The 115,343-nt window shown below is 51.6% G+C and carries 90 protein-coding genes, 3 tRNA genes and 1 pseudogene (2 of these 94 running past the window's edge); 45 read left to right on the forward strand and 49 right to left on the reverse strand.

Going from position 1 to position 115,343, the window contains the following annotated elements:
• The 5 genes from CEK71_RS16195 to CEK71_RS16215 all read left to right on the forward strand — a co-directional run.
• Positions 1–1,258, forward strand: partial view of a TolC family protein gene (locus CEK71_RS16195; protein WP_088620349.1) — the 3' portion only. It extends 77 nt beyond the left edge of the window; only the last 1,258 of its 1,335 coding nucleotides appear in the window; its start codon lies beyond the left edge, outside the window; it ends in the stop codon at positions 1,256–1,258.
• An 18-nt stretch (positions 1,259–1,276) separates the two neighbouring features.
• On the forward strand, positions 1,277–2,374 hold the full coding sequence (locus CEK71_RS16200; RefSeq protein WP_088620350.1) for an efflux RND transporter periplasmic adaptor subunit: 1,098 nt from the start codon (positions 1,277–1,279) through the stop codon (positions 2,372–2,374).
• Positions 2,371–5,628, forward strand: coding sequence for an efflux RND transporter permease subunit (locus tag CEK71_RS16205; RefSeq protein ID WP_088620351.1), 3,258 nt, complete (start codon positions 2,371–2,373; stop codon positions 5,626–5,628). The genes CEK71_RS16200 and CEK71_RS16205 overlap by 4 nt, the downstream gene beginning before the upstream one ends.
• A gap of 125 nt (positions 5,629–5,753) precedes the next feature.
• On the forward strand, positions 5,754–6,062 hold the full coding sequence (locus CEK71_RS16210; protein WP_198328269.1) for a CZB domain-containing protein: 309 nt from the start codon (positions 5,754–5,756) through the stop codon (positions 6,060–6,062).
• 90 nt (positions 6,063–6,152) lie between these two features.
• Positions 6,153–6,851 carry a class I SAM-dependent methyltransferase gene (locus CEK71_RS16215; protein WP_157679322.1) on the forward strand — a complete coding sequence of 233 codons (699 nt, stop codon included), beginning with the start codon at positions 6,153–6,155 and terminating at the stop codon, positions 6,849–6,851.
• Between the two features lie 51 nt (positions 6,852–6,902).
• Here CEK71_RS16215 and hemE read toward each other — a convergent pair whose 3' ends face one another.
• The 12 genes from hemE to glnK form a co-directional block, all read right to left on the reverse strand.
• A complete protein-coding gene (gene hemE, locus CEK71_RS16220; protein WP_088620354.1) occupies positions 6,903–7,967 on the reverse strand; it encodes a uroporphyrinogen decarboxylase in 1,065 nt (354 codons plus the stop codon).
• A gap of 344 nt (positions 7,968–8,311) precedes the next feature.
• Positions 8,312–9,100, reverse strand: coding sequence for an ATP-binding protein (locus CEK71_RS16230; RefSeq protein WP_088620355.1), 789 nt, complete (start codon positions 9,098–9,100; stop codon positions 8,312–8,314).
• Complete coding sequence (aroB, locus tag CEK71_RS16235) at positions 9,090–10,169, reverse strand: 3-dehydroquinate synthase (protein ID WP_088620356.1); 1,080 nt, start codon at positions 10,167–10,169, stop codon at positions 9,090–9,092. Before aroB ends, CEK71_RS16230 begins: the two co-directional genes overlap by 11 nt.
• A 5-nt stretch (positions 10,170–10,174) precedes the next feature.
• Positions 10,175–10,699: a shikimate kinase AroK gene (gene aroK, locus CEK71_RS16240; protein ID WP_088620357.1), complete on the reverse strand. Its 525-nt coding sequence runs from the start codon at positions 10,697–10,699 to the stop codon at positions 10,175–10,177.
• Positions 10,700–10,846: 147 nt separating this feature from the next.
• On the reverse strand, positions 10,847–13,210 hold the full coding sequence (pilQ, locus tag CEK71_RS16245) for a type IV pilus secretin PilQ (RefSeq protein WP_088620358.1): 2,364 nt from the start codon (positions 13,208–13,210) through the stop codon (positions 10,847–10,849).
• A gap of 15 nt (positions 13,211–13,225) precedes the next feature.
• Positions 13,226–13,786, reverse strand: coding sequence for a pilus assembly protein PilP (locus CEK71_RS16250; protein ID WP_198328271.1), 561 nt, complete (start codon positions 13,784–13,786; stop codon positions 13,226–13,228).
• Positions 13,783–14,457: a type IV pilus inner membrane component PilO gene (locus CEK71_RS16255; RefSeq protein ID WP_088620360.1), complete on the reverse strand. Its 675-nt coding sequence runs from the start codon at positions 14,455–14,457 to the stop codon at positions 13,783–13,785. Before CEK71_RS16255 ends, CEK71_RS16250 begins: the two co-directional genes overlap by 4 nt.
• Positions 14,454–15,059, reverse strand: coding sequence for a PilN domain-containing protein (locus CEK71_RS16260; protein WP_088620361.1), 606 nt, complete (start codon positions 15,057–15,059; stop codon positions 14,454–14,456). The genes CEK71_RS16255 and CEK71_RS16260 overlap by 4 nt, the downstream gene beginning before the upstream one ends.
• A complete protein-coding gene (locus CEK71_RS16265; RefSeq protein WP_088620362.1) occupies positions 15,059–16,120 on the reverse strand; it encodes a pilus assembly protein PilM in 1,062 nt (353 codons plus the stop codon). The genes CEK71_RS16260 and CEK71_RS16265 overlap by 1 nt, the downstream gene beginning before the upstream one ends.
• 349 nt (positions 16,121–16,469) lie before the next feature.
• Positions 16,470–19,610: a DUF748 domain-containing protein gene (locus CEK71_RS16270; protein ID WP_088620363.1), complete on the reverse strand. Its 3,141-nt coding sequence runs from the start codon at positions 19,608–19,610 to the stop codon at positions 16,470–16,472.
• Between the two features lie 104 nt (positions 19,611–19,714).
• Complete coding sequence (locus CEK71_RS16275; RefSeq protein WP_088620364.1) at positions 19,715–21,010, reverse strand: ammonium transporter; 1,296 nt, start codon at positions 21,008–21,010, stop codon at positions 19,715–19,717.
• A gap of 20 nt (positions 21,011–21,030) precedes the next feature.
• Positions 21,031–21,369 carry a P-II family nitrogen regulator gene (glnK, locus tag CEK71_RS16280; RefSeq protein WP_088620365.1) on the reverse strand — a complete coding sequence of 113 codons (339 nt, stop codon included), beginning with the start codon at positions 21,367–21,369 and terminating at the stop codon, positions 21,031–21,033.
• A 309-nt stretch (positions 21,370–21,678) separates the two neighbouring features.
• On the opposite strand from glnK, the gene CEK71_RS16285 reads away from it, so the two are divergent.
• Together CEK71_RS16285 and CEK71_RS16290 are read left to right on the forward strand one after the other, a co-directional pair.
• The gene (locus tag CEK71_RS16285; protein ID WP_088620366.1) at positions 21,679–22,005 is read left to right on the forward strand and encodes an HvfA family oxazolone/thioamide-modified RiPP metallophore; all 327 of its coding nucleotides are present in this window, start codon (positions 21,679–21,681) and stop codon (positions 22,003–22,005) included.
• Between the two features lie 84 nt (positions 22,006–22,089).
• Positions 22,090–22,632, forward strand: a complete 543-nt coding sequence (locus CEK71_RS16290; RefSeq protein ID WP_232463674.1) for an HvfX family Cu-binding RiPP maturation protein — start codon at positions 22,090–22,092, stop codon at positions 22,630–22,632.
• A gap of 128 nt (positions 22,633–22,760) precedes the next feature.
• Here CEK71_RS16290 and CEK71_RS16295 read toward each other — a convergent pair whose 3' ends face one another.
• The 7 genes from CEK71_RS16295 to CEK71_RS16320 all read right to left on the reverse strand — a co-directional run bounded on the left by CEK71_RS16295 (position 22,761) and on the right by CEK71_RS16320 (position 28,641).
• The gene (locus CEK71_RS16295) at positions 22,761–24,557 is read right to left on the reverse strand and encodes a tetratricopeptide repeat protein (protein WP_088620367.1); all 1,797 of its coding nucleotides are present in this window, start codon (positions 24,555–24,557) and stop codon (positions 22,761–22,763) included.
• Positions 24,554–25,327: an AAA family ATPase gene (locus CEK71_RS16300; RefSeq protein WP_088620368.1), complete on the reverse strand. Its 774-nt coding sequence runs from the start codon at positions 25,325–25,327 to the stop codon at positions 24,554–24,556. Before CEK71_RS16300 ends, CEK71_RS16295 begins: the two co-directional genes overlap by 4 nt.
• 39 nt (positions 25,328–25,366) lie before the next feature.
• A complete protein-coding gene (locus CEK71_RS16305) occupies positions 25,367–25,657 on the reverse strand; it encodes a hypothetical protein (RefSeq protein ID WP_088620369.1) in 291 nt (96 codons plus the stop codon).
• Between the two features lie 500 nt (positions 25,658–26,157).
• Positions 26,158–27,216: a LamG-like jellyroll fold domain-containing protein gene (locus CEK71_RS16310; protein WP_088620370.1), complete on the reverse strand. Its 1,059-nt coding sequence runs from the start codon at positions 27,214–27,216 to the stop codon at positions 26,158–26,160.
• A 275-nt stretch (positions 27,217–27,491) separates the two neighbouring features.
• Positions 27,492–27,923: a hypothetical protein gene (locus CEK71_RS16315; RefSeq protein WP_088620371.1), complete on the reverse strand. Its 432-nt coding sequence runs from the start codon at positions 27,921–27,923 to the stop codon at positions 27,492–27,494.
• Between the two features lie 13 nt (positions 27,924–27,936).
• Positions 27,937–28,275: a hypothetical protein gene (locus tag CEK71_RS22740; RefSeq protein ID WP_157679324.1), complete on the reverse strand. Its 339-nt coding sequence runs from the start codon at positions 28,273–28,275 to the stop codon at positions 27,937–27,939.
• Positions 28,276–28,326: 51 nt separating this feature from the next.
• Positions 28,327–28,641, reverse strand: a complete 315-nt coding sequence (locus tag CEK71_RS16320; protein ID WP_088620372.1) for a hypothetical protein — start codon at positions 28,639–28,641, stop codon at positions 28,327–28,329.
• A 180-nt stretch (positions 28,642–28,821) separates the two neighbouring features.
• On the opposite strand from CEK71_RS16320, the gene CEK71_RS16325 reads away from it, so the two are divergent.
• Positions 28,822–29,082, forward strand: a complete 261-nt coding sequence (locus tag CEK71_RS16325; RefSeq protein WP_157679326.1) for a phage/plasmid replication protein — start codon at positions 28,822–28,824, stop codon at positions 29,080–29,082.
• On the opposite strand, the gene CEK71_RS16330 is transcribed toward CEK71_RS16325, so the two are convergent.
• Positions 29,079–29,546, reverse strand: coding sequence for an IS3 family transposase (locus CEK71_RS16330; RefSeq protein ID WP_088620374.1), 468 nt, complete (start codon positions 29,544–29,546; stop codon positions 29,079–29,081). The two genes, CEK71_RS16325 and CEK71_RS16330, sit on opposite strands and share 4 nt — an antisense overlap.
• Positions 29,547–30,003: 457 nt before the next feature.
• On the opposite strand from CEK71_RS16330, the gene CEK71_RS16335 reads away from it, so the two are divergent.
• Positions 30,004–32,424, forward strand: a complete 2,421-nt coding sequence (locus tag CEK71_RS16335) for a COR domain-containing protein (protein ID WP_088620375.1) — start codon at positions 30,004–30,006, stop codon at positions 32,422–32,424.
• Between the two features lie 502 nt (positions 32,425–32,926).
• On the opposite strand, the gene CEK71_RS16340 is transcribed toward CEK71_RS16335, so the two are convergent.
• From CEK71_RS16340 to CEK71_RS16360, 4 genes are all read right to left on the reverse strand, one after another.
• Positions 32,927–35,998, reverse strand: coding sequence for an efflux RND transporter permease subunit (locus CEK71_RS16340; protein ID WP_088620376.1), 3,072 nt, complete (start codon positions 35,996–35,998; stop codon positions 32,927–32,929).
• Complete coding sequence (locus CEK71_RS16345) at positions 35,995–37,044, reverse strand: efflux RND transporter periplasmic adaptor subunit (protein WP_088620377.1); 1,050 nt, start codon at positions 37,042–37,044, stop codon at positions 35,995–35,997. The genes CEK71_RS16340 and CEK71_RS16345 overlap by 4 nt, the downstream gene beginning before the upstream one ends.
• 640 nt (positions 37,045–37,684) lie before the next feature.
• Positions 37,685–39,046 (reverse strand): TolC family protein, encoded by a 1,362-nt coding sequence (locus CEK71_RS16355; RefSeq protein WP_088620379.1) that lies wholly within the window; start codon positions 39,044–39,046, stop codon positions 37,685–37,687.
• A 93-nt stretch (positions 39,047–39,139) separates the two neighbouring features.
• Positions 39,140–40,468, reverse strand: coding sequence for a sensor histidine kinase (locus tag CEK71_RS16360; RefSeq protein ID WP_088620380.1), 1,329 nt, complete (start codon positions 40,466–40,468; stop codon positions 39,140–39,142).
• 267 nt (positions 40,469–40,735) lie between these two features.
• Here CEK71_RS16360 and CEK71_RS16365 point away from each other — a divergent pair, with 267 nt between their 5' ends.
• Positions 40,736–41,245, forward strand: coding sequence for a DUF1993 domain-containing protein (locus CEK71_RS16365; RefSeq protein WP_088620381.1), 510 nt, complete (start codon positions 40,736–40,738; stop codon positions 41,243–41,245).
• A gap of 75 nt (positions 41,246–41,320) precedes the next feature.
• Here CEK71_RS16365 and CEK71_RS16370 read toward each other — a convergent pair whose 3' ends face one another.
• Positions 41,321–41,998 carry a response regulator transcription factor gene (locus CEK71_RS16370; protein ID WP_088620382.1) on the reverse strand — a complete coding sequence of 226 codons (678 nt, stop codon included), beginning with the start codon at positions 41,996–41,998 and terminating at the stop codon, positions 41,321–41,323.
• A 17-nt stretch (positions 41,999–42,015) separates the two neighbouring features.
• The gene (locus tag CEK71_RS16375) at positions 42,016–42,381 is read right to left on the reverse strand and encodes a PepSY domain-containing protein (protein WP_157679330.1); all 366 of its coding nucleotides are present in this window, start codon (positions 42,379–42,381) and stop codon (positions 42,016–42,018) included.
• A gap of 207 nt (positions 42,382–42,588) precedes the next feature.
• On the opposite strand from CEK71_RS16375, the gene CEK71_RS16380 reads away from it, so the two are divergent.
• Positions 42,589–43,278 carry a hypothetical protein gene (locus CEK71_RS16380; RefSeq protein WP_088620384.1) on the forward strand — a complete coding sequence of 230 codons (690 nt, stop codon included), beginning with the start codon at positions 42,589–42,591 and terminating at the stop codon, positions 43,276–43,278.
• A gap of 104 nt (positions 43,279–43,382) precedes the next feature.
• Positions 43,383–43,961 carry a Uma2 family endonuclease gene (locus CEK71_RS16385; RefSeq protein WP_088620385.1) on the forward strand — a complete coding sequence of 193 codons (579 nt, stop codon included), beginning with the start codon at positions 43,383–43,385 and terminating at the stop codon, positions 43,959–43,961.
• A 99-nt stretch (positions 43,962–44,060) separates the two neighbouring features.
• On the opposite strand, the gene CEK71_RS16390 is transcribed toward CEK71_RS16385, so the two are convergent.
• The 5 genes from CEK71_RS16390 to CEK71_RS16410 form a co-directional block, all read right to left on the reverse strand.
• Positions 44,061–44,618 (reverse strand): plasmid pRiA4b ORF-3 family protein, encoded by a 558-nt coding sequence (locus CEK71_RS16390; protein WP_088620386.1) that lies wholly within the window; start codon positions 44,616–44,618, stop codon positions 44,061–44,063.
• Between the two features lie 69 nt (positions 44,619–44,687).
• Positions 44,688–45,269, reverse strand: a complete 582-nt coding sequence (locus tag CEK71_RS16395; protein ID WP_088620387.1) for a hypothetical protein — start codon at positions 45,267–45,269, stop codon at positions 44,688–44,690.
• Positions 45,270–45,450: 181 nt separating this feature from the next.
• Positions 45,451–48,681 carry an LAGLIDADG family homing endonuclease gene (locus CEK71_RS16400; RefSeq protein WP_088620388.1) on the reverse strand — a complete coding sequence of 1,077 codons (3,231 nt, stop codon included), beginning with the start codon at positions 48,679–48,681 and terminating at the stop codon, positions 45,451–45,453.
• Between the two features lie 114 nt (positions 48,682–48,795).
• Positions 48,796–49,371 carry a GNAT family N-acetyltransferase gene (locus tag CEK71_RS24170; RefSeq protein ID WP_198328273.1) on the reverse strand — a complete coding sequence of 192 codons (576 nt, stop codon included), beginning with the start codon at positions 49,369–49,371 and terminating at the stop codon, positions 48,796–48,798.
• An 83-nt stretch (positions 49,372–49,454) separates the two neighbouring features.
• Entirely contained in the window at positions 49,455–49,739 is a 285-nt protein-coding gene (locus CEK71_RS16410; protein ID WP_088620389.1) for a type II toxin-antitoxin system TacA family antitoxin, read from the reverse strand.
• A gap of 300 nt (positions 49,740–50,039) precedes the next feature.
• On the opposite strand from CEK71_RS16410, the pseudogene CEK71_RS16415 reads away from it, so the two are divergent.
• Both CEK71_RS16415 and CEK71_RS16420 read left to right on the forward strand, forming a co-directional pair.
• Positions 50,040–50,699 (forward strand): annotated as a pseudogene (locus CEK71_RS16415) (ABC transporter ATP-binding protein).
• Positions 50,686–51,477: an ABC transporter permease gene (locus CEK71_RS16420; RefSeq protein WP_088620390.1), complete on the forward strand. Its 792-nt coding sequence runs from the start codon at positions 50,686–50,688 to the stop codon at positions 51,475–51,477. The pseudogene CEK71_RS16415 and the gene CEK71_RS16420 overlap by 14 nt, the downstream one beginning before the upstream one ends.
• Positions 51,478–51,510: 33 nt before the next feature.
• Here CEK71_RS16420 and CEK71_RS16425 read toward each other — a convergent pair whose 3' ends face one another.
• A complete protein-coding gene (locus CEK71_RS16425) occupies positions 51,511–51,825 on the reverse strand; it encodes a helix-turn-helix domain-containing protein (RefSeq protein ID WP_088620391.1) in 315 nt (104 codons plus the stop codon).
• The gene (locus tag CEK71_RS16430) at positions 51,785–52,192 is read right to left on the reverse strand and encodes a type II toxin-antitoxin system RelE/ParE family toxin (protein WP_088620392.1); all 408 of its coding nucleotides are present in this window, start codon (positions 52,190–52,192) and stop codon (positions 51,785–51,787) included. The genes CEK71_RS16425 and CEK71_RS16430 overlap by 41 nt, the downstream gene beginning before the upstream one ends.
• Positions 52,193–52,450: 258 nt before the next feature.
• Between CEK71_RS16430 and CEK71_RS23965 the strand changes: the two genes are divergently transcribed.
• From CEK71_RS23965 to CEK71_RS16455, 5 genes are all read left to right on the forward strand, one after another.
• The gene (locus CEK71_RS23965) at positions 52,451–52,585 is read left to right on the forward strand and encodes a hypothetical protein (RefSeq protein ID WP_269766560.1); all 135 of its coding nucleotides are present in this window, start codon (positions 52,451–52,453) and stop codon (positions 52,583–52,585) included.
• Between the two features lie 550 nt (positions 52,586–53,135).
• Positions 53,136–53,606: a hypothetical protein gene (locus tag CEK71_RS16435; RefSeq protein WP_088620393.1), complete on the forward strand. Its 471-nt coding sequence runs from the start codon at positions 53,136–53,138 to the stop codon at positions 53,604–53,606.
• A gap of 1,026 nt (positions 53,607–54,632) precedes the next feature.
• A complete protein-coding gene (locus tag CEK71_RS16445) occupies positions 54,633–57,308 on the forward strand; it encodes a Sel1-like repeat-containing protein kinase family protein (RefSeq protein WP_088620395.1) in 2,676 nt (891 codons plus the stop codon).
• A 444-nt stretch (positions 57,309–57,752) separates the two neighbouring features.
• Positions 57,753–58,715, forward strand: coding sequence for a hypothetical protein (locus CEK71_RS16450; protein ID WP_088620396.1), 963 nt, complete (start codon positions 57,753–57,755; stop codon positions 58,713–58,715).
• Between the two features lie 670 nt (positions 58,716–59,385).
• Positions 59,386–59,781, forward strand: coding sequence for a hypothetical protein (locus CEK71_RS16455; RefSeq protein WP_088620397.1), 396 nt, complete (start codon positions 59,386–59,388; stop codon positions 59,779–59,781).
• A 217-nt stretch (positions 59,782–59,998) separates the two neighbouring features.
• On the opposite strand, the gene CEK71_RS16460 is transcribed toward CEK71_RS16455, so the two are convergent.
• Positions 59,999–61,210 carry a hypothetical protein gene (locus tag CEK71_RS16460; protein WP_088620398.1) on the reverse strand — a complete coding sequence of 404 codons (1,212 nt, stop codon included), beginning with the start codon at positions 61,208–61,210 and terminating at the stop codon, positions 59,999–60,001.
• Between the two features lie 206 nt (positions 61,211–61,416).
• Here CEK71_RS16460 and CEK71_RS16465 point away from each other — a divergent pair, with 206 nt between their 5' ends.
• The 10 genes from CEK71_RS16465 (at position 61,417) to CEK71_RS16510 (ending at position 71,919) form a co-directional block, all read left to right on the forward strand.
• Positions 61,417–62,130 carry a tetratricopeptide repeat protein gene (locus tag CEK71_RS16465; RefSeq protein ID WP_157679336.1) on the forward strand — a complete coding sequence of 238 codons (714 nt, stop codon included), beginning with the start codon at positions 61,417–61,419 and terminating at the stop codon, positions 62,128–62,130.
• A gap of 379 nt (positions 62,131–62,509) precedes the next feature.
• On the forward strand, positions 62,510–63,055 hold the full coding sequence (locus tag CEK71_RS16470; RefSeq protein WP_088620400.1) for a GNAT family N-acetyltransferase: 546 nt from the start codon (positions 62,510–62,512) through the stop codon (positions 63,053–63,055).
• Between the two features lie 309 nt (positions 63,056–63,364).
• On the forward strand, positions 63,365–64,348 hold the full coding sequence (locus CEK71_RS16475; RefSeq protein WP_088620401.1) for a glycosyltransferase: 984 nt from the start codon (positions 63,365–63,367) through the stop codon (positions 64,346–64,348).
• Positions 64,348–66,291, forward strand: a complete 1,944-nt coding sequence (locus CEK71_RS16480; RefSeq protein WP_088620402.1) for a capsular polysaccharide biosynthesis protein — start codon at positions 64,348–64,350, stop codon at positions 66,289–66,291. Before CEK71_RS16475 ends, CEK71_RS16480 begins: the two co-directional genes overlap by 1 nt.
• Positions 66,292–66,404: 113 nt before the next feature.
• Positions 66,405–68,837 carry an endopeptidase La gene (gene lon / locus CEK71_RS16485; RefSeq protein WP_088620403.1) on the forward strand — a complete coding sequence of 811 codons (2,433 nt, stop codon included), beginning with the start codon at positions 66,405–66,407 and terminating at the stop codon, positions 68,835–68,837.
• 194 nt (positions 68,838–69,031) lie between these two features.
• Complete coding sequence (locus tag CEK71_RS16490) at positions 69,032–69,304, forward strand: HU family DNA-binding protein (RefSeq protein WP_088620404.1); 273 nt, start codon at positions 69,032–69,034, stop codon at positions 69,302–69,304.
• A gap of 12 nt (positions 69,305–69,316) precedes the next feature.
• Positions 69,317–69,392, forward strand: a tRNA-Val gene (locus tag CEK71_RS16495).
• A 6-nt stretch (positions 69,393–69,398) separates the two neighbouring features.
• Positions 69,399–69,475: transfer RNA gene (locus CEK71_RS16500), tRNA-Asp, on the forward strand.
• Between the two features lie 80 nt (positions 69,476–69,555).
• A complete protein-coding gene (locus CEK71_RS16505; RefSeq protein ID WP_088621667.1) occupies positions 69,556–71,436 on the forward strand; it encodes a SurA N-terminal domain-containing protein in 1,881 nt (626 codons plus the stop codon).
• 126 nt (positions 71,437–71,562) lie between these two features.
• Entirely contained in the window at positions 71,563–71,919 is a 357-nt protein-coding gene (locus CEK71_RS16510; protein ID WP_157679338.1) for a DUF2489 domain-containing protein, read from the forward strand.
• A 9-nt stretch (positions 71,920–71,928) separates the two neighbouring features.
• On the opposite strand, the gene CEK71_RS16515 is transcribed toward CEK71_RS16510, so the two are convergent.
• The 3 genes from CEK71_RS16515 to CEK71_RS16525 form a co-directional block, all read right to left on the reverse strand.
• Positions 71,929–73,278, reverse strand: a complete 1,350-nt coding sequence (locus tag CEK71_RS16515) for an HD-GYP domain-containing protein (protein ID WP_088620406.1) — start codon at positions 73,276–73,278, stop codon at positions 71,929–71,931.
• Between the two features lie 153 nt (positions 73,279–73,431).
• Positions 73,432–75,168 (reverse strand): sulfite reductase subunit alpha, encoded by a 1,737-nt coding sequence (locus CEK71_RS16520; protein ID WP_088620407.1) that lies wholly within the window; start codon positions 75,166–75,168, stop codon positions 73,432–73,434.
• An 83-nt stretch (positions 75,169–75,251) separates the two neighbouring features.
• A complete protein-coding gene (locus CEK71_RS16525) occupies positions 75,252–80,741 on the reverse strand; it encodes a glutamate synthase-related protein (RefSeq protein ID WP_088620408.1) in 5,490 nt (1,829 codons plus the stop codon).
• Positions 80,742–80,994: 253 nt separating this feature from the next.
• Between CEK71_RS16525 and CEK71_RS16530 the strand changes: the two genes are divergently transcribed.
• The 10 genes from CEK71_RS16530 to ihfA all read left to right on the forward strand — a co-directional run bounded on the left by CEK71_RS16530 (position 80,995) and on the right by ihfA (position 90,400).
• The gene (locus CEK71_RS16530) at positions 80,995–82,212 is read left to right on the forward strand and encodes an FAD-dependent monooxygenase (protein WP_088620409.1); all 1,218 of its coding nucleotides are present in this window, start codon (positions 80,995–80,997) and stop codon (positions 82,210–82,212) included.
• Between the two features lie 23 nt (positions 82,213–82,235).
• Positions 82,236–83,189 (forward strand): Rpn family recombination-promoting nuclease/putative transposase, encoded by a 954-nt coding sequence (locus CEK71_RS16535; RefSeq protein ID WP_088620410.1) that lies wholly within the window; start codon positions 82,236–82,238, stop codon positions 83,187–83,189.
• A 76-nt stretch (positions 83,190–83,265) separates the two neighbouring features.
• Positions 83,266–83,342, forward strand: a tRNA-Val gene (locus CEK71_RS16540).
• A gap of 66 nt (positions 83,343–83,408) precedes the next feature.
• Positions 83,409–85,316: a threonine--tRNA ligase gene (gene thrS, locus CEK71_RS16545; protein ID WP_088620411.1), complete on the forward strand. Its 1,908-nt coding sequence runs from the start codon at positions 83,409–83,411 to the stop codon at positions 85,314–85,316.
• 23 nt (positions 85,317–85,339) lie between these two features.
• Positions 85,340–85,864, forward strand: a complete 525-nt coding sequence (infC, locus tag CEK71_RS16550; RefSeq protein ID WP_088620412.1) for a translation initiation factor IF-3 — start codon at positions 85,340–85,342, stop codon at positions 85,862–85,864.
• A gap of 139 nt (positions 85,865–86,003) precedes the next feature.
• Positions 86,004–86,201 (forward strand): 50S ribosomal protein L35, encoded by a 198-nt coding sequence (gene rpmI / locus CEK71_RS16555; RefSeq protein WP_088620413.1) that lies wholly within the window; start codon positions 86,004–86,006, stop codon positions 86,199–86,201.
• An 11-nt stretch (positions 86,202–86,212) separates the two neighbouring features.
• Positions 86,213–86,575: a 50S ribosomal protein L20 gene (rplT, locus tag CEK71_RS16560; protein WP_088620414.1), complete on the forward strand. Its 363-nt coding sequence runs from the start codon at positions 86,213–86,215 to the stop codon at positions 86,573–86,575.
• 132 nt (positions 86,576–86,707) lie between these two features.
• Positions 86,708–87,706, forward strand: a complete 999-nt coding sequence (pheS, locus tag CEK71_RS16565) for a phenylalanine--tRNA ligase subunit alpha (RefSeq protein WP_232463835.1) — start codon at positions 86,708–86,710, stop codon at positions 87,704–87,706.
• Positions 87,707–87,723: 17 nt separating this feature from the next.
• Positions 87,724–90,099, forward strand: a complete 2,376-nt coding sequence (gene pheT / locus CEK71_RS16570; RefSeq protein WP_088620416.1) for a phenylalanine--tRNA ligase subunit beta — start codon at positions 87,724–87,726, stop codon at positions 90,097–90,099.
• A gap of 4 nt (positions 90,100–90,103) precedes the next feature.
• Positions 90,104–90,400, forward strand: a complete 297-nt coding sequence (gene ihfA, locus CEK71_RS16575; RefSeq protein WP_088620417.1) for an integration host factor subunit alpha — start codon at positions 90,104–90,106, stop codon at positions 90,398–90,400.
• 180 nt (positions 90,401–90,580) lie between these two features.
• Here the strand turns inward: ihfA and CEK71_RS16580 are convergent, their stop codons facing one another.
• The gene (locus CEK71_RS16580) at positions 90,581–90,928 is read right to left on the reverse strand and encodes a hypothetical protein (RefSeq protein WP_088620418.1); all 348 of its coding nucleotides are present in this window, start codon (positions 90,926–90,928) and stop codon (positions 90,581–90,583) included.
• Between the two features lie 221 nt (positions 90,929–91,149).
• On the opposite strand from CEK71_RS16580, the gene CEK71_RS16585 reads away from it, so the two are divergent.
• A complete protein-coding gene (locus CEK71_RS16585; protein ID WP_088620419.1) occupies positions 91,150–91,407 on the forward strand; it encodes a hypothetical protein in 258 nt (85 codons plus the stop codon).
• Positions 91,408–91,542: 135 nt separating this feature from the next.
• On the opposite strand, the gene CEK71_RS16590 is transcribed toward CEK71_RS16585, so the two are convergent.
• Entirely contained in the window at positions 91,543–91,788 is a 246-nt protein-coding gene (locus tag CEK71_RS16590; protein WP_088620420.1) for a hypothetical protein, read from the reverse strand.
• A gap of 388 nt (positions 91,789–92,176) precedes the next feature.
• Here CEK71_RS16590 and CEK71_RS16595 point away from each other — a divergent pair, with 388 nt between their 5' ends.
• The gene (locus CEK71_RS16595; RefSeq protein ID WP_088620421.1) at positions 92,177–96,082 is read left to right on the forward strand and encodes a beta strand repeat-containing protein; all 3,906 of its coding nucleotides are present in this window, start codon (positions 92,177–92,179) and stop codon (positions 96,080–96,082) included.
• A gap of 128 nt (positions 96,083–96,210) precedes the next feature.
• Here CEK71_RS16595 and CEK71_RS16600 read toward each other — a convergent pair whose 3' ends face one another.
• From CEK71_RS16600 to CEK71_RS16610, 3 genes are read right to left on the reverse strand one after another with little or no spacing between them, the layout of a single operon-like run.
• Entirely contained in the window at positions 96,211–97,848 is a 1,638-nt protein-coding gene (locus CEK71_RS16600) for a diguanylate cyclase domain-containing protein (protein WP_088620422.1), read from the reverse strand.
• Positions 97,848–98,258 (reverse strand): type 2 periplasmic-binding domain-containing protein, encoded by a 411-nt coding sequence (locus CEK71_RS16605; protein WP_170065141.1) that lies wholly within the window; start codon positions 98,256–98,258, stop codon positions 97,848–97,850. The genes CEK71_RS16600 and CEK71_RS16605 overlap by 1 nt, the downstream gene beginning before the upstream one ends.
• A 2-nt stretch (positions 98,259–98,260) precedes the next feature.
• Positions 98,261–99,508 carry a hypothetical protein gene (locus CEK71_RS16610; protein ID WP_088620423.1) on the reverse strand — a complete coding sequence of 416 codons (1,248 nt, stop codon included), beginning with the start codon at positions 99,506–99,508 and terminating at the stop codon, positions 98,261–98,263.
• Positions 99,509–101,075: 1,567 nt separating this feature from the next.
• Here CEK71_RS16610 and CEK71_RS16615 point away from each other — a divergent pair.
• Complete coding sequence (locus CEK71_RS16615) at positions 101,076–102,698, forward strand: sulfatase family protein (protein WP_157679340.1); 1,623 nt, start codon at positions 101,076–101,078, stop codon at positions 102,696–102,698.
• A gap of 65 nt (positions 102,699–102,763) precedes the next feature.
• On the opposite strand, the gene CEK71_RS16620 is transcribed toward CEK71_RS16615, so the two are convergent.
• On the reverse strand, positions 102,764–106,516 hold the full coding sequence (locus CEK71_RS16620; protein ID WP_088620425.1) for a calcium-translocating P-type ATPase, PMCA-type: 3,753 nt from the start codon (positions 106,514–106,516) through the stop codon (positions 102,764–102,766).
• A 277-nt stretch (positions 106,517–106,793) separates the two neighbouring features.
• Here CEK71_RS16620 and CEK71_RS16625 point away from each other — a divergent pair, with 277 nt between their 5' ends.
• On the forward strand, positions 106,794–107,099 hold the full coding sequence (locus tag CEK71_RS16625) for a hypothetical protein (RefSeq protein ID WP_088620426.1): 306 nt from the start codon (positions 106,794–106,796) through the stop codon (positions 107,097–107,099).
• A 95-nt stretch (positions 107,100–107,194) separates the two neighbouring features.
• On the opposite strand, the gene CEK71_RS16630 is transcribed toward CEK71_RS16625, so the two are convergent.
• From CEK71_RS16630 to CEK71_RS16645, 4 genes are all read right to left on the reverse strand, one after another.
• Positions 107,195–107,701: a hypothetical protein gene (locus tag CEK71_RS16630; RefSeq protein WP_088620427.1), complete on the reverse strand. Its 507-nt coding sequence runs from the start codon at positions 107,699–107,701 to the stop codon at positions 107,195–107,197.
• Complete coding sequence (locus CEK71_RS16635) at positions 107,701–108,240, reverse strand: FMN-binding protein (protein WP_088620428.1); 540 nt, start codon at positions 108,238–108,240, stop codon at positions 107,701–107,703. The genes CEK71_RS16630 and CEK71_RS16635 overlap by 1 nt, the downstream gene beginning before the upstream one ends.
• 10 nt (positions 108,241–108,250) lie before the next feature.
• Positions 108,251–108,865 (reverse strand): DUF3782 domain-containing protein, encoded by a 615-nt coding sequence (locus tag CEK71_RS16640; protein WP_088620429.1) that lies wholly within the window; start codon positions 108,863–108,865, stop codon positions 108,251–108,253.
• 115 nt (positions 108,866–108,980) lie between these two features.
• Complete coding sequence (locus tag CEK71_RS16645; protein WP_088620430.1) at positions 108,981–110,387, reverse strand: hypothetical protein; 1,407 nt, start codon at positions 110,385–110,387, stop codon at positions 108,981–108,983.
• A 395-nt stretch (positions 110,388–110,782) separates the two neighbouring features.
• Here CEK71_RS16645 and CEK71_RS16650 point away from each other — a divergent pair, with 395 nt between their 5' ends.
• A complete protein-coding gene (locus CEK71_RS16650) occupies positions 110,783–111,325 on the forward strand; it encodes a hypothetical protein (protein ID WP_088620431.1) in 543 nt (180 codons plus the stop codon).
• A 572-nt stretch (positions 111,326–111,897) separates the two neighbouring features.
• Positions 111,898–113,178, forward strand: a complete 1,281-nt coding sequence (locus CEK71_RS16655; RefSeq protein ID WP_088620432.1) for a hypothetical protein — start codon at positions 111,898–111,900, stop codon at positions 113,176–113,178.
• 112 nt (positions 113,179–113,290) lie between these two features.
• Here CEK71_RS16655 and CEK71_RS16660 read toward each other — a convergent pair whose 3' ends face one another.
• Positions 113,291–114,625: a sigma-54-dependent transcriptional regulator gene (locus tag CEK71_RS16660; protein WP_088620433.1), complete on the reverse strand. Its 1,335-nt coding sequence runs from the start codon at positions 114,623–114,625 to the stop codon at positions 113,291–113,293.
• A protein-coding gene (locus CEK71_RS16665; protein WP_088620434.1) for a sensor histidine kinase crosses the window boundary here: on the reverse strand, positions 114,622–115,343 show its end. 907 nt of this gene lie beyond the right edge of the window; only the last 722 of its 1,629 coding nucleotides appear in the window; its start codon lies off the right edge, out of view; the stop codon is at positions 114,622–114,624. The genes CEK71_RS16660 and CEK71_RS16665 overlap by 4 nt, the downstream gene beginning before the upstream one ends.

Here is a 115,343-nt window from a genome sequence, read left to right on the forward strand (position 1 = left end):
GGCGTTGACTTTGCCGCAGGCGATTGCTTACGCGCTGGAAAATAATCCTGAGCTGACCATTATTGAAGCGAGGCTTGGGCAGGCACAAGACCAATTGCAGTTGGCGATGGCGGCCAATTATCCGCAAGTGAAGCTGGGGGTGTCTTATCAATACAGCAATAATCCGGCAGAAGCGTTTGCTATGCTGATTTCCCAGCGGCGGCTAAATTTTGCGGGCACGGATTTTAACCATCCGGGCGGGGTCGAGAACTTCCGTCCGCAAGTCACGGCGACTTATTCATTGTATCGGGGCGGCCAAGACAGCCATTTACGCGAAGCGGCACAGTTGGGCACGCAAGCGGCGGAGCTGGAACAGGCGGCGGTGCGTAACCGCTTGGTCAATCATATCAGCGCCGCGTATTACGCGCATTTGGCGGCGGCCGAGGCCCATCAAGTTAGCCAGCGTTCGGTGACGGCGGTGCAAAGTGAGCTTGAACAATCGCAATTGCGCTATCAGGCGGGTACGGTGCTGAAATCGGATGTACTGTCCTTACAAGTGCAGGTGGCGGAAGCGAAAGAGGCGGAAATTCATGCCGCTAATGCCATCGAAATGGCGTTGACCATGCTGAAAACATTGTTGGGAATATCCGCGGACGAGCCGTTGGCTCTTAAGGAAACCCTGGCGCAAGCCTTACCTAAACCGCCAGAAAAATTTACGGAGTTGCTGGCACAGGCTATGGCGCAGCATCCCGAATTACAGGCGGCGCAAAAACGCGTCGCCATTGCCGAGCAACAGCTTGCCGCCGCTAAAGGCGCGTATCTGCCGCGTGCCGATGCCTATGTGAGTTATGGCGCGAACAGTAAGGATGTGGACTTTAGCACCAACCGCGATAATGTCAGTATCGGGGTACAAGTCGAAGTGGATGTGTTTAACGGTTTTGCTACCCAGGCCAAAGTCAAAAAAGCCGAGCATGAAGTGACAGCGGCACAAGAAGCTGCCCGGCAAAGCCGTTTGCAGATTGAAAACGGGCTGAAATCGGCGCAATTAAATTTACAGGAAGCCTTAAACCGCGCTGACGTGGCGACAGTGTCGGTACAAGCCGCCGAAGAGGCGTTGCGTTTGGTCAACGAGCAACGGCAAGCCGGGGTAGTGACGGTGACACGCTATATTGAAGCGGAAGTGGCGCGTGATAAAGCCCATGCGCGGCAAATCAGCGCCCGTTTTGACGCGTTACGCGCGGACGCGGAACTTAAACAGGCCATCGGTTTTTGGCAATAAGACACAGGACAGGTTCAGATGACCGCCCAGAAGACATTTTTAACAAGCTACCCCTGGTTGATACCGGTTGCCGCGATTAGCGGCTTAGTATTGGTGATTTTATTCGCATTAGGTTTTTTAGGCGGTGGGCAGAAGATTAGCCAAGGCACTACCGAGGCGATAGGGCAACTGGTGCCAACTGGGGCGGCAACGCTGACGGTTGCCCGCCAAGCGACGACGAATGTCTCGGCTTGGCAGGGTACGGTACGCTCACGGCTGGCCGTTAAAATTGCCCCGAAACTCAATGCGCGTATTGTCGATATCCCTGTACATCCAGGTGAGCGTGTCCATAAAGGGGCAGTGCTTGCCCGGCTGGATGATCGGGAGCTACGCGCTGCCAGCCAAGCATCCCAAGCCGCCCAAGCCGCCGCCGAGGCGCAAGCCGCGCAAGCGGCGGCGGAAGAGAGGCGCATCATTGATTTATATGCTAAACAAGCTGCTACTAAGCAAAATTATGATGCGGTATTGGCAGGGGCGCGGGCGGCGCGGGCACTGGCGAACCAAGCCGCCAGTTCTGCCCAGCAAAGCCAAGTGCTGTTAGGCGAAGATGTTTTAACCGCGCCGTTTGACGGCATTATTGGTGAGCGATTGCAAGAACCCGGCGATATGGGAATGCCGAACCAGCCGATTGTCACCTTATTGAAGCCTGATGATTTGCGTCTGGAGGCGGCGGTGCCCAGCACTTGTGCCGGGCAAATCGGTTTGGGTATGGCGGTGACGGTGCGTATCGACGCCCTGCACCAGACGGTGCAGGGCAAGGTGGATGAAATCGCCCCGGAAACTGACCCGCAAACGCGTAGCCAAGCCATAAAAATCAGCTTACCCGCCACGCACGGTTTACAACATGGGCAGTTTGCTTGGTTGGAGTTGGCTTGCCAAGCCCAGCAGCAAGTGTTGTTGATACCGCAATCGGCGGTGGTGCAATACGGGCAGTTGCAGGCGGTTAGGGTAGTGGAGGGCAAGCAGGCGCATGTCCGCCATATCCGCACCGGCAAGGCCTACGGTGGGCAAGTTGAGGTGTTATCGGGTTTACATGAGGGTGAAACTATTCTGCTGGACAGTGGGTTGCAGCCATGAGCGCCGATATTAAAAAAGACAGCCTGACGGTCGCTATTGTCCGGCTGTTCACCACTTCGCATTTGTCGTTGCTGTTCTTGCTGATTTCCTTGCTGGCGGGGGCGGCGGCGTTGCTGCTGACCCCGCGCGAAGAAGACCCGCAAATTATCGTCCCGGTCATGGATGTGTTCGTTCAAGTACCCGGCGCGTCAGCAGGTGAGGTTGAGCAACAAGTCACCACGCCGTTGGAAGTTTTGCTAAGGCAAATTCAGGGTGTGGAATATGTCTATTCGGTGTCGCGCCCCGGCGAGGCGGTGGTGACGGTGCGTTATTTGGTGGGGGAAAATCTGGAAAGCAGCCTGATTAAAACCCGCGATAAGTTACAGGCTAACCAAGACATGATCCCGCCTAGCGTCAGCAATTGGTTGGTGAAACCGGTTGAAATTGACGATGTGCCGATTGTGCTGTTAAGCCTGTCGTCGTCACAGCCTAATGGCGAGGCAACGGCGTTGCGGCGTATCGCCGATGAATTGATCGCCCGGTTGCGGGAAGTTGATAATGTCGGCAAGAGTTGGGTAGTCGGCAGTGCGCCCCGGCGGGTCAGCATTTATCCTGATCCCGCTAAATTGGAGGCGGCAGCGTTGACCTTGCCGGATATTCAGCAGGCACTGGCGCAAAATAATAGTAATCTGCACGTCGGCACTATCACGGCGGACAATAAGCAGCTGGTGTTGGAAGCGGGGCCGTCGTTTGATGATGCCGGGCAAGTCGGTGCTACGGTGTTGAAAAGTGTCGGTGGGCGGTTGCTGCATTTGCGGGATGTCGCACAAATTATCGACGGAGCAGCGGATGTTGACGAGTACACGCGCATCGGTTTCGGCCCTGCGGTGGCGGCGATGCAAACGGTCGGTAACACAGCCCCGTTGCCGATGGCAGGTGAGGAGCGGTACATGACCACTATCGCTATCGCCAAGCGGCGCGGCAGTAATGCCGTTAGTGTCGCGGAGCAGGTTTTGGCGTTGACGGAACAGCTTAAAGGCACGTTAATTCCTGATGATGTCCTGCTGACGGTCACGCGCAATTACGGCGCGACTGCCGACCATAAGGTGAATGAGTTGGTGATGCACTTGTCGCTGGCGATTTTGACCATTATTGTGCTGTTGGCTTTGTCGCTGGGCTTTAAGGAATCGCTGATTGTGTCGTTGGCGGTGCCGATGACGTTTGCCGTGACCTTGTTATGTGATTATCTGTTCGGCTATACCATTAACCGCGTCACTTTGTTCGCGCTGATCCTGTCCTTAGGGCTATTGGTGGATGACCCGATAGTGGATGTCGAAAACATCCACCGCCATTACCAAATGCGCAAAGAGCCGCCTTTACAGGCGCTGTTAACAGCAGTCAACGAAATTAGGCCACCGACCATTTTGGCGACGTTTGCGGTCATTATGTCGTTTGTGCCGATGTTTTTTATTACCGGCATGATGGGGCCGTATATGGCGCCAATGGCGTTTAACGTGCCAATTGCCATGCTCTTGTCTTTGGTGATCGCTTTTACGGTTACGCCGTGGGCGAGTTATCGGCTTTTGAAAGGCGATTATGGCAAAGGCCATGATACGGTATTTGACCTGAAAGCCAGCCGGGGCTTTAAAATCTATCAGGCGATCTTAGCGCCTTTATTAGCCAGCAAAGCCAAGGCGGGCTGGTTTTTATTGGCGGTGCTGTTGGCTTTTGTCGCTTCGGCAATGCTGGCGGTGACGCGGGTCGTACCGTTAAAATTATTGCCTTTTGATAATAAAAATGACTTGCAGCTTATCATTGATATGCCGAAAGGCAGTTCTTTGGAAGCGACAGATGAAGTTGCCGCCGCTTTAGGGCAATACCTTGCCAGTGTCAACGAAGTCAGCAGTTATCAACGCTATGTCGGGCTGGCGTCGCCTATGGATTTTAACGGTATGGTGCGGCATTACTATCTGCGCCAAGGGGCGAATGTCGGCGATATCCGTATCGTGTTAGCGGATAAGACCCGGCGTGAACAGTCTTCGCACGCGATTGCCCTACGCATCAGGCCGGACATTGACCGCATCGAAAAACGCTATGGCGCGAATGTCAAAATTGTCGAAATGCCGCCCGGGCCGCCAGTCCTGTCAACGTTAGTTGCGGAAATTTACGGCCCGCCCGAAGCCCGTTATCAGGATATTCTCAGGGTCGCTCAACGGGTGCGGGCGGATGTGGCAAAGACCGCCGGGGTGGTCGATATCGATGATGTCATCGAAGCCGAACAAGGTAAGCTGCATTTTCTTATCGACCACGATAAAGCCGCGTTGCTGGGTATCAGCAGCGCACAAGTGGCGCGTACCTTACAATTGGCGATAGAAGGCGTTCAGGTAGGCCAACTGCATCTTGCCCAAGAGCGTCAACCCTTAACGATACAACTGCAATTGCCTAGGGCGGTGCGCTCTTCCGAGGCGGATTTGCTGGCTTTGTCGGTAGCCAGTGCGGGCGGCACCTTAGTGCGGCTGAGTGAGCTTGGGCAATTCGCCCATGAAAACGGCGAACAGGCCATTTATCATAAAAATATGCAGCGGGTGGCTTATGTAACCGGGGAAATGGCCGGGCGCAGTCCGGTTGAGGCCATTTTGGATTTGTTCGGCGTATTTGACCGCGAGCCTTTGCCGGACGGCTATCATGCAGAAATGGCGGGGGAGGGCGAGTGGAAAATCACGGTCGATGTGTTCCGCGATTTGGGGCTGGCATTTGCGGCGGCGATGGTGATGATTTATGTGTTGCTGGTCGGGCAAACCGGCTCGCTGTCCGTGCCGTTAATTATGATGATAGCGATTCCGCTGACGGTCATTGGCATTATGCCGGGTTTTTGGTTCATTAACCTGTTTACTGCCCCGGTCGGCGGGTATGCGACCCCCATTTACTTTACAGCCACGGCAATGATAGGCATGATCGCCTTGGCGGGTATCGTCGTGCGCAACTCGATTATTCTGATTGATTTTATTGAGAACATTTACCGGAATAACCCGGCCATCAGTTTGGCGGAGGCGATTGTCGAAGCGGGGGCAACCCGTTTGAAGCCGATCTTTTTAACCGCCGCCTCCGCTGTGCTGGGTTCGATGATGATCGTCTTAGACCCGATTTTCTCCGGTTTGGCGTGGAGCTTCATTTTCGGCATTATCGCCTCGACCCTGTTCTCGTTGGTGGTGATTCCGGTGGTGTATTTTTTGTTAAAGCGCAATAGCCTTAAGAAGGTGCTGCCGGAGGTGTAGCGGCATATCTCCTTGTCAGGGCAGCTAGACTCTACATCTTGTCATAAAGTATTTTAAAATGGAAAAACGCCCTAAAAAGGCGTTTGTTAACTGAGGTTGATAACATGATTTCTTTTAGTAACTATATGGTCCAACACGTTTTGTATATTAACGGCATACAAAAATGCCTTAAGCAGCATACCGAGTTTAACCATAAAAAGCCTACGGAATGTGCATTCGGCAAGATGTTTTATGCTGACATAAAACCTAAGCTGGATGCGTTTCCTAAAAATAAGCAAGACGTAATTCATGAGCTTGAGCAGACCCATACCGCTTTCCATAATGCGGCCCTGCGGATTAGCCATGACAATCCTGATATTGAAGCGGCTAAACAAGACGCTTGGCTTTATTCGTCAAAATTGATTAACTTGTTAAATGGCCTTGAAAAAATGTAAGGCTTAGAGGGCAAGCGCAAAAAGCGATTGTCTTCTAAAAGATCGGGCGGTATGTTATGGCGGATTTTCTACAGACCTTACGGAGACGCTATGCACGACCAGATACAGACTGAAGCCGAAAACATTTTCGACACTTGGGAAATTTATAAAAAAATTGTCAGTGCTAATAATATGTTCCATAGAGAGCTATACGCTGACGTTGCGGCGGTCTTACAAACGGTCAAGATGAATTTTTCTTTCTTGGATTTGGGCTGCGGCGATGCGGCGCATTTTGCTACGGTGTTGGCCGGGTTGCCGATAGGCGGTTATTGCGGGGTGGATTTGTCCAAAACCGCGCTGGCTTTGGCAGCAGATAACCTTCAGGCTTTGGCTTGCCCAGTAGAGTGGCGGTGTGGCGATTTGTTGGAAGTCTTGGCGGCCAGTACGCAGCGTTATGATGTGATTTTTACGGGCTTCGCGTTGCATCATTTAAGCGTCACCCAAAAAGAGGCGTTTTTTCAGGCTGCCTTGGCGCATTTGAATGCAAGTGGCTGTCTGGTGCTGGTGGACACCGTCCGTGCCGAGCAGGAAGATAGGGCGGCGTATTTGGCGGCTTATTGCGGTTGGTTGCGTGACTGTTGGCAAGGGGTTTGCCCGCAGGAGAAGGAAGTGGCTTGCCAACATATCATGGACTATGATTTTCCCGAAACCTTGTCGGCTTTACAGGCTATGGCAGAACAGGCGGGCTTTCGTGCCGGCTTGCCGATTAGCCGTTACCGCTGGCATCAGCTGTTGCGTTTTGAGATGTAACGGCGGCGAAGCCTTGCGGGTACGGCAACCTGCAAGGCTTCGCCAAAGTCTTTAAGCGTGGAACGCCGGGCTGTATTCGTGGACAGCATCGACCATCGCTTTGACGTGGTCGGGGTTAATATCCGGCAAAATGCCATGCCCTAAGTTAAACACATGCCCAGAACCTGAACCGTATTTGCTTAATATGGTTTTGACTTTTTCCTTAATGATGTCCGGTTGGGCATATAAGGCGATAGGATCCATATTGCCTTGCAAGGCAACCTTAGCGCCCACCCGCGCCCGCGCTTGACCTATATCAGTTTGCCAATCCAAGCCTAAAGCATCATAGCCTGCATCGGTCATGGTTTCCAGCCATAAGCCACCGCCTTTGGTGAATAAAATGGTCGGGATAATTTGCCCGTCGTGTTCGGTTTTTAATAAAGCCCGGACTTGTTTCGCATAGCGTAGGGAAAACTCGGCATAGTCTTCGCTGCTTAACATGCCGCCCCAAGTGTCGAACAGCATCACCGCTTGCGCTCCGGCTTCAATTTGGGCGTTGAGGTAAGCGGCGACAGCTTGCGCCAGTTTGTCCAACAGCAAGTGCATGACAGCGGGTTGCCCGTACATCAAACTTTTGACTTTCTGAAAGCTTTTGCTGCTGCCGCCTTCGACCATATAGGTCGCCAGTGTCCAAGGGCTGCCGGAAAAACCGATCAGCGGGACGCTGCCTTGGAGGTTTTTTCTGATCAGGCTGACGGCATCGGTGACATAACGTAATTCCGCACCTGGGTCGGGGATGGGTAGGCGTTCGATGTCGGTAAGGCTGCGTACCGGGTTATGAAATTTAGGGCCTTCGCCTTCGGTAAAATACAGCCCTAAGCCCATCGCGTCAGGGATGGTCAAAATATCGGAAAATAGGATCGCGGCATCGAAGGCGAAACGGCGCAACGGTTGCAGGGTCACTTCACAGGCCAATTCGGGGTTGGTGCAAAGGTTCATAAAGCTGCCCGCCTGTTCGCGTATTTTGCGGTATTCGGGCAAGTATCGGCCCGCTTGGCGCATCATCCATACGGGGGTGCGGTCTATAGGTTGTCTGAGCAGGGCTTTAAGAAAAAGGTCGTTTTTTAAAGTTGTCATGGTTTAAGATCTGATGTTACGCAGATATATTCTGCGATTTAAAAAACAAATAATGAGTCGCTGTCGCGACGATTTTTTTAATCGGGTTCTCGCACCCGAAGGCGAGATACTTTCTTTTGCTCCGCCAAAAGAAAGTATCCAAAGAAAAGGCGGCCCGGTTGCCGCTTGATCCTGCGCTTCTCGGTTTTGTCGGGGGTCGGCAAAGTGGGCTCCTGCCCACTTGCCGACGCGCGGCATCCCTGCCGCGCCCCTTTATGCCCTATGGGTATTCGGGCTGATCCCGACAAAACCTGCGATGCTCGGCGCGGCAAACGGGAGTAAAGTGCGTTACTGCGTAACGTCAGTTAAGGTGTTGTCTGGTTAGGTTCCGTAGGATGGCTGAAGGTAAGGCGGTTGGTTTGGCTCAGCCATTGCACCCCCAGGGTGATAGCGACCAGCAACAGCACCGCTGCAATGAGCAAGATTAAGGTCTTATCCTGTTGGGGACGGCGGTTAACGCTGGGCAGGGCAGCGATGATATTGCCCGGAATGCCGTGGGTATTGCGGTACATGCTGGCAGTAACCGTATCATTGAGATGCTGCGGGGCTACACGACGGTCCGGGCGGGCTGCCAAATACTGGAGAAATTCGCCGCATTGTTTTTCTGACAAGGGCGGGATTTCGATCACCGAGCATTCGCTGATTAAACTATCCGAGCTGTTTTTTAGATACAGTTCGTCCGGTGTCAGGGCAAAAATCACCCGTATTTGGCGATGGTCGGCAAACTCCCGCAAAATGGCGGCGATAAAGCCGGGTGTCAGGCTGCCCGCATTGTCAATAACTAAGAGGGTAGGTGCGGTGCTGGCGGAGGCTGCTAATGCCGCGTTCAGGCTTGCCATATCCTGCTCAGGGCTTGCCGTCAGGGAGCAGTAATTCCAAGCGGCAAGCCGCTGCTGCAAGGCCTTGAGCAAGGTGGTCTTGCCAATGCCTTTAGGCCCGCAAATGACGATAGATGAGCTAAGATGGGTCAGCAAGTGAATTAACAAATCCAATTTTGCCGACCGTTCTGAGGTCAGTAAGAAATAATCATCTGGATAAGCCGCTTCGTTTTTTGCTAACAGTGCCAGACCGCCCAGGTTATCACTATCTGCCATAGTGGTTTAAGGTCTCTTCGAGCAAGGCTTGGTCAACATAGTCGGGTAAGGTGGCGGCACCAATCCGCTGTAACAAGATCAGGCGGATTTTGCCGTCGACATTTTTTTTGTCAACCGTCATCAATTCCACAAAACGTTCGCTGGCCAATTGTGCGGGCGGGGTCACAGGCAGGTTTGCGGCGGTAAACAGGGCGATAATCCGCGCCACATCGGCTTCGGACAACCAGCCTTTGCGTCTGGACAGGTCAGCTGCTTGGCAAGTGCCGATTGCCACGGCTTCGCCGTGCAGATAAGTGCCATACCCCATACCCGTTTCTATAGCATGGCCGAAGGTGTGGCCTAAGTTTAAGGTGGCACGCACCCCGGTCTCGGTTTCATCTTCGGCAACAATGGCGGCTTTGTTAAGGCAAGATTGTTCAATGGCGTAAGCCAAGGCCGTCTTATCCCTTGCCGCTAAGCGGCCAATATTGGCTTCCAACCACTCAAAGAAGGCCAGATCACGGATTAGACCGTATTTGATCACTTCGGCAAGGCCAGCGGACAATTCTCGGTCATTTAGGGTATCCAACACGTCGGCATCGGCAATCACGCATTGTGGCTGATAAAACGCCCCGATCATGTTTTTACCCAGCGGATGGTTAACCCCGGTTTTGCCACCGACCGAAGAGTCGACTTGCGCCAATAAGGTGGTCGGTATTTGCAAAAAAGCGATGCCGCGCTGGTAACAGGCGGCGGCAAATCCGCCCATGTCGCCAATCACTCCGCCACCTAAAGCGATTAAGGTGGCATTGCGGCTAAATTTTTCCGCCAATAGAACATCGAAAATCGTGTTGACTTGCTCTAAGGTTTTGTATTGCTCGCCATCGGGTAAAATGACTTGAGCCACCGTGTGCCCGGCTAAATTGTTGACCACCGTTGCCAAGTAGAGGGGAGCGACCGTGCTATTGGTGACCACCAGCACTTGTTTGGAGCTAATGTGTTTTTGCAGCAGTTCCGGTTGCTGTAACAGGCCGGAGCCTATATAAATCGGGTAACTGCGGTCACCTAATTCAACAAGTAAATTTTTCATTGCGGTTAATGGTTGATGGCGCGGTAAGCGGTGAGGATATGCTCGACCACTTCTTTGCTCTGCATGATGCCCGTGTCGATTTTATAGTCGGCACAGGCCAAGTATAACGGTTCGCGTTGGACAAATAAGGTCTCTATGCGTTCCCTCGGATTTTCGGTTTTGAGTAAAGGCCGTTGGGTGTCACGCCGGGTACGCTCTAAAATACGTTCTATAGAGCATTGTAAATAGACAATAAAGCCATTTTTTATTAACAGGTTGCGGTTTTCTTCGCGGAGAATGACCCCGCCGCCCGTGGCCAGCACGATGCCTTGCATTTTGGTCAGTTCTTGAAGCATTTTTTGCTCCCTATCCCGAAAACCTTCTTCGCCCTCAAATTCAAAGATAGTGGGGATGTCCACACCTGTCCTTTCTTCAATGGCTTTGTCGCTGTCATAAAAAGGCACTGCCAAGGCTTTGGCGAGTTGGCGGCCTATTGTCGTTTTTCCGGCACCCATGAGGCCAACTAAATATATATTTTCTGATTTCGTCATCAAAATACCTTGCTGGTCTGATTTCCCAGAGTTTGGGAATGGTTAAAAAGAGCTTGTTGCAGCGGATTTCGGACAGATTGTCTGTCCTAGCCGCTATTATAATAAAAAGGGGGCATTATGCCCCCTTTTTACGGTAACTAGAAGGCCTCAGTTGCTGACAATGTCATCTTTCATTACCTTAGGGGTGACAAAAATTAACAATTCTTGCTTCGAATCCGTATTGTTAGTCCGCTTAAACAAAAAGCCGATACCGGGCAAATCGGCAAAGAACGGCACCTTATTCAGGCTGTTCGTGGTGCTGCCTTCAAAAATCCCCCCCAAGACTACCGTTTCGCCGTCATTCACCCGAACTAATGTTCTGATGTTGCGGGTATCAATACTGGGGACATTATTAACCACATCGCCTACGGCATCTTTAGAAATGAACAAGTCCATAATGATGCTGCCGTTGGGCGTGATTTGCGGGGTCACATCAAGCTTGAGTACGGCTTCCTTAAATTGTATGTTAACCCCCGTGTTGGCGCTTGACGTTTGGTAAGGGATTTCCACACCTTGTTGGATATTGGCTTGGCAACGGTCAGTGGTCATAACACGGGGATTGGACAGGATTTCGCCACGTTTTTCATCTTGTAATGCCGATAATTCAAGGTTCAACACATAATCGGCACCCTTTACTAAGGTCATGCCTAAGGCACCATAAGGTGTGGCACTTGTGCCTAGGTCGACCAGTTGGTTAGGGATGGTTGATGTCGAGCTTTGTGTACCGAAATAAACCCCTCCAGGTGTCGTGGTAGCCGAAGTGCCCGTTCCGGTGGTGAGAGGCAGAGCACCGGCAGTATTTTTGCCGCCAAAACCAAAAACCGTGTCGCCATTGTTTGAGTTGCCTGGTGTCGCTCCAGCTGTACCAAACTTGACTCCCAGTTCTTTAGCGAAAGAATTGCTGGCCACAACAATTCTTGATTCGATCATCACTTGGCGTACGGTGATGTCGAGCTTGCGGATCATTTTTTTAATTTCTTCCAAGCGTTTGGCGGTCTCGCGGACAATTAAGGTATTAGTGCGGGAATCAACGACTGCCGAGCCACGCTCGGAGAGCAGGCGGTATTTGTCATCGGCTTGGGTATTGTTATTGTTATTGATCTGAGAACCCGCCCGCTGAAGTTGTGGCATTTGCTGGGTTTGCTGGGTTTGCTGAGTTGAATTGAAACCGGTTGAGGTTAAACTGGAAGCGGTGCGTATTCTGACTCCGCAGCTATTGAATGCGGCACTATCAAGACCATACAATAAATTTCTGAAATTCTCCGCTTTGGCATAATTGATGGCGATATATTCAGTAATCAAGGGGTCAAGTTGCTCAACCACCGCCTCAGTTTCTTGTTGCTTTTTCTTGTAGTCTTTAATTTTATCGAGGGGTGAAACCAAGATGACATTGCCGGTTTCATATTTACCCAATTCTTTAGTCATCATGACGAAATCTAAAGCCTCGTCCCAAGGCACATCATCAAGCTTTAAGGTAATGGTACCGGTAACATCATCGCCTGCGACAACGTTTTGGCCGGTAAACTCGGCTAGGATAGCAATGACGCTACGCACTTCAATGTCTTGAAAGTTTAAAGATAAACGCTCACCTGTATATTTGACCCGGGATTTTTCTAAGACATCTTTTTCTTCGTTAGTTAATGGCCTAAATTCAATCGTCAACAGGCCATCAGACTGCACTAAAGAGTAATCGTACAGATTATTCTGCATGGTTACTGTCATGGTTGTTTGGGTGCCTTTTGCTACCGTATCAATAAACTTTACCGGCGTTGCAAATTCTGACACATCCAGACGTTTTGCCAAATTACTGTTCACTTCAGTATTAACAAAACTGACGATAACGTTGCCTGATTCTTCTTTGGAATTAACAATAGTGTTAGGGTTAGCCAAAGAAATCAGGATACGGCCTTCGCCTTTTTCGCCGCGTTTAAAATCAAAACCACTGATGGTTTGCTTAGGCATCAGGCTGTTGGTGGCGGCAGTGGATTTTTGCAGGCTGGCCGGGTATAAGCCCGCTTTAGCAGGACTGCGGTTTGCCGAGGTATTTGAAAGGCTTTTGGTCAGGGTAAGAAATACCTTATTGCCAAGCACCTTGGTTTCAAAAGGTGTGGCTTCGAGCAGGTTAAGGACAACCCGCACCCGATCACCCGCTTCGGCGATGTAAATGTTGGTTGCCGTACCTTGATTGACCTGGAAGATTTTTTTCCCCAAGCCATTTTTAGTGTTAGGAAAATCTAAGGCAATCCGCGCCGGATTCTCGGTATGAAAAATGGTCGGCTCAACCGCGGCCTCGCTCATGTTCAGTTGTATCTGTAATTTATCTCCCGCCAAGGTGGCGACATCGATCCCAGATAAGGTCAAGTCACTGGCTTTAACAGGGGCAATGTGAAAGATACATAGCAATAAGACCAAGCTCATCTGAGCCAACAACCACTCTATTTTCAACATAATGCTACCTTGTATATTATTCATTCTTTGTCCCCAAAATCACTGTATCAATGTTAAGGAAGTTTGTTGTTCGCGCCAAGTACCCGGCTTGTCAGGCACTATTTCCATCAGTTCAATTTTATCGGCATTGATCCGTATGATTTTGCCGAAATTCTTGCCCATATAGTTACCTACCCGGACACGGTGGATAGTTTTATCGCTGGCTTTTACTAAGCCCCACAATTGGTTTTTCATGACCACCGTACCGGCCATTTTTAAACCGTCCAACGGAAAAGCTTCCAATTCTTCTTTACGGCGGTTGAAATCGGGTTTTAAACCATTACCTGTTGAAGGGCCTTCATTTTGGCTGGGTTCGGGTTCTTCCAGCGGCTTAAAAGGGTCGCGCAAGGTATCTACCGGAAATAGAAAAGGTTCGACCATTTTGATTTCCGGCAATTTTTCTATCGCACCTTTGGGTCTGGCTTTAACGCTACTGATATACTTTTCCAAATCGCCAGTGCCAGTGTCGCTACAGCCCGAAATGAATAACAGGCAAAAAAGATAACAAAGCGGTGTTGTCGGTTTTCGGACAGTCAATGCTGAGAGCTTCTGTTTCATCATTTTTTACCTTTTTTAGCATCGGCTGCTTTGGGGGCAGGCGCGGCGGCAGTGCTTTCGTTGTAGGTTTTCACGGTAGCCTTCATAACCATTTCACCTGTTGGCCTTATTGGTTTATCGTCTTTTTTTAATAAAGGCTTGCCGTCCTTTCCGCTACTGACTTGAGGAATAATGCTAATATCGTGCAGGGTGACAATTCTTGGCAAAGAGGCCAAACCACTGACAAACAGCCCCAATTCTTGATATTGGCCAATAACTTCGATGCTGATCGGCAGTTCCGCGTAAAAATCCCTGTGGATAGGAGCCCCAGGCTTAAACAGCCTGATTTCTAAGCCGCTGGCTAACGCTGTCTGTGAAATGTCAGTCAACAGGCTGGCCAACTCATCTTTGGTCGGCATTTGCCGGATCATTTCAAACAATTCGGCTTCAATCTGGGTGAGCTGGCTTTGGTAATCTTGCAAATTGACGGCTTTTTTTTGTTTGATTTCAAACGTGCCTTTTAAATCCTGTTCTTTATGTTCGGCCGCCTCCAAGGCTTTGATTTGGTCGAAAGTGTGCAGGTAAACCCCTAATCCCAAAACGGCAACACTGGTTAAGGTGACGGCGGCGGCTTTGAGCGGCCAAGGCCATTGCCCAACGGCATTAAAATCCCAATTTATGTCCGATAGGTTCATCGTTGACCTCGTTTCTTGGCAGTGGGGGCATTTTTATCACCATTAGGGTTTTCCGGCGGTTTTTTACCTTGTTTGGCGCGTAAGGCAAAGTCGCTCAATTGGTCTTGGCTATCTTTATCGGGTATTTTGATAATCGTCAAGGTCGGCGTGTTCATCCATTGCGACGCTTCAATATTGCGCATCATCGCCGAAACCCGGGCATTAGACTGAGATTTGCCTTCAAAGGCCAAATCTGCGGCCGTTTGGGTAAATTTGGTCAGGAACACGCCGTCAGGTGTCACTTTCGGGATGTCGTCAAATAGATGTACAATTTCAGGACGGCTTTCCTGAAGCTTTTGGAGCAGGTCTATTTTTGCCAACAATTTGCTTTTTTTCTCTTCAATATCCTTAATATCGGCAATTTTTTTGTCCAGCAAGCTGATCTCACTCTCCAGTAATTTATTCCTGGATTCTTGATGGGATTTCAAACTCTCAAAATACCCATGAATAACCGCCAGAACCATAATAGCAACCAGCACACCTAAGGCTAGGGCATTTAAAAACTCCTGTTTCTTCTGTTTGCGCAGTTCTTCGCGCCAAGGGAGTAGGTTGATTTTTGCCATTAGTCAAAACTCCTTAATGCCAAGCCACAGGCAATCATCATTGCTGGTGCATCATTGCTTAAAATCTGGGGTTTTACTTTGTTGGATAGCTTCATGTTCAGGAATGGGTTGGCGATGTAAACAGGTATCCCCAAGTTTTTTTCAATAAGCTGGTCGACACCTTGTATTGAAGCGCAGCCGCCTGCCAAGATAATCCGGTCAATACTACGGTTGGCGCTTGACGAGACAAAAAACTGTAAAGACCGTTGGATTTGCTGGAGCATAGCGCGTTTAAAGGGGTCTAAGACATCAGTGGTGTAATTGTCCGGTAAGCCGCCATGACGTTTTGCCAGCCCCGCCTCTTCGTAAGACAGCCCGTAACGGCGTTGGATTTCTTCGGTCAGTTGCTTGCCGCCAAAGCCTTGCTCGCGGGTGTAGACACTGCGGCTGCTATGCAGGACGTTGAGGGTGGTAATGGTAGCGCCAATATCGGCAATAGCGACAGTTTGGCCTTCTATGGAATCGGCAAACTGTTCGACCAATAAAGTAAAGGCATTTTCCATAGCAAAAGCTTCAACATCGACGATTTGGGCTTTTAAGCCTGCCTTTGCCAATGCCTCGACACGGTTGTCGACATTTTCCCGTCTGGAAGCCGCCAGCAGGACATCAACCATACCGGGGTTGCTGTCATTGAACCCCTGTACTTCAAAATCAAAATTGACCTCATCAAGGGAATAGGGCACATATTGGTCAGCTTCAATCATGATTTGCTCTTCCATTTCGTCTTCACTGAGGGAAGCGTCCATGGGGATAATTTTGGTCATGACTGAAGAGCCTGCTACGGCTACGGTAGCTTGCTTTAATTTTGTGCCAGATTGTTTTAAGGCAATTTTGATGGTGTCGGCAATCATGTTGACATTGGCGACGTTTTTATCAATGACAGCATCTTTAGGCAAAGGGGCAACTGCATAGCTTTCGACCCGGTAACGTGGGCCTTGACGGCTTAATTCCAGCATTTTTACCGCTGCCGTACTGATGTCAATACTCAAAACAGTATTCTGTTTATGACTAAACCATTTCATAACATATCCTTAAAAGTGACCATTAATGTGATCCATAGATAACAATACCCAACTGTTTTATTTATAGGGCTTAACCATAAAATGAATGGACTCAAAAAGTATAGTAGCCTTTTCGGAGGATGCACAAAAATTATGCGCCTGATTTGAAATTTTAATAATTAATGGGTGGGTAAACGTTAATTTGGATCTCAGATAGGCTATTTTACATGGCGTTGCCTTTAAAAAAACAGCAATTGTGATAAAAATCACTAACTGCCTAATAATTGCCGCTATCGCCTGTCGGCCAATCTGTAAAACCCCGTTTTTTTGACGGTTAATTTTAGCCGAAAACCAAGCGCTTAGCGTTGTTTTAATAGGTCTTTAAGGATAATAGGCTAGCAATGTCCTTGTTGTCCTTATCCGTATTGACGACCGAATCTACAATATAAATGTGGTCTTGGGTAATGCCGCCGTGCTGCACCAGATATTTGGCGATAGCCTGGGCGCGTTCATTAGCGAGCTCTTTTAAGCGTTCCTGTTCAGGATTGATAATCGCTTGGAGCTTTTGTTTGGCGGCCTCATAAAAATCCCCCCCATTTGCGGCCTTAAGGCGGGGCGTACCCAGTAAAGACCGTTCCGCTAAGAGCGGGAATTTTTCGATAAACATATCGGCTAATAAACGCCGATAATCCTCTGCGGACAACTCGACATATTCGGCGCGGATTTTCCGGGCGGTCTTCTGGTTAATTTCCGTGGCCCGACGGATTTTTAACTGGTCATAAAGCGCGTCGTCGCTGATGGCCGGCCAATCTTGCTCTTGCCGGGTCAGGCCTTTTATTTCCAGCATTAACTCAGGCCGACTGTTTAAAGCATTGGCGATATCGTCTAATTTGCTTTGCTGAGGTTTGTCCAGTGTGGCGCTGCCCGCTTTAAAGCTAATGGTGCTTAAATCGTTGCTAGGGTTGCTGGTCAGCAAAGCGAAGGCGCTAAACGGCGAACTGAGGACTTTACCGATGGCATTAACCAGCGCTTCGGCGACAATCGAACCGATATTAAACTGCGGGTTATCCAGATCACCGGAAATGGGTACATCCATTTTTATTTTACCATTACGGTCTTTCAGTAAGGTCACTGCTAATTTTAGCGGTAAAGAAATGGCATCAGGGTTTTCAACCCGCTCACCCAGTTCGCATTGGTCAATCAGAAAATGATTGAATGCGGTCAATTTTTTATCGGCGATGCGGTAATGGAGGTCTAGGGTCATTTTGCCTTTTTCCACTTTGTACCCGGCAAACTGCACCATATAAGAAGAAACCAACGGCATGGGCAGGCCGTTGAAATTGATTTTGACATCGTATTCACCCAAAAACGGGCTGATATTGCCGGTAATGTCGACAGGTGCCAAATCGTAGGCATTCCCTTTCAGGACAACTTGGACTTGACTGGTTTTGTCGGAAGACACGCCGCTGGCACCCCCATCCAAGCTTTTGATATGGGCAGAAAACGGCAGCAGCAACGATAAGTCGGTAAAATCCGAGGAGCCGTCAATAATTTGGATTTTACCGAGTTTAAAATAAAACGGTTTAGTTTGAGGGGGTAGCGGTTGGGCGGACGGCAGTCGTTTCGGCGTAGCCTGATCTATCAGCAGATTAGCAAAATTGACCGTTTTGTCTTTTCTGATAGTGACCCGTGCGTAGGGTTTATTAAGCGTCAACTCTCCAGCCGTGTAATGTTGGTTCAAGACATCGGCCACGATGGTTTTGAGTGTCAGGCGTTCCCATTTAAGAAAATCTTTATGGACACGTTGGTCGCGGATAAGCAGATCTTCTATGGTGCTATCACCCCTGAATTGGAGGTCTAGCGGTACTAGACGATTAATTGACAGTTTGCCGTTGATATCCAACATGCCATCAATCACATCCAAGCGAATGAATTGGTCATAATAGGGTTGAAATTTTTCCAAGTCGAGGTTATCGGCAACCACCATCATATCGGCCATGAACGGCACCAACAGCAGCGTACCTTTTAGGGCAAGCGAGCCCTGATTAAGCCCCATGCTTAGCTGAAAGGGCAAACTGGTGCTGGAGGTACTGTCATATCCCTGCACTTGTAAGTTAATGGGGCTTAGTGCCATAGCCAGCGGCTTGGGCAGGGTGCGGTCTTCAAAATTGACGGTGCCGTTGTCAACGGCAATAGTATCAATGCCAATACGCCAAGGGCTCTCCAACTGTGTGACGGGCGTATCAGGTGCGGCGGGCCGGGCGAAAGCCTGATAGTTGCTGCTGCCGTCGGCATTTAACCAAGCAGTGAGTTCGCCCTGCGTAATGTTAAGTGAATCAGCCCTGATTTGCCGCTTATCCAGATTGGCCTGCAATCCCTGTAACTTTATGGTCGGAAAAAAGCCAAGACGGGTTGCCTGGTCTGCGATTTGCCAGTCTGTGAGGGTTAAGGCACCTTGGTCAACAGTAACGTTAACATGGTTTTTCTGTTGGCTTACTTGGTAGCTGGCTTCGGCGGTAAAGCGTTTAAGATTGCCCAATAACTGGTCTTGGATACGGATATTATCGGCTTGGACTTTAGCCGCTTTAGCGGCCAGTTGCCACTGCCCAGTCGCATAATCCAAGGTTAAGGCCGTTTCGTGCCGAAGTGTGGCTATTTTCAGTGCCTGTCCGGCTTGGCTATAGCCTATATTGTCTAAAGTTAAAATAGCCTTAGGAAAGCTTAGAGCCAGTTTATCCTGTTTATAAGTCGCCTGATAATCGGCAGTGAAGCTGTTGCCGTTAATGGTAATGCCACTATTAGGAGCAAACAAAGCCAAGAACTTAGCGGCATTTAGCGTGTTTATTTTAAGTTGGCCTTGTGAACTGGCCGGATTCAGGTTGAAATTGCCCTCCCAAGCCATTTGTCCGCCTGACTGTAAGGCAAGGCTTAGCTTAAAGGCTGTTGGTTTAATAGCATAGGTGCTGACGTTGCTGATGTTAAGCTGAAAGGATTGGAGAGTTTCTGACCAAGGCTTGGCCGTTTGGGCATCATGCCAGACGACTGTGCCGTCGGTGATTGACAATTGGCCGATCTGCACAGGCAATACCGGGCTATCGGCAGCTTTAGACTGCGGGTCGCCCGCTATCCAATCTGGGATATTGACTTTGCCGTCTTGGCCCCGGCTCAGGCTCAGCGTGGGTTTTGACAGCACGATACTTTTGAGGTGTAAGGCCTTTGTCGGTAAGGTTTGCCAAGGTTCCAGCTGTATCGATAAGGTATCAAAGGCGAGGAAAGGCTGACCGTTTTTTTCCTGCATGACAAACCCCTGTAGCCGTAGCGTCAGCGGCGATAATTGCAGGCTTGCCGATGCCAATGACACCGTTTTGCCCGTGTGCTGACCAATAAACGTGGGCAGTTGGTCAATCAGTAACCTAGGCAAGCTGTACCAACCCAACAAAACGGTTAGGACTAAGACACCGAGGCTAAGCAGTAAGGCTTTTAGGCTTAAGATAAGAAGGCGGCTAGTCATAGGCGATTGCTTGTATCAACAGGGATTGATACCGATTATAACCAAAAAAGCGGCACCTAGTGGTTTAAGTGCCGCTTTTTACCCAAATGCCTAAAGTTATCCCGTTATAAATCAAGATATCCTGTTTCTTCGTGCAGGGACGTATCCAGACCTTGCACTTCTTCATCGGCACTGACCCGCAAGCCTAGCCAGTTATCCAATAATTTTAAGATCAGGTAACTGAACAAGCCGCTCCAAATAATCGTCACGATAATGGCGAGTGCCTGGACGCTGACTTGCTGCATAATGCTAACGCCATCCTTAAGCCCCAAACCGCCAAAATTGCTGGCGGCAAATACGCCGGTCAACAAAGAACCTGTGATACCACCGACCCCGTGGACAGGAAACACGTCTAAGGAGTCGTCAATTTTTAGCGTCCGTTTGACGTATTGGGTAGCATAAAAACAGACCACGCCTGCGGTAACGCCAATGACCAAGGCTCCGAACGGGCCGATAAAACCGGAAGCTGGGGTAATCGTACCCAAACCCGCCACCATACCCGTAACAATACCTAGCACACTAGGCTTGCCAAAGCGTTGCCATTCTATAGTCATCCAAGTCAACGCGCCAGAAGCGGCGCCGATATGAGTAACCAACATCGCCATGCCTGCCCGACCGTCAGCCGTTAAGGCGCTGCCCGCGTTAAAGCCGTACCAACCGACCCATAACATGCCTGCACCTGTGACTACCATCGTCATGTTGTGAGGCGGCATGGCGGTGTTAGGGAAGCCTTTACGGTTGCCCAGCACCAGTGCCGACACCAGCGCGGCGATACCTGCATTGACATGGATAACAATGCCGCCGGCAAAATCCATCGCCCCCAGATCGGCCAACCAACCGCCACCCCACATCCAATGGCAAATCGGCATATAAACGATCACCAACCAGAGGGCACTAAACCATAACATGGCGGAAAATTTCATACGTTCGGCAAACGCCCCGACAATCAGCGCCGGGGTGATAATGGCGAAAGTCATTTGAAACATGAAAAAAACAGTTTCTGGAATGTCACCCGTTTGGGAATTCGGTGCCATATCAGCAATGAAGAGTTTGGATGCCCCGCCGATGAATTTTTGCAGTTCGCCGCCGTCACTGAAAATAAAGCTATAGACCCCAGCCAACCATAAAATGGACACTAAGCAAGTGATGGCAAAACATTGCATTAACACCGACAAGACATTTTTACTGCGCACCAAGCCTGCGTAAAACAGCGACAGGCCTGGGATCGTCATAAATAAGACTAACGCGGTTGACGTTAGCACCCACACAGTATTGGCTTGGTTAATACCATCCCCCCACGCCAACCCGGGCAGCAAACATAAGCCTATTAAAAGGCTTTTATAATTATTTTTAAAAAACATTGCCTATCCCTTACCAGCCCTTAAATGGCATCTTCGCCAGTTTCACCCGTTCTGATACGGATGACTTGTTCAAGGCTGGTTACAAAGATTTTGCCGTCCCCAATTTTGCCGGTATTGGCCGCTTTGACAATGGCATCAATGGCTTTTTCCAGGACATCGTCCGCCACGGCAATTTCCAGCTTTACTTTCGGCAAAAAATCAACCACATACTCAGCCCCCCGATACAATTCGGTATGGCCTTTTTGACGGCCAAAGCCCTTAACTTCGGTAGCGGTGACCCCAGCCACGCCAATTTCCGATAATGCTTCACGCACATCGTCCATCTTGAATGGTTTAATGATTGCGGTTATGAGTTTCATCTTATCTCCTGATACTGCGTTGCTATGAAGGCCGCTATTAGAGGCCGGTGTGATCTGGTATGGGCGTTACCCCTTACAGAGCGGCAATCATAGAGAATTATCCGGCAACATACAATGAATGTCATAAGCACATAGGCCCAGTCTTGGTGTTGCCACCCGCCTTATCTGCCTAAACCCTGTGTTCGCCGAAAGTTTTTTTCAAAAAAGTGTAAGGTTCTGGCTGCCCCTACGACTGATAAACCAGGAAGGCCATTGTGTAGTCAAGCGGCGTTTCCTATAACCTTTTAACGTAACTTATGAGAATTAACCATGAACAGACAAACCTTGCGCTTCACTTTTGGCAGCATCATTGCTACAGCCTTAACCGCCGCCCCTATGGCTTATGCCGACGGCAATCCTTTTGGCATGAGCGAATTGGGCCATGCCACCGTACTGGCCGAAACCGCTCCGGCAGCGACCGACAAAGCCAAAGAAGGCAAATGTGGCGAAGGTAAATGCGGTGCTGAAAAAGCCCAAAAGCAAGCTGAGGCTGCTGCGGCGGCGGCGACCGATAAAGCCGCCGAAGGCAAATGCGGGGCAGGTAAAATGGGCACGGACAAAATGCCCGAAGGCAGTTGTGGCGGCGCGAAAAAATAAACCGCTGTAAGGAGGCTGGCCTGTAAAACCCTTTTAGGCTTGCAGGCCAAACCTTTAGACACCTGTTACTCTTTAGGAGCTATCATGACCCCTGACATAAACACTGATGATACCTATTGCCGCTGCTTATTAACGCAAACCCGATCTATGTTAGCCGTGCCGTCCCGTTGGTTTACCCAGCATACTGGCGGTTATGCGCCGATTTTTTTACGCCTGCTCTTAGCCTACGAATTTGCCGAAGCGGGGTTAGAAAAATACCATGGCGAGAATTGGTTCGCTAACCTGAGCTTTCCGTTTCCCTTTAACCTATTGTCCGCCGAGGCCAGTTGGAATATGGCGATGGGCTTGGAGCTGTTAGGCCCCTTGGCGCTGGTTTTGGGTTTGGCGACACGCTTTTTTAGTGTGGCATTAATGGTGTTGACCGTGGTCGCCATTGCCGCCGTCCACTGGCCCGCCCATTGGCAAACCTTAGCGGAACTGTGGCAAGGCTACGCGATTACCGATAAAGGTTATGGCAATTACAAATTGCCGTTGCTCTATCTACTGATGCTCGCGTCGTTGTTTTGTAGCGGTGCGGGCTGGTTAAGTGTCGACTATTGGTTAGGCCGGAAATTTTTTAAAGGCTGAACGTTTATGGTGATATTAACCGCCTGACTATCCTAATTATCGGGCTACAAAGGCACGGGCAGGGCAGGGGGGTGAGGTCGCCGTTATCCGCCAAATTGTCCCTACCGCGTCGCCGATAAAATGCTCACTCATCCACTGCTAGCTTCGACGGTAACTTTTTCGGCCAATATTTCCCGCATCAAAGTAAAGTCGGTGCGCTCTCCATAGATGCGGATGAGCTTGTCTACAACATCCAGCAAGTCCTCAAAATCTTGAGGATGATAAATAGCCGTTAAAGCCTGTTTCATTAGCGTGTTAGCCGCTTCTGTTTGACCATCCGCCAATAACGTTAACGCTAAAAAAGCCCGGAAATCCCCATCGGCTGGACGATATGCTAGCGCCTGTTGACAAAGCTCTACTGCTTGAGGTGTTTGCTGCTGCCAAAGCGCAAGTTCAGCTTTGCGGTATAAGGTATACGCCGTATTTTTACCTAAAGCCTCAGCGTGGATTATATCGGCCAGTGCCGCTGAATAATCTTCCATTTTCATGTATAGTTTCGCTCGGTCTTGATACCATTCCACTTGATTTGGAAAAAGGTCTATTGCTTGATTGCAAGCCTCTAAGGCTTGCGTAAATTGTTTTTGGTGTCGGTATAGCTCTGCTAAATAGAAAAAGAAGCCAGCCTTACTACGACAGTCCCCTATTGATTCGAATAACTGTGCCGCTTGCTGTAATATGGTAATTGCTGATATTGTACGTTTCTGCAATCCATATAACCTACCTAAAGCTCTAAGACAATTTGCCGCCCCTAAATGACTTTTCGCCTGTTGATATATTTCTAAAGCTTGGTTGAAATCAGTTTCTGCTTGGTCGTATTTAGCTAAAGCACAATACAAATCACCAAGACCCAGGATGCAACCCGCTTCACCCAAGCGTTCTTTTATTTCTTGATAAATGAGCAATGCTTGCCGATAACGACCCATCGCCTGCTCATATTCGGCTAAGGCATAATGCACTTTAGAGATGGCTTGAATACAATTCGCTTCACCTAATCGACGGCCTGTTTTTTGATAAACGGGTAACGTTTGCTGATAATGGCTCATCGCCTGAGCATGTTCATTCAATATAAAATACACATCACCGATAGCTTTAATACAATTTGTTTCGCTTAACCCATTTTTAGTTTGACGAAAAATAGATAATGCTTTTTGGTAGCAGTCTAATGCTTGATCATATTCAGATAAATAATAATGTACTTCACCAAGAACAAACATACAGTGTGCCATTACAATGTTATTGGTTCTTTGCTTTAACGCTTGTTGTAAAAGAACTTGAGCGGAAGAAAAACGATTATAGAGAATATCTAACTTTGCTTGCCAATATGCTGTCAAAGCAGCAACTTCACCTGTTAATTTCCCGCTATCTACCGCTTCCAGCACTACTTGTGTTAAATGTTCTAAGCTATCAAATTGAAAACTGTCGTGCCAATCCGTCGCCTGCTCAACAAAGTTCTTTTTAGCGGTCAAATTATTAGCCAATAAGCCATGATAAAGCATTTCGACACGCCAAACCGGATCATTTTGGTTTTGTGTTTTACAGTAAGCCGCTGCCTGCTTGCTGAGTTTTTGATAACGGGCTTTTTTGCTTGACCATAACTTGTCCAGCAGTAACTTTCGGCTACGTTCATGGACATTAAAGCCACGTTCTGGATACACTTCTATAAAAGATAATGCCGTTAAGGCGTTAAAATCGCTGTCTTTAAGCGGATGTGCTAATACGGCGGTGAGAAACTGTTGGTCAAACCAGTGTGGAATTGCCGCCGCCCAAACCGCTTGCCGCACAATTTCGCTGAGATTTTGCAAGCTAAATTCCATTACCACCCAATCACGTTCCGATTCGCTGGCATTTTGTAGCTTGTTTAAGAAATCTTGATATTTATCGTTCATTGCAAGCGTGGAAAATTTTCTATAATTTTGCGTATTTCGGCAGGGTTGCCCTTTAACGCGTGACAAATACCCGCCAAATAAGTGAGTTGAGGCTCAACTGGAATTGTACGCCCCATTGCTTCAATTACGGGTAGCCATTCTTCCGCTTCAGGCACACCGTATAAAGTCTTTAATTTTGAGCGGTGATTCCAGACAAAACTTTCTGGAACGTTTTGTCCGGCAATGACTACGCGTATTTGCTGAGAATCTGCCACGCAATTTAAGAAATCACTGTCTATCCAGCGTTTGATCTCAGTGTTGGCTTGCTCATAGACATCAATTAACATCACACATGGTTTATCAAAATTATTTATGTCGTCTATCCAGGCATGAGTTAAAGCTGAATTGCGTTCTGCCCGTTGTTCTGGTGTTGTGTTTGCAAATAGGGCTTTCAATTCGACATTAATCATATTGCCTACCCCAGCTTGGGCATTGCCATTGACATTAATATTAAAATCCTGATTTAAATTGCTTAAATGCTGTTTAAAATGATCAAAATGATCCCGCTTTAAATGGTTGCAGGTTTGTAAAAAAATTTGCATAACATCAGCCGTATTGCGTAAATCAATTGACACTTGATGATGGTTGTTGATTTGTTCTCGGCAATATTTAAGCAAGGTGCTTTTACCCGTACCAGATTCACCTTTAAACAATAAAATCGGTTTGCAACAATCTTCTTCTAAGAGTGTTCGGAAGGCTTCGCGGTGTTCTTTATAATTGGCAATACTCATGTTTTGTTTTTAGCAGCCTGATGGTTTTGAGTATATGTCTTAGGGTTTTTTATTTGGTGTCGCAGCACGGATACGATTTTCGTTGCCTTGTTGGCTATTATTGTCGATAGTGGCATTGGCTGTTTCAGCAGAAATCTCATTGTCGTTACCATTTTGAGTGTTGCCAGAAATAGTAATGCCCGTATTTTGAGCGCGTTCCATTTTGGCGGATACGCTTTTTTTATTGGCAGTGAAACTAAACATTCCCAGCTTATCCCTAAACATCCACAATGCGAACGTTATTACGACAACCGAACCAATTATTAAAGCAATTAGTACATTTTCAGTCATGTTATGTCCTATAAGTCTGCGATTTTAAGTAGAGATGTGGCGATTATATCAGGGGTAATTGATTATAGCTTCATTCAAATGATTAGCCGAGGGTAGGGGAATATTAATCTAGGAGCGTCTCATCAATTAGGTAGGGATGTGTAATACCCGCCGCTAGCCGTTTTTGAAGCGAAACGGTGAATGCCTCCCTATCAGGTCAACCAAGCCGTCGGCGATTTTTCGGCAAAAAGGGGCTGCTGATCGCTTGGACACGATGTTAACAAACGTTATTCATAGCGCATGTGAAAGGACTTGGGGCGGGAGTTAGTGGTGATTTGCCTGAACGGCGGTGATGGCTAAGCAGGCAAGCCTGTTAGGCCTTAACCATCAGAAAACTTGATCATCAAGTTATAAGCCAGACTCCGCTAAGCGGCCTAAAAATATGGGGCGGGGAGGGGGGTAACGCCCCAAAATTCTCCCGCCCATGTCATCAATAAACCTGTCAAAAAAGCCTTAGCCAACTAATGGGCGTTACCTTGAACCGTCACTTTTACGGTATCGCCGACAGTAACGCTTAACCCGGCGTTCTCGCAATCCCAACTGCTTTTGACATCGGGAACAGTGATGGCCGCACCTGTGGTGAGGTTGTCACATTGCAGGTTGAATTTGCTAAAACCCAGTATTATGCCTTTTACCGTTTTAGTGGCATCCGTTTTACTGCCTTGGGCAATAAGCGTCACATTATCGGCTGGTTTGACGGCTAGCCCCTGTTGTTCACAATCGAATTTGCTACGCGTTTTTATGCTAACGGTTTTGCCTGACGTAAGATTGTTACAGGATACGTTATAAGCCCCCAAATCTATGGCGCTGCCGCTGACTGACACGCCAGAGGTGTAAAGCTGTTTGACTTGGGCGGCTTTCAAATCTCCCTTATAGATCCGCAGCCAAGCAATCCGGCCATCTGAAAACTCACCTTGACCGCCACCCAGCGTGTTATCCAGAAAGAAATTCATGATCCTGTGGGGGGTATTGAGGTTCATTTGGGTGGTGGCTAAGTTAAGCTGTTGTTTGCCATCGAGATAGGCTTGCACTGTGCCTGCCGTATTGACCGTTAAGACGATATGATGGAAGGTATTGAACGGCACTAAAGCCGCGCCGCCTTGTTCAGGGAAAATATTGAGGTGATCAGAGCTGTCGACATAAAAGCCATCATCCGAAGTGCGGTCTTGCACATCAATAATCCGCCGCCAGCCATTAGTCGATATGCCACTGAACTCAAACGCCATTTCTACGGAATAACTGTTGGCCGGAATAAGGCCACGGGTATCCAAAGATAAACCTGCTTGTAGGTTTGGTGTAGTGTCACCATCCCAATGAAAAACCCGCAGGGGGCGATTGAAAACAACGGCATCTTCAAAGCCGTTTAAGCCGAGCGGATTGGTTTCTGTCAGGGCAGGGGCGGTGGACTCTTGAGCCAGTAAGGTATTGTTGAATTGATAGGTCGCTTTTAGTGTCGCCGCGCAAACGTTTAAACTCGGTAAGATGAGGCCTGCAAAAAGTACGATTTTTGTAAATTTCATAGCTTGTTACCCCTTATTGATTTTATAGGCTTGGGAAGGTGTTTTGTGGATTGCCGACAAACAATAGCACTTTTTACAAAAAAGGTAATCCTGATTGACCCGATTTAAGCAATGCAGCTTGTTGCTGCGTCCAACTGTAAAACTCGTTCCCTTAAGTTGCCATAACAGCCAATCAGTTCTAAGGGTTAGGGATTTTTAATATAGCAGAAAACCCAAAAAAACCATATTGGCGGCTTAGCGTGGATTATCTTGGATACTATAAGCCCAAGGCATAATTATGCCTTGGGCTTATAGGGTACATGCGCTAGGATTTTTTCATAGGCTGCTTGTAAACATCCTGCGGTATATTCATCATAACAATCTAAATCAGCCATGTTTTCAACCATACCTTTAAATTTGAAGTGCCAACGATGATCCACCGATACAAAGATGGCTAAGTCATTATCATCGAACTGGTCGGCAGTGATGTCCACAATGAGCGCACCTTGCTGGAGCCACGCATGGGTGTAGCCTTCTCGCTCGCCAAGAACATAGTCAAATTTGCCGCATTCGTGATCACGCAAATACTTTGCAAGCAACAAAGCCGTGTCACCACAAGCTCCGTGGGGAAAGTCCTGTAATCCGTCTGGGAGCGTTTCCGGGTCACACTGCATAATAGCCGATCGGAACTCAAGAGCCAGACTTTTTAGTTTTTCTATGTATTTCATAGCTAACATTCGGTTAACGCACACCAATGACAATAATTTTTCTCGATTCAATTGGTGTTTCTTGTGTACATATGGGACAGCGAACTAACTGACCATAGATTTGATCCAACGGTTTGCGCGTAGAGTTGCCCTCATTTTCCATTACATACAGCTTTTGTGTGCAATTTCGATTTTTGCATTCTACTGCATAGTAAAATTTTCCTCGTTCTCCGTGGAGTGGATTCATAATTTTTTCTTCCGGCATATTCTGCTTAACATATTTTCTCAGCGCAGGCGCAGAGTCCACAACGCTATAACCAAACCAGTGGACTCTTGTTCCAATCCGTTTTTGTTTTCTATTTGAATCAATCACATGGTTTTTTGCTGACGTTCGTTTCTTTTGCAATCAACTGAGTTTAATCCGTTAGATTTTTTGTGGCTTCTCTTCGGTTTTTTGTTTTTTTTTCCTTTCTTCCTCTTTTTCCTTTGCAAGCTTTAGCCACATATCCCTTATTTCGTTGTTTTTTGCTTTAAGCGCAAGGCTTACTGCCATGATCTCTACTGGTGATATGTCTAACACTTCACCTATTCTTATTGCGTTCTTTTCTTGTACGCCCGTCCCTTTTTGTATAGCTGTCCATGCCTGTCTAGCCATACCAAGATACTCCATTGTTTCTTGATACGTCTCAAGCCCTAGCTTTTCTTTAACTTCGATTATGTACGGTTCTATTGTCTTCATGCTTTTATTGTAAATCGTCTATTGACCGACCATCTGTAATTTGATAATTTACCTGTCAATTAACGATTTACTTATGGCTTGTTTTGGCAAGCTTAACTTACATTTTTGTCATGTTTTAAGCTTTTTGCTTTTTGTCGTGACATTACCATTATCGCCGTTTTTCGCCGCGCATTTTTAGCCATGATAGACATGCTGGTTTTACGTTGCCCGATTTTGCAATATTTCAAGCACACTAACACGGTGCTGGGCGTACCCATGACCGAACGTGTGCTGTATGACGGCCTCAAGCTGTCCGATCTCGGCATCCCGCACGAGATGGCGATCGACGCGGACGGCGACCAGCGCGACTTGGTGCATAAGTGGGAACGCATCCCGTCCAGCCTGTCGTATATGGCTTTTAAGGTGTTTGTAATGGTCAACAAAAACCGGACACTTTCTTAGGCAACCTTGCTGTAAAATTCCCGCTCAAATTCCAAAGGGGTTTTATAGCCCAATGTCGAATGCGAACGTCTGCCGTTATAAAAAGCGAAATAATCAATAATGCTTAGTTTTGCGGCTTCTTTTGTCTTGAACCTTTCGTAGTTCAATTGCTCGTGCTTTAGGCTACGGAAGACCCGTTCGGTTGGGCTGTTATCCCAACAATTGCCTTTGCGGCTCATGCTCTGTTTCATCTTCATGACGCTTAAATGCTGGCGGTATTCGGAACTGGCGTATTGGCTGCCCCTATCCGAATGGTGAAGCAATCCCGGAGGGGGTTTCCGCCGCCAAAACGCCGTTTGCAGGGCTTGGACGCACAAGGATGTGCGCATGTGGCCGTCAATTGCCCAACCCACGACTTGCCGTGAAAACAAATCCACGACGACGGCCACATAAAGCCAGCCTTCCAATGTCCAGACGTAGGTTATATTTAATTAAAACAACAAATTGCAATGAAAAACGGCCCCCTCCCCTGATGGGGAGGGTTGGGGTGGGGAGAATCTAAACAAGGCTTTTTTCATTAATCGGACTAAAGACAGTCTAATTAAAATCTCTGAGACATCGGAGTAAGTTATTGATTTTATTCTCCCCACCCCAGCCCTCCCCATCAGGGGAGGGAGCCGGATTCCATTGCAACTTATTGTTTTAAATTAAGTCGTGTTCCTTTCAACTATCCGATGGCTGAATTATTTGTCCGACCATTAAAACTTGATGACCGAGTTTAAAACGGACATTTTACGGCAGATGAAACGGGTAAATATCGGGCAGAACCGCTTGCAGAGCTTATACGTTATCATAAAATGTTGGCAAGTTATTTTATAACCACACGTTGTTAAATTTGTTACCATAACCACAACTCACTATCCATTAAGCCAGACCTTAATAATGACAAAAGCAGAATTGTTGGAAATAATCCACAGAGCCGAGGAAGAGCAATGGCTGGAGCTTAATTTATCAGGCCAAGAAATAACCGAACTGCCGCCTGAGATTGGGCAACTGCAAGCTTTGCAGTCGCTTTACTTAACGGAAAACCAACTCAGCCACTTGCCACCCGAAATCGGGCAACTGCAAGCTTTGCAAATGCTTGACTTAGGAAAAAATCAACTAAGCCACTTACCCCCCGAAATCGGGCAATTGCAAGCTTTGAAAAAGCTATACTTATGGAACAACCAACTGAGCCAATTACCATCCGAAATCGGGCTGCTACAAACATTGCAACAGCTTATCTTATGGGGAAACCGACTGAACCAATTATTCCCTGAAATGTGGAAACTACAATTTTTACAAGCACTCAACTTAGGTAAAAACCAGCTAAGCCACTTGCGCTCCGAAATCGGGCAACTACAAGCTTTGCAATCGCTTTTCTTAGAGGGAAACCAACTGAACCACTTGCCTCCCGAAATCGGGCAACTACAGTCACTGCAAATACTTAACTTAAGAGGAAACCAACTGCGCAACTTGCCCCTAGAAATCGGGCAATTGCAAGCGTTACAAAGGCTTGATTTAAGCAACAACCCACTCGACGATAGCGAAAAACCCTTCAAGCCCTTAAAAAATTTACGGGTACTAGACCTACGCGACACCTCCGCCTCTTTACCCACCATCCTTGCTAGACTAAAAAAGCAAGGCGACGGTATTTATATCCCACAACACAGCCGCGACCTGCCCGAAGATTTTTTAGAACATAATAGCTGGGAAATTTATGACTACTTAACCGCAGGCGAAGGCCAACTCCTCCCCCTAAACGAAGCCAAACTCCTGCTCCTAGGCGACGGCACAGTCGGCAAATCCAGCCTAGTCCATTACCTGCTCCACAACAAATTCGCCAGAAAAACCAAAACCGAAGGCATAGACAGGCTGCAATGGAAAGGCCTAACCGTCAACGACCACCAAATTCGCCTCAACATCTGGGACTTCGGCGGCCAAGAAATCCTCCACGCCACCCACCAGTTTTTCCTCACCAAGCGCAGCATTTATATTTTGGTACTGGACGCACGGCACGGCGAGCAAGAAAGCCGTCTGGAATACTGGCTGAAACTCATCCAAAGTTTCGGCGGCGACTCTCCCGTCCTCGTCGTCACCAACAAAACCGATGAAGAACACCGCCTGACCCTCAACCACCGCTTCCTGCAAGACAAATACCCCAACATCATCGGTTTTTACCCCACCTCCTGCCGCACAGGCGCGGGCATTCCAGAATTAAAAACCCGCATTATCGGCACCGTCGCCAAACTGCCGCACATCCACGACCAAATGCCCGCGTCTTGGTTTAAGCTCAAGAACAGCTTAGAAAGACGCAAAGAAAATTATCTCAGCTACGAAGCCTACCAAGCCCTATGCGCCAAGCAAAAAATCACCGAGGCCGATAGCCAAAATACCTTATGCGGCTTTTTGCACGATTTAGGCATTGTCTTAAATTTCCGCGATGATAACCGCTTCGACCGCCTACGCGAGACCAACGTCCTCAACCCCGAATGGGTCACTAACGCGGCTTATAAGTTGCTCAATAACGTCGAACTCTGTAAAAACCACGGGGTCTTCAGCAAAAGCGATTTAGCCAACCTGCTCGATGCCAAGAACTACCCCAGCCCGAAAGAACACCAGTTCATCATCGACATGCTGCAAAAGTTCGAGATGTGCTTCCCCTTGGCCGACACAGACAACAACTACCTCATCCCGCAACTGCTCCCCAATAACGAGCCGGATTTAGGTTGGGACAAAGCCAACAGCCTGCGCTTTGAATTCCATTACGACATCCTGCCGCACAGCGTCTTCTCACGCTGCATCGTCCGCCTGCATGAAATCATCTCGCAAAAAACCTACTGGCGCACGGGCGTGGTATTACAGCACGACGGCAACAAAGCCTTAGTGACGGCAGATATTGAAGACAAAAAAATCTTCATCTGGGTTAGCGGCAACCCGACAACCCGGCGGGAATTGCTCGCCATTATCCGCAAAGAACTGCAACACATCCACCGCACCATCAAGGGCTTAAGCGCGAAAGCCAGAATCCCTTATAAGCACATTACCGTCGATTACCAGCATTTGCTGGATTTGGAAGCCATGGGGCAAACAACCTACATCCCCGAAGGCTTAAAAGAAGTCATTCAAGTACAAGCACTCTTGTCAGGCGTAGACTTACCCAAAACCCAACCCGCCGTTACCATCAACCAAAACATCACCAACAGCACCATACACGGCTCAATATTAGCGGCAGAAGCCATCAGCGACAGCTTAAACACCGTGCAACAAGCCGACACCCAGCCCGATTTGAAAGACATATTAAACGAATTATTACAAAACTAAATAATCAAGCCCCCAACCCAGAAAACGCTACGCCTTATTAAGCCTAGAGGGTATCAAAGAAGCGGCCATCAGCCTAGAAGCCGCCGCCACCCCCATCCTGACGGTAGCAGAAAAAATCGGCGGATTTTTGCAGGCATGGGGTTAATATTGACGCTGGTTCCCAAGCTCCGGCTTGGGAACCAGACTATGCGAAGCTCTCGCTTCGAGAATTCCAAAAAACTCAGCGGCTGCGCCAAAACCGCTTGCAGATTCTATCCGAACGGCACTAGGAAACGTTAGCGTCCAGAATTCTCGAAGCTAGAGCTTCAAGGAGCAGGGTTACCAAGCCGGAGCTTGGGAACCAGCGTCATTTCGTACCTTGTAAAATACCCGCCCAACAGCACCGGATGAAACGGTAAGGCGCAGGTTGGCATAGGCGGCCCGTCGGGCAGAACCGCTTGCCCGACACGAGACAGCACGTTATCTTTATCAAGCAATTGATTATACATTACTATTTACTTCCTTACCCCCGCCGCAACAAATAATACAAACACGGCGTAGCCAACAACGACAGCAGCACCGACAAAGTCAACGCCCCCATCACCGCGACCGCCAAGGGCTTGAGCATATCCGACCCCGCCCCAATCCCATAAGCCAACGGCAACAGCCCTAACGTAGCAGCTAAGGAGGTCATCAGCACCGGACGCAAACGGCGGCGGCCTGAGGCGACCAGCGCTTCTGCCAAACTTAAGCCCTGGTCAAGAAACGCCTGTACCGAGTCCAGCATTAAAATGCCGTTTTTCGCCACCACGCCGATGCCGATAATTGCCCCCAATAAGGAGACGATATTCACCGACGTACCCGTGATAAACCACGCCAGCACCGTGCCGGACAAGGCCAGTACCGAGCCGATGACAATAGCAATCGCCTGGCTGAACGAGCCGAATTCAATCAGCAACACCACAAACACCAACAGCACCGAAACCAGCAACACCACCAACAAATTTTGGAAAGACTCCTGCTGTTGCTTAAACAAACCGCCAAATTCCACCACCCCCGGCGGCAAGCTGGGGTCGTTACTGAGCTTGGCCTTGATTTCGGCAATGGCGCTGCCCAAATCGCGGTTCTCCAAACGCGCCGACACCGCCACCAATTGCCGCAAATCTTCGCGGTTTAATTGCAATTGCCCCGGTTCGTTGACCAAATCGGCGACTTGCGACAATTTCACGGTGCGGCCATCGGCGGCGCGGATCGGCAACTCGCGCAACTGCGCGGCCTGCCCGGTCGCCGCCCCGTCCATCCTGACGCGGATATTCACCACCCGGTCGCCTTCCAACACATAAGAGGCTTTTTGCCCCAGCATCGCAGTGCTGACCGCCACAGCAATATCATTGCTGGTAAGGCCAAAGCGCAACGCGTCGGGGCTGCGCACCCGCAAGCTTAAGGTCGGGCCGGTGGTCTCCAAGCCATCAAAGGTATCGACCACGCCGCTGATTTTGGCGAGTTGGTCTTTAATTTGCGGGGCTTTTTGTTTCAGCCACGCGACATCGGTGGAAAATAGTTTGATTTCAATCGGACGCGGCGACCAGGTCAAATCGCCGATTAAATCATTAAGAATGCCAGCAAACTCCCAATCTATACCAGGAATTTGCGCATGAAGTTTGGGGCGCAACTCATTAATGACGGCATCGGTGCTACGCTGGCGGTCTGTTTTCAGTTTGACCAAAAAATCGCCGCCGTGGGCTTGCGAAATGCCCAAGCCCAATTGCGCCCCGGTGCGCCGCGAGTAACTCTCCAATTCCGGCAAGGCGCGGAGCATTGCTTCGGCCTGTTGCAATTGGCGGTCAGTCTCGGTTAAATTCGTCCCCCACGGCGTGTGGTAATCCAAAACAAACGCTCCTTCATCCATAAACGGCAAAAACTCGCTCTCCAGCCGCCCATACAAGCCCACCCCCACCGCCAAAACCGCCACACAGGCCAATAAGACCAGCCAGACATGCCGCAATGCCCCGCGCAACGCCTGAGCATAAAAATCCAACAGCCGCGCCAACGTCCCCTTACCCTCGTCCGCCTGATGCGCGGATGCAGACGCAGGCAACCACGCCGCCGCCAAAGCCGGGATTAGCGTCACCGCCAACACCAACGAGGTCAGCAACGACACCACCATGGTCAACGCCAAGGCGCGGAAAAACGTCCCGGCGACACCATCAAGAAACGCCAACGGGATAAACACCACCACCGGGGTCAGCGTCGAAGCCAGCAAAGGCCGGAAAATCTCCGCCAACGCCTGCGGCACAGCGGCCAAGCGCGGCGTGCCGGCGACAATTTTGGCATGGATGGCCTCCACCACGACAATGGCATCGTCGATAATCAGGCCAATAGCAGCGGCGATACCGCCCAAGGTCATCAAGTTAAAACTTAAACCGAACACCCGCACCATTAACAAGGTCATCAACACGGTGGCGGGTATCACCGTCGCTGCCACCAAAGTCGCGCCCCAATTGCGCAAAAACAGGTACAAAATCAGCACCGACAACAGCAACCCCAAGATAATCGCTTCCCAAACGCTTTGGATGGAGTCGCCGACCAGCACCGACTGGTCGTAAAATAGCGTCACCTGCATATCCGGCGGCAACTGTTGGCGCAACACCGCCAATTCTTCTTTCAGTTGCTTGGCGATGTCCAGCGTACTGCCGTCCGGTTGGCTGTACACGTTCAACAACACCGCATCGGTGCCGTTAGCGGTGACGACGTTAAACACGGGTTCCGGGGCGCGTTCGACGCGGGCAAAATCCCTGATCCGCACCGGATGGCCGAGCGCGGCGGGGGCAAGCGCACCCGGCGGATTGCCGACCACCGCAACCGTCAGGTTTTCAATATCGGCGGCGGAATGGACGCGGCCATCGACCACAGTCAGATACAATTGATAATTTTCTTCGAGCATCCCCGATGGGGCGACCAGATTATTGCGCAGCAGCGCGTCGGTGACTTGCGCCAAACTTAAGTTGACTGCCTGCAAGCGCAAAGGATCGACCACGACATGGTATTCCGGGGCGCGGCCACCGACCAGACCGACCCGCGCCACGCCGGGTACGCGCAGCAAGCGCGGTTGCAGGTTATAACGGGCGGTCTCCCAGAGTTCGGTCAGGGAATGGCCGGGGCCAGTCAAACCTAAACCCAGCACCGGAAAGGCCGCAAAAGTCAGCCGCCACACTGCCGACGTGGCGGTGGGCGGCAGGCTTTTTTGCACCACCCCCAAACGGCCTTGGACAAACAGCTCGGCCTGCACCATATCGGTTTGCCAAGTAAAAAACACATTGACCTCCGCCGTGCCGCGCCCGGTTTTCGAGCGCACCGTGCGCACCCCCGGAATATCCTTCACCGCCTCTTCCACCGGGCGGGTGATGGTCGCCATCATTTCATTGGCGGGCATCACCCCGTTATCGACCAAAATCACCACACGCGGGAAATCGGTATGCGGAAAAATCGCCGAGGGCATCCCCAAAGCGGCATAAATCCCCGCCAAACACAGGGCGGCGCAGAGAAAGAAAATCGCCTTATTATGGCGTAAGGCAAACGCGGCGTTCGGCATCATGGCAGCACCTTGATACGGGTTTGCGGCGGCAAGCCATAAGCTCCCTCGCTGACCACAATCATCCCTGCCCCCAGCCCCGCACCGGACACCTCTAACCAAGCGCCGTCGCGCAAGCCCGTCACCACTGGCCGCTGCACCGCTTGGTCGCCGTCAACCACCGCCAGCACACTGTGCCCGTCATGATTAACGACACTGGCGAACGGCACGGCCAAACGGTGCGGGCGGGTCTCGACAGTGATCTGGGCATGGACAAACTGGCCGGAACGTAAGCATTGGCCGGGGCTACAAGCACTATCGGGCAACTCGACCCGCACCAGCACGGTATCGGTAAGCGGGTCGATTTGCGGGTTAATAAAACTGAGCTTACCCGCGCCCAGCACCGCCTTACCCACATCAATAGCGACACTCTGCCCAACTTGCAGGGCGACGGCTTCTTGGCTAGGAACATGCAGCACCAGTTCTAAGCGGTGCGCGTCGATTAAATCCGCCAGCACGCTACTGGCGCTGACCGCCTCGCCGACCTTAAAATGGATGGCCGACACCGTACCCGCCAGCGGGGCGGTAATGGTCTGCAACGCGCCTTGAGTTTGCGCGGTCTGTAAATCGGTCTGCGCCGCCGCCACCAACTGCTCGGCATCGTCAAGCAGCTTGCGCGAGATAGTTTCATCGGGCTTTAGCAAGCGTTTACGCGCCAGATTTTTCTTGGCAAAATCCAAAGCCACTTCGGCCTTGGCAATTTGCGCGGCGGTGGCGCGTTTATCCAAGGCGAACAACGGCGTGTCTTTCTGCACCTGCCCGCCCTCCTCGCAATACACCTGCGCAATAATCCCCGCCACCGGACTGGCGACTCTCGCACTCGCCGCCGCCTTACCGTGGCTGGCTAAGGCCGGTTCGACCAAGCCGTAGGCCTGAACATAGGCGTGTAAGGTGATGTCGTTAATGGTCGCCGTTTTCACCGCCACCTCAGTGACCACCTCCACCTCATCCGCGTAGGCCGCACCGAAGCAGAACAGGGTTATCGCTAGGGCTATCAGTTTTGGGGCCATGGGGTTCCTATAAGTGGATAGGGGAATAAGCAGAATAGGTAGGTCAGGCAAGCTGTTTCTGCCCGACGCGCCAGTTTTAAATAAAGGCAAGCGTAAGAATTAACGCTGGTTCCCAAGCTCCTTGCTTGGGAACCCCCATCCGAGAAGCTCCTGCTTCGAGAATTTCGAAATTCACCAGATTGTCATTTGTCTTACCCCCCTTATACACAGCCAAAAGGGGCAAACCGAACCGCTTAGGAACGTGCACGAAATAAAATCCGTTGTAGAGACGTTGCACTGCAACGTCTTGAAGCCTATAAGCGTAGTGTCGGCATAAAGTCTATGCCAGCCCAAAGGTGGCTAGAGACGTTGCAGTGCAACGTCTCTACAGTTTTAGCCTAACCAGGGTTTTTTTTTGCTGTTGGCCTTAAACAACGAAATTATTTTATGCACGTTCCTTAGGTTAGACCAGAAAGGCACTAGGTATCGTTAGCTACTGAAATTCCCGAAGCGGGAGCTTCGGAAGGAGCGGTTCCCAAACCGGAGTTTGGGAACCAGCGTAATGGACGCGCTATAGGCATTTTTTGTTGTCCGATATTTTGGATACCAACGTATGGGTTGTCGGGCAACAAAAAGCGGTTGCCCGACCTACGCAGTATCCCTACAAGCCCGCCAAAAACGCCCCAGTCCCCAGCGGATACCGCAAAGCCGCTTCCAGTTGCGCGGCGGCTTGCTGGCTTTCGACCAGCACATCCAAGCGGCTGCGTTCGGCAAGGCTTTGCTCCAGTTCGGCGGTCGCCAAGGCATGGGCATCCACTTCGCCAGCCGCTAACAGGTCTTTAATCGCCGCGACATTCGCCTTACGGTTACCCAGCGACTGTTCAGCGGCGGCCATGCGGTTTTGCACAGCTTGTGCGGCGGCGTAAGCGCGGTCTATCTCGCCGATAATCCGCAGTTGCAAGGCCTCAAAGCGTTGTGCGGTTTCTTGCCGCTTCGCCACCATTTCGGCAATCGGGCCTTGGTTTTGGTTAAATACGGGCAGTTGCAACGCCGCCAAGCCCATTAACCAACGGTTTTCCCCAGTATTCCAGGTATAGCCTGGGTTGGCTTGGATATTCGGGTATTGGTTGGCGACCTCCAATTGCAACGCCGCTTGGGCGGCTGCGTATTCCGCCAATAACGCCAACACATCCGGGCGTTCGCGCAGGGCTTTGGCGGTCAATTGCTTAACGGCCAGTTGCCGGACATCCGGCACTTGGGCAAAAGCGGTAAAATCCAGTTTAACCCCCGCCAAGCCGCTCACGGGTATGCCCAAAGCCGCCGCCAACACCGCTTGGCTGTCGGCATGTTTTTTCTCGGCGGCACTCAGCCCCAAACGCACTTGATCTAAGGCCAATTGTGCCGCCAACACATCACTGGTGGCGAGCTCCCCCGCCTGTTGCTGGGCGTGTAAGTCACCGTTAACACGCGCTTGCAACGCCTGTTGCTGACCCAGCATCTGCACTGCCGTTTCACTGGCATACACATCCAGCAACGCCAAACGTAAACGGGAGCGCACCAGCCACGCGGTATCGGCAATCCGCAACCGTGCGGCGGCACTCAAGTGGCGACTTTTATCCATGCGATATTCGCGTTTGCCTGCCGTTTCTATCGGGATGCTCAGGGCACCGACAAAAATCCACGGCACGGCATCGGCGATATTACTGATCCACGTCGGCGTGATGGCGACACTGGGATTAGGCCGTTGCGCCGCCGTCTGCCCCGCCGCCCCGGCCATATCGGCTTGGGCGCGGATTAACGCCATATCAGGATGGTAAAACAAGGCCGCCAAGGTCAGCTTAGCCAAATCCCAAGGCGCGTCTTTTGGCAACTTAAGGCTGGCAAAATACGCCTGCAAGCCGCCGCTGTTCAGACTCCGCGCCTCAAGACCGCTAGCGGAAACCTGCGGGTCTAGCGGCTGGTCTTGAAAATGGGCGCACCCCGTCAGCAGGGTCAAGAACAACAAGGTTTGGCGTGGGTGCATAAAGAAAGGCCAGCGTTTAAAAAGAAAGTGATTAAGAAACAAGAGGGAGCGCGGGCATCTTGCCCGCAAAGGGCGGGCAAGATGCCCGCGCTCCTAAGAGACCAAAGTCGGCAGCACTTGCAGCCCCGACACCACCACCCGCAAACCCGGTTGATTATCCAATAACTGCAACCGCCCCTCATGCAGTTCCACCACAGCGGCGGCGATGCTTAAGCCTAAGCCATTACCCGGCGTGGTGCGGCTTTGCTCCAAACGGTAAAAACGCTGCATGACTTTGGCGCGGAAAGCTTGCGGGATGCCGGGGCCATTATCAGCCACCACCCACTCCAGATTTGAACCTTGCGCCTGTAAACTCAGACTAATCCGCGTTTGTGCGGGCGTATGCAGCAAGGCGTTTTCCACCAGATTAAACGCCAATTGCGTCAACAATTCCTGATCGCCGATCACCATAAGGTCAGAGGCCACATCAGCCACCAAACACTTGCCCTGCTCTTCGGCGACCGGCTCCAACGCTTCCGCCACCGACTTGAGCACAGCACTTAAGTTAACGGGCTTAAAACCGCTACGCCTAGAGCCGGACTCAATCTGAGCGATTCTCAGCAAGGCCGAAAACGTCGCCAACACCTGCTCCACCTCCTCCAGTGCCCGGCCTATACAATCTTGATAGGCACTGACCGTCTGCGGCTTGGCCAGCGCGTCCGCCAAACCGAATTGCAAACGGCTGATGGGGGTGCGCAAATCATGGGCGATGTCATTGGACACCTGCTGAACGTTATCTAACAACAGACCGATTTTATCCAGCATCAGATTAAGTAACAGCGCCAGTTTATCCAGCTCGTCATGATGGCGGGCGACGGGTAAGCGGCGCTTTAAATCGCCCGCGATAATCGCCTCGGTCGCCAAGGTAATCGCGGCGATTTTTTGCAAAAACGTCCGGCTTAAATACACCCCACCGCCGACCCCCAACACCAGCACCAAGACCATGCCCGATAAAAATGCCTGGATAATCGCCCGGCCTGTGGCTTGAATAGCCGCGCCATCCTGGCCGACCACCAACCAGCCGCCCTGCGGCAAAGCGATAACCTGCGCATAAATTAACGGCGTATCGGCATCGCTCAGCATCTGCCAACCCGCCTCAGGCGCAAAATGCCGTAACCGACCCGCCAGCCACTGCCCTTGCGCCCCCTGCAAACCATAAAGATGCGCCACGTTCTCATCCTCACGGATTTCATCGGCCAAACCGTCTAAGCCGTCATCCTCATACTCTTCCAGCAAGCGTTGCGCCTCGACCCCAATACCGACCTTAAGCTGCTGCTCTAACGAATGCAAAGTCAGCAGATACACGCTGGTGCCTATCGCCACAAATGAACTTAAAAACAGGCCGATATAAATAATCGCCAACTTAAAACGGGTAAGGCCCATAAGATTGTCGGGGTTAAAATTGGGGAGGGGGAATGGATATAGCTAAAGCACAATAAAATGATGTCGTTCGTGGCGAGCCTGTCGAACCATCATAGCCCTTCGACAAGCTCAGGGCGAACGGTTTTACAATCAACTTATACTGTATTAGCTATATTCTGAATTCCTGGCACAAACCGTGGTCTCAAGTCCTCACACTGGCTAAGAGCAAAGACTCACTGTATCTGCCGGAACCGTTACCACTCATTTTGACCATCGGAAAAACCGCCTATGTCCATTACCATGTACCAAGCTTCAGTCTCTGTCTTTATCCGTATGCTGGACAACCTGTCCGTTATCCTCGATAAAGCCGCCAGCCATGCCGAAGCCAAAAAAATCGACCCGAGCATTTTCATCACCGCCCGCTTGGCTCCCGACATGTACCCCTTAAGCCGACAAATCCAAATCGCCACCGATATGGCGAAAGGCTGCGCGGCACGGTTGGCCGGCTTAGACGTACCGTCTTATGAAGACAACGAAACGACTTTTTTAGAATTACAAACCCGGATCGCCAAAACTGTCGCTTTCTTGCACAGCATCAATGCCGAGCAGATTAACGGCAGCGAAGAAAAGCCGATTACCTTACGGACACCAAGCCGGGAATTAAGCTTTTTAGGCCAACCGTATTTACTCCACTTCGTCTTCCCTAATTTTTATTTCCATATCACCACCGCTTACGCCATCCTACGCCATAACGGCGTGGCCATAGGCAAATTGGATTTTGTCGGTAATCCTGATTAAGGATTCGGATATTGGAGCGCGGGCATCTTGCCCGCCCCTTGCGGGCAAGATGCCCGCGCTCCAAAGGTGATGGGCTTAGCCGCCGCCATCCAAAATATACCCCGCGCCCCGTACCGTTAAAATCAACTCCGGCTTGCCGCCCGCATTCAGCTTACCGCGCAAACGGCTGATATGGGTCTCGACCATATTGGTCTTCGGGTCAAAATGAAAATCCCAAACATTTTCCAGCAACAGGGTGCGCGTCACCACTTGCCCGGCATGACGCGCCAGATACTCTAACAGGCGGAATTCGGTCGGTTGCAGCTCAATGGCCTGACCGCCGCGTTTAACTACGCGCTTTAACAGGTCAATCTCCAAGTCCTGCACCTGTAAATAGGTCGGCTCCACCGTCATTTGCGGGCGGCGCAACAGGGCGTTGACCCGTGCCGCCAGCTCACTAAACGCAAACGGCTTGACCAGATAATCATCCGCCCCTGCATTCAGCCCCTCGACCCGGTCATCAATCCCGCACATCGTCGTCAACAACAACACCGGCACGGTACAGCCGCTACTGCGCAAGGTTTTGACCAAGGTCAGGCCATCTAACTGCGGCAACATCCGGTCGATCACCAAGACATCATAAGCCCCCGTTTTCGCCAACAACAAACCTTCCAAGCCATCACTTGCCGAATCCACGGTAAAGCCGCTTTCTTTAAGGCCCTTGGCAATATAATTGCGGGTTTCCTTATCATCTTCAATAATGGCTATTTTCATGGTCTCAAACCGTTAGGCTACTCTTTATCGTGGCCGCTTTTTTCGTCTTTGTCATCATCATCGTCTTCCAAGGCCACTTTCAGCACTTGTCCGGTCTTAGCGTCGATCATGGCTTCATGGAGGATGCCGTCTTTCACGACTTCAACTTCAAACTGCACCGTGCTGGCCTTGTCTTCCAACTCCGCCTCCAGCGCCTTACCGCCGATTTTTTGTTCGGCGATTTTAATCGCCTCGGTCAGGGAAATCTTGGCTTGGCTGAACAGCTGCAATTTTTTCGCCGCCTCGCCCTTGTCGTCATCCGCTTGGCTTACCGTCACACCAGCGGCGGCGATTAAACCTGTCATCACTAAAGCCAGCACTGTTTTGGGGGTTAATTTCTTCATCGTCATACCTTTATTGTCAGCCCTCAGGCACCATTGCCAAAGGTTGGTAACAGCATACCCCCCCGCACCTTACCACAAACCTTCTAAAACTATACTGTTTGGTAATGTTAGCGGACGGCCTATTGGCTTGCACGTTAATCCCTGCACTCGTTTTTTACCCTAGTTACGCTATACTAAGGTTTTTAACACCGCCCCCTAAGTGACCTGATGCCACCCCTACCCGTCCTTTTGCTCAGCCTATTATCCGCCACCACCGCCCTAGGTGTCCAAGCCGAGACCTACCGGGTACAGACATCGGCAGACGGTAACATCAGTTGCCTAGACACAACGGGCAAAACCATCCCCTTGACTGGCAAAGGCGATAACAGCAGCCAAGCCACCTTGTCACCCGACGGGCATACCGTCGCCTTTATCAAGGTTGACAGCCAGCCCTCTGATGAATTTTCCCATTCCCTCAACAGCGTCTGGTTAGGCGATTGCACCACGGGAGCCAGCCGCCGCCTACTCGCCCCCCACGCCTCCGGCAACCCCAAGCAAACGCTCACCGAACTCAACACGCCGACCTTTTCCTTAAACGGCAACTTTGTCTACGTCATCACCCCCGCCTGGACAACCGCCGATGCCATCCACCAAATCAACATCAACACGGGAAAAGTACGCTTTATCATTGAAGGCGACAGCTTCGAACTGATCCGCCACGGTGGCTATGCCGGCTATTTAGTCGTCAAACGCCATCTGGAAATGGGAACCGACGATTCGCCCGCTTATTTTGTCGTCAACCCGAACGGCGAAGATATCATCGAAATACCCGACTCCGAAGACAACTACCCGGCGGTCGGGCAATGGCTGAAACAACACCACTCGGCAATGGGCGGCACAGAACCCGCACCAAACTGACCCGCGCCAGAGCGGTGCGGCAATAGGATGATTTTTTAACCAATGGCGGTGGGGTACAATACGCTTTCTGTGTTAGCCCTTTAGCCAACCCCAGTAGGCCGTTTATGAATTCCGTACTAGCCTTAAACCATTACACCGCCGAGGACTATCTGGCAACCGAAGCCTTGGCCGATTTTAAAAGCGAATATTATGCAGGCGAGGTTTTTCCCATGGCAGGTGGCAGTATTAACCATAACCAAATCGTCATCAACCTGTGCATTATTTTTGGGTTGGCGTTTAAAAAACAGCCTTACCGCGTGTTGGCGGGCGATGTAAAACTCCACACCCCCGGCTTCGAGTCCTTCACTTATCCCGATGTGATGGTCATTAAAGACCCGCCCGCGTATTGGCAAGACCGCCGCGATACGGTGTGTAGTGCGGTGTTGGTGGTTGAGGTGCTGTCTGACAGCACCAAAGATTATGACCGGGGCGATAAGTTTGCCGTCTACCGCCAGCTTGCCGAGTTGCAGGATTATATCCTGATTAGCCAAGATAAAATCCACGTCGAGCATTATAGCCGCCAAGCGCCGCAACAATGGCTGATGACCGAATACACTAGCCTGGATGCTGTGCTGACTGTTGCCGCGCTGGCGACTGACTTGGCCTTAAGCGATCTGTATGACAAAGTGGCTTTGGGGGTATGAAATCATTCCGTACACGGCTTGGAGCGCGGGCATCTTGCCCGCCTTTGCGGGCAAGATGCCCGCGCTCCAAATAGGTACGCTCCTAGGCCTTTTTACAACTCATAACTCGCCTAATTCCTCGTTGATCTGCGCCAAGGCGAACGCTTCCGGGTCAAACTCGCCGCCGACCCAGTCCAGATAGCTGTCATGCTCAAGATGGGCGGGGTCTTGGATGGCGGCGACAAACTCTTCGTAACCCCAAACGCCGCCGACATTTTCGGGCGGGCAGGCGCGTTTGCCTTTGATGCAGACGGGATATTTTTGCTTGGGTTCGGGCGCGAGGATTTTTTCCACCAGCACATCGTGCCGCCAACCGTCGCCAAAATCATATTCATACTGGAATTTTTGCTTAAGCGTGGGGGCGATTTGCGCCAGCGTGTATTTACGCTCGTCCAGCACCTCATCCCAATCGTCGGCGCTGGGTTTGCCGTAGAACGTCCGGTCTGTGATGAATTGGTGCAAATGGTAATTTTCCCAGCCCATCGCTATTTGAATGATCTCATGCAGCTTGGCTAAGGTGGTGGTGTCGGCCACTAACAACCGCCGCCAAATTGGTGGCCGCGCGTCGCGTAGGGAGATTTTTAATTGGTAAATGGCGGTGGGGGCTTTTTTTGCCATAATAGCCTTTTTTGGGTGTAATCAAATAGTTTATGGTTGCCGATAGCCAGCGTTGCCCTTGCCGTGCCGCTATTCCCTAACGCCGTTCCAGACGGTGCTGTTATCTGGCTCATTGCCTGCACCCCAATGGCCCGTAAAACTGTCGAGGTCTTCCGAAAACGCCACTTGCAGTATACCGCTGCCGTTATCGTCATGCCATTTGAATTGTATGGCCTTAGGGCCGGTGATTTCGGCATGGGTCAGGGTGCCGCCGATGCGCTTGGTGTTTTCTTGGATGATATAAGTGCCGATGATTTTATTTTTGCTGTCAATGCTAAAAGTGGTGCGGACAGGGTAAGCTTGGCCTGTACTGGTGGCTTGGGTGGCTTGGCCTTGGTAGCTACCGGCGATGTTGAAAAACCACGCGCTAGGAATGGCGGCGGCTTCGGTGATTATTTCGGGTTCTTCGTCGGCTTGGGTTGGCGATAATAATTTATCCGGGCCAATAATACCGATACCCAGCATGAACAGGCCAACGCTAGCCAGGACAATACGCGCGGTCAGCTGACTTAATTTGACCGACAGGTGTTTGCTGAAAATTTCTCCGGTACAGCCAAGTAACAGGAACAAGCTACCTAGCAACACCAGTAGCGCGGGCATATCGAAATTCATGGCGGAATCCTTGGTAAATAACGGGGTTCGGGCGGGGGTATAGTGTAGCTAGGCCGTGGCGTTATGGCAATGTGGAGGAGAGGCTTTTGTGTACTTAAGGCAGGCTTTACCAAAAGGTGTGGGAATTGGAGAGGCGGACAGGGTGCAAAGGCCGAAGCCCTTGCACCCGCAGGTGCTGTGCTTAAAACTTGCCGTAATAGCCTTCTTTCAGCGCGTCGAACAAGTTGGCCGCAGTATGGGTTTCGCCGTCGTATTCAACTTCTTCATTGCCTTTAAATTCCATCACCGTACCGTCTTCTAAGGTGAACTGGTAAGTGGTGTTTTCCAAATCGGATTCTTTCACCAACACGCCTTGGAACACTTCGGGGTTGAAGCGGAAGGTGGTGCAGCCCTTTAGGCCTTGCTCGTAGGCGTATTGGTAAATGGACTTAAAGTCTTCGTAAGGGTAATCGGTCGGCACGTTAGCGGTTTTGGAGATCGACGAGTCTATCCATTTTTGCGCAGCGGCCTGAATATCGACATGCTGCTTGGGCGATACATCATCGGCGGCGATGAAGTAGGCTGGCAGTTGGTGCTTGGGGTTGTCGCTGTAGGGCATGGCATCGGGGTTGACCATGTGCCGGTAGGCTAACAGCTCGAACGAGAACACATCGACTTTTTCCTTAGACTTTTTGCCCGCGCGGATGATGTTGCGCGAATAATGGTGGGCAAAGCTCGGCTCTATGCCGTTACTGGCGTTATTGGCCAACGACAGGGAGATAGTTCCGGTGGGGGCAATCGAGCTGTGGTGGGTAAAACGTGCGCCAGTTTCCGCCAATTGTTGCACCAGTTCCGGCTCGATTTGGGCGATTTTCTGCATATAACGGCTGTATTTGGCGTGGAGGATTTTTCCTGCCACGGTGTCGCCGATTTTATAGCCGTCAGCAAGCATTTCCGGGCGTTGGTGGAGCATTTCGCCCGTGACGGTGAATGCTTGCTCCATAATCGGCGCGGCACCTTTTTCTTTGGCTAAGGACAACGCGGCTTTCCAGCCTTCGACCGCCAGCACTTTGGTGACTTCTTCGGTAAAGGCTAAAGACTCCGTGTTGCCGTAGCGCATCCCCAGCATGGTGACGGTGGAGCCTAGGCCTAAATAGCCCATGCCATGGCGGCGTTTGCTGGTGATTTCCTCGCGTTGTTTTTCTAACGGCAAGCCGTTCAGTTCGACGACGTTATCGAGCATCCGGGTGAAGATTTTGATGGTTTTGCGGTAGCTGTCCCAGTCGAAATAGGCATCGGCGGTGAATGGCTTTTTGACGAAGCGGGTCAAATTGATGGAACCGAGCAGACAACTACCGTAAGGTGGTAACGGTTGCTCGCCACAATTACCTGTAGAAATTCCATTGAAGACTAAGGTATTTTTATCATCTTGCGTGGTATCAAAAACCGCTTCTTTGCCGATATGTTCGATGCTGGTGATGGCACTGGTAAAACTATTGGCTTGGGTTTGGCTTAAAGTTTGTTTCCATTCGCTGTATTTGGCGTTCTTCTCCGCGCCTAAAAAGCCGATTTCCTGCATAAAGGTATCGCATGATTGTGAGCCGATGATTAATTCATGCTCGGCTTGCTGTTCGCCGTTATTGCGCAGTGACACGCGGCAGAAAATGCCGAAATTGCTTAACAGCATTTGCACGTCTTGGAGCAATTGCGGGTGGCTGGAGGCGAGGCGGATGGTGCAGTAGCGGTGTTTGTCGTCGCGTTGCACCGTACCGTCGGCTTGGAACAGGCCGCGTAAATAGCCCTTCACACAGTCTTCGGTGCCTTGCCAAATCACTTCCGGCACACTCAGTTTACTGGCTTTGTTAAAGCCGTAAAATTCCAGCAACCGCGCCAGCAATACCGAGCGGATCATAATCAAGTTACGTTGCGGAATGGCGACCGAAGAGACTTGGTAAGTGCGCTGTTGCTCTTGGGCATTGGCGGCCAGCAGTTGGTTGATATAAGCCACCAGTTGCGGGGCGAGGCCACGGTCGTCGTTCCACAGCTTAATCACTGCCGCCTGTTGGTTTTTGCCCCGGTTGGTGAAGTGGCCGTCACCCGTCATCAAGCCCAGTAACTGGCCGAAATTGTGGTCACCCATGCTGCCGAATTGGCCTTTGCCGGATTGGATCAGCAACTCGTCGCCGACGCGCAGGTCTTTCAATTTGATTTTGCCGCGTGGGGTATAAAAATCGTGCCAGGCGGTGGCTTTAATCTCGTAGCCGTCGCGGGTGCGGACGCGGTATACGTCGGCGGAGGCGGCGGTCATAAACGCGGGTTTGGCGGGGCGCACTTCGGTGCCGAAGCACTCTTGCCCCAAGGCGCGTTTATCGACGGTCACTTGCAAGGCCGCGCCGCTACGGTATAAATCGCCGATTTTCACCAAGCCGTATTGGGTGTGCAAACGGGTGTCGGCGGTCACGCAAGGGTTGGTGGCGCGGATTTTTTCGCAGAACCAGTTGTTGTTCATCTCGTTGACTTTGTCGATCAGGATGAAGCCCGGTTCGGCGTAATCGTAGGTGGAACTCATTATCATGTCCCACAAACGGCGGGCGGGCAGGGTTTTGGTGATGCGGCAGGCGACCAGGCCGTCATCGTTGGCCAGGTAGTTGCTTTTGTTCGGGAACTCACGCCAGATGATTTGCTCGCGGTTGTTCAGGTCGAGCTTGTCGGCTTGAGCTTCTTTGGCGGTGACCGGGAAGGACAGCGGCCAGAGTTGGTCGTTTTGCACCGCCTGCATAAAGTCGGCGGTAATCAGCAAGGACAGGTTGAACTGGCGCAAGCGCCCGTCTTCGCGCTTGGCGCGGATAAACTCGATCACATCGGGGTGGCCGATGTCAAACGTCGCCATTTGCGCCCCGCGCCGCCCGCCCGCCGAAGACACGGTAAAACACATTTTGTCGTAAATATCCATGAACGACAAAGGGCCGGAGGTGTACGCGCCCGCACCGGACACATACGCGCCTTTTGGGCGTAGCGTAGAAAATTCGTAACCGATGCCGCAGCCCGCTTTCAAGGTCAAGCCCGCTTCGTGGACTTTGTGCAGGATGTCGTCCATCGAATCGGCGATGATGCCGGACACGGTGCAGTTGATGGTCGAAGTGGCAGGTTTGTGCTCTAAGGCGCCCGCGTTGGAGACGATGCGTCCGGCAGGGATTGCGCCTTGGCGCAAGGCCCAGAGGAAGTCTTTATAGCACTGGTCTTGTTTGGCTTTGCCCTGCTCGACTTCGGACAGGGCTTTGGCGACCCGTTGGTAAGTGCCGTCGATGGTAGTGTCTAAAGTCACGCCCGCCTTGGTTTTTAGGCAGTATTTGGTGTCCCAGATGTCCATAGACGCGTCTTGGAACGGGATTTCGGTGACGGATTGGGGGATGACATGGAGTTGTGCTGACATTGACGGCTGTCCTGGGGGTAAAAGGATACGGGTAAAAAAACAAGCCATAAATCAGCGCCTTAAGTGGCAGCTAAAGCATGGCTTTGGGGCTATATGTAGTTATTTTTAATTATCTTAGCACAATATGTAGTGGTTGGAAGTAAAAAAGCCGGAAATAAAAATATACTGAAAACTGCTTGCAAGCGGGGGGTTTTTTGGGTAGGGATGGGGGGTTTTGGGCGTTTCGGGTAAGCGGTTGTCTTGCAAGGGGTTTGGGTTTGGGGAAGAAAAATTAGCGTAAGGTCGGGGGATATAGCCAGCAATAGGCAATATTAACCGATGGGGCAGACTGCCAAAATTCAAAAAATGGTGGTGACGGTAGAAGGCTTCGGCCTGTTCGTCTTTGGCGGTAACTACGAGGGCGGCAACGGCAATTTCAGAGTGCAAGGCACGAAGGGTGGCATCTGCCAAAAGGGTTGCGCCGAGACCACACCCCTGAAAACTAGCGTCAACGGCTAAACGGCCCAGTAAAGCAACAGGCACAGATGGATAGCGGGGGAGCCCTTTGGCAAGCTGAACGGGTAGCTCATTAAGCGGTGTGCAAGCAGCGGACAGTGTGTAGTAACCGGCTAATGCACCGTTAATATTGTCAACAGCGACATAACAGGAAGCCGCCCGGCGGCGTACATCTTGGCTTGCCTGTTCCCGCAAGTAACGGTCAAGTGCAGGGGTTCAGCAGGTAAACGCGGAGCGGTTATGGTTACTGGCAAGCGGCTCTATGCGAAACCGGGGTATCACTCAATGCCCAACAGTTCACGGCGACGCTCAAACGCTTTGAGCATAGCCGCAGAGGGGGCAGGCGGATTTAGCAGCAACTCATAAAAGCGCAGCTGGTCTTCCGCCGACAAGCGGACAATATTGGTTTCTTCTATGATCCTGTTAGCGGCCTCTTGTGCCGCCGTCACCATAAAATCGCTGACGCTACGCCCTTGAAGTTCAGCGGCACGGCGAACAAGGGCAAGGGCATCGGGGGAAATGCGCGCTTCAACACGGGCGGTACGATGGGTTTCTGGTGTCATTATGGCTAACCTCGTTTTTTTCGAGTGTACGGCGATAACGCGTACATGTCAACGGCTTTTTATTGGCGGCATTTAATGTCGGGCAGGCTGTTTTTGCCTGACAAACCACCCCGAATAAAACGTATCTTTTGCCACCCCCTCATATCCTTAAAACGGCTATTTTGAGGTACACAAGATTGGTGTCGGGCAGAACCGCTTGTAGAGCCTACCCGCTTTGTATGGTAAACCCCCTCAAAGCCATGGGTTTCAGGCCAGATAAGGGTTATCATGGCAACACCCCTTGCTGCCCTAACCCCACTCATGCCCGCGATTATCCGTTTCTCCCATGTCACCGTCAGTGTCCCTGACAAAACCCTGCTCCACGATGTCAGTTTTACCGTTAACAGCGGCGATAAGGCGGTGTTATGCGGCAAATCGGGGTCGGGGAAAAGCACGATACTGAAAACCTTGCTCGGCCTATTGCCTGTACAAGAGGGGGTGATTGAATTTTAGGGACAGCCTTTGAATGTTGCGACCTTGGCGCTTATCCGCCACCATACCGCCTATATCGGCCAAGAGCCAGTGCTGGGGGCAGAGACGGTGCATGAGGCCTTGTTATTGCCGTTCCGGTTTAAGGCCCACCGCGACGCGCTACCCAGCCCCGCGCGGTTGGAGGAGGTGCTGGCGCGGTTAGGTCTAAGTCCGGCGTTGCTGGCACAGGACTGTGCACGGGTATCCGGCGGCGAGAAGCAACGGTTGGCTCTGGCGCGGGGGCTGTTATTGGGCAAAAGCGTTTACCTGCTTGATGAAGTCACCAGCGCCTTGGATGAGGACAGTAAACAAGCAGTGTTCGCAGTGTTTGCCGACCCCGCCCTGACGGTGTTATCGGTCGCCCATGACCCCGATTGGCTGGCCTGTTGCGCTAAGGTGTGGAGTATGGCGGACGGGCGTTTGTCGGAGGTCAACCATGAATACGCTTGATATTGCCGCGCCGCAATTGGCGATATTGTATGGCTTGTGCCTGTTACCCGTAGGGGTGTTGTGGCTGGTCGGCCTGCGTTTGGGACGGGATATTTTCATCGGTGTGGTGCGGATGAGTGTGCAGTTGGCGTTGGTCGGGTTTTACCTGAAAACCTTATTCACCCTCAATAACCCATGGTTAAACGCGTTGTGGATTTTGGTGATGCTGGTAGTCGCGGATTTGAGCATTATCCAGCGGGCGGGGCTGCGGGCGCGGTTTTTTGCCTTGTCCACACTGGTGGCGGTTACGGTCAGCACTTTGTTATCGACGTTTTATCTGGTGGTGTTGGTCATCCGCCCGGAGCTGTTTTACGATGCCCGTTATCTGGTGCCGTTGGCGGGGATGGTGTTGGGCAATTGCCAGCAAGGCAATGTCATTGCCCTGGAGCGGTTTTATGCGGCATTGCGCCGGAATGAGTTGGAGTACCAGACCTTTTTGCTGTTGGGGGCGAGCCGTTGGGAGGCAGTGCTACCGTATTACCGCACCGCCGTTAAAGCCGCCATCAGCCCTACCCTCGCCAATATGACGACCATGGGGCTGGTGTCATTACCCGGCATGATGACCGGGCAAATCCTCGGCGGCAGCGAGCCGTGGCTGGCGGTCAAGTATCAGATCGCCATTATGGTGGGCATTTTCGCCAGTACCACCTTGGCCTGCGCCATTAATCTGCGCCTGAGCATGAGGATGGCGTTTAATGGCTATGATGTGTTGAAAGGGGAGGTGTTTGCGGGGAAGTGACCAAGAGGCGCGTCGGCGAATACTGCCAAGCCTTCAACACACACTATCCAACCCCTTTTTTTGCACCAGATGCAACAGTTTTAGGGCAATCCCGGTCGGGCGTTTCTGCCCTATCTCCCATTTTTGCACCGTTGAGACGCTGATATTTAACAAACTGGCAAAAACCGCTTGGCTGACATTCGCCGCTTCGCGGATTTGCTTGATTTCCTCTGGCTGCAAGCGGGCTATCGGCGGCAAGCAGAGCTGGTCAAACTCCCGCATTGTGATTTGCCCCATAACCCCGGCATCATGCAAACCCTTAGCCGTTTCATGTACCGCTGCCAGCAGCGCTGACGGTGCTTTTCTCATGGCACACTACCTCTATTAATTCGTGGTGATCTCTTGCTGTTATTAAAGCAGATGGCGAAAGCGCCAGTAAATGTCCGGCTAACTTTTTTAAAGCGCGTTCTTCATCCTTGTCGATGGAGCTACGCGCATTTTTGGCAAAACCGAAAACAAAAAACCAACGGTCGCCTTTATTGGTGGCAATCAAGGTACGAAAACCACCGCTTTTGCCTTGCCCTTGACGGGCAAGACGTTTTTTAAACAATCCGCCGCCTAAGTCGGCCTCATAAAGCCCTTGCTGCATTTCCTGCACTGCATGACAAATGGCTAAGTTACTTAAGCCCTGCTTATTTGCCCAAGCTTCAAACCAACGGGTTTTATAAATTATCATGTCGGTTCCCTTCATAGGCCTAATCTTTTAGCAGTATAGCACTTAGTGCCATACTATAAAATAGCGGCTAAAGCTTTTAAGGTTTGAAGCTACTTGAAACCCATTCCATTCCTGCGTAGGCCTTGTAAGCGGTTTTTATGCGCCAGAACTTAGGCAACTGCACCTCCCCAAAGATTTAACACGCTTAAGGGCGATGCGACAAACAGGTGGTCGCGGATTTGAGTATTATCCAGCGGGCAGGGTTACAGGCGCGGTTTTTTGCCCTTATCTACGCTGGTGGTGGGCATTTTCACCAGCACGACTTTGGCCTGCGCCATTAATCTGCGCCTGAGCATGAGGATGGCGTTTAATGGCTATGATGTGTTGAAGGGGGAGGTGTTTGCGGGGAAGTGACCAAGAGGCGAAACAGTGGCCGCGTAGCGCGTCGGCACATACCGCCAAGCCTTCAACACACAATATCTAACTCCTTTTTTTGCACCAGATACAACTTATGCCCCCTGTCTCCGCATTTGGATAGCCATTGCCCTTAGATTGGGCGGTTTAGCCGCCAAGCTTTAAAAAAAATAGGTCGGCATGGCCTTGGGCAGAAAAATAATTTGCGCCGTTTCCGTTAAATATCAAAAAGCTGGCTAATTTTTGACTAAATATGTGACATATTCACTACTTTTTTGGTACTCGTTAATTTTTTTAGCGGCTTAATTTTTGTATTATGCCAATGGCTAGGGGGCTTTCGCAGATTTACGGCGCAGGTTTTGTGGTTATAAGAAAACCATGCGTAATTGCCACAACAAAGGCCTTGCCTAAGGCAAGCGGCAAAAAAGCCGACGCGTGAGAGCCGCATAAACTTCAGCACTGATTTGTAGCCTTATAGGCTTCAAAACCTTGCCATGCAACGTCTCTACAATAAATTTTATTTCGTACACAACCCTTAATCTTGATCCCTATGAAACCGATTGCTATTTGTTGCCTGTTGTTAGCCAGTTTTTTGGTTACCGGAAACGGTGTTGGCAAAGAAAACTTGCCCGCCGACCATCTGACGCGCTTTGATAATCTCAATAAGTTTGGCGGCGGCTACTCGCTGGATGTTTTTGACGATAAAAAGATACACGCGGCGTTAAAAAAATTGCTGGGTAAATACCTTAGCCAGTTCAAGGATAATCTGAGCGTGTCTGATGGCATTGCAATCAATACTGCCGGTGCATTGGAGACCAGCGGTTGCGCTCAGCATTTGTGTACCATTGAAGACGCTACCCTTTATATGCACGCCAGCGGCGAAATCTATGCGGCTATCCATACCGACAAAAAAGTCCTGTATTTCACTACGGACGCAGAATATAAGGCTAAACCCATTGATCCTATTGTTAGGTTCATGAAAGCTTTTCCCGAAGCGCAGTTGGTTCTTATGAGTAACTGATGTTACGCAGTCATTTTTGCGATATTGAAAAATGTAGCGATGAGTCGCTGTCGCGACGGTTTTTTTAATCGGGTTCTCGCACCCGAAGGCGAGATACTTTCTTTTGCTCCGCCTCGGCAATTGCTCTGTCTCCAGACCACCCTGAGGTGGCATTGCTCTACCTCCTTTACGCCCCTGAGGGTGTGCATCCTTGCAGTCGAAAAGAAAGTATCCAAAGAAAAGGTGGCCCGGTTGCCGCTTCTTCCTGCGCTTCTCGGTTTTGTCGGGGGTAGGCAGAAGGGGCTTCCTGCCCCTCTGCCGACGCGCGGCATCCCTGCCGCGCCCCTTTATGCCCTATGGGTATTCGGGCTGATCCCGACAAAACCTGCGATGCTCGGCGCGGCAAACGGGGTAAAAGCGTTACTGCGTAACGTCAGTGAGTAAATGACGGGGCCCGATATTTAAGGGGCAAATATATGCCCCGTGCCACGCGGTTGGGTTTAAGTCCGGTTAGATTCTCCCTGCCCAATCCCATCAGGGGAGGGAGACAAAATCCACAACAACCTTTTATTTCAAAACAGCTTACAGTCCTTTTCAATATCCGGTAGCTGGGCTATTGATTTGAATATTAAAAACTTACCCATCGAATATAAAAGTCCGGGCAGTTGTAACCCTACCCCCATAAACCCTTGCTTTGCCTACCCAAACCTCAGCCCTTCGCGTCCTTCTTGGTTTTTTTCGCGGCTTTCTTCTCTTTAGGGCTTAACGCGGGTTTCTTCTTCTCTTCTTTATTGCTTTTTTGTTCTTTGCTCATGGCCTTAGCTCCGTTCGCTATTGGGGTGGGCGGATGTGCCTTAACGTGGGCGGTTGATTTTGCCGCCAAGGTTAACCCCCGAAGCTTTACTATAGGCCTATTCGCGCCGCCCTGCTTGACTATTTACGCGGCAAAACCGACGAAACGGACAGCGATAGCAGCCACTATTACGCCCAGTCCAGTAGTTTGGGTTAGAATAACCCCCTATCGACCATCAACCCCAAGAACCCACTATGAACTACGCTGCCCACAGCCATTGCCCCAATTGCTTCCAGCCCAGTACCCAAGCTATTTGCGCCAGCTGCGGTTTCGACCGCGCCACTTATGTGGAAGAAGCCTTGCATTTGCCTTTGTTCAGCGTAGTTGGGGGGCAATATACCTTGGGGCGGGTGGTGGCGGCGGACGCGGTGGGCATTGTCTATACGGCGCAAAAGACTGGCGGCGCGATCCTGACGGTCAGGGAGTATTACCCCGAACCGCTGGCGGTGCGCACCCGCACCGGCACGGTGATGCCCAAAAGCGGCACGGCCAGGCCGCAAGGCTTCGCCCAAGGCTACCAACATTTTATCGACGAGGCGCGGCTGCTCAACAGTTGCCAGCCGTTGCCCGGCATCGTCCGCTTTGTCGATTTGGTCGAGCAATACGGCACGGCCTATTGGGTGATGGACAGCATCGACGGTTGCCCCTTGCAAGACGCTTGGCACCAACAACCCAAACAACCCGCATCTTACCTTAAGCTCTGGCTCAAACCTTTGCTGGACACCTTAGAGCAACTCCAACAACGCGGCATCCATTCGCCCGACCTGACTTTACACAACATTTTCTTACGCGGCGGCGCGAAAAAACCCCAAGATCCGGTGCTGATGGACTTGGGCCTGACCCGCCAAAGCGTGTTGGACTTGGATGCGGCGCAGGCGGGCGACGGCCTGTACACACTGGGGGCGTTGCTGTTCCAATGCCTGAACGGTACGCCGCCGCCCAGTTTTGCACAATGCCGACAGGGTGTGCCGCTGACTTTTGTCGGCAGCCATCTGGACCCGTACCTAAAAACCGCCATCGAACGTTGTCTGATGGTCACGGCGACCGACCGCCCCGCCGACATCAGCGCTTTAAAAACCCTGTTGGCACCGTTCCTGAACGCCCGCCCGCCAGTAACGCCCGTGGCGGTGGCCGAGAAAAAAACCGACGATCCGGCGTTGTGGCAACATACCCGCAACGCCGACAGCATCGAAGCTTACCAGGCCTATCTCCAAGCTTACCCGGCCAGCGCCAAAAAAGAAGCCGCCGAAGAGGCCATGAAACGCCTTAAGCTGGAGGCGGAACTGAAATTGCGCCAGTGGCAAGAAGCCCCGCGCAAGGATGACGGTTTTATTGATGATGCGGCGGAAGAGGACGAAGACGATGAGGATTATGACGACGAAAAACCCACCAACCTGTTCGTGCAATTGCTGAAAGTCATTTTTGGCGGGCTGTTGCTGGCCGCTATCGGCGCTGGCGGCTGGGCGGCTTATCAAGGCTATTTGGACATGCAGCAAAAGCACCAAGGCCAAGAGGAAGAACAAAAAGTGCGCAGCGCCGAGCAAGAGCTGACCGCAACCTATTTGCCTAAGGATAACGCCAACGGCTTTTACCAAAGCCGTTGCCCGGATGGGCTCGAATTATGGCAAAAACTGGCCGACGCTAACAACGCCACCGCCCAAGCCCTGCTCAGCGGCTGTTACTTGTATGGGCAGGCCGTTCCGGAAGACAAGGCGCTCGCCGCACAATGGCTACGCAAAGCCGCCGACCAAGGCTTAGCCCGCGCCCAAGCCGAACTGGCCGGATTGTACGCACTCGGCCAAGGCGTGACCGCCAATCCCGTTTTGGCCTTGCAGTGGTACCGCAAAGCCGCCGACCAAGGCCTCGCCGGGGCGCAGTTTAACGTCGGCCAAATGTATGCCAGCGGATCGGGCGGGGTCGCGGTTAATGATCGGGAGGCCTTAGAGTGGTTCCGCAAAGCCGCCGAGCAAGGCTACGCACCCGCACAAACCAGCGTCGGCTTGGCTTACGAGCAAGGCAAAGGCACCGCCCCCGACCGCCCCAAATCCTTAGAATGGTTACAAAAAGCCGCCGGCCAAGGCGACTTGCGCGGCCTGACCGCCTTAGGCTACAGCTATAAAAAAGCCGGCGACTTCGCCCAAGCCCAAGCTGCATTCAGCCCCGCCGCCGAGCGTAATTATCCCGACGCGCAATTTGGCTTGGCGTTGCTTTACCAATTCGGCAGCGGGGTCAAACAAGATTTTGCCCAAGCCGCACAATGGTTCCGCAAAGCCGCCGAACAAGGCCACGCACCAAGCCAATATTATCTGGGCAACCTCTACGAACTCGGCAACGGGGTCAGCCTGGACTTGGCGCAAGCGGTGGACTGGTACAAAAAAGCCGCCACCCAAGGCGACCCCGAAGGCCAAGCCCGCCTAGGCTATATGTTCGCCAACGGCAAAGGCATAGCCCAAGACGACCAGCAAGCAGTGGAGTGGTACAAAAAAGCCGCCACCCAAGGCAGTATCTTAGGGCAAGTGAGTTTGGGCTATATGTATGATGTCGGGCGCGGCATCAGCCAAGACTACCAGCAAGCCTTTAAGTGGTATAAAAAAGCCGCCGAACAAGGCCTGGCCTCCGCCCAAGGCAACTTGGGTGTGCAATACCAATTCGGCAAAGGTGTGGAGCAAGACTACCAACAAGCCGCCTACTGGTACGGCAAAGCCGCCACCCAAGGCTACGCCCCCGCCCAAACCCACTTGGCGTATCTGTACGCCAGCGGCAAAGGCGTAGGCCAAGATTTGCAACAAGCCATCGCCTGGTACCAAAAAGCCGCCGCCCAAGGCGATGCCGATGCCCAAAAAGGCTTACAGGCTTTGGGGGTGCAGTAAGGGGGGGGCTGTGCAACACCTTAACCGTATCCAAAAAGTAATACCCTATGAGGATGCTGTTTTGTATTAGATGACTGACGTTACGCAGTAACATCTTTTCCCCGAATACCGCAGATTTTATCGGGATAAGCCCGAATACCCGCATAAAGGGGTGTGATAGGAATGCCGTGCATCAATATAAACACCCAAAGAGCATAACGACAGGAAGTCAATTCTGCCGCCATCCAATGACGAACGTTTTATAGCTTAATGTGAACAGTTGCCATAATTTTAGTAAATAAAGATCTTAAAATTGACCTAAGTGATTTTTAATTATACCATACTGTTTCAGACCCAAAGCGATCTTAGCATTTAGTTTAGATAACTAAAAAATTAAACAAAGTGCTTTCAATTGCTCTGTTAGCTTTTTTTAAATAATCATACCCATTTAAGAGAGAATTAACGATGAAACAAAGAGTTTTTGCTAATGTGGTAATGGCATTTATGTTGACGGCATCAACATTTACCTATGCCGGTTCAATACTAAATAGAGATCTTACGTTCATAAAAACGGCCAATACGCCCAATGGCCATGTAGAAATTCATACCGCCTCAGCCACCTCCAATTATCAAACCCGCACTCTGGAACTCTGGACTACCTTCACTAATGAAACAGACGGAACTTGGCAGATACTCAGTAATAACGATCTGGCCTTTATAAAAACCGCCAACACAGCCCATGGTTATGTAGAAGTCCATATCGCCTCAGCCGCCTCCAATTATCAAACCCGCATATTAGATGTCGAGACTACCTTCACTAATGAAACGGGCGGAACTTGGCAGATACTCGATAATAACGATCTGGCCTTTATTAAAACGGCCAACACGCCCAATGGCCATATAGAAGTCCATATCGCCTCAGCCACCTCCAATTATCAAACCCGCAAATTAGATGTCGCGACTACCTTTACTAATGAAACGGACGGAACTTGGCGGATACTCAATAATTACGATCTTGCCTTTATTAAAACGGCCAATACAACCAATGGCCATGTAGAAGTCCATATCGCCTCAGCCAGCTCCAATTATCAAACCCGTACATTAGCGGTCGCGACTCCCTTCACTAATGAAACGGATGGAATTTGGCAGATACTCGGCAATAACGATCTGGCCTTTATCAAAACGGCCAATACGCCCAATCATCATATAGAAGTCCATATCGTCTCAGCCGCGTCCAAATATAAAACCCACATCTTAGATACTGCAACTACCTTCACTAATGAAACGGACGGAACTTGGATGATCAATGAAAAGATGGGGGCGTGGCAACCCAGTGAACAAAATGGCCTTCCTTGGTGGCAATTCAGTGACAGCAACCTAACAACTTTTTTCATTGATATAATTCCATTCTTTGTAGGTTTATTTTAAGTTTATAATGCGCTAAAGGGCATTCCGATTGCCCAAAAAAACAGCCGAGGTGACGGGACACCCCCGTCACCTTTCATCCATACCCTCAATGAAGTCGCCTAATCCCCTCGCAACGACCCATTTCTAACAGATGAAATGGCTATTGCTTAACATCCAAAGCAAAAACAAACAAAGCTCCGGCCTTATAGAGCTAGGGCTTCGGCTGAATTGCAAGCAAATAACGCATCTCCTCAGCCTGAGCCTACACCCAGGAAAAACAAATAAAGAGATTTTATTTCAGTATCTTATAAAAACAATCATCTAGATAATTCCAAAGGCATAAAAAACCAATACAATTATTAATTTTAGTTAATTTAAACCAAAAAAATTTCATAAGGGGGATTATTTGCATATCAAACCCCATAAATAAATCATTAAATAACCCTTATCTAATAAAAATTATCAAAATCAAAATATTAACTGTTATAAATTAGCAAGTTAACATTACCCAAGTGCAGCGCCAATATGTCCTATCTCCCTGATTCAAAAAAGCATCTAATGTAGCCGTAAGCGAGGTTGCATCAATAGCTATGGCTTTGCTTACATTGCATGACAAAAATCAGTTGGTTATACACAAACAACCTATGCAAATAATAATGGACACATTACAGATGTCCGAGGAGAGATGAAAATGCGTACGACAAACATCCGGTTTTTACTAGCAACCATTGCGGTATCGGCAATGGGCATGGCTTCTAATGTTATGGCCGCCCCGCTGACAACTTCGCCTGCATGGTCTGACAGTGGCCAAAGCTATCATGCCTGCAATGCGGTCAATGTATCATTGGTTCCACAAACAGTTACCATAGACCTGATCAACAGTAGCGGTACTGTGGTTTCCACCGCTACCCCTACCTTGGCGGTGGGTACATCGGCAGAAGTGGCTTTAGGTAGCGGCGGCGATTTTGGTGGCTTTGCAAGCTGCCGTTTTACCACGGCAAAAAATTTCACCATTCGCGGCAATATGACGGTCTTCCGTTGGACGGGTACGTTTTATGATTCGCTGGCTGTGATAGAAGCGCATTAAGTTAACGCCCTAGGGTAAAGGAAGACCTTGCTTAACCGTCTGGCAACCATTTTTGACGGTTGTCAGACACCTAAGCCTTTTTTACCGCTTTCCTGTCGGATTGCTTGCAAAACTACCATCTCTCAACCCTGTCTTGCACTTGTGATAAGGCGGCGGCCTTCTCATCACCCCACCAGCTTCTAGCAATGGCAAGGCGACTGAAACAGACTTTTTCATCCTACGCCCCACTGCCGCTCAAAATAATCTGCGGTGCGAACCCGGCATTACTGTCGCAAAACAGCATAACCTGGGCATAACGCCCGGCGGTTTTGGTAAAGCCGGCCACATTGTGCAACGCCCCGCCGGAGACGGTGAAGGTCACTTGCCCGGTGTTGGCTTGGTAGACGTAACAATACCACCCGGCGGGCGTAGAATTGACGATGGTTGCGGTCATCGCCGCCGTGCCGTTAAAGCGGACGATACTGCCGGATGGTAAGTTGCTGGAATACAGGGTTACGGAACTGGTGTAAGTAATTACGACCCGTGCCATCGCGTTAATATTGCCGTCCAACTTCTGCACGGCTTGCAATAGGGTGTCGGTGTCGGCCACCGTGCCGGGGCTGGAGTAAAACCCCGTCAGCACCGAATTCAGTGCCCGCTGGACGGTAAAATATAAATTGCCCGCCTCCGGCACCACCCCGGTATTGAGATCATGAAAGACTTTATCACCGCCTAAATATTGGTTGGCGGAGATAAAAAATTCCACATCTGTAACATCATAGGTCGGGTAATTAAAATTCGGACTGAGAACTAATTCCAATATATCAAATTCCAAACCCGTTAAATCCAGCTCCAAAACGTTTACACCCAGCACCAAAGGCGGTAACCCGTTATTACCCAAATCCGGCGTTCTCCAGTCACCCTGAAAATAACTACCCGTCGAATAGACATAAAAGTTTAAATTGGTAAAAGTCTGCAATGAGGTGATTGTTAGCGTCACTTTAACGCGCGTAGGCCGCCAGCTGACCGCCCAACCGCCTGACACAACTAGGGAAAGCGGCACCGTTACCCCGGCGTATTTTGTCCCATCCCATTGGCTAGGCGAATCTGTCCAAACATCAGTGCCCATTTTTTGCACATAGCCAGAAGCCGTACCCGCCGCAATCAGCGGCTCTTTGGCATTGAGCGCCGCCTGCACATCCGTCTGCGCCGCCAAAGTGCCGCCGATACTGCCCCAAGCCGCCGACGCAGCAGCTTCGACCCAGTGGCTATTGGCCGTGCCGCCTTCCAGTCGGTAGGTTTTCCCGTCCGCTGCCACCGTACATACCATAAACTCAAACCGTGCCGCCAGCGGAATCGCATCCCGGGCGGCCAGATCGGCGCGTAGGCTATATAGGTCCAGCGGCAATGCCGAGCCGCGTTGAAAACTGCTTGCTAAAGGGATGGCCATAAACTAAAGCTTATAAGTGTTGGTGAAAAGGGTTTGGCTGGTGGGCTGGTTAAACTCATAACTGATGTTACGCACCCCATCCCAAAAAGAGTATCATTGACGGATGGAAAAAGAAAAAATAGAACTCTACACAGACTACCTGATCTGCAATCAAGGCTTTGCAACGGCGACGGGCTTGTCGGCGATGCTGGGGCTAAGGGGAAGGTATGATGAATGTTAAGTTAGGGGTATTGTTGGTCGCCATTGTGATGGCTAGTCCGGCTGGTGCGCAAACGTGGGCGGTGACGACAGCTATAGAGCTTTCGGCGAATTCGGAGCCAGCTAAAGGCGCGGTTTTGCGCCCGCAGATGGAAGAGCTTATGGGGCTATTGCAAGGTAAGCGTTGGGATGAAGCTGAGCGGCTTGCAACGCAATTGCGTAAGGCTTATGAAGCATCGTTTAATCAGCAGTTGCCGCATTATTCATTTCGGACTAGTGCTGAGTATGAAGCGTTTAAAAAAACTGCCAGTGCGCCGTTTGAATGGGTGGATTGGAGTTATAAGCAGTGCCTGCAAATGCAGGCTTTTATCCGTGCGGAAAAGCAGCAGTTTGCCGAAGCGGTGGCTTTGTTGCAGGATGTGGTAAAGCTTGCCCCTTATTCGGCAGATGCCAGGGCGGAAATGGCGGCGGCATTGAACAGTTTAGGGCGGTTTGAGGAGGCATTGGTGCTTTATAAAGAGACTTATCGGCTAGCGGAGCAGTATAGTAGCCAGCAGGAGTTACGGGGCATGGCTTTGCGTGGGATGGGGTTCTCGTTAACGGAATTAAAGCGGTTGGATGAAGCGGAACGGGCATATCGCCAAGACCTTGAGATTGAGCCGACGAATAAGCTTGCGTTGGGGGAGTTGGCTTATATTGAGCGGTTGCGTAAAGGGAGGTAGTTGCCGTTGTGCAAATGCGGGGTGGTTAGGTATGCGGATTTTTTGCTTGCCGAAAGTTAAATGGCGAAAGGTTTGTCCGTTCGGTATTCTTAATAATGCTCTTAATCCGCTTTAGAATAGGCTGCTGTTGACACATAGGACTGGCGAGCAGTATCGGAAAAAATAAAAAAACTATTCTATATTAATGGGGTGGTGCGTGTAATTTTTGGTGTTTTTTTTAATACCTAATGACAGAAAGATCGAAGACTGTAGAGATGGAAGCTCCGCAACGTCTCTACAACAGATTTTCTTTTATGCCCATTCCTTAAAATGTCGGACAGTGTGCGAATTATGTTAATCTACGAGTAAAGCCCAATGCTGTCCGCTTAATGTATACGCTATGAAAAAAGACCTAACCGCATTCCGAACCGGACTTCCCGATGATGTCGGGGCGATTGTCCAATTGGTTAACTGTGCTTATCGCCCTGAAGCTGGAGCGGGTGGGTGGACGCATGAGTCTGATTGGGTGGCAGGGGCTAGAGTTAATGCCCAGCAAGTGCTGGAGATGTTGTGCAAGCCTTGTTCGGTGGTGGCTTTGGGTTTGATCGGTACCGAAATTGTTGCTTGTGTCCATATCGAAAAACACGGGGATGATGCGCATATCGGAATGCTGGCAGTACAGCCGCACAGACAGGGGACTGGGTTGGGCAAGCAGATGTTAGCCTATGCCGAACAGTCAGTCGGCGCGATGCTGGGTTGCGGTAAAGCTGTTATGGCTGTGCTATCGCCCCGCCCGGAATTGACTGCATTTTATTTGCGGCGTGGTTATCGGCACAGTGGTATTGCTATAGATTATCCTTGTACAGCAGGTGTGGGGTTGCCAAAACAGGCTGGGCTTACGCTTGCTGTGCTGGAGAAAAGGCTTACAATACCTGCCGGAATATAAGCGGATAAATTTATATAGCTTGATATTTTCGGGTATTTAAAAACCATAATGAGTCATTATTGCGCCGATTTTTTTAATCGCGCTAGCGTAGCCGACAGGCAGGATTTCCCTTGGGGTTTGCTTGTCGGGTTAGTGTCTCATCTGCTCTCGGCGGATTTGTCTTTTGCTCCGCCAATACGCTAAGGTAGTGGAATGGTGTGAGAATTAATCAATTAAGGTATGCTGTTGCGCCATTGATCTTCAAAAAGGTATGCCCCGCCTGCCTTCTCGGTCGGTATAATCGCCCCTATTGTCAGTTTTGAGCCTGTTATGGAACTCGCCCCAGCCCCTAAGCCCACGGTTTTTCTGATCGAAGAGTGTGCGAACCCTTCCACGGATTTTTTTATCCTGCCGCTGTTGGCGGCGGGTGGGTTTCCGCTTGTCCGGTGTTTTCATGCCGATGTGCCGGAACCTGAAGCATTAACCGATGCGATTGTCATTTTTGTCCGTTATGTGCCGCCTGCGTGGGCGCGGCTGGTTGGCGCGTGCCGGGCGCGGTTGCGGGCGTTGGTGTTTTTTATGGATGACGATGTGTTGGATGTTGCCGCGTCGGCGGGGATGCCGCTCAGTTACCGTTATAAGTTGGCGAAGTTGGCGTGGCGGCAACGGGCTTGGTTGCGTGGCCAGCAGCCGCAGCTTTGGGTGTCGACACCGTATCTGGTGGAAAAATACGCGACGTGGCGGGCGCAATTAGTGTTGCCTACGCCGATTGCGTTCCCTGAGCCGATCCGGCGGATTTTTTATCACGGTTCGATTGCCACGCATCAGGCGGAAATCCGTTGGTTACGTCCGGTGGTGGCGGAGGTGCTGGCACGGGACCCGCAGGCGGCTTTTGAGATTATCGGGAAGAAAGATGTGTTTGAGCTGTACCGGGGCTTGCCGCGCGTTACTGTGGTGCATACCTTGAAATGGCCGGCCTATCAGGGTTTTTTGGCGCAACCTGGGCGGCATGTCGGCTTAAATCCGTTGTTGGACGTGCCGTTTAATTTGGCGCGTTCGCAGACCAAGTTTTTGGATATTACCCGTTGCGGGGCGGTCGGAGTGTATTCGCCGGGCGGCAGTTGTGCGGCGGTGGTCGAGCATGGGCGGCAGGGTTTGGTGGTGGCGAACGAGCAGGCGGCGTGGGTGGAGGCGATTTTAAGCCTGACCCAAGACGAGACTTTCCGCTATGGCTTATGGGGTAATGCCCAAGCGAAGACACTGGAAATGGCGGCGCAGGCGCAACAGGCTAACCGCCAGTTGTTGGGGGGCTGATGGCTAGGCCGTCGCTTTCTGCCGAAGATTTGGCGCAGGCCGCTGTGCGCTTGTTGCCTAAGCCGCGTTTGCTGACTTTGTGGGCGTTAAGTTGGCGCTGGCGGCGGGTGGTGGTATATCGCCCGGTGCAGCCTGCAAACCGCCGTCTGTTGGCGGCGTGGCGGCGTGGCGGCGAGGTGTTGGCGCGGTTAGGCGGTCTGGTGCTGTGGGAAGCCACCGAGGGCTGTGTTGCGCCTTTTAATGCTGCGGATGGGGTATTGTCGCTCTGTTGGGCCAGTGCGTTGGAAACGGCGATAGCGGCGGCTTATAGCCCTGCCCAGCAAGCGCGGGCGTGGCAGTTGCAGGGGTTGTGGCAAAGCCAGCAGTTATCGCGCTATAACCACGCGCGGGCGTATGCTTTGCCTTTACCGCCCCATTATGTAGTGGTAGTTGATGCGGGGGATGCGGCGGGGTCGGCGCGGATGCTGGCGGCGGCTTTGGCGGAGTATCCCGATGCGCAGGTGCTGGTGTTGCCTTGCCCTGATGTGCCTGGGCAGCGGCGGACGTTGGCCGATGCGGCGCGGGTGCAGGCGCTGGCGGCGGATGTGCATCCGGCGGCGGTGCTGGCCGGGGCGCAAGCGGTGTATTGTCAGGCTTCTAGCTTGGGTTGGGAAGGCTTGTTATGGGGTAAGCGGGTGCGCACCTTTGCGATGCCGTATTATGCGGGCTGGGGCTTGACCGATGATGCCGTGCCGCCACCTTTAGGCCGCCAGCCAGTGCCCTTGGCCAATTTGCTGTATGCAGTGCTGGTCGCTTGCGCGGCTTATGTTGATCCAGAAACAGCACAGTGCTGCGAACCTGAGCGTTTGCTGGTTTGGGCGGGGTGGCAGCGGGTGCAGCGCGGGCGGTTTCCGACGCGGCTGTACGCATACGGTTTTTCCGATTATAAGAAGCCGATTGTGAGGCGGTTTTTTCAGGGTAGCGCCGTGCTGTTTGATGTTGCGCAGCCGCCCGAACAGGCCACGCTGGTGGTCTGGGGTCGGCAAGCGCTCACGGTGCTGCCGGAAAATGCCAAACAATGGCATACTATTCGCTTGGAAGATGGTTTTATCCGTTCCGTAGGCTTAGGTGCCGATCTGATCCGGCCATTATCATGGGCTTTGGACAGTACGGGTATCTATTACGATGCGACAAGGCCTTCCGATTTGGAGGCTTATCTACAAAATTATCCCTTTGATACGCCATTGCTGGCGCGTGCCCGGCAGTTGCGCGAGCGCTTGGCCGCTGCCCGGTTGACCAAATACAATGTCGGCACGGGGGTCTGGCAACGCCCGCCGGGCAGTTTGGCGGGGCCGGTCATTCTGGTGCCGGGGCAGGTGGAAAGCGATGCGTCGTTGGCGTATGGGGCGTTGGGGCTACGCACTAATTTAGGCCTGTTGATGGCGGTGCGTAGTGCCGAACCGACGGCTTATATCATTTATAAGCCCCATCCTGATGTGGTGGCGGGCTTGCGGCAGGCGGGGCAGGACGAGGCGCAGACGCATTTATGGTGCGACGAGATTATCGTCGATGTGGCGATGGGGCAATTGCTGGAACAGGTCGATGAGGTGCATACCTTGACTTCGTTAACGGGTTTTGAGGCGTTGTTGCGCGGCAAAAGGGTTGTCTGCTACGGTTTGCCTTTTTACGCGGGGTGGGGGTTGACTGAGGATAAGCTGGTGGCGGACAGGCGTTCGCGCCGCCTCAGTGTCGATGAATTGGCGGCGGCGGCGTTAATCCTTTATCCTACCTATATCAGCCGGGTCAGTGGCCAATTTACCAGCCCTGAGCGGGCTTTAGACGAATTGTTGGCATGGCGCGGACAAGCGGCTTGGCGGCTGTGGGGGCGTAAGCTGTTGCGTAAGGCTTTGCTGTTGGAATTGTGGCTGAAAGCCCGCCGCCAGCCAGTACCCCCTCCAGGTTAGCCTGCTTCCTTAGCCTGGCCAGAAAAAAAAGCGGCTATTTTATGGCCGGATCCTTGCTATTTTTATTACCGTCCTCATAATCTTATTTTTACAATCGTGTTCAGGGCGCATTTATGGAAACACATAACATGACAGAGTTACAGCCAAGCGATGTCTTCATTCCGGTTTTGCCGCTACGCGATGTAGTGGTGTACCCGCACATGGTCATCCCCTTATTTGTCGGGCGTGAGCGCTCAATTGATGCCTTGGACGCAGCCATGCGTGACAGCAAGCAAGTGTTGCTGGTGGCGCAAAAGGAAGCCGAGGTCGACGAACCGGACATTACCGACCTGTATCAGGTGGGGACGCTGGCGAATATCCTGCAATTGCTGAAATTGCCGGACGGGACGGTGAAGGTGTTGGTGGAGGGTAGCCAACGCATTAACGTGGTCTCCTATCATAATGCCGGGGCGTTTTATTCGGCGGTGGTCAAGCCGATGGAAGAGGTCTGGGACTTGTCGGAGCAAGAGCAGGATGTGCTGCAACGCACCGCGATCAGTTCGTTCGAGCAATATGTTAAGCTCAATAACAAGATCCCGCCTGAAGTGCTGACCTCGTTGGCGGGCATTGATGACCCTAGCCGTTTAGCGGACACGATGGCGGCACACATGAGCCTGAAGGTTCAAGATAAGCAGGGGATTTTGGAAAACCCCAATATCCAAAGCCGTCTGGAAAACCTGATGATGCTGATGGAAGGCGAGGTGGATATTCTGGAGATGGAGAAGAAAATCCGCGTCCGCGTCAAGCAGCAGATGGAGAAAAACCAGCGCGAGTATTATCTTAACGAGCAGATTAAGGCGATCCAAAAAGAATTGGGTGACATGGAAGATGCCACCAATGAGATTGAGGAGCTGGAAAAGAAAATTGCCGAAGCGGGCATGTCGAAAGAAGCCAAAACCAAGGCCGAAACCGAACTGAATAAGCTGAAACTAATGCCGCCGATGTCGGCTGAGGCGACGGTGGTGCGCAATTATATTGACTGGATGGTCAATGTGCCGTGGAAGAAAAAGACCAAGGTGCGCCATGACCTGAAAATTGCTGAGCAGGTGTTGGAAGAAGAGCATTATGGCTTGGAAAAGGTCAAAGAGCGGATTCTGGAATATCTGGCGGTGCATCAGCGCGTCAAGCAGCTTAAAGGGCCGATTTTATGCTTGGTAGGGCCGCCAGGGGTGGGTAAGACCTCGTTAGGCGAGTCGATTGCCCGTGCCACTAACCGCAAATATGTGCGCATGGCTTTGGGTGGGGTGCGTGACGAAGCGGAAATCCGTGGTCATCGGCGTACCTATATCGGTTCTATGCCGGGCAAGATTTTGCAAAATCTGGCTAAGGTAAAAACCCGCAACCCGATGTTCTTGTTGGATGAGATCGACAAGATGGCGGCGGATTTCCGGGGCGATCCGGCTTCGGCGCTGCTGGAGGTGTTGGATCCTGAGCAAAACCATACTTTTTCCGACCATTATTTGGAAGTCGATTTCGATTTGTCGGATGTGATGTTTGTCGCCACCGCCAATACCATGAATATCCCGCCCGCGTTGCTGGACAGGATGGAAGTGATCCGCTTGGCCGGGTACACGGAAGACGAGAAGATTAATATCGCTTTGCGTTATCTGGTGCCTAAGCAAGTGAAAAATAATGGCCTGGAATTGCACGAAATTGAAATTACTGAGCCTGCGGTCAAGAATATGATCCGCTATTATTCGCGCGAGGCGGGAGTGCGCAGCTTGGAGCGGGACATTTCCAAGATTTGCCGGAAAGTCGTCAAAGCCCTGCTGTTAAAGTCGGTCGGCGGCAAGGTGGTGGTGACCGCCGAGAATCTGGGCGATTATTTGGGCGTGAAACGCTTTGATTATGGCGTGGCCGAAGAGCGCGACCAAATCGGCCAGGTGACTGGCTTGGCGTGGACGGAAGTCGGCGGCGAATTGCTGACTATCGAAACGGCGGTGATTCCGGGCAAGGGCAAGCATTCGGCGACCGGCAAATTGGGCGATGTCATGAAAGAGTCCATTGAGGCGGCGATGACCGTGGTGCGGAGCCGTTCGGATATTCTCGGCATTAATAACGAGGTGTTCCAGCAAAATGATATCCATGTCCATGTCCCTGAAGGGGCAACCCCGAAAGATGGCCCTAGCGCGGGTATTGGCATGTGTACGGCGATTATTTCGGCCTTGACCAAGATTCCGGTACGCGCCAATGTCGCGATGACCGGCGAGATCACTTTGCGCGGCGAAGTGTTGCCGATTGGCGGTTTGAAGGAGAAGTTATTGGCGGCGCACCGGGGCGGCATCACGACCGTTTTAATTCCTGCCGACAATGAAAAAGATTTGGTGGAAATACCCGACAATATCAAGGCTAACCTGACCATTAAGCCGGTACATTGGATTGATGAAGTGTTGGCGGTGGCTTTGCAGTATGTGCCTGTTCCTATTGAGAAACTGGTTATTGAAGAAAAGGCGAAAAGCGATGCGGATAGTGTCAAGGCCTTAAAAACCGGATTGACTGCCCATTAATAGGGTCTGCGCCAAGGCTTGCCGACCTACGGCAAGCCTTGGTAAACGTGGCCTCGGCTATCTTTAAAGCTTGACACTACACAATGGCAGTTGATATAAATAACAGTGTTTCTTGTGTTGCTGCTGTCAGGGCATAAGAATTACACATCAGCCTAGCACAACACCTATAACAATGACTTCCTGAGGGGGGAATAATGAATAAATCGGATCTTATCGACGCTATAGCGGAGTCTTCAGAATTAACCAAAGCCGATGCCGGCCGCGCGTTGGATGGCTTTATTAAAGCTGTAGAATCTGCATTAAAAGCGGGTGATTCCGTGGCTTTAGTGGGCTTTGGTACCTTTTCCGTGAAAGCGCGTGCCGAGCGTAAAGGCCGTAATCCGCAGACCGGTGAAGAAATAATTATCAAAGCAGCAACAATTCCATCATTTAAAGCTGGTAAATCTTTAAAAGATGCTGTAAACTAGTCAGCATTAGTCGGGTGCTTAGCTCAGCTGGGAGAGCGTCGCCCTTACAAGGCGAGGGTCGGGGGTTCGATCCCCTCAGCACCCACCAGACTTTGGAGTGGTAGTTCAGTTGGTCAGAATACCGGCCTGTCACGCCGGTGGTCGCGGGTTCGAGCCCCGTCCACTTCGCCAAAAAAATCAAAAGCCCCGTACCACTTTGGTTCGGGGCTTTTTTTTTGCATCATACATCGGATTTATTAGGGCCTGAGCTTATGCTGACGACAATTAGAGAAAAATCGCAAGGTGCTTTTGCAGGGGGTATCTTATTATTGATTGGTGTGCCGTTTGTGTTATGGGGCATCAACAACTATATGGATAATGGTAAGGAAGCGGCGGTCGCTTCGGTGGGCGACAAGGATTTTTATCAGCGTGATGTCAATAAAGCCTACGAGCAGTATAGCCAAAGCTTGCGGGGCATGGGTATTGATGAACAGGCCTTAAAAGCCCAAGCCCTGCAAAAGTTGATTAAAGACGAGGTGTTGTTGCAGTACGTCCAATCCCGCGGGCTGACCGCCACTGATGAGGCTGTCCGTGACTTTATTAAAGGTTTGGAATACTTCCAAACCGACGGCCATTTCGATGATGCCAAATATAAGGCTTTGCTGGCGACCCAGCATATGTCCTCTAATGAATTTGTCGGGCGGGTGAAAAACGCGCTGGTGATGGAGCAGTTCCAACACAGCATCGTCGATACCAGCTTTGCCAGCCAGTATGATGTGGAGGGTTTTTTCAAAATCCAAAACCAGCAACGTGATGTCGAGTATTTGACCGTGCCCGTGCAGGTCGCCGCCGAACCGCCTAAGGACGAGGAGATTAAGGCTTATTATCAGCAGCATCAGGATGCTTACCAAGCGCCTGAGCAGTTGTCGGTCGATTATATCGAGTTGTCGTTAGCGGATCTGGCGAAAAAGGTCGAGGTCAGTGACGACAAGCTGAAAGCTTTTTATACCGAACAAAAAGACCAGTACACCACGCCCGAACGCCGTAAAATCAGCCATATCTTATTTGCTGTCGATGCCAAGACGGATGAGAAGGCGGCCTTGGAAAAGGCTAAAAAAGCCAAGCTGGAGCTGGCTAGCAAGGATTTTGCGAAGGTGGCGGCCGAACTGTCCGATGATAAGGCCACTGCCAAAGAAGGCGGCGATTTGGGCTTGTTTAGCGCGGGGGTGATGGAAAAGGATTTTGAGGCCGCCGCGACGGGCTTGAAGTTGGGGGAGGTGTCTGAGCCGGTCAAATCCGCTTTCGGCTACCATCTGATTAAAGTGACCGAGTTGGTGCCGGCGCAAATCAAGCCTTATGACAGCGTGAAGGATGAAGTCGCTAAGGCGTACCAAAAAGCCCAAGCGGAAAATGGTTTCTACGAGGCGGGTGAAAAATTGACCGAAGCCAGTTATCAAAATCCTGACAGTTTACAGGCGGCTGCCGATGCCTTAGGCCTGACGATTAAGACTTCCGCTTTGTTCACTAAGGAAAAAGGCGACGGGGTAGCTGCCGACGATAAAATCCGTAGCGCGGCGTTTACCGACGAGGTGTTGCATGGCAATAACAGCGCACCTATTGAGCAGGGTAGCGATAAGTTGGTAGTGTTGCGTATGCACGAGCATAAACCGGCCGCGACACGCGACTTGGCGGCGGTAAAAACCGATATTAGCGCGATTTTGGCAATGGATAAGGCCAAGCAAGCGGCAGTTGAACAGGCCAAGCAACTTAAAGGCCGCTTACAACAAGGCGAGGCCATCCAGCAAGTGGCGGGCGAGGCTAAGCTGGAGCTGAAAACTGCCCAGGGTCTGACGCGCCGGAAAACGGATTTGCCCGCACCTTTGGTCGAGGCGATTTTTAAGGCCGCTAAGCCCGTCGCCAATAAGCCAAGCATTTTTATCGCCGCTTTGCCGTCAGGCGAGCAAGTTGTCGTCAGCCTGAATAAAGTCACCGAAGGGGTGATGGGCGAAAGCGATAAAGCGCAATTGGAGTTGGCGAAAAAGAGCATGGGCAATGCCTTGGGGCAGAGCGAGTTTAATGCGGTGCTTAATAGTTTGCAGGCCGATGCGGATATTTCTGTGGTAAGCAATAAGGCGCAAGCCGCTGCCGAATAGTCTTATAAGGCCTTTAGGAAGCGGTAAAGCCGCCGGAAACGCTTTTTATGGCCGTTTCCGGCGGCTTTTTTGTTTGCGGCTTTTGGGGGTACCCACAAGGTGGGTTTGGTGTACGGATGGGTATTTATGGTCAATGAACAAGAGATGAGCGCAACCCGGCAGCGTGTCGCCTTGGTTGCGCAAGCGATGTTAAGCGGCGAGTTGGCGTTTCTGGAAGGGGTTTTTGAATTGGCGGAACTCAGTCATGATCCGGCGCTTGCAAGACATGATGCCGGGCTTAGGCTGTTTGTTGTCATGGCATCGGAACTAGATGGTTTGCCGATTGGGCCGGCAAGGCAATATTGGTCAAAAGCGGCTTTGCTGCGGCATCAGCCAAGCATCGAGGCGGCAACTGTTTGGGCAAGGGGGTTAAGCACCGAGGCTTTACGCAATTTGGTGGCGCGGTTTGGGGGTAATGGGGTGCGCGGGTTGGATGACGGATAAGGGAGGCAGCTACGACTTCGCCATTTTCCTAAAGCTAAAGCCTTTGTCGATAAACTTAGGGCTGTAGTATTGTTTGGGGTTGATGTGGTGGTGTTGCGGGTCGACGACATTTTTTATCGTGTAAACGTTGCCTTTTTTGTCGGTGGCCATTTTTGCCAAATCGACGATTTCTTCAGGCATGGCTTGGCCTTCTTCGTTACGCAGCACTACGACTTTAGGGCGCAATTTCATGCGTTCATTGGCTTCGACAATAATCGCCAGTGCCCCGCTGGTCATTTGAACAATGCAGCCGGGCGGGTAAACCCCCATGCTTTCGATAAATTTAATCAGTAAGTCGCGGTCCAGTTTGCTGCCGACCAGTTTGGTCATCTGGTGGGTGGCTTCCAGGTGGGTTTTGCTGGCTTGGTTAGGACGGCCATTAATTATCGAGTCATAAGTGCTGGCAATTGTGACGATTTTAGTAAAATCGGAGATGCTGGCTTGCTTAAGCTGGCGCGGATAGCCGTTGCCGTCTAGGCGTTCGTGGTGGGTCAAGGCGGTTTCCAACACGCAAGAATCTATGTTGTCACTGGATTTGAGCAACTCATAGCCGAGTATGGTATGTGACTGCATGAGCTTTAGCTCGTCGCCTTCAAGCTTGCCTTCTTTGCTGATGAGCTTATAAGGGATGCGCATTTTGCCGATGTCATGCAACATGCCACACATGCCTAAGTTCACCAAAGCCGTTTCCGGCAGGTTAAGGTGACGGCCTAGGATGATCGACAGCACGGCGACATTTAAGCTGTGCCGTGTGGTGTGTTCGTCTTTTTCTTTCAGTCGGATCAGCCATAACAGCGCGTCGGGAGACTGCAAGACGCTGTTGACGCAATCGGTGATGGCCTTTTTCGCCAACCAGCCGTCAATTTGTTTGCCCTGCGCCGCTTGTTTCATGCAATCGTTGATCAAGCTGGTGGTGTGGGCATGGGCTTTTTCCGCTTTGACGATTTCCCGTTCAAATGAACCCAGTTTTTGGGGCGGAACGGTATTTTTAAAGTCGATAACCTTTGACAGGCTAGTGTTGGCGGCATTACCGCCAAGCTTGTTGGTTTGGGAGAGGGTACGGGTTTTGGTCGCGTCTATATACACATAAGCGCAAAGGTTTTTAACCGCCTGCAATTGTGCTTGGGTGCGCACTTCAAAGCCTTGGAACATAAACGGCGAGTCCAACCAAGGGCGGTCAAGCTCGACGATGTACATGCCTAAACGCAACTGGTCAATCGGCGTATAGCTTTTTTCGACCGACGTGCCTAAGCCGCCTAGGCTAGGAGTGGTTTTTTTAAGCTTTTTTTGCTGCCGGAAAGGCCACAGGGTCGAAAGCATGAGAGGCTTCTTATAAACAGATTAACCGATATTAGCTATAATGATAGGCAGTTTTTTCGGGATGTAAAGGTAATTTTACCTAAAAAAACATTTTTTTTTAAGGTTTTTTTTACCGGTTTGGCAGCCCTTGCCCGGCAAGGGCTGCCGACCTGCTTAGTATACGTCGCGTACGTAACGCTTGGTTTTTTTCAAGTGGTTGACGTATTCGGCAGCCTGTTCTGCGCTTAGTTTGCCTTGTTGGGCGATGACTTCATGCAGGGCTTTGTCGACATCTTTCGCCATCCGGTAAGCGTCGCCACAGACGAAGAAATAACCGCCTGCTTCCAGCCAAGCGAACAGTTCGGCGGCATTGTCGAGCATTTTGTCTTGGACATAAATTTTTTCGGCTTGGTCTCTGGAAAAGGCCAAGTCCAAACGGGTCAATAAGCCGCTGGCCTGCATCTCGGCCAGTTCGTCTTGATACAGGAAGTCGGTGGCGGCGTTACGGTCACCAAAAAACAGCCAGTTTTTGCCGGTGGCTTGGCGGCATTGGCGTTCTTGCAAGAAGGCGCGGAACGGGGCGATACCGGTGCCAGGGCCGACCATAATCATCGGTAGGCTGTTGTCTTCGGGAACACGGAAGACTTTGTTGGGGGTAAAAAAGCACCGCACTTCGGTGTCCGATGTTACCAGATCGGCCAGGAACGTCGAGCAGACACCTTTATGCTGGCGGTTATGGCTATCATAACGGACACTGGCGACGGTCAGGTGGACGGTGTCGGGGTAGGCTTTGCTGCTGGAAGAGATGGAGTAGGCGCGGTGTTGCAGGGGTTTTAACAGGCTGATGAATTCGGCGGCGGAAAATTCCATTTGCGGGAATTGTAGCAACAAGTCTAGGGTATCGCGTCCCCAGAGGTAATCGCTGAGTTGGTCTTTGCTGCCCGCGCTTAACAGGCCGTTCAGTTCTTGGTCGCCGGAGCGTTTGGCGATTTCTTCCAACAGTTCTTTGCTGGGGTTTTTGATCTCAAATTGGGTGCGTAAAGCTTCGCGTAACGGCATCAGTTCGCCGTTGACAGGTTCTTCTTCGTCGCCTTGGCAACCGATGGCAGCTAAGAGTTCGGCAACCAAGTCCGGGCAATTGGTCGGTACGACACATAAGGCATCACCCGCTTCATAAGTCAGGCCCGAACCGGCAATGGAAATTTCATAATGGCGGGTTTCTTTGGAAGAGTCAGGGCTAGTGACCCAGCGGTTGGCCAGCATTTTGGCCGGAAACGGGTTTTTGCGGTGGTATTGCGGTTTGTCGTTGGTGCTGGTGTCGGCGCTCACGATAGTGGTGGCGGCCCCGTCAGCCATTTGCGGGATGACGGCACTAAGCCAAACGTGCGCGGGTTCTTCAAAATCGACATCACAATCGGTGCGTTCGTACACGCGCGTAGCACCAAGTTGATGCAAGCGGTTGTCCCAATCTTTGCCGGCTTGGCAAAACAGGTCATAGCTGGTGTCGCCTAAAGCTAAGACCGAATAGTGCAGTTTTGGTAAGGTGGGGGCGGTGTCGGCCTGTGCCGATTCCCAGAGCAGTTGCGCGTTATCAGGCATTTCGCCTTCGCCGTAGGTGCTGGTGATGAGCAGCAGATGTTCCATAGCCGCTAAATCGGCAACGCTGATTTCGTCCATGCTTCTCACGACAGGCTTTAAGCCGTGGGTTTTGGCGATGGCGGCGGCATCGTTGGCCACCGCTTCGGCGTTGCCGGTTTGGCTGCCGTACAGGATATCCAGGATCCGCACGTCTGCGCTGGCAGAATCGGTGGTTTGTATCATACGGGTGTGCATACCAGCGAAAAAGCCGCTTAACCAAGCTCTCTGGCTGGCGCTGTAAGGCGCGTCTAAGGGAATCTGAGGTGTTTTCATTATGTCACTGCAAAATCAATTATCAATCGGCCTCCGGTTGCCAAGGCGACCGGAGGCCGGGGTAGTGGTTAAAGTGCGAGGGATCAGGCGGTAGGTTCGCTCAATAAATTTTGAGCAATTCCCAAGCCAACCAAGCTGGCCAAGTAGGCTTCTATGGATGGGATGCCTGCCAACGCTTGTTTATTGATCTGTTCTTGCTCAATAATCCAAGCGGTAGAGCCTATCGAATAAATGCTTTGCACCGAACGGTTAATCAGCGCGGTTTTATAGTCATTGAGGCGTTTGGCGGCCAGCAGCCATGCCAAATGCCCGTCGCTGTAGTTGCTGTAAGCTTCGCGGGTGTTTTTGACCAGCGCCTCTTGTAATTTACGCGGACGTTCCAGAATGATTTTACGCGCCGCCTGTTCGATCTGGCTTTGCCCGCGTAAGGCTTCCGGCAGATGTTTGAGGCTGTCACGCGCCACTTGTTGGGCTTTGTCCAATACCGCAAAGCTGTTAATGAGCTTAAACGTCAAGTCGGTGTCGCTGCTGCCGTAATCGGGGATAATGCCGCCAAACAAGGGTTGTGTGCTCAGGTAAGCCTGTTTGACTTGCCCGATTTGTTGACGCGCCAATTCTTGCGCCAATTCTTCGAGCATTTCTTTGCGGTCGGTGGTTTGTTGCAGATACTGCGCGTCTTGGGTTTTGTATAGCCAGAGCGGTACGGCAAATTTGAAATGCCCACGTTCTTGCGCCCAGTTTACCAGTAAGTTTTTGGCTTTACTCGAATTCGCATTATCGGCATGTTGCTCCAACATGGCAAGAATAAACTGCTCATGCCCGCGCGCCGTGTCGGTGTCTTCGGTCAGACGGTGCAAGGCCACTGAGGATTTGTCGTACAATTTTTCCAAACGGTCTTCGGGGTCGTACTGGTAGGCGTTACCGCCGGACATGCCGTTGCAAAAACCTTTGCCGAAACCGCCGATGTTCAGCACCGCGCCGTTGGTCATGTATTCGCAGGCGAAATCGCCCACGCCTTCCACGACGGCCATCGCGCCGGAGTTTCTGACCGCAAAGCGGTCGCCCGCCTCGCCGTTGATGAAGGCTTTGCCGCCGGTTGCGCCGAACAGGGCGAAGTTGCCGATCAGGACGTTGTTGCCGGGGGTTTTGATGCCGCCCCCCGGAGATTCGATAACCAAGGTGCCGCCACAGGCGGATTTGCCAACCCCGTCGTTACAAGTGCCCAGATGTTCCATGCGCATCCCGTCGTTGAGGAAGGCGGCATAGCTTTGTCCCGCCGAGCCGGTGGTGCGGATGACGATGCTGTCAGGGGCGAAATAACGGCGGCCTGTGGCGGTTTGGTAAATGATTTTCGCGGCGGCGACGCTGTCGGCATCCAGTTGGTAGGCCAACAGGCGTTCAATATCTATCGCCGCTTGGCCGCCGACGGTTTTGTTGCGGTTATTGAGTTTGAAGCCGTCGCCTTCGATGATGACTTGCTCTTGGCGGTCACGGATCAAGGTGTTTTTGACTTGTTCGATGATGCGGTCATCGACACTAAAATTAGCCTCCAAATAAATCGGTTTGGCGATTTTGATCTCTTCGACTTCGGCCAGCATTTTATGCAGATCAATTTGCCCGACCATGCAAGGGTGGTCAATCAAATGCAGCAGTTCGGTTTTGCCACGGATGTCTTGCAAACTGGTATAGCCGAGGCTAGCCAGGATTTCGCGGACTTCGTGCGCCAAGTTCATGAAGTATTGGGCCAGGACGCGCGGGTCGCCCTTAAATTCTTCATGTGAGGTGGTCAGGCCGGCCGGGCATTTGATGTTGCAGTTTTTCGCCATGACGCAACGTAGCATCATCAGGGCGGTGGTGCCGAATTCAAACGAGTCCGCCCCTAAGATCGCCGATTTGACGACATCAATACCGCCTTGGTGGGCGCCGCTACAACGCAGGATGACTTTTTCGCGCAGGCCATTGACTGCTAGAGCCTGATGGACTTCGGCAATACCGATTTCAGGGGAGCGGCCACTGTGCTTGAGGCTGGTGACGGCCGCCGCGCCGGTGCCGCCGGTATTGCCTGCGACGTTAATGATATCGGCGCCGGCTTTGGCGACACCGACGGCGATAGTGCCGATGCCTTCGGAAGACACCAGCTTAACGCCGACTTTGATCCGTGCCGCTTTGGCATCGTGAATCAGTTGGCCTAGGTCTTCGATGGAGTAAGTGTCGTGGTGCGGCGGCGGGCTGACTAGTTCGACCCGGGGCGTACCGCCGCGTAAGGCGGCAATTTCCACGGATACTTTCGCGGCGGGCAATTGTCCGCCTTCACCCGGTTTCGCGCCTTGGGCGATTTTAATTTCAATTTCTTGGATGGTCGGATCGGCCAGATAGCCTGCCCATACGCCAAAACGGCCAGAAGCGAACTGTTTGATTTTACAGGAGCGCAAGGTGTTGAAGCGGCTGGAATGCTCGCCGCCTTCACCTGAATTGCTTAAGCCCCCGACAATGTTGGTGCCTAAGGCGACGGCCTCATGGGCTTCCGCCAACAACGCCCCGTGGCTCATCGCACCTGACGCTAAGGTCGGGGTGATGGTATGGGCGGGCTGCACATCGGCTAGGGCGATAGGGTCACGCGCGGGTTTGACGGCTTGTAAATAGCCCGCCAGTAAGCTGGTTTCAGGGGTGCTGACCCGCAGTTCCTCCGCGGTGACGGTCAAGCTAAAGCCGCTGTCGCCCGCCGCGCCGAAACGCTGTTGCAGATGGGCGGCAAGCTGTTCTAAGCGGGCTTTGGACGGGTTACCGTCTAAGCTAACGGTAAAGCTGCCGGTAGCCGTTTGCTTGACGCTGAGGCCTCGCACCAAATAGTTGATGTTGCCGCGCAGATTTTGCTGGCCTAAGCTGCGGTCAAAATCGGCACAGGTTTGTGCGCTGCTGACATCGGCCGGAAACGCCATGATGTCACGCAGGGCGGCTGGCCGCTCGGCGCGTTCTTGATAGAGGTTCTTGGTGAAGCTACGGTAGGCAGGGGTGATGCCGAAACTGTCCAATTGTGCGTCGGTGCGTTTTTCGTAACCGAAGTCCAAATAGGCCGTGTCGCTGGCTGTAGGGGCTTGCTCTTGAGGGATGTAGAGTATCGCCTCGTCGGTCATGTTGATGTATTCGCGCACGGCGGTGTTGCCGTAGGAATGGCCGGCCCCGTCTTGGCGTTCTTTGAACAGGCCTAAGAAAGGGATGTCCTTTTCTTCGTGTACCGATAGGGCTTTGTGGTGCCATTCGGTGGCGCTGGCAGCCAAGTCGGCGTAGCGGACACCGCCGACGGAGGCGTGGATGTTGGGGAAATACGGGCTGAGTTTGGGCTCGTCGGTGTCAAGGTAGTTCGATTCGAAGAACTCGCCGCCGATATAACTTTCGACGGTGCACAAGCCGAATTTGCCCATAGTTTTCATTAACGATTTTTCCGTGCCTTTTTGGAATTTATCGAGAATTTTTTGCTGTTCGGCAGGCGCGTAATGGCTCATGACGCGGTTGTGGACGCTGAGCGGACAAATCGCCGACGCGCCGAAACCTAAGATAGTGGCAATGTCATGGGGGCTGGCGGCCTGTCCGGTTTCGGCAATCAGCGAGGAGTTAAAACGCAGGCCTTGTTTGACCAAACGTTGGTTGGCGGCGGCTATCATCAGGATGGCAGGGATGGCCGCTTGGTTCTGGCTGATGTTGATGTCGCTTAAAATAATAATGCCGACATTGTTTTGCGCGGCTTGTTCGACATGGTCGCAGACTACGGCCAAGGCTTGTTCTAGGTTGTCGGCATTGAGCTGGGCATCGGCAAAGTCCGGCGTGTATAGCGCGTCTAAGGTAATGGTGCTGACGGCGGTTTGGCGGCGGATTTGCTCCAGTTGGGTGCGTTGTAAAATAGGCGTGTCGATGACCAGTTGCCGGGTCTGTGCGTCCGAAAAGTTCGGTTTCGCGCCTAAGGCCACACGCAAGGTCATGCCATCGCTTTCTCTGATGGAGTCCAGCGGCGGGTTGGTGACTTGCGCAAAGCGTTGGCTAAAGTAGCGGGACATGCCGCCTTCGGCACCTGACAGGGCGTTAGGGGCAATGCCGTAGCCCATTGCGGTGACTTTTTCCATGCCGGTCGCCAGCATGGGGTCAAGCAAGAATTTAAAGCTTTCTTGGTTCAGCGAATAAGCGGTATGTTGTTGGTCGACGTTGAAGGTGGTGTTGTACGTCAGTTCCGCTAAGGGGACGGGCGGCAATTCTGTCAGATGCAGGCAACGTTTTACCAACAAGGCCTGATAGTCTTGCTCGGCGGCGAGCCGCTCCATGATTTCGCGGGTGTTGTAAGCCTGTTGGGTGGTGTGGTCAAAATAGATCATCCCGCCTGCTTCGATACGGCCACGTTTGATGACTTCTTTGGGCGGGAAGTCAATCTGTCCGGCTTCGGACATGACGCACAGGTATTCGCCGGTTTCAACCGAACGCAAAGGGCGCAGGCCTAAGCGGTCCAGCCGGGCACCGACGCGGATGCCGTCGGAGAAAATCAGCGCTGCCGGGCCGTCGTTTTTCTCTTCGTAAAGGCTGAAGTATTCGAACATGGCGCGTACTTGCGGCGACAAGGTGGTGTCGTTTTCCCAAGCGGGCGGCATCATCGCTAAGACGGCGGTGACAATATCCATTTCATCTTCATTGATGCGCCGCGACAGGGTTTGGTCTAAGCGGCCAGAGTCGGATTGCCCGCACGGGAAAATAATGTGTTTGTTATTTTGCCGGGCAATCGCGCTTTCGCTCAGGCGGTTTTTCTTGTCGGTGTTCAACTCGCCGTTATGCGCCATATATCTGAACGGCTGCGCCATGGTAGTGGCGGGGGCGGTATTAGTCGAAAACCGGGTGTGGAAGAAGAGGGTGCTGATTTCGTGGTCGGTGTCGTACAGGTCGGTAAAGTACGGGATGACCTCAAAAGAATTCAGGCGGCCTTTGTAGACTTGGGTGCGCGAACTCATCGACAGCGGATAAAAGCCTGTCAGTTCGGGTAGGCTGTAGCCTTCCACTTCAATGTCTAGCAAGGTGGCTTGGATATGCCTTTCAAAAACCGCATGTGAGGCATCGCGTAAGGCTTCGGGGCGGCCAAACACACACTGTTTAATGGGTAATTGGGCTTTGACGGAGGCATCGTTAAGGACGCTTTTGTCGATAGGCACAGCCCGCCACAATAAAATCGGTAGCCCTGCGGCTTGCAGGTGCCGTTCGACCATGGCTTGGGCGGTCGAGTCGTAATGGTCGTGGTCTTCCGGGAAAAAGAAGTTGGCGACACCAAACTGGCCTAGCTCTAAATCGGCGATGCCGGTGATTTTGCGGAAAAAATTCCGCGACAGGTCAATGTTGACCCCGGCGCCGTCGCCAATACCTTCCGCGCTCATGCCGCCACGGTGTGGGATGGTGCATAAGGCATCATGGGATTTGGCCAGCAGGTCGTGGGTTTGCTTGCTTTGTTTGTGGGTGATAAAACCTACGCCGCAGCTATCTTGCGATAGTTCGGGGTTATAAAGCATGGCTTCTTGTTGGGTTAATCGGGAATGTATGTTCATGAGGCGGCCCCGTTGTCTATTCATGCTGTAAATATGCAGCGTACAGTGTATGTTTTTTCTTGCAATGCGTGGTCGTTTTTTTTGGCAATGCGTGATAGAGTCAATGGCACACATTGGTGCGGTGCCAGACGGCAAGCTTTGTAAGATAATTTTCAGTTAGCGAAACCCGTTAATTGTAATACAGTCGCGTTTATCTGTCACATTACGGCCATTTTTATTTGCAGAAATTTAGATTACTTGATAGTTGATTAATATGAAAGAAATTTTTGATGTGGTGATCATAGGCGGCGGTATGGTCGGGGCGGCTGTGGCCTGCGGTTTGGGTGGCAGTGCCCTGAAAGTCGCGGTAATCGAGGCTTCGCCGCCCGTGCCGTTTGCCCCGGAGCAGGCGCATGACCTGCGGGTGTCCGCCCTGAGCATCGCTTCAAAAAACATTTTGGCCACGGTCGGGGCGTGGGAGGGGGTGGTGGCGCGGCGCGTCTGCCCGTTCCGCAGGATGCGGGTTTGGGAGACGGCGGGCGACACCGAATTTTGCAGCGACGACATTCATTATCCTGAATTGGGCTATATTGTCGAGAACCGTGTCACTCAATTGGCGTTGTTGGAGCGTTTGCAAGCCTTTGCCAATATCGAATTGATGTGTCCGGTGACTATTAAGTCGATAGATTACGCGCCTGGGCGTTTGAGCGAGGTGGTGCTGGAGGATGGGCGGATATTGTCGGCACGGCTTTTGGTCGCGGCGGACGGCGGGCAATCCCGGGTCCGGCAGACAGTCGGTTTGGGGGTGACCAGTTGGGATTATGACCAACATGCGTTGGTCATTTATATAGAAACCGCTTATGGGCAGCAGGATATTACTTGGCAGCGTTTTGTGCCCAGTGGCCCGCAGGCGTTTTTGCCCTTGACCGGGCATTTTGGTTCGATCGTTTGGTATCACTCGCCGGACGAAGTCAAACGCCTAAAAGCGTTGCCGTTGGCGGAACTTAAGGATGAATTGGTGGCGGCTTTTCCCGATTGTCTGGGGCAAGTGGAGCAGGTGTTGGCGGCCACCAGTTTTCCGTTGAAGCGCCAGCACGCCCAGCATTACATTAAAGCAGGGGTGGCGCTCGTGGGCGATGCCGCGCATACCATCAATCCGCTGGCGGGGCAGGGGGTGAATATCGGCCTGTTGGATGCCGCCGCCCTGGCGGAGGTGTTGGTGGGGGCGGTCAAAAAAGGCCAAGATATCAGCGATGTTGCGGTGCTTAAGCGTTACGAACAGTTGCGCCGCCATGAAAACCTAAAAATGATGACGGTCATGGATGTATTTTATCAAGTGTTCAGCAACGATGTTTTGCCGGTCAGGCTGTTGCGTAATTTGGGTTTGGGTTTGGCGGAGCGGGTTTTGCCCGCCAAACATATCGTTATGCGCAATGCGATGGGCTTGGCGGGTAATTTGCCTAAGCTTGCCAAGGCTGAGCCGATTCTTTAAGCGGATTCGGGCGGGGGATAGGTATGAAGCACCGTATTGATCCGAAAGTGGATTGCGTTTTTAAGGCGTTGTTGGGCGCGGTGGAAACCCGCAATTTGTTGGTGCATTTTTTAAATGCTTTGCTGGGCGATGATTTGCCCGCGCCGATCCGCGCGGTGGAGTTGCTCAACCCGTATAACGGCAAGGAGACGCTTGACGACAAGGTCAATATTGTTGACGTGAAGGCGGAAGACAGCGAGGGCAATCTCTATCAGATTGAGATCCAATTGCTCAACCATCGTCATTTGCCGGCGCGTATGTTGTACACTTGGGCGGATCTATATAGCCAGCAACTTAAGGAAGGGCAGCGGTACGGTTTGCTCCAGCCGACGTATTCGGTTTGGCTGTTGGATAAGGCAATGCTGCCTGATGACGGGTGCTATTTGCGCGATTATCAGTGGCGCGACCGTGAGGGGCGGCGGTTATTGGAACACGGCGGCATTTGGTTGGTCGAATTGGGCAAGTTTGACGTACCAAGCGTTACGAACGAACAGCAGCGTTGGCTGCGTTTTTTTAAACATGGCGGGCAATTGGATGATGTGCAGTTGCCCGACTGGATGTCTACCCCAGAAATGGAGCAAGCGATGAGTGTCTTAAGGCAATTTTCGGAAAAAGAACGCGATTACCATGCGTACCAATCTCGGCAAAACGCCTTGCGCGTGCAGGCTGATATTGATTATGAGTTGGAGGAGTTGCGCCAAACTAAAGAAGAGCTGCTTCAGATTAAGCAAGCTAAGATTGATGCCGAGCGGGAGAAGCTGGCCGCCGAGCAGGAGCGGGAGATTGCCGAGCAAGAGAAGCTAGCCGCCGAGCAGGAGCGGCAGCTTGCTGAACAGGAAAAGGTCGTCGCCCAACAAAAAGCGGCAGTGGCCGAGCGCGAAAAACTGGCGGCGCAAGCCGAGTTGGCACACTTAAAAGCGTTATTGGGCCAGCGATGAAATGGCGGTGAAATAAATTAATAGTTGCACAAAAAAAATCTGTTGATATAATAGACGGCCTTGAAGCTACAACTTCAGGCGCGTAGCTCAGTTGGTTAGAGCACCACCTTGACATGGTGGGGGTCGTTGGTTCGAGTCCAATCGCGCCTACCAGATTTTCTTAAGCACTGCAACGCAGTGCTTTTTTATTGCACAGAAATTAATCGAATAGACTCAAAAATGCCAGTCATTACTCTTCCTGATGGTTCTCAGCGTGATTTTGCACAAGCTGTAACGGTTATGGATGTTGCCAAATCGATAGGTTCCGGTTTGGCGAAGGCGACGCTGGCGGGTAAGGTTGACGGTCGGTTAGTGGATGCCAGTTACCTGATTGACGAAGCTGTCAGTCTGCAAATCATTACCTCCAAAGACCCTGAAGGGCTGGACGTTATCCGCCATTCTACGGCGCATCTTCTCGCCCATGCGGTCAAGCATCTGTTTCCCGAAGCGCAAGTCACTATAGGGCCGGTCATAGAAAACGGTTTTTATTATGACTTCGCCTATCAACGCCCTTTTACCCCTGACGATTTGGCCGCCATTGAGGCGGAAATGCAGCGTTTGGTGGCTCAAGACCTTCCCGTTAAGCGTTTGGTTTTGCCCCGGGATGAGGCAAGCGGCTTTTTTCGTGGCTTAGGCGAGCATTACAAAGCCGAAATCATTGATGCCATCCCTGCCGATCAAGATTTGTCTTTGTACGAGCAAGCCGACTTTACCGATTTGTGCCGTGGCCCACACGTTCCCAGTACCGGGAAACTAGGGGCTTTCAAACTCATGAAGGTTGCTGGGGCATACTGGCGTGGCGATGCGAATAATGCCATGTTGCAGCGTATCTATGGTACGGCTTGGCTGGATAAAAAAGCCTTACAAGACTATTTGCACCGCTTGGAAGAAGCGGAAAAACGCGATCACCGTAAGTTGGCGAAAACATTAGATCTATTCCATAGTCAAGAAGAAGCGCCTGGAATGGTGTTTTGGCATGAGAAAGGTTGGGCGTTATACCAGCAAGTCGAGCAGTATATCCGTGCCAAATTGCGTTTGAACGGTTATGCCGAAGTCAAAACCCCGCAATTGGTTGACCGCTCCTTATGGGAGAGGTCTGGGCATTGGGATAAGTTCGGCAGCATGATTTTTACCACCCATTCGGAAAACCGCGATTACGCGATTAAGCCGATGAACTGCCCTTGCCATATCCAGATATACAATCAAGGCTTGAAAAGTTACCGGGATTTGCCGATCCGTTTGGCGGAATTCGGTTCTTGTCACCGTAACGAGCCGTCGGGTACTTTGCACGGTTTGATGCGGGTGCGTAATTTCGTTCAAGATGATGCCCATATCTTCTGTACTGAAGGCCAGATCCAAGCAGAGGTTGCCACTTTTATTGACTTGCTGTTTGCGGTTTATAAAGATTTTGGTTTTGAAGAGGTTATTATCAAGCTATCGACCCGTCCGGAAAACCGCGTCGGTGACGACGCCGTTTGGGACAAGGCCGAAGCCGCCCTGCAACTGGCGTTGGACAGCAAAGGCTTGGCTTGGGACTTGCAGCCCGGCGAAGGGGCATTTTATGGCCCTAAAATCGAATTCTCTTTAAAAGATTGCATCGGTCGGGTCTGGCAATGTGGTACTATCCAAGTTGACTTCTCCATGCCTAGCCGTTTAGATGCCGTGTATATTGCCGAAGATGGTTCCAAACAAGTGCCGGTGATGCTGCACCGGGCCATTTTGGGGTCTTTAGAGCGTTTTATCGGCATCCTGATTGAACAACATGCGGGAACGTTTCCGGCTTGGTTGGCTCCCGTGCAAGCCGTAGTGATGACCATTGCCGACCGCCATCATGCGTATGCGGGGCAGGTAGCGGATAGTCTTGCGCAGCAAGGTTTCCGGGTCAAAATAGATTTGAGAAATGAAAAAATAGGATTTAAAATCCGCGAGCACTCTATGCAACGCATACCGTATCTGGTCATTATCGGTGACAAAGAATTAGAACAACAAACAGTTACGGTGCGGACGCAAAAAGGTGACGATTTAGGCAGTCTGACAATCCATGAATTTACCGAACAGTTAAAACATACGGTTGCAGACAGAAAATAATAGTATTTTTGGAGGATTAAGGTATCGCTGCTAAAAAAGATGAAACTCGTCTGAATGACATGATCACCGCCAGACGGGTGAGGGTAACCGGCGCAGATGGGGAGGCGTTAGGGATTATCTCTTTAGATGAAGCCAAACAACTTGCGTATGCGGCAGACTTGGATTTAGTGGAAATATCGCCAAATGCGGATCCTCCGGTTTGCAAAATAATGAACTATGGCAAATTTCAGTTTGAGCAAAATAAAAAACTGCAAATTGCCAAGAAAAAACAAAAGCAGATTCAAGTTAAGGAAATCAAATTCAGGCCGGGTACGGATGAAGGCGATTATCAGGTTAAGTTAAAGAGCCTAATTAAATTCCTTAATGACGGCGATAAAACCAAGATTACCGTTAGGTATCGCGGGCGCGAAATGGCGCACCGTGAAATCGGTATGGATCAACTGAAGCGTATCGAAAAAGACTTGGAAGAAATCGCCATTGTCGAGCAGTTCCCTAAATTGGAAGGGCGGCAAATGATTATGGTCATGGCGCCCAAAAAGAAAAAGTAAGGGTAAGCCCCTTACCCGCCAGTGCCGGACGCGCTGGGTAAACGTGCCTTAGGGCGCCGTTAATTCTTCAGGGCCATGCATTTTGCCTTGTTGGGTTATATCTCAGGGATTTTGTATTTTTAATTATTGGAGCAAACAAATGCCAAAAATAAAAACTAACCGCGGTGCCGCCAAGCGTTTCAGACGCACTGGCAACGGCGGCTTTAAGTGCGGCCAGTCGCACCGCCGTCATATCTTGACGAAAAAGACCACCAAAAGAAAAAGACAGTTGCGTAAGCCTGCTGCCATTCATCCATCTGATCTGCGTATGGCGATACGCATGATGCCCTATAGTTAAGGAGCTTATTCATGCCTAGAGTAAAACGTGGTGTCACAGCCAGAGCCAGACACAAAAAAGTCTTAAAACAAGCGAAAGGTTATTATGGTGCGCGTAGCCGCGTCTACCGCGTCGCTAAACAAGCGGTTATTAAAGCCGGACAGTATGCTTACCGCGACCGCAAACAAAGAAAACGCCAATTCCGCGCGTTATGGATTGTCCGTATTAACGCCGCTTCGCGTATTTATGGCATTTCCTATAGCCGTTTGATCAATGGCTTGACTAAAGCCAATGTTGCTATAGACCGTAAAGTGCTGGCCGATATTGCCGTGCGTGATATTGCCGCCTTCGGTGAGATAGCTAAAATTGCTATCGCCAATCAAAGCAAACCTTAATCGGCCTTAACGCGTCGGTCTTGGCCTAGCCACCCCTTTCGGGGCGGCTAGGCTTTAGGTGTTAAGCCAAACCATAAAAATCCCTTCTCCACTCATACAGCGAGCTAATCCGTGTCCGCTACTTTAGAAGACATTCTCGCGCAAGGCTTAGAAGAGCTTGTTCGGGCAACAGACCTTAACCAACTCGATCAGGTTCGTGTCCAGTATTTGGGCAAAAAAGGCCTGTTTACCCAGCAGATGAAAGAACTGGGTACGCTGGAGCCGGAACAACGCCGCGCTGTCGGCCAAGTCATCAATCAAGCCAAAGACCAATTTCAAGCCCAGTTAGACAGCCATAAGGAACGTTTGGAAGCTGCCGCTTTGGCCGCACGTCTTGCCAGTGAGCGGGTCGATGTCAGTTTGCCAGGTCGTGGCCAAGCGGCGGCGGGTCTGCATCCGGTGACCACTACGCTCAGGCGTATCGCCAAAATTTTTACCAGCGTCGGCTTTACCGTCGTTGAGGGGCCGGAAATCGAAGACGATTACCATAACTTCGAAGCCCTGAATATCCCCGCCCATCATCCCGCCCGCGCCATGCACGATACTTTTTATATCGACTTGCATACTGTGTTGCGGACGCATACCTCGCCCGTGCAGATCAGGGTCATGGAGTCGGAGACCCCGCCCCTGAAAGTGATTGCCCCAGGTCGGGTGTACCGTTGCGATTCTGATATTACCCATACGCCGATGTTCCATCAGGTTGAAGGCTTTTTGGTCGATACCGATGTCAGTTTTGCCGACCTGAAAGGCGTGGTGTACCAGTTTTTACGCGCCTTTTTTGAAAAGGACATTCAAGTACGCTTCCGTCCGTCGTATTTTCCGTTTACTGAACCGTCCGCCGAAGTCGATATCGAGTGTGTGATGTGTAATGGCGCAGGTTGCCGGGTCTGTAGCCAGACCGGGTGGCTGGAAGTCATGGGTTGCGGAATGATCCATCCGGCGGTGTTCAAGTCGGTGAATATTGACAGCGAACGCTATAGCGGCTTTGCGTTTGGCATGGGCGTGGAACGCTTGGCCATGCTCCGTTACGGCATTAACGATTTGCGGTTGTTTTTTGAAAATGATCTCAAATTCTTAGAACAATTCAATTAAGCAGGAACTTATCCGACATGCAAATTAGTGAAGCCTGGTTAAGGGAATACGTCAATCCGGCCATCAGCACCCAAGAATTGGTCGCCCAATTGACTATGGCAGGCCTTGAGGTCGATTCGGTCACCCCTGCCGCCGCTGTGTTCAGCGGCGTGGTCATTGGCGAAGTGTTGGCGATGGTACAGCACCCTGATGCTGACCGTCTGCGCGTCTGCCAAGTAGAGGTAGGGACGGGCGAGCCTTTGCAAATCGTTTGCGGGGCCAGCAATGTCCGCGTCGGCTTAAAAATTCCGGCGGCGTTATGCGGTGCGGTGTTGCCGGGCGATTTTAAAATCAAAAAATCCAAATTGCGCGGTGTCGAGTCGTTCGGCATGTTATGCTCGGAGAAAGAATTAGGTTTGGCGGCGGATGCCCACGGCCTGATGGAATTGTCCGCCGACGCGCCGGTCGGTGTCGATATCCGTGAGTTTTTGGCTTTGGACGACCAACTGATTGAAGTTGACCTGACCCCTAACCGGGCCGATTGCCTGAGCGTCGAAGGTATCGCCCGCGAAGTCGCGGTGTTGAACCGTATGGATTGGTCGGCGTTGCCGATGGCGGTTTTGGCGGTAACGGAAGCGGATGCTTTGACGGTGGCGGTGGAAGCGACGGACGCTTGCCCGCGCTATTTGGGGCGGCTAATTACTGGCGTTAATGTCAAGGCCGAAACGCCGCTATGGATGCAAGAGCGCCTGCGCCGTTCCGGGGTGCGTAGTTTGGGTCCGGTAGTTGACGTCACTAATTATGTGCTATTGGAATTGGGTCAGCCTTTACATGCCTTTGATGCCGATAAGCTGGAAAGCGGCATAACTGTCCGTTGGGCCAGAGAGGGTGAAGATTTGGCCTTATTGAATGGCCAGACCATTACTTTGGACGGCGAAGCTTTGGTCATCGCCGATGCCAAGCAGCCTTTGGCGTTGGCGGGGGTGATGGGCGGCAGTGCTTCGGCGGTCAGCGACAGCACCCAAAATGTGTTTTTGGAATGCGCGTTTTTTACCCCGTACAGCATCGCCGGTAAAGCCCGCCGCTTTGGCCTGCATACCGATTCTTCGCACCGTTTTGAACGCGGCGTCGATGCGACCTTACAAGACCGTGCCATTGCGCGGGCAACCCAATTGATAGTCGACATTGCCGGCGGTAGCGTCGGCGGCATTACCGAGGTCACCACGGCGGCTACCTTACCGCAACGTCCGGCGATTTTGGTCAGACGGCAGCGCATCGAAAAAATCTTAGGCATGGTGCCTGACGATGCCGTGGTGCTGGATATTTTCCAACGTTTAGGGATGGTGGTGCTTGCCGAAGCCGACGGCTGGCAAGTTACCCCGCCCGGTTTCCGGTTCGATATTGCCATCGAAGCCGATTTAATCGAAGAAATCGCGCGTATTTACGGCTATAACCAGTTACCGAGCAGCAGTCTGTTAATGCGGGCGGACTTAGGTAAGGCCACTGAAAGTGTTCTGGATATCAGCCGCGCTGCCGATGTGTTAGTGGACAGGGGCTACCAGGAAGCCATCACCTATAGCTTTGTTGACGAAGACATCCAAAAAGCGGTGGCGCCCGATGATGACGTTATCCGCCTGAAAAACCCGATTTCTTCTGAGTTGGCGATCATGCGCACCACTTTATGGTGTGGCTTGTTGAAGGCGGCGTTATATAATACTAACCGCCAACAAAGCCGGGTCAGGTTGTTTGAAACTGGCCTGCGTTTTGTGAAAAGCGGCGGCGTTACCCATCAGCAACGCCGTTTGGCAGGTTTGGCCTTAGGGAGTGCCTTGCCTGAGCAGTGGGGCGAAACCACGCGTAAACTGGACTTTTTCGACATTAAGGCCGATGTCGAGGCATTGTTCGCCTTAACAGGCCGTACCGTGCGTTTTGCCGCCGCCACCCACGCTGCCCTGCATCCGGGGCAATGTGCGCAGGTTTTGTCGCTGACGGGTGATGTGGTCGGCTGGCTGGGGATGTTGCATCCGACGCTGGAAAAGCAATTGGGCTTTGACACCCCGGTCTTTTTGTTTGACTTTGACCAAGCCTTATTGCTGGATAAGCAAGTGGCGGCTTTTAAGCCGTTATCGAAATTCCCGTCGGTACGGCGGGATTTGGCTTTGATTGTCGAAGAAGAAGTCACTGCCGATGCCGTCAGCCTCTGTATTCAGGCGTGCGGCGAACCGATGTTGCAGAATGTGGTCATTTTTGACATTTATCGCGGCAAAGGGGTTGCAGAAGGCAGCAAAAGCGTGGCGTTAAGCCTGCATTTACAAAATGATTTACAAACGCTAACCGATGCTGAGATTGACGCGATAGTAAGCCGAATCTTGGCCAGATTGACTAATCAAATCCATGCAAAATTGAGGGACTAACTAAATGGCATTAACAAAAGCAGATTTTGCTGAAAAATTGTTTGACGAACTGGGGTTGAACAAACGCGAAGCCAAAGAAATGGTGGAACTGTTTTTTGAAGAAATTAAAAGTTCTTTAGAGCAAGGCCAGCAAGTAAAAATTTCCGGCTTCGGCAAGTTTGAGTTGCGTGACAAAAGCAGCCGCCCCGGCAGAAACCCCAAAACGGGTGAAGAAATACCGATTACCGCCCGACGGGTAGTGACCTTCAGATCCGGCCAAAAACTCAAAGCCCGTGTCGAAGTGTACGCCGGTGCCGAATAAGCTTTACCAGCTTATGTCCGTAGAGGACAAGGGCCGTTAAGCAGGTTTAACCCTATAGGCCTGATAGTCAGATGGGGTTTATAGGCTTGCCGACGGCCTGATATTCCCGCATAAAAAAGCCCCAAGGTTATCCCGATAGCCTTGGGGCCTAAGTCAAAAGCCTGTTATGGGCCTTCGAAATTATAACGATTTATACAAATCTAACGCTTTTTGCAATTCGCTGGCTGATTTTTGCACATCGCCTTTGTTGGCTGAAATTTGCCCTTGCACAACGTTATCGTTAGCTTGTTTCACGATAGCATCATGGCCGCTGATTTTTTCAGACGCTGTACGCGCCGCTTTCAAATGTAAACGGGCGGCAGAGAAGTCGCTTTTATTGACTTCTTCCAAGGCTTTTTCAACATGCGCAATGGTTGCGGCTGTGTCAGAAACCGCACCTTTTGCCGCTTCTTCGGCGACTGCAAAGGTGCTGGCACCTAAAGACATCGCCATGAAGCAAGCCAGCGCAGTTTTTTTAATGATATTCATAAATGTGAAAAGCCTTTAATTTAAATGTGGATTAGGGGAGGGTTGGTGCCAGGCTCCTAACGGAGCAAATGGCAACCAGCCCCTATGATAACGTATTAATGGCAGAGCCACCTGATTAATTGCTCTAGAAGGTGTCTTTGCTGGCGGTAAAGGCCGCATGGCTGTTGACGGGTGTCTTGGCAGCGGAAAATGTCTATCTATAGCTAATCCGATATAAAAAGATGTCCTGTAACCGCCCCAGTGAAGAGGTCGTCAACGGAACATCGTGCTTGGTTGCGGATGGATTTAAGCTGTGCCCATTTGTGTTCGATAGGGTTAAGGTCTGCGGCATTTTCCAACACGGCTGGTCTTTGATTGTCGCCGCCTTGCTGAACCACCAACTCCTGCCCGTCAAACCGGGGCGGCCTGAGGCATGGCCCGGTTTGACGGAAATCAACGGCGTGACTTTGGCTGTTTACGCAGAAGGGGGTGGAGGGTAAGAAAACCTACACTTGTAAGATGAGTAGGGGGGTATACGCGCTAATTTAACAATCAAGCTATGCTGCAAGCTGGGCAAACAGCCTCATGCTTTCAAGCACTGACATATTGCAACATAGGCTTGCGGGGGCGCAATATCACTGCCACATCTTGGCCGGGCTGTTCAAAAATGGCCTACGGATGGTAGCCCCTGTCCAGCCAGGCCACGTCGCCTTTGACGAGATGGAGAGGTTAAGGCGTTCGCCCACATCCTGGTCAGTTACTGCAATGTGGACGAACGGCAGCGCGGCCAAATCCAACGCCACATCTAACCGGTAAGACGTGCCCGCCGCGTTCACCAAACTGCCGCAGGTTGCCGGGCATCCCCCTACATGCGGCCACATTTTTTTACAACAGGGCTTTTTACCAAGGGATGTACACGGAAAGCCGTTTTTGCACGGCTGTGTCAGTGATGCGCTCCTGCAATAGGGTGATATTTCCCGCCACACCCTGCCGCGATTTGTCCAAATTGCAGTACATCAATACCAACTGCCCCAAACCCAAGGGGCTGCTGATCTTCCGCGAACGGGTGAAAGCCTTGAATTCCCCCTTTCTTCCTTTTTTGTCTGAATTTAAACACCTAATAAGCACATAGTAAGCATGTGGTAAGCACTTATTAAGCACATAAGGGTTTTATTTATGATATTTATTCTCGCAATTAACTAAAATACGGTATAAACTCTAAATCCAGACAGGTCGATTTTCTGATGGCGCAACTTAGAGTGATAATTAATGGCGACATATAACGGCGATAACGGCAATAACTATTACGTCGGCACGGCAGGCGATGATGTTATTGAGGGCAATGGCGGCGATGATTCGCTGTTTGGCAATGGGGGCAATGATACCGTTACGGGTGGGGCGGACAATGATTCGTTATATGGCGGTGACGGTAATGACACGCTCAGCGGCGGGGCAGGTAATGATACGTTATGGGGTGGGGCGGGCAACGACACTTATCTGGTCGCCAAAAACGGCGGGATAGACGCGCTGTACACTGGCGGCGGTAGCGATGTGGTCAAGTTCACTGATGTGGCCGCCGCCGACATCAAAATTAGCCGGAGCACTTCAGATTTGCTGCTGCAATATAGCGGCGGCCAGCTGACCGTCCAAAGTTATTTTAACTCGACAGACTATCGTGTCGGGCAGTTTCAGTTTAGCAATGGGATTGTATGGGGCTGGGCGGATATTAGCCTGAAGGTGTTGCAAGGGACTGCCAATACTGACATCTTGTCTGGTTATGACGACAGTAACGATACTTTGAATGGTTTGGCGGGCAATGATTGGCTGTATGGCAACGGCGGCAACGATACGCTGAATGGCGGTACGGGTAGTGACACCTTGTCTGGTGGCTTGGGCAACGACACTTATCTGATCGCCAAAAACGATGGGGCGGACACGCTTTACGATAACGGCGGCACCGATGTGGTCAAGTTTACCGATATGGCAGCTACCGACATGACCCAAGTCAGCCGTATAGGTGTAAGTTATAGCAACGGCGATTTGTTGTTAAGTTATAGCGGCGGCCAACTGATTGTCACGGATTATTTTAATGAGGACATGGCGTATTATCGTATCGAGCAGTTTCAGTTCAGCAATGGGGCGGTGTGGGCTTGGGCGGACATCAAGGCCAAAGCGTTGCATCCCCCCACCAGCGGCAATGACCGCTTGTATGGCTATGACGACAGCAATGATAACCTAAACGGTTTGGCGGGTAATGACAGGCTATATGGCTTCAACGGCAATGATACCCTAAACGGCGGCACTGGCAATGACTGGTTGGAGGGTGGTCTGGGCAACGACACTTATCTGATCGCCAAAAACGACGGGGTGGACTCGCTGATCGATAACGGCGGCACCGATGTGGTCAAATTCACCGATCTGGCAGCCACTGGCATCACCCGCGTTAGCCGCGAGGGCTTCTATGGCAACGATTTGGTGCTGGGCTATGGCAGCAGCCAATTGACTGTCCAAAGTTATTTTTACTCGACAGACTATCGGATCGAGCAATTCCAGTTCAGTAATGGGGTGGTTTGGGGTTGGGCGGACATTAAAGTTAAAGCCTTGCAAGCGGCCAACAGCAGCGGTAATGACAATATCTATGGCTATGATGACAGTAACGATACCCTGAACGGTTTGGCGGGCAATGACACGCTGTATGGCTTCAACGGCAATGACACCCTAAACGGCGGGATAGGTAATGATTATTTAGAGGGCGGTGCGGGCAACGACATTTATCTGATCGCCAAAAATGACGGGGCGGACACGCTGTATGATTTCGGCGGTACCGATGTGGTCAAGTTCACCGATCTGGCCACCAACGGCATCACCCAGGTCAGCCGTGTAGGGTTGTACAATACCGATTTGTTGCTGGCTTATGGCGGTAGCCAGTTGACCGTCACGGATTATTTTTCCTCCGCAGGTTACCGTGTCGGGCAATTCCAATTCAGCGATGGTGTGATGTGGGGTTGGGCGGACATCAAGTTAAAAGTGTTGCATCCGACCAGCGGCGATGACCACTTGGATGGCTATGACGACAGCGGCGACATCCTGAACGGTCTGGCGGGTAATGATACCCTGAATGGCGGCGGCGGCAATGACACCCTGAACGGCGGGTCAGGCAATGACCTTTTGTATGGGGGCGTTGGCGACGACACTTATTTGATCGCCAAAAATGATGGGGACGACACGCTTTATGATTTTGGCGGTATCGATAGGGTGGTATTCACCAATCTGGCTTCCACGGACATCACGCAAGTCAGCCGCTTCGGCGGGTTCTACTACGGCGATATATTGTTGCTGGGCTACGGCAACAGCCAACTGACCCTCCCGGATTATTTTTCTAGGGCAGACGACCGCGTCGAGCAATTCCAATTCAGCGATGGCGTGGTGTGGGGCTGGGCGGATATCAAGTCAAAAGTGTTACAGGGGACTGGCGGTAACGACACCTTATATGGTTATGACGACAGCAACGACATTCTGAACGGTCTGGCGGGCAATGACACCTTGATGGGCGGCGGCGGTGATGACACCCTAAACGGCGGAACAGGCAATGATAAGCTGGATGGTGGCCAGGGTGCCGACACTTATCTGATTGCTAAAAATGACGGGGCGGACAGCATTTCCACCGATAACGGCGGTACCGATACCGTCAAATTCACCGATATGTCAGCCACCGACATCAGCCAGGTCAGCCGGGTCGGTGCCGGTTACGATTTGTTGCTCAGTTATGGCAGCAGCCAATTGACAGTCCAATATTATTTTGGCGTAACCGACAGCCGCGTCGGGCAATTTCTGTTCAGCAATGGCGTGGTCTGGCGCTGGGCGGACATTAAGGCCAAAGTTTTGCAGACAGCCGCCACCAGCGGTGATGATAGCGTGGAAGGCTTTGATGACAGCGACGACACGCTGAACGGTTTGGCGGGTAATGATTCGCTGTACGGCTATGGCGGCAACGACAGCTTGGACGGCGGCACAGGCAATGATTCTATGGTCGGCGGTAAGGGCGACGACCGTTATTGGGTCGATAGCGCCTTAGATCATGTCTACGAGTATCTTAATGGCGGCAATGACACCGTCTATAGCTCGGTGAGTTTTAGCTTATGGGGATATGGGGTGAACTTTGTCGAAAACCTGACCTTGCTGGTCGGCGGCCAAGCCGCAACCGGTAACATTCTGGACAATATCCTGATTGGCAATGCCGCTGCCAATAGCTTAAACGGCTTGACGGGCGACGATGTGCTGCAAGGTGGGGACGGCAACGACAGCTTGAATGGCGGTGCCGGTAACGACACCCTAGATGGCGGTAACGGTACCGATGTCGCCCACTATTGGGATGCCACGGCGGGCGTGAGCGTCAATCTGGCACTGACGGGGGCGCAGGACACCCTCGGTGCGGGTACGGACACCTTGGTCAGTATTGAAGGCATCAACGGCAGCACCTATAACGATACGCTGACGGGTAACGCCGCCAATAATAGCTTATGGGGCGGGGCGGGTAATGACACCCTCAAAGGCGGTGACGGTAATGACGGCCTTACGGGCGGGCTGGGCACTAATATCTTAGATGGCGGCAACGGCTTGGATGTCGCCCAATATTACACCGCCAGTGCGGGCGTGACCGTCAATCTGGCGCTGACCACAGCGCAAAACACAGTGGGCGCAGGTACGGACATCCTGCGCAATATCGAAGCCATCAACGGCAGTGCCTATAACGACACCTTGACCGGCAATACCACCGCCAACAGCTTATGGGGCGGCGGCGGCAACGATGTGCTGGACGGCGGCTTGGGCAATGATTTGCTTAAGGGCGGGCTAGGCCAGGACACTTTTGTCTTCGACACCGCCCTGGGCCTGAACAACAAAGACACCTTCGACGACTTTACTGTCAGCGACGACACCATCCGCTTGGAAAACGCCATCTTTACCGCTCTGACCCACACCGGCGTATTGGCCGCCGACCAGTTCAAAATTCTCGGTAACGGCGGGGTGGCCGACAGCACCGACCGCATCCTTTACAACAGCGTGTCCGGTGGCCTGTTTTACGATGCCGACGGCAACGGCACTGGCGCGGCGGTGCTGGTCGCCGTGCTGGGCAAAGGCTTGGCGATGACGGCGGCGGATTTTATGGTGGTGTAGGGGGCTGTATAACCTCCCTAAGGAATGAGTGGGAAATAATTTAGGTAAACGCTAAAGGGTACGGGTCTTGGAGCGCGGGCAATATGCCCGCGCTCCAAAGAGGAAACCGCTTCACGATAAGATTTATTTTATGCGCGTTCCTTAGCCGCCGCTATCTTTTCCACGATGATACCGCTACCTGTCTGATTGATGGCGAAGCCGTTTCTGCCTTGGTGTTTGACTTCGTACATGGCTTGGTCTGCCGATTTATAGAGTTTTTCCAACGTTTGTCCGTAACCGTCGCCAATGGCAATGCCGATACTGACCCCTATGTGCAGGGTGGTTGCCGCATTGAGTGGGATAGGCTTACTCAGGGCGATAATAATATTTCTGGCAATTTGCCGAATGTGTTCGGACGTGCAGTTCACCAGAATAATAAGAAATTCGTCGCCTCCCAGCCGGGCGATAATATCGCTGGTACGCACACAGTCATGAAACCGTCTGGCGACTTCCACCAAAACATAATCGCCGGCATCATGCCCATAAGTATCGTTGATTTCCTTGAAATAATCCAAATCAAGCAGCAGGATGGCCGGTGCCTTGTTCTGGTTTGCCGGGGCATTAAGCAGTTTGATTAACTGGCGTTCGGCAGCTTGTCGGCGCAGCAGGCCCGTCAGCGAATCATAGTCGGCCTCGTGCCGGATTCGGGTCTCGACGGCGATGCGGTCGGTAATGTCATAGACCACGCCTTCGAAATGCGCCGCGCCCGACAGGGCAGGTTGTCGGGAGATTAAGCAATGGACCCAGGTCGCCGTATTGGCGGCATCGGCCCGCGTTTTTAAGCACATGTCCTGGGCTACCGATTGGTTCCGTTCGGCGGCCAGACGCATGAGTTCGCGCATCAGTTCCGGTTCGGCGAAAGCCACTTCAGGAAAATCCTGCCCCAACAAGCTGTCAGACATCGCCTCCGGCAACCTGATGGCTTTGCTCAATGTGGGATTGGCGGCCAGTAGCTTGCCCGTTTCATCCAGTAAGAAAATGCCCGCGCTCGTCGTGTCAAAGATATTGCGTAACTGTTGCCCCATCATCTCGATTTCCTCGCGCAGGAGATGCTCGGCACTGAATTTTTCTTGTAGCGTTTCCAACAGGCCATTGATGTCTTGGACAAGCTGGCCCAATTCGTCGTCCTGATTGTGCGGTAAAGGCTCTAGGCGCTCTTGCTCCCCTACCTCAATGGCGTGCAGTGTGTCGGATACTTTCATTAATGGGCGAGAGAATGACGAGCGCACCATCAATAATACGATGGCGGCGGTTAGGCCGATGAGCACAGACGAACTTATCCCGTTAGACAGGGCGCTGTGGCGTGCCTCTAAAAGATTATATTGCGCTTCCGGGATAATGGAGAGGCTGCCGATGACTTCTGCATCCCCAAATGGCGAGTGCAGGATGCGGATGATTTCGGTTTGTCGGGCCACTTCGCTGTTGCGTACTTGCGTTAAGTGGAGGTCTTGGCCATTGCTGAGGCGGGCTTCGTGGACAATATCATTGCGCAGCAATCCTTTGAGGACATCCTCGCCAATGCTGATGTTATTGGAGTATGCCGAAATGGCGGCGGTGCTTTCCACGGTGTCCAGCAACTGGTTGATCATGACCACGGTTTTTTCGCTGGCCCGTTTAAATTCAGTGAGAAAAAAAACCACCGAAGTCAATATCGAAAACAGTAGGGTGACCACAAATACGGACTTGGCCAGTTTATGGTAAAGGTAGCGCTTTTTTGCAATCTTCATCAGTGTAGTGGCAACAGGATATGGACAGTATTATCGACATGGGTTTTATCGATATAGCCAATAGCGCCTTCATTTTCGCGCACCGTCTGCAATACCGCCTTATCATCGGGCAATTGTTGCGGGGGCGAGGCTTGCCCGGTGAACATGATCCGCGCCCAGTAGGCATTGATTTGCTCCACGGGCCGCGCGGTGAGTTTTTGGTAAAACTCGGCACGCAGGGGCGAGGATTGGTCTATGGGTAGGGCAAATTTCCCATTGGGAAACAAGCGGGTGCGCCCCATGAAAATGTCTTGCACTTGCTTGGCGGTGAGATTGTTGAGATTATTGGAAATATGGGTGATGACCACCAGTTCGGCTTGTGCCGAGGGGATGGGGAAAGCCAGCACTAGGGAGAGAAGAAGTTTTTTCATGGTCAGAACACAAAGTCCATACCGACTGACCATACATTAACGGCATCGGGCGTAGGCCCGCCGGAGGCTGGGGTACGCCATAATGCCGTGCCGTTTTGGCCCAGCCAGTAATAGCTCCATTGTGTTTTCAGGGCGATATGCTCACCGACATCCCAGCGCAGGCCTAAAGAAAGTGATGTTTCGTCCACGCCGTTGCCGTTGATCAATTGGTCGGCGGCACTGTGCAGTTGGCTTAGTGCCGGGAGGGCGATTAGCGGATCGCTGAGCGTAATCCGCTTACTCAGGGATTTCGATATGCCCAACAGCGAGTACAGCGTCACTTTCCCAAAGCGCCTGCCTGCGCTCAAGTAGCCGCCTGCGACACTGGGATAGCTTGCTATATTCGAATTGACATAAGAAACTTCCATTTGCGCCAGCCAGATGCCGTCATCATAAGCCAAGCCGATGGCGTTAAAATGCGCGACCCTATTTTTGGTAGCGATGCGCTGCGCAAGCCCTTGCGCACCCGGCCAGACCGTATTGATCGCCTCACTATTGAGAGTGTTTAACAGGGGGTTTAACGCGCTCAACTCATCGTTGTTTTTTGAATAGCTGTAGCCCAAGCGGGCCGTCCAGTTGCCATATTCATAGGCCAGTTTGCCGCCGACAACGGTAAAGCTCTCGTCGGCAGAGCCCGCAAAGTTGGTGGGGATTTGCAAGAAGCTGTTGCCCCCGAAAGCCTTGATGGTTATCGTTCCTGCACTGGTTGCGAATTTCTTCGCAATGTCGGCGCCGTCAAAGTGGTAGACGGGTAGGCCTGCGTAAAACTCATGGGGAGGACGTATCCAGAGGAAGGCATAGCCAACATTACGGTATTCCGAGAGCATGAAATTATCGAAACCCAACCGTCCGGCTCTGATGTCCAGATCATCCGCAGGCCGCCAGCGCAAAAAGGCCCAGTCAATGTTTTGTTCTAAAAAATCGCCTGTGGTATTGCGGGCGACCCATTGTACCGTCGCATGCCAGGATTTATTAATGTCCGCATCCGCTTGCAGGCCTAAACGGGAGTCGTCGTCAAGCCCCCAGTTATTGGTCACGCCGGGGGTTTGTTTGATGTCGCGGCGAAAACCGAGTTGGCTGGTATCTGTGCCGCTGGCCCCTAAGGTGCCGAAACCGGAAACCGTGAAGTTAGGATAGGTGTCTTTGGCAAAGGCATTAGCGACATCCAACAGCAGCACCGTCGCTGTTAATAAGATGAGGGTTTGTTTCATGGGGCTTTGTCTTTAAAATGGCGATGCGCATTGGGGGTGTCCAGTGCAATCAACGGTAAACCTAAGCGCCTATATAGAAGGCGAAGCCAGTTAAGCTATACTCTGAACGGTCAAGTTTTCGGTTTTTGGAGCGCGGTCATCTTGACCGCAATTGGCGGGCAGGATGCCCGCGCTCCCTCACACTAAAAAACCGAAAACCTGACCGCTTAAAGTATACATAGAGTTGCCGCCAACCAAAGCCTATCCTTAGATACGTTTATGACCAGCCTTGGAATTATATAATATGATGAAAATGATGAAAAGCCTATTTTTAAATTAACTAAATTTTGTAACTGCTCACCCCCCCCCCTTTATAAAAATTAATCATTCATAAACAATTTGTTAAAATTTAAAGACCCCCGCTTCTTCATTTTTTTAGAATTATTCACTTTTTTAGGTGATTTTTGACGATGATTCCAAAAAAATAATCTATGGACATTGTCAAAATTAACGCCTTGAATAAGTTGCCGTTGGTGAGCATATAGAGTCCGAAGTTGATCATGCGACATAATAAGAGCATGAGTTAAGAACGGGCTTCGATTAGCAGAGAGCCTACGTCGTTTAGCTGGCTTCGGTCTCTATACTGTTGGGGCACTGGCGTTTTCCGAACAATGAACCGCTAAAAGACGTTGCCCTTATACTACAACAAATAAAGCTAATGCTCTGAAATTTTGCTGGTTTTGGCAAGGGATGTGCGAAGATTGTCCAGCCGTTGACTAAGAAGGTGTGCATATATTTTTTAACATTGTTATCTCTGCCTTCTGAGGAATTGTACGGTGTACGCAAAAATCCCGGACAAATTAACAATAGGGCCGATAAGCCAGAGTATGTGCACATTAAACAGGCATTAGAGAAGAAACTATTGACGGAACTGAGAAAAGCGGGAGACCTGCGGGTCATAGGCCATGGCAAGCATTTTGACCGCCCGCCTTATACTGACCGTAAATTTGTTGTTTGCCAAGATACATCCCTTTAATGTAGGCCCATTAAATCCCTTTACCTAACCCTGCCGACAGGGATACGGTTACGGACTGCGCGACACCGCGTGCAAAGGCCTTTAGCCTTTGTACGCGGGCCTTATACGCTGAACGGTCAACTTTTCGGTTTTTGGAGCGCGGTCATCTTGACCGCAACTGATGCCCGCCCCTCACCTCGTCGCCACATCCTCACACCCCGCCGCTCTGTTTTATTTTAAGCACCTCATCAGCAGTAAATAAACACAGAAAGGACGATGTATAAGGCTATAAATTCTTGTGTGCGGTAGATTCTCTCAAAATTAACTAAGATAGGGTATAAGCACTAGGTAAAGGTGAAAGCCTTTGCCCGAAGGCCTAAGCCCGTGTACCCGTGTCCTGCCTAGCGTTGACTAACCCCGAACGTTATATGTATAAAAACAATATATAATATAGGGTTTATATGGCATTAAAATTGTGTGGCTATTTAAAGTGCCGGCTTACGATTGTCGTTTGCCCCCCCAACAATGCGGCCTGTTTCAGTCCGATACGACAATTCTTCAGTACGGGTTTGTATGAAAAAAAAAGCTATGTGTAAAATAGGGTTGGCTGTTATGTTGTTGCTGACACCCATGATGGGTTGGTCAGCAAAGCGGCTGAATATTGTGATCATTGTCGGTGACGATTGGGGAGGGCCTTACGCTAGCGCCTACACCGGCATTTATGGACGTAATTTACCGAGTAATGTCGTCAAGACCCCTAATGTTGACCGTATCGCACAGAATGGTGTGCTATTTAAAAACGCTTACGTTAATGCGCCTTCCTGTACCCCGTCGCGCAGCTCCATTTTTACCGGGCGGTATTTTTTTAACACGGGCGGTGGCGCGGTGCTCGGTGGGACTTGGGATTTTACTATTCCTTCTTTTCCTTTGTTATTGTTAGATGCGGGTTACCATATTGGCTTGACTAGCAAAGGCTGGTCGCCCGGTACGCCTCGGAATGCCCCTTTTGGCGGTACAGCGCATTACTACCAATATTTTGGCACGTCAGTAAGTAGTTTTAGTAAAAGCGTTACGAAATGGACAGCAAAGGGTATGCCCTTTGAAAAGGCCAAACAAACCATGCTTGATCAAGTCCGCGGTAATTTTGAAGCCTTCTTAGCCGACAGAAAACCCGATCAGCCTTTTTTTTATTGGTTCGGGCCGACCAACACGCACCGCACTTGGGTGAAAGGTTCAGGTAAAGCCTTATGGGGGATTGAGCCAGACAGCTTAAAAGACCAATTGCCGGTTTATTTACCGAATAACCCGGAAGTACGCGAAGATATGGCCGATTATCTGGGTGAGATTCAAGCCTTAGATGCGTATATTGGCGTGCTGTTGAAAAAGCTGGAAGAGATCGGCGAATTGGATAACACCATAATTGTCGCCACAGGCGATAACGGCCCGGGCGGTTTCCCGCGTGGGAAATGGAATTTGTATGATTTTGGTGTCGCCACGCCCTTGGTCGTGTGGTATCCACACAGTACAGGCGGACGTGTTGTCACAGATTTCACGACGCTGATGGATTTGGCGCCCACTTTTCTGGAAGTGGCTGGTGTGGCCATACCGCCAAAAACGGACGGGCGTAGCCTGCTCAATATTTTGACATCGCCTCTTAGCGGACAGGTTGACCCACAACGGACATTTGCGATTACAGGCGAAGAACGGCATAACGCCAAGGCACGGGACGATAGTTTGCCTTATCCGGCGCGGGCATTACGCACAGCAAGATATCTTTATATCCGTAACTTTGCCCCTGACCGTTGGCCTATGGGATGCCCTTACGTTGCGGCGCATGTCCCCTATGTATTTCACGATATAGGTGAACCCAGCCCTACTTATGACTGGATTATTACTAACCGTTCTATACCCAGTGCGGCAGACTATTTTACATGGGCGTTCGCAAAACGTCCGGCTGAGGAATTGTACGATGCACACAAAGACCCTGGACAAATTAACAATGTTGCCGATGATCCGATGTATGCCGATATTAAGAAGTCATTAGCAGAGAAATTATTGGCTGAACTTAAAAAAGCCGGTGACCCACGGGTCATAGGCGATGGCGGAACGTTTGACCGCCCGCCTTATACCGACCTTAAAACCGTCGCTTGCCAAGATACCATCCCTTTAAATTGGGCACCCGGCAGTCATCACTAGCGGCTCAACCGATGTTACGGTTGGCGGGCGGGCAGCTTGCCCACCCGCCAAAATCCGTGGTCAGACTAATTGCCTGCTATTTTTATCATCCTGCCGCACAGGCCCTTACGCAGTTCCTCCAACACCAGTACCGCTCCCGCTATCCCCGTCGCTAACAGCCAATCCCCACCCGTTAACGCGGTGGTATGGAAAACCGTCTGTGCGGGTGGCCAGTGGATAATCAGGATTTGCAGCGCCAGCACGGTGCTGATGGCCAGCCAGAACCAACGGTTGGCGAAGAAATGGCGGTTAAAGGCGGTGCCGTGTTCGGTGCGGGCGTTAAAGACGTTAAAGACTTGGAACAAGACAAAGGTATGGAAGGCTAAGGTGGTGGCATGTGCCGCCGTGCCAGTTTGGAGGCCATAATATAAAATCCCCAGCGTGCCTATCGCCATGGTTAAACCATAGCACAGTAAATTGCCCAAGCGCGGCCACGATAAAATGGGCGCGGCACTGGCGCGGGGCGGGCGTTCCATGCTGTGTGCCGAGAGAGGGTCTACGCCCAGCGACATGGCGGGCGGGCCGTCCATGATGATGTTAATCCACAACAATTGCACGGCGGTAAACGGCAAGGGCATGCCCAGTAAGGGGGCACTCAGGACGGTGAGGATGGCGCCGATATTGGTGGACAGTTGGAAGCGGATAAACTTAACCATATTATCGTAAATGCCCCGGCCTTCCTTAACGGCGTTGACGATACTGGCAAAATTGTCATCGGTCAGGATCATGGTGGCGGCCTCTTGGGCGACATGGGTGCCGCTCACCCCCATGGCAATGCCGATGTCGGCGCTTTTTAAGGCGGGCGCGTCATTGACCCCGTCACCGGTCATGGCAACGATGTGTCCGGCCTTTTTTAGGGCGTTGACGATTTGGACTTTTTGGGCAGGGGTCGTCCGCGCAAACACGCCGATGCCGTCAATTGCCGCCGCTAAGGCTTCCGCTGACAGCGCGGCCAATTGCGTACCCTCCAGCACCGTCCCCGGTAAGCCCAGTTCTTGGGCAATCACCGACGCGGTCAGGACTTGGTCGCCGGTAATCATTTTTACGGCAATGCCCGCCTGTTGGCATAAGGCGATGGCTTGGCGGGCTTCCGGTCTGGGCGGGTCGATCAGGCCGATTAAGGCGGTAAAGGTCAACGCTTGCAGCAAGTCTGCCAAGGCCGGGATAGTGTCGGGTAAGGGGCCGTCGGGCAACTGCCCGACCGCTACCGCCAGTACCCTTAAGCCCGTGCTTGCCAAGGCGGCGTTGTGGGCTAAGAGGGCTTCGTGCGGTAGGGCGACTGACTCGCCTTGGGCGTTTTGGGCAAAGGTGCACCGCGCCAACAGCACTTCCGGCGCACCTTTGACAAACACACGGATGCCATCGGCACTGCGGTGGAAGGTCGCCATAAATTTATGCTCGGCATCGAAGGGGATTTCGGCAATGCGCGGCAGTTGCGCCAGCGCTTGTTGCTTGTTCATGCCGCCTTTCGCCGCCAGTACCAGCAACGCGCCTTCCAACGGATCGCCGATCACCTCCGCGCCGTGCCAGTCGCTGTCATTGCATAACACTAAAGGCAATAATAAATCGTTAAGATCAGTGGCGGCATTAGCGGTGTCCGGCACAATAGCCCCGGCGGCTTGGTAGCCTTCGCCGCTGACCTGGTAGGATTGGCCGCGATAATAAACCGCGCGGGCGGTCAGTTGGTTGACAGTTAAGGTACCAGTTTTGTCGGTGCAGATGACGGTGGTGCAGCCTAAGGTCTCCACTGCCGCCAAGCGTTTAACAATGGCATGTTGCTGGGCCATGCGGTGCATACCCAAGGCCAAGGTGACGGTCACTACGGCGGGCAGGCCTTCTGGGATGGCGGCCACCGCCAGGGCAATGGCGGTGAATGCCGCCTCGGCCAGCGGCTCGCCACGCCATAACGCCGCCGCGAAGACTATCGCCACCACCGCTAACGCCAATAAAGCCAAACGTTTGCCGACACTGCCCAGTTGCCGCTGTAAAGGTGTTTCTGCCTCGTCGGTGCACGTTAATAGCTCCGCCAGTTGACCGATTTCGGTCGCCATGCCCGTAGCGGTCACGACCATTTCGGCACGGCCACGCGTAATGGTGTTGTTCATATACAGCATGGTGCTGCGTTCCGCGAGCGGTGCGGCGGCGTCGCTGAGGGCTTGGGTTTGTTTGGCAGCGGGCAGCGATTCGCCGGTCAGTGACGATTCGTCGGCTTCCAAGCTATAAGCCAGCAGGATGCGGCCATCGGCAGGGATTTTGTTGCCCGCTTCCAGCAGGACAATATCGCCCGGCACCAGTTGTTCGGCGGGCAGTTCCGCGACGTTGCCGTTGCGGCGCACGGTAGCGTGTAAAGTCAGCATTTTTTTTAACGCCGCCAAGGCTTGTTCGGCTTGGAATTCCTGATAAAACCCCAGTAAGGCGTTGACCATCACCACGCCCATAATGACCGCGCCATCCATAAGGTCGCCAATCAATGCCGCCAGTGCCGCCGCCGCTATCAGCACTAGGATCAGGATGCTTTTAAATTGCGCCAACAGTAAGCGCCAAGCGGGGCGGGGCGGCTTGGTCGCCAATTGGTTCGCACCGTGCTGATGCAGGCGTTGCTCGGCTTGGGGAGTGCTTAAGCCGGTGAGCGCATCCGTTACTTGCGCTTTCAGCACCGCCTCGGCTGACAAGTGGTGCCAAGCGGTGTTGGGCGGTTCAGCGGTTTCGGGCGGGGCTGTGACTGTGTCCGTTTGGGTCGCCAGCCAGGCTTGCCAGACCGCCAATAAGACCGACAGCACCACTGGCCCTAAGAACAGCCCGACCAGTCCGAAGCTGCTGAGGCCGCCAAACACGCCGAACATCACCACTAAAAACGGCACTTTGCCCGCCCCGCTAATCACCAAGGGGCGGATGACGTTATCAATGGTGCTCACGACCAGCGTCCCCCACAGCAATAAGCCCAGTCCGGCCAGCCATTGGTCACTGAGAAACAGGGACAGGTCTATCGCTCCCCAGACCAGCATCGCCCCCATCGGCACCATCGCCAGTATGGCCGTCACCACGCCTAACAATACCGGGGCTTCAACACCCGCCACGGCATAACCGATCCCGGCGGTAAGCCCTTGGCCTAGGGCCGCCAGCACCAGTCCGTAGACCACCGCGCGGGTGGTGTCGCCAGCGGTTTGCCAATACAAGGCTTGGGAAGCGCCCAGAAAGCCTTTCAGGCCGAGCCGTACTTGTTGGAGTACGGTATTGCCGTCACGGAAGCAAAAGAAGACCGTGACTAAGACTAGGCCTAAGTTTAGCAACGATTCCCCGACTCCGCCCAGCCATTGCGCCAGTTGCCCCAAGCCTTGCCGCGCCGCGTTCAGCACTTGCACGACCGTACCGCTACGGTCGCGGTTAAGCCGGTCCATCCAGGGCTGTAAATAATCCCCTAACCATGGGTTGTGCCTGATAGCGGGCGGCAGTTGGTAGGGTTGTTGGCTGAAATTGGCGGCGAGGCTCTGGTAGGCCATAGTGACCTCATTGTGCAGCATCGCCACCAGCCAGAAGATAATCAGGGCGATAAGGCCAGTGATGGCGGCGGTCATCAGTCCCGCACTCAGGTCGGCGTTATCGTTAAGCCTCTGCCGGAGCCGCCGATAGAGCGGCCAAGTGATATAAGCGATAATCACTGCCCAGATGATGCTGGTGAAAAAACCGCTTAATACCCAAGCTGCCAGTAGGATCAGGCCAATTAGCAGCAGCAGGGGCATAAAAGCTTGTAGGGGGGCTTTCGCTAAGAATCTGTCCATTAGGGATAACACCAAGATAAGGGGGAAGGGCAGGCATCGGCAAGGCGACGGCTAAGGGCGGTGTATGGGCTGTTTGACTGTTGCTGATTATACTCGTTAACCGGCATGTCACGATGGCTTTCTGGTTGATAATGGCAGGGGGCGTTTTTGCCTTGTGCCGGATAGGGCGAAGAAAAACGCCGCTTAAAGTGAACAGCCGCTGCAATAATCGGTCAATGCGCTAAGGCTGGATGTACAACAGCCAGACATCTGTCCTTGCCTCTTTTCCGTTAATGCCATGAAACCTATCAACAATGACCTCTCCCACCACATTTTGCCCAATTCCGCGACCATGGTCGGAGTTTGTATTATGGTTATCAGTATCGTTAAGGGCAGTATGGGGTCGGGGTTAGAATGTTATCTGATTGATAAGTTTTTAGCCGTCGATAGCTTGGTGTTTATGGTGAGCGCCTTGCTGTCTTTTTCTTCGATCCGCACCGTGCGGATGGAGGCTAATTTGGAACGCTGGGCGGAAATCCTGTTCTTGTTGGGGCTGGTGTCAATGACGTTGATCACCTTGGTCTTTGCATTTGAGATTGTTTAAGGGCTGGGCATGAAAAACGGCCAAGCCCATTTTTGGGAGCGCGGGCATCTTGCCCGCAGCCTTTGCGGGCAAGATGCCCGCGCTCCTACGCTTTATCAGCTAACGTCGTCCACTGGCCGTATGCGCCGTCTGGCGCGTATCAGCGAGACGATCACTACGACTAATAAGGTCGCTAAAGACAATTCCAGCAATACAAACGCGGCAATTTTAAAATAGGCGAACAGGGGATGGACGAAGCGCACCAGCCAACCGCCCGCTTCGTCGGCGACGGCGGAGAGATAAGTCAGGCTGCTGAGCCAGATTTTCAGGCGCACCGAGAACTCGGTCATAAGCATCAGATGGGTCAAGGTCAGCACCAGCATCCCCATAGAAAACAGGTGGAAATGCGAGACTTCCAACATGCCTTGGTAGCTGCGCGGTTGGGTGAACTGTTCTTCCGAACCGAGATAATAGCCGACCACCGAGCCGGGGGTTAAGTCCATACGGTGGAAGTACATCAGGCCGTTGCTGAGCCAGAGCAGGACAATATAGCCTAAAAACATCAGGACTAGGGCATTCAGCAAGGCTTTACGCTGTTGTTCGCCAGTGACAAAGTAGCGCATCAGAGGCCTTTATGTTGGATCATGATCTGGTGGAAGGCCATCACCTTACGGATGCTGGTCAAGGCCGAGCGGGTACTGAGGGTCGCGCCGGAAATGCCGTCTACGCCTTTGCTTAATTCCATGTCTGCCAAGGGGCGTTTATACAGTTTCTCGTACCAGTGCGCGGACGGCAGGTATTCGGGCGGTTCATGGAAAGCCAGGGTGTAGACATTGCTTAATTCGCCTTGCGGGGTCAGGACGATCATCAGGGTTTCCGGTTTGGTGCGGACATTACTGGTTTCAATGGCGGCGTAGGCGATTATCGTGTCCTTATCTTTGCCGACATAAAAAGTGAACATGCCGGATTCCAACGGGGCTTTGGTGAGGGCTTGGATAGCGGCAGTCTCTTTGTCATCAGGAAACAACGCTAAGTTTTCGACCGTGGCGTTTTTGCCAAAGACCAGTTCCATTGCTTCATTTTTGCTGTAGAAAATGGTCGCAAAGCTGGGTAAGGCAGATAGGGTAAGCAATAAGGCTAAACTAAGGATAAGGCGTTTCATAGTGGCTGGCTTAAAAAGGTGTGGCGGTAAAGTCGGCGGGGGTTTCCAGGCTGAACGTGTCGTCATGGATGCGGGCGACGTAAAATCCGGCGTTGAGGACGCGCTGCTTAAGGGCTTCGGTCATATCGACGGCGGCGATAATACCATATACTGTTTTGTCCTTATGCTCCGGGAACAGGCTTTTAAATTTGCTTAAGGTGTTCTGCAATTGGCTGATGGCCTCTTCGCGCAAATGGCTTTTGACCTCGACGACGTAGGCGGCGTTAATCTGGCTGTTGGCGTAGGCCAACACGTCGATCTCCAGTTCCACACCGTTCTTGCTGACCCGCACACTGGGGCTGACCACTTCCATGTTAAAGCGCTGCCTGAGGATTTTGGTCATGGACGGCAAAGCTAGGCCTTCGGTGAAACTGCCGAATTTTTTGCCCAAGCCGCCGATTTGCTTGCCCAGTTCTTTGAGCTGCTTATCGGTTTCTTTGGTCCGCTTATCCGCTTGCCGCCCCAGTTCTTTGAGCTGCTGGTCGGTTTCTTGGAAGCGTCTGTCCGTTTCCTGGAATTGTTTGGCGGTTTCCCGCTGGGCGATAGCCAAGCTGGCAACCAGTTGTTTTAATTCATCGTCAGTCATGGGGTCTTCCCGCCAATAAAGAGGAATAGGTCAGCTATTCTAACAAACACAAGGCCGTTCTGTGCAGTTATCCGCGCCTATTCCTCCGGCTCCCATTTGCGTCTACGTCAGGCGATTAAAAGATAAAGCCAAAGCCTAAGTTAAAGTCATCCGGTGCCAAACCTTGTTTGGCGTGGAAATTACGGTAATCGGCTTTAATAACGACATTCGGGATAGGCTTATATTGCAGGCCGAACTGGTAAATGCGCAGGTCTTGGCTAGGATCGTCGGCATAGCCGGTGGGGGCGCTGGCGATGGTGTCCAAACGCTCATACCTGAAAAACGGCGCGAGATACTGGAGGGTATCCGCCCTGAACAACGGCAAAATGTCATAACCTAGCTCAGTGTACCAGCCGTAATTTTCCGAACCGATAGTTTGCCCGGCGGCTTTGCTTAGTAAATCGGCATTGCCGATGTGTCCCCATGAGCCAAGGGTACGGAATTCTAAGCCCCGGTATTTCCATTGGACATGGCCTTCATAGAGTTGGGTGAAGACATCGGCGCGTTGTCCGGCATAGCTTAGGTTTTGCCCGGAGTTGCCGACAAACAGCGAGCCGCCCAAGGTCACGCCCGGCAAATAGCCCGGCGTGTAGTCCATACGTCCGACATAGCCGACATCTTCCGCTTTGGCTTGGCTACCGCCGCCGCGCCCTTCGGCAATCCCAGCCGAGCTAAAGCCGCTGGCATCCAAGCCGTTGACCAGATAAGTGGTGTAGGTCAAATTCGGCGTGATTTGCCCAAACAAACCCACACCCATTTCCCGCCAAGTGCTGGGGATGATGCGTTGCTCGACTTCGGGGCGGTGGTTACCGAAGAAGAACGGCGGCTCATGGATTTGGTTGATAAAGCCCATTGGCATCAGCACCAAACCGGCACGGACGTTCGCCAACGGATCAATGAAAAAGTCGAGGGCGGCAAATTCTACGCCGACTTCGCCCTTTAGTTCAGAGCCTTCGCCGCTGGAAGCGTGTTCGAATTCAATTTCGCTGTTAAATAAAATGCGGTCGGTGAACTTATAACCCGCATACAAGACCATCCGTTCCAAATCGGCATTGTTTTTGGTGTCTGGATTACGGTCATTGACATAATTTTGGTAAATGGCTTCGCCATAACCGCCTATCGACAAGCCTTTGCCGACTTGGTAAACCTTAGAAGCCGCAGGGCCTAAGCCATAGGCGCTTTTGTATTTGACTTCATCGGGTATCACTAAGTTGGTGCGCAATTTTTCCACTTCTTGACTCAGCACATTGGTTTTGCGTTCCAGTTGTTGCACCGTACTGGTACTCGGTGCGGGGCTGCTGGCAGGAACAGCTTGGCTTGCAGGGGTGGCGGCGTTCATCTTGGCTTTCATTGCCTCAATTTCTTGCTGTTGCGCCTCGATGATCTTCCACATTTGCTCCATCGTTTTGGGTTTGTCCAAGGCGTTGGCAGCGGTGCTTAGCCCGGCCAATGCGGTCACTAATAGTGTCTGTTTTAATTTCATTGTTAGGCCCTTTGCATAATTTAAGTCTGGTTTGATTATAGTGTAAATAGTTGCAATGATGCAAATGATTCTTATTTGAATTTTTATAATCTGTCCAAGCGGATATTGGCTGCCCGCTATCGCGCTGCTATGGCGGCAAAACGATGATTTTCTGTAAGATTACGGCTTATAATGGTTAACTAGAACGCCCGCTTCTGGTATATTCAGACCTATAGCGTCATGACGCTATAGCCGTAGCCAGTCTAATAAGAGGGGGCGGCGCGGTATTTGGGGTGGAGCTGGCATCAGGGCATGATGGGCTGCACTGCCGATAGGCCGTTTAGGCCGATGGGCAAAACTGATAAGGTTATGATTTGCCAAAATAATAATAAAAACTACTGAAGAGGAAAGTCGTTATGACTGAAATACTGTTTATATTCACCACTATTTTTGTGGCCTACGTCATCTATAGCATCGCTGACGGACAAAAGACGGCAGCGCCGTCACCCGTACCGCCCCCCGCCAGCCCTGCCGAGCCGCCAGTCGCTAAAGCCGCTCCCGCTGCCAAGGCTACTAGTGCCCTGGCTTCTGCTCAACCCGCCGACGCACCAGTGTCCGCCGAGCCTGCGGCCGCTGTTGCCGTTAACCCCTCCGCCGCAGAACCTGCCGTCACTATCGCCAAAGCCCCTCCAGTTGCCGCTAAGCGTGTAGCTGCCGAGCCTGTCCCCACTGCGGCGCATACCGTAGCAGCCAAAGGCAGTGTCCGCAATCCGAAGACAGGGGAGGTGGCGACCGTGACCAACAATTACCGCTTCACCAAGCGTTGGATTAAAGAGGCCTTGGTGGCCGAAGGCCTATTAACTAAGATATATAAGAACAACGAGCTGGATACGGCGGCGGAGGCGGCCATAAAAACCGCGTTACTGGAATTGGCGGCAATGGCTAAATATCAGGCCTAAAGCGATAAGTGTGGGCTCGGTAATGGGTAGGGGATAGCTTATCTACAAACCGCTGAGTTTGCTGTATCTGCCTGTGCTTAAGGCGGAGATATTGAAATCTGGCGGTTGTGCCAAAATGCCGGGCAGAGGCACCTGCCCGCCCTATCTGCATTGGGTTTTTCCCAACAACGGGTGATGATCCTTGGCCCGCTTTTACCATGCGGTATTCCTCCCCTGTTTTTCTAACCACCACCCCGCAACAGTCCTTGTCTGTACACGCTTTAGCAGGTGCTGAAAAATCAACAGCAAAGCAACGATTTCTGTTTATAAGCCAACATGATTTAGCCTGTTAAAAAACCAAGACACTGATTTTTCATGGAACTATATTGTGGCATTTTTATTGCGTTGATGTGTATTGGGCAATAAAACAAAGTGAGTTGGAGGAAACCTATGAATATGTCTGCAATTGAATTACATGCTACTGTTGGTATCATCACCCCTATAGTCACAACCCGTTCCCCAGAAGCTTTCGTCAAGGCTAGCCAATTTGCAGCGGTGAATATCCTACCTTAGCCAATCCGGTAAACGCCCCTATGCAAGCCGCTAAAAAAATAGCCGTCGTTGGTTCATCCCATGTCACTTGGTGGGAGTTGGCTATCGAAAGGCGGCAGATACCGCAGCCATTGCCCGCCATCGTCTTTATAGGCCGTAGTGCGATGCCGATTTGGGCGGATTATATCCAAGCCAAACTTGCCGCTATTGAAGATCAGGTTGATGAAGTCTTTGTATTTTTAGGTGATTTAAGGTTTGGCAATAAAATCTTAACGGACGGGGAATTTATCCGCACCGGAGCGACATCGGGAAGCTTCCTTTATATTGATAAAGACTTGATCAGCGACGCAAACGACAAAATCATGTTGGGTCTCACGCTGTCTTATTTACAGCAATTGTCCGCCCGATTAGGGCCAAAATTGCGTATCTTGTTTTGGTCATCGACATTCCGTGAATACTATAACCTAGAAACTGGGCGCTATGGCGGGCGGGGCAATTATCGCCATCCGGTTTGGAATTTGGCCGAGCTGATCGCCCCGTTCGGTAGCACTGCCATCGATACCACAGCCTTAACCGCATTGCCGATAGACAGTTATTTTCTTGACGGTAACGGCCATTGCACCAGCAAAGGCTATGCTTTTATTTACCGTTTGTTGGCAGGGCAGCAGGCTGTGGCGGCTTACCAATCCGTCTGCGCCGATTTTGCAAGTTGGAGCCATCTGTTGTTCCCAAGCGGAGCTGAGCGCTATAAGGTAAATATTACCGGTGCTTCGATAGCCTTTAAAACCCTGTTAAAAGCAGTGCGCACCGATTATTTTAAGCTACCCGCCCAATGGGCGGTCAATGAGGTAAAAACCTGTAAAACGGTAGAGGATTCTTATGATGTTGTGGTTTATCTTTCCGGCTTACATTTCCAGGACGAGGATCAGGTGCAGATTCACGCTAAAATCGCTGAAGAAAAGGCTAACCTTCAACGCTTGTCCTCTGGCGGGTCTCTGTGCGTTATTTTTTGGGACCAGTGGGCGCGGGAAATAGTGGCTCAGCGTCCTGAGTATCGGCAGCAGTTTTTGCCGAAACATCCCGATGGCCGAGTCCGGCAGATTGAGCAAGCCTTTGCCCCTTATGAGGTCAAGCCATTAAGCCTTATTTCTTTCGTGGATGCCGATGGCATGGTGGAGTGCGGCAGCTCTTTTGAGCCCACGACCAAAGGTTTTGCCGCCCTTTTCCATCTGATCATGGCCGAAGACATGGTGACGGCCTTTGCGCGTTACCATAAGATGGCTGGCTATTGCCTAAACCAAGCTTATGACGCAAATGCCTAGCCCATTAACTCACATTTGGGATGGTTAGGTGTTTTTGCAATTTGGCCGGGCAGGCCGGATTGCCTGCCATGGTCTTTTGCCCGTCTATCCGTTAGCCCCGCCTGACAGGGGGTTAGTTATCCATGTTCAGCTTTTTAAGACGGTAGCGGAAGGAGCGGAAAGACAGCCCTAACTGCTTGGCGGCGGCGGTTTTGTTCCATTTATTCTCTTCTAGCGCGGTGGCGATGGCTTTGCGCTCAATGTCTTCCAAATAATCTTCCAGTGACCCCTGAGACGGATCATAATCGGCGGGGTTATTGGTGTTCGGGCTACTGACAGGCAAATTAAGGTCGTCAACTTCAATCTCTTTACCATTGAATAAAGCCAGTGAGCGTTCCAAAATATTTTCCAGTTCGCGGACATTGCCCGGAAACGCATATTGCTGCAAAGCCGCTAGGGCAGCGAACGATAAGCTAGGATTATTGCCGCCTGTCAATTTTGCTAAAATATGGGCGATGAGCAAGGTGATGTCGCTGATGCGTTCGCGTAACGGCGGGATATGCAGGTCAATGACATTGATGCGGTAATACAAATCTTGCCGGAAGCTACCCTCTTGCACCATTTGCGCCAAATTGCGGTGGGTGGCGCTTAACAGGCGAATATCGACGGGAATTTCTTGGTATTCGCCGACCGGGCGGATCTTTTTCTCTTGGATAGCCCGTAGCAACTTCACTTGCAAGGACAAAGGTAAATCGGCGACTTCATCCAAAAATAAGGTGCCGCCTTCCGCCGCTTGGAACAGCCCCTTCTTATCACTGACGGCTCCCGTGAAACTGCCTTTTTTATGACCGAAAAATTCGCTTTCGATCAGTTCATGAGGGATGGCCCCGCAATTAATGGCAATAAATGGCCGGTCGTGACGTGAGCTTTGTTCATGGATCAGTCGGGCGACCAATTCTTTGCCCGAACCGGATTCGCCGCTGATATAGACCGGGGCTTGGCTACGCGCCAGTTTAGTGATTTTGGCGCGGATGTCGCACATGACCGCCGATTCGCCGAGCAAAACCTGTTGCATCTGCGGTTTTTTGTCGCTGGCATCGCCCGATTCTTTCAGGGCGCTTTTGATGAGTTGCCGTAAGGCCGCCAAATCGACCGGCTTGGAGACAAAATCAAAAGCGCCTTTTTTCATCGCCAAAATTGCCGTGTCCATATTGCCGTGCGCGGTAATCACCGCAATTGGTAAAGGGCTGGGTAAGGTCTGGATCTGGTCGATCAAGTCCAGTCCGTCGCCGTCCGGCAAGTGCATGTCGGTCAGGCAAACATCAAACGCATATTGCCTAAGTAGGGCTGCGGCTTGGGCGAGTGTGCCTGCGCATTGGCAGTTAATGCCCATCCGGTTGAGGGTGATTTCGAGCAGTTCCCGAATATCCGGTTCATCATCTACGATTAGTGCCAGTGGTTTGGTCATATTTCAATCAGGTTTTTGTCCGCATTGAGTACACAGAGCCGAAAGCAACTCCGATTATCATCTGTTAAATGATAGCTTAATTTTGCCTGATTGAGTTCCGCCAGTTCTTTAGAAATGTATAAACCCAGACCTGTACCGCTGGCCGATGTCGTGAAAAAAGGCTCAAACAGGTTGTTAAGGTGTTGTTGGCTAATGCCTTTGCCGTTATCAATGACTTCGATGCAAGGTAAGCCTTCGTCGAGAAAGCTTTGGACAAAAATGTGGCCCAGTTCCGGTTTTCCGTACTTTAAGGCGTTCTCACATAAGTTATTCATGATTTGCCTTAGATGGTTAGGGTCGATAAACCCGTACAAAGGGGTTTGGTTATGGGTGATACGGAAATTTTCGGTACACACCTGATGTAAGAGCGTGAAATTTTGCAGATACTGATCAAGCCAAGCGGTCAATTCAATGCGTTCGCGGTTGGAATCATGGCGTTTGGACAAACGCAGAATATCCTCAATAATGACATTGACCCGCCCGCATTGGGTCACGATAATGTCGGTCAGGCGACGGTCCGCAGCGGGCAACTGCTCGGATTCCGCCAACAATTGCCCGGCATGGCTGATGGCACCGAGCGGATTGCGGATTTCATGGGCAATGCTGGCGGTGAGGCGGCCTAAAGAAGCCAGCTTGCCTTGCTGGACCCGTTGGTTATGCAGGGCACTATCCTCTAGCA

It is taken from the genome of Methylovulum psychrotolerans (assembly GCF_002209385.1).
GTDB lineage: Bacteria > Pseudomonadota > Gammaproteobacteria > Methylococcales > Methylomonadaceae > Methylovulum > Methylovulum psychrotolerans.

Coding starts and splice junctions, on each gene's coding strand:
- CEK71_RS16200 (WP_088620350.1), top strand. CDS start 1,277: ATGACCGCCCAGAAGACATTTTTAACAAGCTACCCCTGGTTGATACCG.
- CEK71_RS16205 (WP_088620351.1), top strand. CDS start 2,371: ATGAGCGCCGATATTAAAAAAGACAGCCTGACGGTCGCTATTGTCCGG.
- CEK71_RS16210 (WP_198328269.1), top strand. CDS start 5,754: ATGGTCCAACACGTTTTGTATATTAACGGCATACAAAAATGCCTTAAG.
- CEK71_RS16215 (WP_157679322.1), top strand. CDS start 6,153: ATGCACGACCAGATACAGACTGAAGCCGAAAACATTTTCGACACTTGG.
- hemE (WP_088620354.1), bottom strand. CDS start 7,967: ATGACAACTTTAAAAAACGACCTTTTTCTTAAAGCCCTGCTCAGACAA.
- CEK71_RS16230 (WP_088620355.1), bottom strand. CDS start 9,100: ATGGCAGATAGTGATAACCTGGGCGGTCTGGCACTGTTAGCAAAAAAC.
- aroB (WP_088620356.1), bottom strand. CDS start 10,169: ATGAAAAATTTACTTGTTGAATTAGGTGACCGCAGTTACCCGATTTAT.
- aroK (WP_088620357.1), bottom strand. CDS start 10,699: ATGACGAAATCAGAAAATATATATTTAGTTGGCCTCATGGGTGCCGGA.
- pilQ (WP_088620358.1), bottom strand. CDS start 13,210: ATGAATAATATACAAGGTAGCATTATGTTGAAAATAGAGTGGTTGTTG.
- CEK71_RS16250 (WP_198328271.1), bottom strand. CDS start 13,786: ATGATGAAACAGAAGCTCTCAGCATTGACTGTCCGAAAACCGACAACA.
- CEK71_RS16255 (WP_088620360.1), bottom strand. CDS start 14,457: ATGAACCTATCGGACATAAATTGGGATTTTAATGCCGTTGGGCAATGG.
- CEK71_RS16260 (WP_088620361.1), bottom strand. CDS start 15,059: ATGGCAAAAATCAACCTACTCCCTTGGCGCGAAGAACTGCGCAAACAG.
- CEK71_RS16265 (WP_088620362.1), bottom strand. CDS start 16,120: ATGAAATGGTTTAGTCATAAACAGAATACTGTTTTGAGTATTGACATC.
- CEK71_RS16270 (WP_088620363.1), bottom strand. CDS start 19,610: ATGACTAGCCGCCTTCTTATCTTAAGCCTAAAAGCCTTACTGCTTAGC.
- CEK71_RS16275 (WP_088620364.1), bottom strand. CDS start 21,010: ATGTTTTTTAAAAATAATTATAAAAGCCTTTTAATAGGCTTATGTTTG.
- glnK (WP_088620365.1), bottom strand. CDS start 21,369: ATGAAACTCATAACCGCAATCATTAAACCATTCAAGATGGACGATGTG.
- CEK71_RS16285 (WP_088620366.1), top strand. CDS start 21,679: ATGAACAGACAAACCTTGCGCTTCACTTTTGGCAGCATCATTGCTACA.
- CEK71_RS16290 (WP_232463674.1), top strand. CDS start 22,090: ATGACCCCTGACATAAACACTGATGATACCTATTGCCGCTGCTTATTA.
- CEK71_RS16295 (WP_088620367.1), bottom strand. CDS start 24,557: ATGAACGATAAATATCAAGATTTCTTAAACAAGCTACAAAATGCCAGC.
- CEK71_RS16300 (WP_088620368.1), bottom strand. CDS start 25,327: ATGAGTATTGCCAATTATAAAGAACACCGCGAAGCCTTCCGAACACTC.
- CEK71_RS16305 (WP_088620369.1), bottom strand. CDS start 25,657: ATGACTGAAAATGTACTAATTGCTTTAATAATTGGTTCGGTTGTCGTA.
- CEK71_RS16310 (WP_088620370.1), bottom strand. CDS start 27,216: ATGAAATTTACAAAAATCGTACTTTTTGCAGGCCTCATCTTACCGAGT.
- CEK71_RS16315 (WP_088620371.1), bottom strand. CDS start 27,923: ATGAAATACATAGAAAAACTAAAAAGTCTGGCTCTTGAGTTCCGATCG.
- CEK71_RS16320 (WP_088620372.1), bottom strand. CDS start 28,641: ATGAAGACAATAGAACCGTACATAATCGAAGTTAAAGAAAAGCTAGGG.
- CEK71_RS16325 (WP_157679326.1), top strand. CDS start 28,822: ATGATAGACATGCTGGTTTTACGTTGCCCGATTTTGCAATATTTCAAG.
- CEK71_RS16335 (WP_088620375.1), top strand. CDS start 30,004: ATGACAAAAGCAGAATTGTTGGAAATAATCCACAGAGCCGAGGAAGAG.
- CEK71_RS16340 (WP_088620376.1), bottom strand. CDS start 35,998: ATGATGCCGAACGCCGCGTTTGCCTTACGCCATAATAAGGCGATTTTC.
- CEK71_RS16345 (WP_088620377.1), bottom strand. CDS start 37,044: ATGGCCCCAAAACTGATAGCCCTAGCGATAACCCTGTTCTGCTTCGGT.
- CEK71_RS16355 (WP_088620379.1), bottom strand. CDS start 39,046: ATGCACCCACGCCAAACCTTGTTGTTCTTGACCCTGCTGACGGGGTGC.
- CEK71_RS16360 (WP_088620380.1), bottom strand. CDS start 40,468: ATGGGCCTTACCCGTTTTAAGTTGGCGATTATTTATATCGGCCTGTTT.
- CEK71_RS16365 (WP_088620381.1), top strand. CDS start 40,736: ATGTCCATTACCATGTACCAAGCTTCAGTCTCTGTCTTTATCCGTATG.
- CEK71_RS16370 (WP_088620382.1), bottom strand. CDS start 41,998: ATGAAAATAGCCATTATTGAAGATGATAAGGAAACCCGCAATTATATT.
- CEK71_RS16375 (WP_157679330.1), bottom strand. CDS start 42,381: ATGAAGAAATTAACCCCCAAAACAGTGCTGGCTTTAGTGATGACAGGT.
- CEK71_RS16380 (WP_088620384.1), top strand. CDS start 42,589: ATGCCACCCCTACCCGTCCTTTTGCTCAGCCTATTATCCGCCACCACC.
- CEK71_RS16385 (WP_088620385.1), top strand. CDS start 43,383: ATGAATTCCGTACTAGCCTTAAACCATTACACCGCCGAGGACTATCTG.
- CEK71_RS16390 (WP_088620386.1), bottom strand. CDS start 44,618: ATGGCAAAAAAAGCCCCCACCGCCATTTACCAATTAAAAATCTCCCTA.
- CEK71_RS16395 (WP_088620387.1), bottom strand. CDS start 45,269: ATGAATTTCGATATGCCCGCGCTACTGGTGTTGCTAGGTAGCTTGTTC.
- CEK71_RS16400 (WP_088620388.1), bottom strand. CDS start 48,681: ATGTCAGCACAACTCCATGTCATCCCCCAATCCGTCACCGAAATCCCG.
- CEK71_RS16410 (WP_088620389.1), bottom strand. CDS start 49,739: ATGACACCAGAAACCCATCGTACCGCCCGTGTTGAAGCGCGCATTTCC.
- CEK71_RS16420 (WP_088620390.1), top strand. CDS start 50,686: ATGAATACGCTTGATATTGCCGCGCCGCAATTGGCGATATTGTATGGC.
- CEK71_RS16425 (WP_088620391.1), bottom strand. CDS start 51,825: ATGAGAAAAGCACCGTCAGCGCTGCTGGCAGCGGTACATGAAACGGCT.
- CEK71_RS16430 (WP_088620392.1), bottom strand. CDS start 52,192: ATGATAATTTATAAAACCCGTTGGTTTGAAGCTTGGGCAAATAAGCAG.
- CEK71_RS16435 (WP_088620393.1), top strand. CDS start 53,136: ATGAAACCGATTGCTATTTGTTGCCTGTTGTTAGCCAGTTTTTTGGTT.
- CEK71_RS16445 (WP_088620395.1), top strand. CDS start 54,633: ATGAACTACGCTGCCCACAGCCATTGCCCCAATTGCTTCCAGCCCAGT.
- CEK71_RS16450 (WP_088620396.1), top strand. CDS start 57,753: ATGAAACAAAGAGTTTTTGCTAATGTGGTAATGGCATTTATGTTGACG.
- CEK71_RS16455 (WP_088620397.1), top strand. CDS start 59,386: ATGCGTACGACAAACATCCGGTTTTTACTAGCAACCATTGCGGTATCG.
- CEK71_RS16460 (WP_088620398.1), bottom strand. CDS start 61,210: ATGGCCATCCCTTTAGCAAGCAGTTTTCAACGCGGCTCGGCATTGCCG.
- CEK71_RS16465 (WP_157679336.1), top strand. CDS start 61,417: ATGATGAATGTTAAGTTAGGGGTATTGTTGGTCGCCATTGTGATGGCT.
- CEK71_RS16470 (WP_088620400.1), top strand. CDS start 62,510: ATGAAAAAAGACCTAACCGCATTCCGAACCGGACTTCCCGATGATGTC.
- CEK71_RS16475 (WP_088620401.1), top strand. CDS start 63,365: ATGGAACTCGCCCCAGCCCCTAAGCCCACGGTTTTTCTGATCGAAGAG.
- CEK71_RS16480 (WP_088620402.1), top strand. CDS start 64,348: ATGGCTAGGCCGTCGCTTTCTGCCGAAGATTTGGCGCAGGCCGCTGTG.
- lon (WP_088620403.1), top strand. CDS start 66,405: ATGGAAACACATAACATGACAGAGTTACAGCCAAGCGATGTCTTCATT.
- CEK71_RS16490 (WP_088620404.1), top strand. CDS start 69,032: ATGAATAAATCGGATCTTATCGACGCTATAGCGGAGTCTTCAGAATTA.
- CEK71_RS16505 (WP_088621667.1), top strand. CDS start 69,556: ATGCTGACGACAATTAGAGAAAAATCGCAAGGTGCTTTTGCAGGGGGT.
- CEK71_RS16510 (WP_157679338.1), top strand. CDS start 71,563: ATGGTCAATGAACAAGAGATGAGCGCAACCCGGCAGCGTGTCGCCTTG.
- CEK71_RS16515 (WP_088620406.1), bottom strand. CDS start 73,278: ATGCTTTCGACCCTGTGGCCTTTCCGGCAGCAAAAAAAGCTTAAAAAA.
- CEK71_RS16520 (WP_088620407.1), bottom strand. CDS start 75,168: ATGAAAACACCTCAGATTCCCTTAGACGCGCCTTACAGCGCCAGCCAG.
- CEK71_RS16525 (WP_088620408.1), bottom strand. CDS start 80,741: ATGAACATACATTCCCGATTAACCCAACAAGAAGCCATGCTTTATAAC.
- CEK71_RS16530 (WP_088620409.1), top strand. CDS start 80,995: ATGAAAGAAATTTTTGATGTGGTGATCATAGGCGGCGGTATGGTCGGG.
- CEK71_RS16535 (WP_088620410.1), top strand. CDS start 82,236: ATGAAGCACCGTATTGATCCGAAAGTGGATTGCGTTTTTAAGGCGTTG.
- thrS (WP_088620411.1), top strand. CDS start 83,409: ATGCCAGTCATTACTCTTCCTGATGGTTCTCAGCGTGATTTTGCACAA.
- rpmI (WP_088620413.1), top strand. CDS start 86,004: ATGCCAAAAATAAAAACTAACCGCGGTGCCGCCAAGCGTTTCAGACGC.
- rplT (WP_088620414.1), top strand. CDS start 86,213: ATGCCTAGAGTAAAACGTGGTGTCACAGCCAGAGCCAGACACAAAAAA.
- pheT (WP_088620416.1), top strand. CDS start 87,724: ATGCAAATTAGTGAAGCCTGGTTAAGGGAATACGTCAATCCGGCCATC.
- ihfA (WP_088620417.1), top strand. CDS start 90,104: ATGGCATTAACAAAAGCAGATTTTGCTGAAAAATTGTTTGACGAACTG.
- CEK71_RS16580 (WP_088620418.1), bottom strand. CDS start 90,928: ATGAATATCATTAAAAAAACTGCGCTGGCTTGCTTCATGGCGATGTCT.
- CEK71_RS16585 (WP_088620419.1), top strand. CDS start 91,150: ATGTCCTGTAACCGCCCCAGTGAAGAGGTCGTCAACGGAACATCGTGC.
- CEK71_RS16590 (WP_088620420.1), bottom strand. CDS start 91,788: ATGTGGCCGCATGTAGGGGGATGCCCGGCAACCTGCGGCAGTTTGGTG.
- CEK71_RS16595 (WP_088620421.1), top strand. CDS start 92,177: ATGGCGACATATAACGGCGATAACGGCAATAACTATTACGTCGGCACG.
- CEK71_RS16600 (WP_088620422.1), bottom strand. CDS start 97,848: ATGAAGATTGCAAAAAAGCGCTACCTTTACCATAAACTGGCCAAGTCC.
- CEK71_RS16605 (WP_170065141.1), bottom strand. CDS start 98,258: ATGAAAAAACTTCTTCTCTCCCTAGTGCTGGCTTTCCCCATCCCCTCG.
- CEK71_RS16610 (WP_088620423.1), bottom strand. CDS start 99,508: ATGAAACAAACCCTCATCTTATTAACAGCGACGGTGCTGCTGTTGGAT.
- CEK71_RS16615 (WP_157679340.1), top strand. CDS start 101,076: ATGAAAAAAAAAGCTATGTGTAAAATAGGGTTGGCTGTTATGTTGTTG.
- CEK71_RS16620 (WP_088620425.1), bottom strand. CDS start 106,516: ATGGACAGATTCTTAGCGAAAGCCCCCCTACAAGCTTTTATGCCCCTG.
- CEK71_RS16625 (WP_088620426.1), top strand. CDS start 106,794: ATGAAACCTATCAACAATGACCTCTCCCACCACATTTTGCCCAATTCC.
- CEK71_RS16630 (WP_088620427.1), bottom strand. CDS start 107,701: ATGCGCTACTTTGTCACTGGCGAACAACAGCGTAAAGCCTTGCTGAAT.
- CEK71_RS16635 (WP_088620428.1), bottom strand. CDS start 108,240: ATGAAACGCCTTATCCTTAGTTTAGCCTTATTGCTTACCCTATCTGCC.
- CEK71_RS16640 (WP_088620429.1), bottom strand. CDS start 108,865: ATGACTGACGATGAATTAAAACAACTGGTTGCCAGCTTGGCTATCGCC.
- CEK71_RS16645 (WP_088620430.1), bottom strand. CDS start 110,387: ATGAAATTAAAACAGACACTATTAGTGACCGCATTGGCCGGGCTAAGC.
- CEK71_RS16650 (WP_088620431.1), top strand. CDS start 110,783: ATGACTGAAATACTGTTTATATTCACCACTATTTTTGTGGCCTACGTC.
- CEK71_RS16655 (WP_088620432.1), top strand. CDS start 111,898: ATGCAAGCCGCTAAAAAAATAGCCGTCGTTGGTTCATCCCATGTCACT.
- CEK71_RS16660 (WP_088620433.1), bottom strand. CDS start 114,625: ATGACCAAACCACTGGCACTAATCGTAGATGATGAACCGGATATTCGG.